Raw genomic sequence first — 112,577 nt, 5'->3', positions numbered from 1 at the left:
TATCTAACAATTAATTTGTGATCCTTGCGAGGCATACTAGATGGCAAGTCATACAATTTTCAGGGAGTACGAATTCATGAAGAAACATCTCAGCTTTGCGATCGCCTTTGCAGCGCTCGGCTGCGGCACCGCCGCGATGGCGCAGGACGATTTCTCGGGGCAGCTGAAAGCGCGCCAGGGTCAGTTCCGCATCATGGCGATCAATCTCGGAATTCTCGGCGGCATGGCGCAGGGCAAGACCGAGTACAATGCCGAAGCGGCACAGGCCGCGGCTGACACGCTGGTGGCGGTTTCGATGATCCAGCAAGGACCGATGTGGCCGGCAGGGTCGGACAACATGTCGATCGACGGCACACGGGCACAGCCGACGATCTGGGAACAGAACGACGACTTCCTCTCCAAGTGGGGTGATTTCGGCACAGCGGCGCTTGCGATCCAGGCAGCGGCCTCGGGTGGCGTCGAAGGGCTTGGTCCCGTGATGGGGCAAGTCGGCGGGGCGTGCAGCGCCTGCCACGACGCACACCGCGCACCGGCAAACTGACCTGCAGAGATGCGGCGTGGTTTGAGTCTAGGAGCTTTGGGGCTTGCTGTCGTTGCGGCAGCAGGAGTGTTCGTAACGGGTGCCACGCCCATCGACAGCAGCCCTCTGGCCGATCGCATAGGCGATCCGGCCAGAGGTGAAACCGTCTTCATCGCGTCCGGGTGTGCCTCATGTCATGCCGCACCCGATGCCGAGGGGGATGCAAAACGCGTCCTTGCGGGCGGACAGCGATTCGCGTCCGATTTCGGCACCTTCCTTGCGCCCAACATCTCACCGGATCCCGACGCCGGGATCGGCAGCTGGACACTGGGTGAATTTGCCAGCGCCGTGACAGCCGGCGTGTCCCCGGAAGGACAGCATTACTATCCCGCCTTTCCCTATACCGCCTACATGCACATGACCGATCAGGACGTGGTCGACCTCTGGGCATTCTGGCAGACACTGCCTGCGGACGCGACACCCAGCCAGCCGCACGAGCTGGGCTTTCCCTTCAACATCCGCCGGTCGGTGGGTGTCTGGAAGATGCTTTACATGACCGACGACTGGGTGGTGCCGGCAGCGGACAGCCCCGAGATCGAGCGCGGTCGCTATCTTGTTGAGGCATTGGCCCATTGCGGTGAATGCCACACGCCCCGCGATGCCTTGGGCGGGCTTGACCGCGGCAACTGGCTGGGTGGCGCGCCGAACCCGACCGGACGCGGAGAGATTCCGTCGCTGCGCCCCGATGCGCTGACATGGGGAACGACAGAGATCGCCTATTACCTCGAAACCGGCTTTACCCCGGAGTTCGACAGTGCCGGCGGGCACATGGTGGCCGTGGTCGAGAATTTCGCCAAACTTCCCGCGAGCGACCGTGCGGCCGTTGCGGCCTATCTCAAGGCGCTGGAATAGCCCAAGCCTTTGAAGGCTTGGACGAAACCCTTTGAATGGTTTCCCCTCCTGAAATCATAATACCCGATGCGCCAAAGCCTTCGAAGGCTTTGGCCAAAAGCTTTGAAGCTTTTGGCTCAGACCCGCGCCAGTTTCGCTTCACGGTTTGCCCGCAGCCGGGCGAAATCGTCGCCTGCGTGATAGGACGACCGGGTCAGCGGTGTGGCGGATACCATCAGGAAGCCCTTGCCGTAGGCCGCCTTTTCGTAGCCCGCGAATTCCTCGGGGGTCACGAACCGGTCGACGGCATGGTGTTTCGGCGTCGGCTGCAGATACTGGCCGATGGTCAGGAAATCCACATCCGCCGCGCGCATGTCGTCCATCACCTGCATCACCGCCTGACGGTCTTCGCCGAGACCGACCATGATCCCGGACTTCGTGAAGATCGCCGGATCGATCTCCTTGACCCGCTGCAGAAGACGCAGCGAATGGAAATAGCGCGCGCCGGGGCGCACCTCGGGATAGAGACCCGGCACGGTTTCGAGGTTGTGGTTGAACACGTCAGGACGGGCCGCCACAACGGTTTCCAGCGCCTCGGGGCCGCATTTCAGGAAATCCGGCGTCAGGATTTCGATTGTCGTGTCCGGCGAGCGGTGACGCACGGCGCGGATGGTCTGGGCGAAATGCTCGGCGCCGCCATCGTCGAGATCGTCGCGGTCGACCGACGTGATGACAACGTGGTTGAGCCCGAGCTTCTGAACCGCATCGGCCACACGGCCCGGTTCGAACGCGTCGAGCGTATCGGGACGGCCCGTGGCGATGTTGCAGAAGGTGCAGCCCCGGGTGCAGATATCGCCCATGATCATCATGGTCGCGTGGCCCTGGCTCCAGCATTCGCCCGCATTCGGGCAACCAGCCTCTTCGCAGACGGTCACGAGCTTGTGCTCGCGCATGATGCGCCGTGTCTCGTTATACCCTTCGCCGCCCGGCGCCTTGACGCGGATCCAGCTGGGCTTCTTGGGTTGGGCGTTGTCCGGACGGTGGGCTTTCTCCGGATGGCGCTGTTCGGGTATCTTGAGGTCGCGCAACGGTTTTTCCCCGCTTTTTCAAACTTCGCTTCCTCTAACATAGAAGATGGCAGGAGGTAGTACCAGTGTTGCATAGCTGCATTGCAGCTTCAAATTCCCAACGGTAACGAGTACCTCCTGCCACCGTATCAACGGCACAGGGATCGCCTGTTTTAGCTCTGCGTGACACCGAGCCGAAATTATTTTTGATGGATCACCCGATCAGCACGGGCTGGTGCGCTCGGGTTCTGGCGTAAAACAGGCTCAGGCGCTGCAAGGCGATCCGCAGAACCACCTTGCCGGACCGGGCCGACCAGCCCAGCCGCTTTTCGGTGACTTCGAGCCCTTCGCGCAGGCAACAGCAGCGCAGCACCACTTCGCTCAGACCCGGACCAAGGTCCCTGAGCGCGTCGAGCGTGCGTCCGATGGCGGCGCCTCTTCGCTGATCCGCCATCGACATGGCCCGATCGTAGAGCGGCTGCAGCAGTTCGGGCCGGTCCCAGCCCAGAAGTTCGGCCTTGTCGAACCCCGCAATGGCGAAATCCTCCTGAAGGCGATCTCCGGCCGCGACGAATTCTGCCGAAAGGAACGGTTTGCCATCCGCACCGCGCCGACGGGCAAGGACAGTCAGCGGACTGTCGGACCCGGGGCCATGGCAGGGCGCGCGTACAGGGCGCTCCGGCTCGACCGCGGGAAACCGCCCCAGAGCATCGTCATGCCCCCGCGCCGCGCGGGCTTCGCGGGCGGCCACGAGGCGCGGAAGATGGCTGCGCCCCTCTTCTGTGGACCGGTAGCGTCGAACCGTGGTGCCCCCGTCCGGCGCAACCCAATTGCGCAGCAGCAGAGCGGCGGCCACACCGAGATCGACAACGCCAAGGACGGTCGTCTCTCCTTCGCCAAGGATACGCACGATGGCGGCCTGCGCGACGCCAGCGCGGTAGATCATCAGCGCACGCGGCTGACACAGATGGCGCATGGCGTCGATGACGGCATCCAGACCCCGCGCCCCGGGATCGTTCGTCATCGCGGCACCGGCCTCTGCCCCCAGGACGTGATCCACCAGCGGATCGTCCCTCAGCGTTTCGAGTTTGCGCACCTGCCGCAGGATGGTGGACGGATGGCATCCAACCTCGCGCGCGATGTCGCGCAGTGGTCGTCCTTCGGCGGTATGTGCCAGGTATCTGCGCGCCTCTTCGGGAAAAAGCGCAGTCAGTCCGGCACGGTCATCAAGATGTTGCTGATCGGTCATTTGAACCCCCATTCAGATATGCGCGTGAAGAAATCCACAGATTTATCCACATACGGAAATCTACCTATACGTGTATTTGTTTCTGATTTGTTAACGTTTGCCGTTTTGAAATCTTTTGTTTCCAAATGGTAAACAAATTACCGGGGCACCGTGCGCCCGAAACCCGGACACGCAACACGCCTTAAGGTTGTGCGATGGTTGCACCTTTCTATGGCCATCAGCCCCACGGAAAGAGGACCAGACCATGCAAGACCTGCTCACCCAAATCGCGGCCTTGCGCCGCCCGCGTCTGTTGATCCGCGCCGCACGGATCGGCGCGCAAACCTACCGGCGCGAGGCGCGCCTGCCCCGGCTCTTGGGGTATGGCGTCACCCTTCGCCTTGGCCCGACCTTGATCCGGCTGATGGCACTCGAAGCCGAGATGAACGACAAACGCGAAAGCGGCGATGCCGGGTACAGCATCGCCGCGCATGTGGATGTTCTGACGGCCATCATGGGCGAATCGCGGCTGCTGCGGGATCAGACGCAGATCGCAGCCGCCCCGCCGGTCACATGAAGGCGTCGGGCATGGACGCTTTCTTGCGGGCCACGTAGTCGGTCAGACCTTCGTGAATGCCCGGATCGAGCGGCGGTTGCTGGTACGTGTCGATCAGGCGCTGCACGCGCTCTGTCGCCAGCGCCATCGTGTCCCGTGCGCCCTCTTCCGACCAGGTTTCATAGGGTTTGAAATCGAAGATTTCGGACCGCCAGAAGGCCGATTTGAAATGCGCCTGCGTGTGCGCGCAGCCGAGGTAGTGGCCACCCGGGCCCACTTCGGCAATTGCACCCATGGCCTGCGCTTCCTCGTCCACCGACACCCCCTGCGCCATCTTGTGCAGCGCGCCAAGCTGATCGGCGTCCATGACGAATTTCTCGAACGACGCGACCAGCCCGCCTTCGAGCCAACCGCAGGCGTGCAGCATGAAGTTCACGCCAGACAGGAGACCCATGTTAAGGCTGTTGGCGGTCTCATACGCAGCCTGCGCATCCGGCAGTTTCGAGCCGGTAAAGCTGCCGGCCGAGCGGAACGGCAGACCAAGGCGACGGGCGAGCTGACCAGCGCCATAGGTGATCTGGCTGGCCTCGGGTGTGCCGAAGGTCGGCGCGCCCGAGTTCATGTCGATCGAGGTCACGAAGGCCCCGAAGATCACAGGAGCACCGGCGCGGACGAGCTGGCTGTAGGCGATTCCGGCCATCACTTCGGCAAGAACCTGCGTCAGCGTCCCCGCGACCGAGACAGGCGCCATCGCACCACCCACGATGAAGGGGCTGATGATCGCGGCCTGATTGTTGCGGGCATAGACTTCGAGCGCGCCCATCATCACGTCGTCGAAGGTCATCGGCGAGTTGATGTTGATGAGCGAGGTCATCACGGTGTTGTCCTGCACGAACTCCTTGCCGAACAGGATCTCGCACATTTCGACGCTGTCCTGCGCGCGGCTGGGTTCGGTGACGGAGCCCATGAAGGGTTTGTCCGACAGGGTCATATGCGCCATCAGCATGTCGAGATGGCGCTTGTTCACCGGAATGTCGGTGGGTTCGCACACCGTGCCGCCCGAATGATGCAGCCATTTGGACATGTAGCCCAGCTTCACGAATTTCTCGAAATCGGCGAGCGTCGCATAGCGTCGTCCCCCCATCGCGTCATGCACGAAGGGCGGACCATAAACCGGGGCCAGCACGAGGTTGCGGCCGCCGATCTCGACCGAGCGGTTCGGGTTGCGCGCGTGCTGGGTAAAGGTCGAGGGTGCGGTGCTGCACAGCTTGCGGGCCAGACCGCGCGGGATGCGCACACGCTCACCGGTGACATCGGCGCCGGCATTGCGCCACAGTTCGAGCGCACCCGGGTTGTTGACAAAGTTCACGCCGATTTCTGCGAGGACCGTTTCGGCGTTGGTCTCGATGATCTCAAGCGCCTCCTCGGTCAGGATCTCGAAATTCGGGATGTTGCGCTGAATGTACTTGGCCGTTTCGACAGAAACCGCCGTGCGTTCTGCCCGCCGCGCCGCACCGCCGCCACCACGTGACCGTCTGCGTGTTTCTGCCTCTGCCATGATTCAACTCCATACGGGTTCTGTTCGCGCCGGCACGTTGTCCGGTGGACACTCCATAATATGTGTGACGGGGGCGTCAGGGACCGATTACGTCTTGTCCGTTGCGAAAGCGACATTCGACGGGGCGATCCGGGCACCATCGGGGAACCTCTGCCCTGCGACGCGGGTTCGTCCGGTACACCGACACAGGAGACCGCGATGACCTACGCCCCGAAAAAGACCACCGCGATGGTGCTGGTTCTGTGTGCCGGTCTCGCCGTTGCCCTTGCCGGATTCAGCGGTGTCGCACTCCGGTTCGGAACCTCGATCGTGCTTTGCTTTCTGGTCTGGATCGTCGGGGCCTTTGCGGTCCATCGCGCGTTTCTGAGGCGCTGAGCGCGCAGCGGCGCGGAAGCGCATCAGGAATATTGCCATTTACCCGTGCTCTGCCTATCAGGAGCCATGAACACAGCAGATCACGACCGCCTTCTCATCATCGACTTCGGCAGCCAGGTCACGCAGCTGATTGCGCGTCGCCTGCGCGAGTTGAATGTCTATTGCGAGATCCATCCGTTCCAGAACGTCACGGATGCGTTTCTGACCGAATTTGCCCCCAAGGCGATCATCTTTTCCGGTGGCCCGGACAGCGTGATGCGCGAGGGCAGTCCACGCCCGCCGCGCAAGGCCTACGAGATGGGCGTGCCGATCCTGGGCATCTGCTATGGCCAACAGGTCATGATGCAGGATCTGGGTGGCAAGGTCGAAGCGGGCGAACATGCGACCGCCGAGTTTGGCCGTGCCTATGTCACCCCGACCGAGACCCGCAGCGACCTATTGGCTGGGTGGTTCATGGATGGCACGGGCCGCGAACAGGTCTGGATGAGCCACGGCGACCATGTGTCTGAAATCGCTCCAGGATTTGACGTTCTAGGCACCTCGCCCGGCGCGCCCTTTGCAATCACCGCCGACACTGAACGCCGCTTCTATGCGGTGCAGTTCCACCCCGAGGTGCATCACACCCCGAACGGCAAGACGCTCTATCAGAATTTCGTGCAGCTTGCCGGGTTTACCGGTGACTGGACGATGGGCGCCTACCGCGAGGAAGCGATCCGCAAGATCAAGGAACAGGTCGGCAACAAGCGCGTGATCTGCGGCCTGTCCGGCGGCGTCGACAGCTCGGTCGCGGCGGCGCTGCTGCATGACGCGATTGGCGATCAGTTGACCTGCGTCTTCGTGGATCACGGCCTGTTGCGCCTGAACGAGGGCGAAGAGGTCGTCGCGATGTTCCGCGATCACATGAACCTGCAGGTGATCCACGCGCAGGAACAAGAACTGTTTCTGGGTGAGCTTGACGGCGTAAGTGACCCGGAAACAAAGAGAAAGATCATTGGCCGCCTCTTCATCGACGTGTTCCAGAAATACGCGAACCAGATCGAAGGCGCAGAATTCCTCGCCCAAGGCACGCTCTATCCCGACGTGATCGAATCCGTGTCTTTCAGTGGTGGACCGTCGGTCACGATCAAGAGCCACCACAATGTGGGCGGCCTGCCGGAAAAGATGGGCCTCAAGCTGGTCGAGCCGCTGCGCGAACTCTTCAAGGACGAAGTGCGCGAGTTGGGCCGCGAACTGGGCCTGCCCGACAGCTTCATCGGTCGCCACCCCTTCCCCGGCCCCGGCCTTGCCATCCGCTGTCCCGGCGAGATCACCCGCGAAAAGCTCGAGATCCTGCGCAAGGCGGACGCGGTCTATATCGACCAGATTCGCAAGCATGGGCTTTATGACGAGATCTGGCAGGCCTTTGTTGCGATCCTGCCCGTCCGCACCGTGGGTGTGATGGGCGACGGCCGTACATATGATTACGCCTGTGCCCTGCGCGCGGTGACATCGGTGGATGGCATGACGGCGGATTACTATCCGTTCAGCCACGACTTCCTTGGCGAAACCGCGACCCGGATCATCAACGAGGTCAAGGGCATCAACCGAGTGACCTATGACATCACCTCGAAACCGCCGGGAACGATCGAATGGGAATGATGCGCGCAGGCCTTCTGGCCGTTTCGCTGGCCCTGCCCGCCTTGGCGCAGGCGGAACCGACCTATCACCGCGTGACCGGCGTGGCGGCGAATGACGTGTTGAACGTGCGGTCCGAGCCCTCTGCGAGCAGCGCCGACATCGGCGATCTGGCGCATGACGCCCAAAGGATCGAAGTGTTCACGTTCGATCCCACCGGGAACTGGGCGCGGATTGCGCTGAATGAACGCGACGGCTGGGTCTCGACCCGGTTTCTGACTCGTGACGACGTCCCAACGCTTGGGGAAACCACCCTGCCCCAAGGCCTGATCTGTGGCGGCACCGAACCCTTCTGGGCGCTTGGTCTCTACGGCACCGACGCCCGCTATTCGCATCCCGTCGATGGCGACACGGATTTCGCGTTTGACGGCATCGTCACCGCCGAGGGACGCCTTGGCAGCCCCGCGCTTGTCACTCTGGCGACCGAGGACAGCCAGGTGATCGAAGCCACAATTTCCGGCGGCACCTGCTTTGACGGGATGAGCGACCGGTCCTATGGCTGGACCATCACGATGCAGTTGATCGCCCCCGGCCAACGCCGATTCCTTTCTGGCTGTTGCCATTTGCCGCGTGACTGAATGACTCTGTCCCCGACGATCCGGGCCTGCCTCTGGATGATCGGCGCGATTGTGTCGTTCACCTCGATGGCGATTGCGGGCCGCGCGGTCAGCCTCGATCTCGATACGTTCGAGATCATGATGTATCGCAGCCTGATCGGCATGGTCATCGTGATCAGCATCGCCAGCCTTGCCGGTACTCTGAAAGAGGTGCGCGCGCGGAAGCTGGGCCTGCATTTCATCCGCAATGTCAGCCACTTCGCCGGACAGAACCTGTGGTTCTATTCGATCACCGTGATCCCTCTGGCGCAGGTCTTCGCGCTAGAATTCACCGCGCCGCTCTGGGTGATGCTGATGGCGCCTTTTGTGCTGGGGGAGCGGCTGACAAAATCGCAGGCCATCTCGGCGGTGATCGGGTTCATCGGCATCCTTATCGTCACGCGTCCGAGCCCGGACACCTTTCATATCGGCCTGGTCACAGCAGCACTGGCGGCCATTGGGTTTGCCGGATCGGCAGTGTTCACGCGCAAGCTGACACGGACCGAGACGATCACCTGCATCCTGTTTTATCTGACGGTCATGCAGGCGGTGCTGGGCCTTGGCTTTGCCGGGTTCGATGGTGACATCGCGTTGCCGACCGCCGCCAACCTGCCCTGGGTTGTGGTGATCGCCGTCGGCGGGCTGGTCGCGCATTTCTGCCTGACCACGGCTTTGTCACTCGCACCGGCGACCATCGTGATGCCGATTGACTTCACCCGCCTGCCGGTGATCGCGATCGTCGGGATGTTGCTCTACGCCGAACCTTTGGACCCCTTCGTCCTGTTGGGCGCTGCCGTGATTTTTGGCGCGAATTACTACAACATATGGTCATCAACGCGCGCGTAACAGGAATGTGACGCTACGGCACAACGCCGTCCCTGACGTATGGTAAAAATTGACCCCACGAACTGCACTTGGGTACGGATCCTGCAGAGGAGAGACAAATCTCAAGGGATGAGGGTCCAATGACAAAAATCATGACAAGCGCTCTGGCGCTTGCTGTTGCAGCAGGCGCGGCACATGCGGGCGGTATCGAGCGCTCGAACAATGATTACGGTTTCCTGTTCACGCCGAACGATCAACTGCAGCTCAGCTTCTCGCATGTGATGCCGGAACTGTCGGGCAAATACACACCCGAACTGACTGCGGCGGGTGGCGGCGAAAGCAGCACCGGCAACATGCTGACTGATTACAACAACTACAGCCTCGCCTACAAAAACGACTTCACCGAAAAGCTGACCTTCGGGATGTTTGTCAACAACCCCTATGGCGCCGGTGCAGAATACACGCAGGGCATCTATGCGGGCCTGACGGCCGATTGGGACAGCGACCAGATCTCGCTTGTCGGCAAATATCAGGTCAGCGACCGCGTGTCGGTCTTTGCCGGGGCGCGCTATGTCGAAAGCGCGGCGGACATCACCATTCCGGACCTTCTCGTGCGCAGTTCCGTTGGCCGCAACGCACAGGGCATCGGCGCGCAGGCGCAGGCTCTGGGGGCCGAGGCACAGGCGCTTGGCGCCCAGGCACAGGCCGCTGGTGCCGCCGGCGATCTGGCCACGGCGCAGGCGCTTGGAGCGCAAGCCCAGGCTCTTGGCGCTCAGGCGCAGGCTCTGGGCGCACGGGCTCAGGCCTTGGGCGCTGCGGCACAGGATTTCGGCACCTCGATGGAATACAATGCCAGCGGCAGCCGCGTCGGTGACTGGGGCGCCATCCTTGGCGTCGCCTACGAGATCCCGGACATCGCCCTTCGGGTCGCGCTGTCCTGGCAAAGTGAGATCACCCACAGCTTCAGCACCTCGGAATCGATCGCCGGCCTTGGCATCGACGCCTCCGGCGGCAAGACCAAGGTGACGATGCCACAGGCCGTTGCGCTCGACTTCCAGACCGGGATCGCACCTGGCACGCTGCTTTTTGGTCAGGTCAAATGGGTGGAATGGTCCAAGTGGGAAGTGCGCACACCGGAATATGAAGGTGTGACCGGCGGCAACGTGACCGGGTTCGACAATGACCGCACGACGTGGAAACTTGGCGTGGGTCGTGCCTTCTCCGAGGACCTGTCCGGCTTTGTGCAGGTGTCCTACGAGGCGCAGAACGGCGACACGGTGTCCCGCCTTGCCCCGCGCGACGGCTTTGTGAGCCTCGGGATCGGCGGCCAGTACAAGATGGACAACATGACCCTGCGCGGAGGTCTGGAATACGCCTGGATCGGTGAAGCCGAGGATGCATCGGGCGTCAGGTTCGAAGACAACACCGCCCTGGGCGTCGGGATCTCTCTGACCGTCGATTTCTAAGGTACGGCACCGGGATCAAGCGGCAACGCTCTATCCAACAAACCCCGTCGGCCCTGTCCGGCGGGGTTTTTCTGTGCTGCGGCACAACCATTTGACGCGTCCCACGCGCCCCGCTAATCCCTCGGGACGGCATCTTGGACATGGACCCGCGCAAATGATCTACACCTCCGCACAGGAATGGCACGGCGCTCCGCACAAGCGGGTGGTGCTCTTTGCCATGTCAGGTCTGGGCAAGACCCATATCTCGAACCTGCTGCGCGACACCGGCGACTGGTTCCACTATTCGATCGATTACCGCATCGGCACCCGCTACATGGGGGAATACATCGCCGACAATGCCAAACGCGAGGCGATGAAGGTGCCCTTCCTGCGCGAACTTCTGATGTCGGACTCGATCTATATCGGCTCCAACATCAGCTTTCACAACCTTGCCCCCGTGTCTGCCTATCTCGGCAAACCGGGGAATCCGGCCTGCGGCGGAATGGAGATCGACGAGTACCGCAAGCGGCAGGACCAGTTCCGCCGCGCCGAGATGGCGGCGCTGCTCGATACCGGCTATTTCATCGACCGCGCCATCGACCTGTATGGATATCCGCACTTCGTCTGCGACACGGGTGGGTCGATCTGCGAATGGGTCGATCCCGAGGATCCCAACGATCCGATCATGGCGGAACTGTCGAAACACGCGTTGCTGGTCTGGATCAAGGGCGATCAGGCGCATACGCAGGAACTGATCCGCCGGTTCGACAAAGCGCCAAAGCCGATGGCGTACCAGCCTGAATTCCTCTCTCGCGTCTGGAGCCAATATCTGAGCGAAAACAATATTGAACAGGACGATGTTGATCCGGATGCCTTCATCCGCTGGACCTATGCACAGGCCCTTGCACACCGCCAGCCGCGCTACCAGATGATGGCCGACCGCTGGGGTGTCACCATCGACGCCCATGACCTCATGGCCGATGCCTCGCCCGCCAATTTCGACGCGTTGATCGCCCAAGCCATTGACCAGAGAAGACCCTGAGCCATGCCAATCAAACTGCCCACCGACCTGCCCGCCTATTCCGTGCTCAAGCGCGAAGGCGTGATGGTGATCCCGGACGAATTGGCCAGTCAGCAGGACATCCGCCCGCTGCGCATCGCGTTGCTCAACCTGATGCCGAAGAAGATCCAGACCGAGAACCAGTTTGCCCGGCTGATCGGCGCGACACCTTTGCAGATCGAATTCAACCTGATCCGCATGTCCGAACACCAGACCAAGAACACCGCGGCCGAACACATGGAAAGCTTCTACCGTCCCTTTGCCGAGGTGGCGGACAGCGGCGAAAAGTTTGACGGGCTCATCATCACCGGTGCGCCGATCGAACATCTGCCCTACGAAGAGGTGACGTATTGGGACGAGCTGACCCAGGTCATGGACTGGACCCAGACGCATGTGCATTCCACGTTCGGCGTCTGTTGGGGTGGCATGGCGATGATCAACCATTTCCACGGCGTGCCCAAGATTACGCTTCCGCACAAGGCATTCGGCTGCATCCGGCACCGCAACCTTGTGCCAGCATCCCCCTATCTGCGGGGGTTCTCGGATGACATGGTGATCCCGGTCAGCCGCTGGACCGAGATCAGGCGCGAAGACGTTGAAAAGGCTGGGCTTCCCATCCTGATCGACAGCGCCGAAACCGGCCCTTGCCTTGTCGAGGACCCGGCGCACCGGGCGCTCTATGTGTTCAATCATTTCGAATATGACAGCAACACGCTCAAGGACGAGTATGACCGCGACGTGGCCAATGGCACGCCGATCAACGTGCCTGCGAACTATTACCCCGACGACGATCCCGCCAAACCGCCTCAGAACCGCTGGCGCAGCCATGCGCATCTTCTCTATGGCAATTGGGTGTCCGAGATCTACCTGACAACTCCGTTCGATATCGAGCAGATCGGCGCGGCGAGCACGGATTTGCGCAACAGGTAGACTTCAGGAGGACGGTTTGGCGTTCAAGACACTTGCATGGCTCGTCGGCTGGACCGCTGCCTTGACCCTGACCACCGCCTGCACGGCCAGCTACCGCGAAGCCCGCGCGGAAGAGCGATTTCCCCCCGAGGGCCAGTTCCTGACCGTGAACGGCACACGCGTGCATTACGTGACCAAAGGCGACGGGCCCGACATCGTGCTGATCCACGGCGCGAGCGGCAACCTGCGCGATTTCACCTTCTCTCTGGTCGACAAACTGGCCGACCGCTACCGCGTCACGGCTTTTGACCGGCCGGGGCTTGGATATACCGAGCGGGTCAATCCCGACGGCACGACCCTGATCGAACAGGCCACGCTTCTTGCGGATGCGTCAGATCAACTTGGCCTGCAAAAACCGATGGTTCTGGGCCAAAGCTACGGTGGCGCCGTCGCTTTGGCCTGGGCGGTGGAACGGCCGGACAGCCTCTCGGCGCTGATCCTGCTTGCGGCCGCCTCGAATCCCTGGACCAGCGATCTGAGCCTTTTCTATAAAGTCACCTCGAGCAACCTTGGCGGCGCGACGGTGGTCCCCGCGCTGACCGCCTTTGTCCCCAACCCGGTGATCGACGGCGCCATCGAATCCGTGTTCGCGCCTCAAAAAGAACCAGACGGCTATGCCGAACATATCGGCGCACCTCTGACCCTGCGGCGTGACACGCTTCGCGCCAATGCCAAGCAGCGTGCAAATTTGCTGAACGAAATCATATCCCTGCATACGCGGTACGGCACGATCGACGTGCCCACCGAAATCGTCCATGGCGACGCCGACACAACCGTCGGCCTGTCGATCCATTCCATCCCCCTGTCGCAACAGATCACGGGCGCGAACCTCACCATCCTCGAAGGGATCGGGCACATGCCCCATCACGCCGCCGAACCCGAGGTCATCGCGGCCATTGATCGGGCCGCACAACGAGCGGGTTTGCGTTAATCGCATTAACATCCCATATTCAGATCAGAGCAGATGAACGAAAGGGCCCCGCATGGACCTTCCCTTTGATGGTGCGATCAGCACCTTCTTCAACGATATCGCACCGGAAGACATCCGCAACGCGATCAAACGCGCCGAAAAGGACGACATCCTCAACCCGGATTACCCCTATTCCGAACGCATGCCGCGCAAGGCCTACGAAAAAGATCTGGCAGCGCTGCAGATCGAACTCGTCAAGATGAAATCCTGGGCCAAGGACGGCGGCACCCGCATCGCAATTGTCTTCGAGGGTCGGGATGCCGCCGGAAAAGGCGGCACGATCAAGCGGTTCCGCGAAAATCTTAATCCGCGCGGCGCAAATGTCGTGGCCTTGTCCAAGCCCACCGAAACCGAGGCGACGCAATGGTATTTCCAGCGCTATGTCGATCATCTGCCCGCAGCCGGCGAGATCGCGTTCTTCGACCGCAGCTGGTACAACCGCGCCGTGGTCGAGCATGTCTTCGGCTTCTGCACCCCCGAGCAGCGCACGCATTTCTTCCGGCAAGTGCCTGATTTCGAAAAGATGCTGGTCGATGACGGGATCAAGCTGTTCAAGATCTGGCTCAATGTCGGGCGTGCGGAACAGCTGCGCCGTTTCCTTGATCGGGAAAGCGACCCGCTCAAGCAATGGAAGCTGAGCTGGATCGACGTCGAGGGCCTCAAGAAATGGGACGCCTACAGCGACGCCATACAGGAGACCTTCGGCAGAACCCACACCGATCACGCGCCCTGGACCATCGTGCGCTCCGACGACAAGCGCCGCGCCCGCATCAACGCGATCCGCAGCGTCCTGACCCGTCTTGATTACGCGCGCAAGGACCTCAAGGCGCTGGGACAGGTCGACCCCAAAGTCTGCGGCGGACCGGACATCTGGGATGGCTAAACGCGGCTACCATCACGGCAATCTGCGGCAGGCCCTCGTTGATGCAGCGCTCGAGCTGATCACCGAAAAGGGCCCGACAGGTTTCACCCTGTCGGAAGCCGCGAAACAGGCGGGTGTGACGCCTGCCGCCGTGTACCGCCACTTCGAAGGCCGCGACGACCTGATCGCCGAAGCCGCCCTTCAGGGCTACGAGATCTTTGCCGACGTGATGCAATACGCCTATGACAGCGGTCAGCCTTCGGCCCTGGCCGCGTTCGAGGCGACGGGCCGCGCCTATCTGGCCTTTGCGCGCAAATACCCCGGCCATTACATCGCGATGTTCGAAAGCGGCATCTCGGTGAACCGCACGCCCGACCTTGCCACAGCCTCGGGACGCGCCCGCGCCGTGCTCGAACGTGCCGCCGAAGACCTCTCGCAGCACATCCCGCCGGAAAAACGCCCGCCAGCGTCGATGTTTTCGGCCCATGTCTGGGCGCTCAGCCACGGGGTTGTCGAACTCTTTGCCCGCAATTCGCCGGGGACAAAATCACCCTTCCCGCCGGAACAGCTTCTGGAAACTGGGATTGGCGTCTACCTGCGCGGGCTTGGCCTGATCGCCCCCGATCAGTGACGTGACAAACCCGAAACGACGGATTACATCGCCCAGCATGACACAGGAACTTCATATCGTTGGCGGCGGCATGGCCGGATCCGAGGCCGCATGGCAGGCCGCGAACCGGGGCGTTCGCGTCGTGATCCACGAAATGCGCCCCAAGGTCGAAACCTTCGCCCACAAGACCGGCGATCTGGGCGAGATGGTGTGCTCAAACTCCTTTCGGTCGGACGATCACGAACAGAACGCCGTGGGCCTGTTGCATTGGGAAATGCGCGAAGCCGGTGGCCTGATCATCAGCACCGCGCATGAGCACCGCCTGCCCGCTGGCGGCGCGCTCGCCGTGGACCGCGACGCCTTCAGCGCAAAGATCACAGCACGACTGCACGCACATGAGAACATCCGCGTAAGCCACGAGGAAATCACGGAATTGCCCTCTGAGGGTCAGTGGATTTTCGCCACCGGCCCGCTGACCAGCGCCGCCCTCGGCGCGGCGATCCAGTCCGAAACGGGCACCGACCGCCTGGCCTTTTTCGATGCCATCGCCCCCATCGTTTATGCCGACAGCATCGACATGAGCCAAGCCTGGCTCCAGTCGCGCTACGACAAGGGCGAGACCGAGGAAGAACAGCGCGCCTATATCAACTGCCCGATGGACAAGGCCCAGTACGAAGCCTTCATCGACGCGCTGCTCGCCGCCGACAAGACCGAATTCCACGAAGGCGAAACCGCAGGGTATTTCGACGGCTGCCTGCCCATCGAGGTGATGGCCGAACGCGGTCGCGAAACCCTGCGCCACGGGCCGATGAAGCCTGTGGGTCTGACCAATCCCCACCAGCCAGAGGTCAAGCCCTGGGCGGTCGTCCAGCTGCGCCGCGACAATGCCTTGGGGACGCTCTACAACATCGTCGGCTTCCAAACCAAGATGAAGTACGGCGCGCAAACCGATGTTTTCCGGATGATTCCCGGCCTTGAGAACGCAAGCTTCGCCCGCCTTGGCGGCATCCATCGCAACACGTTCCTCAACAGCCCAACGCTGCTTGATGACCAGATGCGCCTGCGCTCGAAGCCCAACATCCGCTTTGCCGGTCAGGTGACGGGCGTTGAAGGCTACGTGGAATCCGCCGCCATGGGCCTGCTCGCCGGCCGTATGGCCGCTGCCGAGATCACCGGCCACCCCCTGCCCACAGTTCCGCAGGACAGCGCCCACGGCGCCCTGATCCACCACATCACCGGCGGGGCCGATGCCAGGACCTTCCAGCCGATGAACGTGAATTTCGGCCTCTTCCGCCCGGTCGATGGACTCAAAGGCGGGCGGCGCGGGCGCAAGGACCGCTACAAGGCGTACACCGACCGCGCCAAGGCGGCGTGGTCCGGCTGGCTGGCCGCGCAGGTCGAATACGCATGAACTACGTATTGGCGCTCTTTCTGCCACCGCTGTCGATCTTGCTGACCGGGCGCATCTTTACAGCGATCATCGTGTTCCTCATCTGGATTCCGGCGATCATCTTCTCGGGTGGCTTGACGCACCCGATGTTCATCCTGCTCGCCTGGGTGCTGATTTACCAAAGCGCAGAAGACCGTCGCGCGCGCCGCTACGGACGCCGCGACGAGGAATGAGTCCGGGCGATGGGCTTTGTCACTCGTTTCGCCCCCAGCCCGACCGGCCAGTTGCACCTGGGCCATGCCTATTCCGCGCTGCTGGCCCATGACATGGCCCGTGCAGCCCATGGCCGTTTCCTGCTGCGCATCGAAGACACCGACACTGCCCGCTGCACACCCGCCTTCGAGGCGCAGATTTACGATGATCTGGCATGGCTGGGCCTGACATGGGAAACACCCGTGCTGCGCCAGTCCGACAACACGGCCGCCTATGACACCGCAATCGACCGGCTTGGCGAAATGGGCCTCCTCTACCCCTGCGCCTGCACGCGCGGCGACATCCGACGCGCCGCCTCTGCCCCACAGGAAGGCGCGCCGATGCACGGGCCGGACGGGCTGATCTACCCGGGCACCTGCCGCCATCGGCGATGGGACGACCGCGCCGACTCCGACGCCGTCCGCCTCGACATGGCGCGCGCGGTAGACCACCTGCAAACGCTGCCTTGCTACACGGAAACCGGCAGTCACGCGGCATCAACATTAACGCGCGCCCTATTGATCGAGGACATCGGCGACATCGTCCTCGCCCGCCGCGACACGAAAACCGCCGCCTATCACCTGAGCGTGGTGGTCGATGACGCGGCGCAGGGCACCACCCATGTGATCCGCGGCGAAGACCTCGCCACCGCCACGCCAATCCACGTTCTGCTGCAAGCCCTGCTGGGACTGCCCACACCCATCTACCACCATCATCGCCTGATCCGCGATGAGCAGGGCAAACGCCTCGCAAAACGCGACGATGCCCGCGCCATCGCGCTCTACCGCTCTGAAGGGGCAACGCCGGATGACATCCGCGGGATGGTTGGCCTTCCCCCGGCCTGATCTTCATCTTGCTGGATAAACTCCGGGGGTGTGGGGGCAGCGCCCCCACGGTCACGCCTCCATCGGCGTCATGATCTCCACTTCAGCACCGTCCTGCACCTCGGTGTAGAAACAGGACCGCCGGTTGGTGTGGCAGGCGGGCCCGGTCTGGTTCACCGTCACCAGCAGGCAATCTCGGTCACAATCCACCCGCAGCGCGACCAGCTCCTGCACATGCCCCGAGCTTTCGCCCTTCACCCAGAACGCCTGCCGCGATCGCGACCAATAGGTGACGCGCCCGGTCGCCAGCGTCTTGGCCACCGCATCGGCATTCATCCACGCCATCATCAGCACCTCGCCGGATGCCGCATCCTGCGCGATTGCCGGAATGAGGCCCGCCTCGTTATAGACCAAGGTCGCAGGATCAAAGCTCATGGGGAAAAACCTTTTTGCATCCGCCGGATGCTCCCCTATCTATGGGGGGAACGTCGAAAGGGAAAGCCATGTCGGGCGATACCGATCTCATCAAGCTCTATTCCGGCCGGATCCTGGAACTGGCAGCAGACATCCCGCATCACACCCGGCTCGACGCGCCGGGGGCGACGGTCAAGAAACGCTCGCCGCTCTGCGGGTCGACCGTGACGGTGGACCTCACGCTTGAGGATGGCCAGGTCAGCGCCTATGGGCAGGACGTGAAAGCCTGTGCTCTTGGGCAGGCGGCGGCCTCGGTCGTTGGCGCATCGATCCTTGGCACCACGCCTGAACAGATCACGCGCGCGCGCGATGAATTGCGCACCATGCTCAAGGAAGACGGTCCCACCCCGTCGGCCCCGTTTGACGGGCTTGAGGTGCTGCGCCCCGCAGTGGCATTCAAGAACCGGCATGCGTCGATCCTTCTGACGCTGGAAGCTGCATCCGAAGCCGTGGCGCAGCTCGCGGAAACGCAAAGCGCCTGATTTCCGAAATTTTACCGTCCGATAAAAAAACCGCCGCACTTCGATTGAAGGCGGCGGTCAGTGACGTGTTCGTTGGGGGCCATCGGGACGAGGAAGGCAGGCAACCCTCCGGGACAGGTGCATCGGTTGGGACAGGATGCGGTCCGTCAGGCAAAACACGCAGGCAGAAAAAGGCAACAGGTCAGACAAGCACTGGTAGATGCAGGGCCGCAACAAGCATCACTACCAGAGACACTGCCCCAAGCGCATCTTCAAGAAGCGCTGTATTGGTCTGGGCTTTGGCTGCGTGAAGCGAGGTTTTGATACGCTGCATCATGGTGTTGTCCTCCTTGTTGCCCCTTTGTTCTCACATCCTTGACGCCGTGTAAAGAACTTTATGAGAACATTTGAGAACAAAAGTGGTTAACCCACCGAAATAAGCTGAATCGCCTGGTCCTGCTTCATCAGATACAGCAGCGCCCGCGCGGCTTTGCCCCGGTCCGATGTCAGGCCCGGATCATCCAGCAGCAGCTTGCGCGCATCGTCCTGCGCAATCGCCATCAGGCTGGCCTGCCGTTCCAGATCGGCGATACGGAACCGAGGCAGTCCCGATTGCGCCGTGCCCAGAACATCCCCCGCCCCGCGCATCTCCAGATCGACCTCGGAGATCCGGAACCCGTCCTCGGTCTCGCGCAGGGTGGTCAGGCGTTTCAGTCCGGTCTCGGACAAGGGCGGCTGGTAGAGCAGCAGACAGGTCGAGGCCGCGGCTCCGCGCCCCACGCGTCCCCGAAGCTGGTGCAACTGCGCCAGACCAAAGATCTCGGCCCGTTCGATCACCATGATCGAGGCATTGGGCACGTTGACGCCCACTTCGATCACCGTGGTCGCCACCAGCACGCCGGTCTGACCCGAGACAAACCGTGCCATCGCGGCGTCTTTCTCGGCCGGCGGCATCTGGCCATGCACCAGCCCGACGACGCCCTCGCCCAACACCGCGCGCAGGCGTTTGAAGCGCTCTTCCGCCGCCGTCAGGTCGGACACTTCGCTTTCATCCACCAAGGGGCAGACCCAATAGGCCTGCCGCCCCTCGGCCACCGCCTGCCGCAGCCGGTCGATCACGCCGTCCATCTGTTCATTGGACAAAAGCGCGGTTTTCACCGGCGTGCGCCCGGGCGGTTTTTCGCCGAGGATCGACACATCCATGTCGCCATATTGCGCCAGCGCCAGCGAGCGCGGGATCGGTGTGGCCGTCATCACCAGCACATCCACCGCAGCCCCCTTCCGCCCGAGTTCCAGCCGTTGCCGCACGCCAAAGCGGTGCTGTTCGTCGATGATCGCCAGCCGTAGATCGGCAAAGTCAACGTCCTTCTGGAACACTGCATGGGTTCCAACGAGTATCTGGATGTCACCCCGCGCAAGCGCCGCCAGCTTGGCCTTGCGCTCTGCTCCCTTGTCGCGCCCCGTGAGCAGTTCGAGCACGACGCCCGCATCCTCGGCCAAGGGCTGCAACCCCTCAAGGTGTTGCCGCGCAAGGATTTCCGTGGGTGCCATCATCACACCCTGCCCACCTGCCTCGACCGCCGTGAGCAGCGCCATGAACGCGACCAGCGTCTTGCCCGCCCCCACATCGCCCTGCAGCAGCCGGTTCATCCGGTGCGGGCTGGCCATGTCATCGGTGATCTCGTCAATCGCGCGCATCTGGGCGCCCGTGGGCCGATAAGGCAGCGCGGTCATCACCTTGTGGCGCAGCGTGCCATTGCCTGCGGTCTCGATTCCCGGTTTCGCCCGCCGCTGCGCCCGCGCGAGGGCCAGCGTCAACTGATGCGCCATCAGCTCGTCATAAGCCAGACGCCGCCGCGCCGGACTGTCGAGGGACAGCGCACCTGTACCTTGCGGCGCATGTGCCATCTCCATCGCGGCACGCCAACCTGGCCAGCCTTCGCGCTCCATCAATCGCGGGTCGATCCATTCGGCAAGGTCAGGCGCACGGGACAGCGCGTCGGTGGCCGCCTTGACCATGGTTTTCTGGGTCACTCCGGCGGTCAGTGGATAGACCGGCTCAAACGGCAGCAGGCTGTCGGCCTCGTCGGGCAACAGCACGTGGTCGGGGTGCACCATCTGCGCCATGCCATCGAAGAACTCGACCTTGCCCGACACGATGCGCCGTGCGCCGAAGGGCAGGATCTTGGCCACGTAATCGCCGCGCGCGTGGAAGAACACGATCTGAAAGGCGATCTGCGCATCCTCGACCTGAACGCGGTACGCGCCGCCCTTGGTGCGCGGCGGGCGGTGTGCGCCGATCTGCACCTCGACGGTCAGTGTCGCGGGCAGATCCGCACCCTGCACCGTGTCGCGCAAGCGCCGATCCACCACCGAATGGGGCAGCGTATAGAGCAGGTCGCGCGGGACCTCGATGCCCATGTGGCCCAGCGTGTCGGCTGTTTTGGGACCAACGCCCTTGAGCCCGCTCAGATCGCCGAAGAGCGGAAACAGGATTTCCGGCCTGCCGCTCATGCGCCCTCGATCATGGCAAACCAGCCATCCTCGTCGAGGATCTGGACCCCCAGATCGCGCGCCTTGGTTTCCTTTGATCCGGCCCCCGGCCCCGCGACCAAGAGGTCGGTCTTGGCCGACACCGACCCCGACACCTTGGCACCCAGCGATTCCGCCCGCGCCTTGGCCTCGGCCCGCGTCATCCGTTCCAGCGTGCCGGTGAAGACCACGGTTTTGCCTGCGACGGGGCTGCCTTCGGTGCGGGGGCGTTCAGCCTCCTGCACGGTCAGGTGCGCCACCAGCCGGTCGATGGAGGCACGTTCGGCCTCTTGCGCAAAGCTGTTGACCAATGAGTTGGCGACGACCGTGCCGATCCCGTCGATGCCGATCAGCCCCGCCCAGGCCTCGTTTTCGTGATCATGGGCGGCGTCGATGGCCGCTTGGAACGCGTCCCATGTGCCGTAGGACCGCGCGAGCAGGTTCGCGACCACCTCGCCCACATGGCGGATACCCAGCGAGAAAATGAGCCGTCCCAGAGGGATAGTGCGCTTTTCGTCGATCGCATCAAATAGGTTCTGCGCCGATTTCTCGCCCCAGCCCTCGCGGTTCTTCAGCTGCTGCAACCCGCTGCCGTAGCGGTCCTTGAGTGTGAAAATATCCGCAGGCTCCGCGATCCAGCCGTCGGTGTAGAACTGTTCGACCTGTTTCGCGCCAAGGCCTTCGATGTCGAAGGCGGCGCGGGAGACGAAGTGTTTGAGCTTTTCCACCGCCTGCGCCGGACAGATCAGACCACCGCTGCACCGCCTGACAGCATCGCCTTCCTCGCGGATCGCCTCGGACCCGCATTCCGGGCAAAGTTTCGGAAAATCATAGGGTTGTGCGTCGTGGGGCCTTTTGCTCAGGTCCACATCCGCGACTTTCGGGATCACGTCACCCGCGCGGTAGACCTGCACCCAATCGCCCACGCGGATGTCCTTGCCCCCGCGGATCGGCGCGCCATTGGCATCGCGCCCGGCGATGTAATCCTCGTTATGGAGCGTGGCGTTCGACACCACGACGCCACCCACCGTGACGGGGGTCAGCCGCGCCACCGGGCTGAGCGCGCCGGTGCGGCCGACCTGAATGTCGATGGCCTCCAGCCGGGTCCAGGCGAGTTCCGCCGGGAATTTATGCGCAATCGCCCAACGCGGCGTGGTGGAGCGGAACCCAAGACGGGACTGGTAGCCAAGATCATCCACCTTGTAGACCACGCCGTCGATGTCATAGCCCAGCGTCGCGCGCTGCGCCTCGATAGACTTGTAATGCGCGATCATCTCCCCAGGTCCGTCGCAGCGCCGGGTGAGCGGGTTGGTCTGGAAACCCAGCGATTTCAGGCGGTCGATGGCCCCGATCTGCGTATCTGCCAGAGGCGCGCTGAGCGCACCCCAGGAATAGGCGAAGAACCGCAATGGGCGGTCCCGGGTGATCGCGGCGTCCAGTTGCCGCAATGACCCGGCGGCCGCGTTGCGCGGATTGGCAAAGGTCTTGGCGCCTTTGGCCGCCTGCCGTTCGTTGAGCGCGGAAAAATCCGCGTGGCTCATATATACCTCGCCCCGTACTTCAAGGATGTCAGGCGCGCCGGTCAGGGTTTCGGGGATGTCGTCGATGGTGCGCGCATTGGCGGTGACGTTTTCTCCGGTGGTGCCGTCACCGCGGGTGGCGGCCTGCACCAGCGTGCCGTTTTCATACCGCAGCGACAGAGACAGCCCGTCGATCTTGGGTTCCGCCGTATAGGCCAGCGGATCACTGTCCGATAACCCCAGATAGCGGCGGATGCTCTGGTCGAAATCGGTGATGTCGGCATCCTCGAACGCATTCGAAAGCGACATCATCCGCACCTCGTGCCGGACCTTGGCAAAGCCATCCGCCACCGGAGCGCCGACCTGTTCGCTCGGGCTGTCGGTGCGTTTCAGGGCCGGGAAGCGCGCCTCGATCTCGGCATTGCGGCGCTTGAGGCGGTCATACTCCGCGTCCGACATCTCGGGCGCGTCTTCGGTGTGATAGGCGGTATTGGCTTCTGCCAACAGCGTTGCCAGCCGTTCCAGCTCGACGCGGGCGTCTGCCTCTGACAGGTCTTTGACCGCGATCTCCTGCTCTGCCATGTGCCCCCCTTGGCCCGTTTCTTGGACAGAGTGATAGGCCCGGTGCCGCAAGGCGTCCAGATTTGAAACGAAGTTCTGCGCGCGTTCTGACCTGGGGAAAGCAGATGGGAGTCAGACCGCCACCATTGCGCCGGTCTGCCCCGATCAGGCCCGGTCAGGCGCCGATGGCCAGGCGTCCTGCCTCGTCGATGTTGGGATCGCGCAGGACATACCCCCGGCCCCAGACCGTTTCGATATGGCTGCCATCGCCCGTTGCCTCGGACAGTTTCTTGCGCAGCTTGCAGATGAAGACGTCAATGATCTTGAGTTCCGGCTCATCCATCCCGCCATAGAGATGATTGAGGAACATCTCCTTCGTGAGGGTCGTGCCCTTGCGCAGGCTCAGCAGTTCGAGCATCTGGTATTCCTTGCCCGTCAGATGCACGGTGTTGCCCTCGACCTGCACGGTCTTGGCGTCCAGATTGACCTCGACCTTGCCGGTGCGGATGATCGATTGGGAATGCCCCTTGGACCGGCGGATGATCGCATGAATGCGGGCCACCAGTTCTTCACGGTGGAAGGGTTTGGTCAGGTAATCATCTGCGCCAAAGCCGAATCCCTTGATCTTGTCCTCGCTGGCATCGTTGCCGGACAGGATCAGGATCGGCGTTTCGATCCGCGCAAGACGCAATTGGCGCAGCACGTCAAAGCCGTTCATGTCGGGCAGGTTGAGATCGAGCAGAATCAAGTCGTAATCATAAAGCTTGGCCAGATCGATGCCTTCTTCCCCCAGATCGGTGGAGTAGACGTTCAGATTGGCATTACCCAGCATCAGTTCGATGCTCTTCGACGTCGTCGGGTCGTCTTCGACCAAGAGTACGCGCATCCAGTTTCTCCGCAATGTCAGCGTCCGGCACAAGGCAGTCTGACCGGAAAAAGTTAACCTTAAGTTAGCACGATACCGTGATGTGAAACAACTTAAGATTGCATTAACGCGCCGGGCTCAACGGAAGCGTTGAACCGCCGTGGCCTTGAGGGCGTCGCGCCCATGCAGCAGGGATGCGGCAATCCATGCATCCAGTTCCTCGTCACTGAGTCCATAGCGCGACAGCGCCTCTGTTCGCGAAATCAGCTGATGCACCACCGCATCTACGACAACCGCTTTGCGCGACGCCACCCAGCGGCAGGTGTTGGGCGGCGGCAGGTCGGCCTGCGACAGGATCGAGCCATCGGCAAGCGTGACCGTGCGCGGACCGTTCGATTTCTTGAGATACATCCTCCGGCCCTTTCCATGCCCTGTCTTCCTGTGCGCGGCCACCTTTGCGCGTCCACTCTTAATGTGACGTGAAGCCAAGGGTTGAGAGTATGTCGGATTTACCTATATTTCGCGCGATCAGCCCCACCGACCGGAGACTCCCCCATGGCCCTCGATGCGCCGAAACTCAATTCGCTTGGATTCGCCAAGCCGCCGTCGGAGACGCGGGTCGTCGTTGCAATGTCGGGCGGCGTCGACAGTTCGGTGGTCGCGGCGCAACTGGCCGAGGAAGGCTATGACGTGGTGGGCGTGACGCTGCAGCTTTACGACCACGGCGCGGCCTTGGCCAAGAAAGGGGCGTGTTGCGCGGGCATCGACATCCACGATGCGCGCCGCGTCGCCGAAGACATGGGCTTTCCGCATTACGTTCTGGATTACGAGAACATCTTCAAGGACGCGGTGATCGACGAATTCGCCGACAGCTATCTTGCGGGCGCCACACCCGTGCCCTGCATCCGCTGCAACGAGCGGGTGAAGTTCAAGGATCTGCTGGAGACGGCCAAGGATCTTGAAGCCGACTGCATGGCGACCGGCCATTACATCCAGCGTAAGATGGGCGATCACGGGCCCGAACTGCATTGCGCGACCGATGCGAACCGCGATCAGAGCTATTTCCTGTTCTCCACCACACCCGAACAACTCGACTACCTGCGCTTCCCGCTGGGCCACCTGCCCTCCAAGGACGCGACCCGCGAACTGGCGGCGCGCTATGGTCTTCAGGTGGCGGACAAGCCGGACAGTCAGGACATCTGTTTCGTGCCGAACGGTAACTACGCCAGCGTGATCGAGAAACTGCGCCCCGGCGCGGCGGAACCCGGCGAGATCGTGCATGCCGATGGGCGGGTGCTGGGCACGCATAGTGGGGTGATCCATTACACCATCGGCCAGCGCCGGGGCTTGGGCATCGGCGGGCTGGAAGAGCCGCTTTACGTGGTCAAGCTGGATGTCGATGCCAAGCAGGTGATCGTCGGCCCGAAAGAGATGCTGTCCACCCGCACCATCCCGGTGCGCGAGATCAACTGGCTGGGCGACGCGCCCTTCACCAGCCAGACCGAATGGCATGTCTCGGTCAAGGTCCGCTCCACCCGCCCCCCGCGCGCGGCGATCATCCGCCCGCTCTCGGACACGACGGCAGAAGTGGAACTGCTCACCCCCGAGGAAGGTGTGTCACCGGGGCAGGCCTGCGTGTTCTATGAAACCGAAGGCAGCCGCATTCTGGGGGGTGGCTGGATCTGGCGCGGCTGACGGAAAAGCGTTGCGCGCCTGGCCTGCATGACGCACCCTGACCGGGAGCAGACCAGAACCGGATTCCGATGCCTGACCCCGCCAGCGCCCATGTGATCTGTATCCTGCCCAAGCTGGGATCAAGCGTTGGTGGCGGCAAGATCAATGCGATCTTCACGCGGATGAACCTTCTCGCGGACAAGGCCGGAACCGAGGTGACTTTGCTCAACCTCACGCATGCGTGCGCCCAGAGGATCGCGTTTGCCGAACTGTTGGCGGCAGGGGTGCTTGACCCGAGGGTTGGCCACCGGTCGATCCTTGAGCTGTGCGCCCCGCCCGACGCACAGCACCGCGATGCGCCGGCGCTGCCGGTCTGGGACGACAGCAAGACCGCGCAGGGCCGGAAAGAGCGCATCACCTATCTGCGCAACGGTGTTCCGGTGATGCGGGACACCATCGAACACTGTGCGGCGGGTCGCCTGACCACTCGGCACCTTCTGGACGACCCGCAGCACGAGCGTCGGCTGAAATATCTCGACGGAATGTTGGTCGAAAGCCGGGACGCGTTCGGCGATGGCGTGGTCGAGAAGGTGGCGTTTGTGCAGGGCCAGCCGCGGTGCCGCGTGCGGCGCGAGCGCGGGGCATTGGTCGAGATCGAGGATTACGCGCTTGGGCAGAGCTTTACCGACGAGGCGGCCCATCACCGTGTGCTGGCCCTGCGGCATTTCCCCGAAAACAGCATCGTGTTCATCGACGGTGTGACATCAGCCCACCTGTCGCGTCCGATCCCGGCACGCAAGGTGCTGTTCCTGCACGCGGATCACCGGGCCGCGTCGGGCAAGATCGTGCCCCGCTCCCGGGGGTTGATCGAGGCCTTCGACGGGGATGCGATCCTCACCGCCACCCATGTACACAAGGAACGTCTGGAACAGGATGTCGCCCATCGTGCGCCGATCCGGGTGATCCCGCATTACACCGACATCACCCCCAAGAAAGGGGCACAGCGCGCCCATATCAGCACGGTCTCGCGGCTGGACCTGACCGGCAAGCCCATCCACCACTGCATCGAGGCCTTTGTGCGGGTGATGCATCTGATCCCCGACACGAACTACCTGATCTACGGGTCCGGTGTGGGTGAGGCGCGATTGCGGCAACTGATTGCACATCATGACTGTGCCGACCGGGTCTTTCTCATGGGCCACACTTCGCAACCCGAGGGTGTGTTCAGCAGCAGCCTCTTCTCGCTTGCCCCCACGATCACCGAAGGCTTCGGCCTCGCCTTGCTCGAATCCTTGGCCTGCGACTGCCCGGTGATCAGCCATGACGTGGATTACGGCCCGCGCGAGTTGATCCGCTCGGGTGTGAACGGAGAACTTGTGCCGCCCGGCGACATCGAGGCTTTGGCTCAGGCCATCCTCAAAGTGCATGCAGATCACGCCCGCTATGCTGCGGCCTGTGCCGCGTCGGTCGAGCGCTATTCCTTCGCCCGCTACAAGGAGCGGTATCACCGGCTGATCGACGACCTTGTGTCGAACCGGTTTGTCTTTGATCTCTGTGCCAGGGACATGAAGGCGGAAACCCTGCGAGCCTTGGATAAGGCCCCGGCCCGACATCGCGACAGGCTGCTCGATCTCTATATCCACCAATGTCATCTGAGCCGCGACCTGGGCGGCATGTATCACGGGTTCCAGCAGAAAATCGCCCTTCACCCGAAGGACCAGCGCCCCGTGGTGCGCTGTGTCTGGCTCAGCCGAAGGCTGGGCAAACTGGACGCCTGCCGGACACACCTGAAAACCTTCGAACGACGCTTCCCGGATCAGCACGCGCAATTCGTGGCGCGCTACCCGGATTTCCTCGAACTCGCCGACGCGGTGGACGGGCTGGCCTGACCCCGCTCAGAGGTTGCACTTGTCCCGCATGAAGGCCAGCGCCACCGACAGCCCGTCCGGCGCGATGCCATGTGCCGTGCCCTTCATGATATGGGCATAGACCTCTTCCCACCCCGCCTTCTGCAGGGCCTCGGCGGCCTCGGGCAACGACTGCGGCGGCACCACGTCGTCCTGATCGCCATGCACCAGCAGAACCGGCGGGCGGCTTACCACTTCGTCGGCCAGCAGGTCGGGGGCCAGCAACCGGCCCGAAAACGCCACGACACCCGCCACCGCGTCTTCGCGGCGCGGGGCCACATGAAGCGACATCATCGTGCCCTGGCTGAAGCCGAACAGCACCACCTGTTCAGGCAGCAGATCCTCATCCACCATCAGCGCATCGAGAAACGCATTCAGGTCATCGACCGCCCGCGCCATGCCCGCCATTGATTCCTCTTCGGACGAGCCGTCGATCCACGGGATCGGGAACCACTGAAAGCCGAAGGGTGCCCCGGCACAGGCCTCGGGCGCATCGGGCGCCACGAAGAGCGTATCGGGCAGATGTTCACCCAGAGGATCCGCCAGTCCCAACAGATCGGCCCCATTGGCCCCATAGCCATGCAGGAAAACCACCGCCGAGCGGATCTCTCCCGATACCGGCTCTTTCCGGCCTGCCTGCAACACCCGTGTCATGCGATCCCCTCTCGGTCTTTTGCCACATGGTAGTAGGCCCAGAGCGCCCGCGCCGCAACCGATCTCCACGGGCTCCACGCCTCGGCCATCTGCCGCAAGGGCTTTTCCTTGGGACGCTCGGGCAGATCGAACAAAATCCGGGCACCTTCCTGCAAGGCAAGGTCACCCGGTGCAAACACATCTGCACGACCCAAGGAAAACATAGCATAGATTTCTGCCGTCCAGACGCCGATCCCCGTGACATTGATCAGGGTCGTGATGACCTCTTCCGTCGGCGCATGACGCAGCGCGTCATAGTCGATGCCCGCCTCGGCCAGCGCACAGGCATAGCGCGCTTTCTGCCGACTGAGGCCCAAATCCCGCAACCCGTCCCGATCATGGCGCAGCACCGCCTCGGGCGTCACCGCACCCGCATCTTCCAGCTTGGCCCAGATCGCGCGGGCCGAGGCGACGCTGACCTGCTGGCTGACGATTGCGCTGAGAAGCTGCGCGAACCCGTCCGGCCTGCGCCGCAGCGGCAAAGGTCCGGTCTGTTCCAGCGCCTCGGCAAAGCGCGGCTCGGCCTTGGCCAGCCAAGCAGCACCTTCGGCCACGCAGGCGTCGGTTTCGATCAGGCGTCCAACCACAGCTTCGTCTCCAACCAGTGCATCGCAGCCTCGACGCTTGTGACCTCGGGACCCATCGCGATCCGGGGCCGCGCGATCATGTAGACCGGTAGCCTCAGCGCCCGCGCCGCCGCGATCTTGGGCCAGCCCCCCGGCCCTCCTGCATTGCGGGTCAGCACCGCGTCGATCCGGAACCTGCGCATCAGCGCGATTTCCCCGTCGATTGTGAAGGGCGGCATGCCGTGCAGATAGCGCCCGTTCCGCAACGGGAACGGATCATGGTGGTCGGTCAGTTGCCGGGCATAGAGATATGCTTGCGTCAGCGCCCGCAACTCGGGCAGCGCCGGTCGGCCCAGGGTGACCAGAACGCGCGCGCCTTTCGGCAGATGTTTCGCGGCATCGCGGGCAGTCTTGAAGGGAATCCACCTGTCGCGCGCTGTCGGACGCCACGCCGGTCGTGCAAGACGCAAGAGCGGCAGATCCATCTGTCCGGCCAGCCGCACCGCAAGACGCAAAGTGTCGACATCGCAGGGGTGCGGCGCGCTCACCACGACCGAGGCGTTCCGTGCCAAAGCGCCAAGATGATCCTGACCCGAGGCCCCCTGCCCGGTGATCCGGTCCCGATCCGGCAACCAGAGCCGCGCCTGTGCGCCAAGACGTTCGGCAAGGCGTCGCGCCTCGGCCGATCCGCCAAGGATCACCACCTGCCCCCGGCCAGCGGAATTGGAACCGTCAAAATCCTTCATCCTGCCCGTCTACTGTCCCGCGAGGCAAAGCGCCACGGCGTGATGCGCACACTTGCAGGAAATTGAATTTGGACATACGGCTGCTGACATGAGCACAGTTGACCACGCCTCCCCCGACGCCACCACAGAAAACCGCCGCGCGAAGCGCAACGTCTTTGTCCTTGTTCTGGCACAGGCGATCCTTGGTGCGCAAATGCCGATGCTCTTTACAGTGGGTGGTCTGGCCGGGCAGTCGCTGGCGTCGAACATCTGTTTCGCCACCTTGCCGATTTCGCTGATCGTTCTGGGGTCGATGACGACAGCCACGCCGATTTCCGCCTTCATGCAGAAATACGGCCGCCGCGCCGGCTTTGCCGTGGGCGCGACCGGCGGTGCGCTGGGCGGGGCCATCGGGGCTTACGGGCTTTATATCGCGTCTTTCCCTGTGTTTCTGTTGGGCAGCTTCCTGACCGGTATCTACATGTCCGCACAGGGCTTTTACCGCTTTGCTGCCGCTGACACCGCCACAGATGAGTTCCGCCCCAAGGCCATTTCCTATGTCATGGCAGGCGGTCTGGCGGCCGCGATCATTGGGCCTCAGCTGGTGAAGGCAACAGCCGATTGGTATGTGGTCCCGTTCCTCGGCACCTATTTCGCGGTTATCGTTCTGAACCTGATCGGATCGACCCTGTTTCTGTTCCTCGACATTCCGAAACCCAAGGCACCCCATGCGGATGACCCGAAGGGACGGAGCCGGATGGAGTTGCTCAAGACCCCGCGCATCGCGGTGGCGATCATCTGCGGCATGGTCACCTATGCGCTGATGAACCTTGTCATGACCTCGACCCCTCTGGCCGTGGTCGGATGCGGCTATACCGCTAACAACGCCGCCGACATCGTGTCCGCGCATGTTCTTGCGATGTTCATTCCATCCTTCTTCACCGGACACCTGATCGTCCGCTTCGGTGTGGAAAAGATCGTGGCGACCGGTCTGCTGATCCTGGCCGGAGCCGGCGCCGTGGCATTGCACGGCGTGGCGATCGAGAATTTCTACATCGCGTTGATCCTGCTGGGCTTTGGCTGGAACTTCGGCTTCATCGGTGCAACCGCGATGCTGACCGCAGCCCACGCCCCGCACGAGAGGGGCCGGGTACAGGGCATGAACGACGTGCTGGTGTTCGGCGGTGTCACGATGGCATCACTGGCTTCGGGCGGATTGTTGAACTGTTCCGGTGGCACGCCGGTCGAAGGCTGGAGTGCGGTGAACATGGCCATGGCTCCGTTCCTGATGCTGGCCGGTGGGTCCTTGATCTGGCTGATGTTCCAGCCGAAGGACCGCGTCGCCTGAGTTGGCCGAGGGCCTTAAGGCAATCTTCAGGCTTTGGGCACAGAGTGCCCGGCAGTTTCCACCAGAACGGTGCCTGCCATGCTTCGATACCTGATCCTCGCCCTGCCCTTGCTTGCCGCCTGCCAGCACTATGACAAGGCCGCGCATTTCGCCGCCGGGGCGGCGGTGTCGCATATCGTGACGCAGGAAACCGGCAATCCCACAGCGGGCTGTCTTGCGGCCATCGGTGTCGGGGTGATCAAGGAACTGATCGACGATGTGGCCGATCCGGCGGACATCGTGGCAACCGGGTTGGGCTGCAGCGTGGTGCTGGCGTTCTGAGTTACCAGCGTCCCGTGGCCGCGCACCACATTAGGCGCAGCTTCTTGGACGCTTCGGCCATGCCAAGCGTACCGTCCGCAACCCGGCGCGGATCGGCTGCGGCCTGTTTCAGGATCGGCCCAGCCTGCCAAGTGGACAGCGTGACCGGCTGTGCCGCTTTCGGCAGATCGGCGCGGCCCTGGCGGGATTTTACCAAACGGTCAAATCCTTGGCGGGCAAGGTCCCGAACCGCGTCGGGCCGTCCATCCACCAAGGGCCTGCGCCCCTGCCGTTCCAGTTCCGGTACCGCGCGCAGGAATTGCGCAAGACCGCTGGCATAGCCGAGGTCGGTCAGCATGTCGGGCATGGTGCCACTCAGGCTTTGCGAGGCCGCGCGCAGGAGGGAGGCTGCGGTGTCTTCGATATATTTTGAAAATGCCGCCTGATCTTCAAACGGATCGCGATAAACGTCCCAGAGCCGCGCCTGAACCGCCTTCTGCAACTCTCGCGAGGCGGGGGCATCCAGCACATGTGCCAGCGACGTCACCACCTCATGCCGCCGCACCAGCCCACCGCTGGCGATTTCCTCCAGCGCATCGGTCCACCATTGCAGGCGCATCTCCGCGATGATCGCCTCTTTCGTCACCCAAGGCGCGCGGGAGACCTCGACATTGAACGCGTATATTGGAAACAACACCTTACGCGCCGCAACGGGTGCCGCCATCGTGGCGGCAAAGCGGTCAGGATCGCCTTTTTCAACCAGTTGCGCGCAGGCGATCAGATCGGCGTCAAAGCTCATGCCGGGGCGGCGTCCCGGACCAGTTTCCAGCGCACGGCATCCAAGAGCGCTTCGAAAGATGCGTCGATGATGTTGGCGCTGACGCCAACAGTGGACCAGCGCCGCCCCTGCCCGTCTTCGCTGTCGATGATGACGCGGGTCACGGCCTCGGTCCCGCCCTGGGTGATGCGCACCTTGAAATCGACAAGGCGCATGTCGTCGATCATCGACTGATAGGGTCCAAGGTCCTTGGCGAGCGCCTTGGACAGCGCGTTCACCGGGCCGCGGTCATTGCCCAGCTCGTCCATCGACTCGCTGACCGACAGCTTCTTCTCGTCGCCCACCTTGACCACGACCACCGCCTCGGAATGCGAAATCATCTTGTTGTACTTGTTCTTCCGCCGTTCAACGGTGACGCGGTAGCGTTTGACCTCGAAGAACTCGGGCAGCATTCCCAATTCGTCGCGTGCCAGCAGTTCGAAACTCGCCTGCGCGGTGTCGTAAGAGTAGCCCTCGGATTCGCGCATCTTGATCCGATCGAGGATGCGGGCCAGCGCCGGGTCCTTGTCCGGCACTTCGATCCCGGCTTCCGCCAGACGGCGGCGCAGGTTCGACTGGCCCGCCTGATTGGACATCGGAATCACCCGGCGGTTGCCCACCTGTGCGGGGTCGATATGCTCGTAGGTCGTCGGATTCTTGAGAATCGCGCTGGCGTGCAGCCCGGCCTTGTGCGCAAAGGCGGAGGAGCCGACATAGGCCGATTGCTTGAGCGGCACACGGTTGAGGATCTCGTCCAGCATCCGGCTGATCCGCGTCATGCCTTCGAGCGCCTCCAGCGTGACGCCGGTCTCGTAGCTGCTGGCATAGGGTTCCTTGAGCAGCAGCGTCGGGATCAGAGCGGTCAGGTTCGCGTTGCCGCAGCGTTCGCCCAGCCCGTTCAGCGTGCCCTGGATCTGCCGCGCGCCTGCATCGACGGCGGCAAGCGTGGTGGCCACGGCCATTTCGGTGTCGTTATGGGTGTGGATGCCCACATGGGTTCCGGGAATGCCCGAGGCAATGACCGCTTCGGTGATCCGGCCCACCTCACTGGGCAGCGCACCGCCATTGGTGTCGCAGAGCACGATCCAGCGCGCGCCCGCCTCGTATGCGGCGTGCAGGCAGGTCAGCGCGTAGTCGGGATTGGCCTTGTAGCCGTCGAAGAAATGTTCCGCGTCGAACAGCGCCTCGCGTTTCTGAGACACGATATGGGCGACCGAGGCGCGGATGTTTTCGACATTTTCCTCAAGCGTGATGCCAAGGGCTGCGGTGACGTGGAAATCGTGGGTCTTGCCGACTAGGCACACCGACTTGGTGCCCGCGTTCATGACCGCCGCCAGAACATCGTCATTCTCGGCCGAGCGGCCCGCGCGTTTGGTCATCCCAAAAGCGGTGACGGTGGCTTTGGTGTGGCCGACCTCTTCGAAGAACGCGGAATCCGTGGGGTTCGCCCCCGGCCAGCCGCCTTCGATATAGTCGATGCCAAGCGCGTCGAGCGCCTCGACGATGCGGTGTTTCTCGGGGGTCGAGAACTGCACGCCCTGCGTCTGCTGCCCGTCGCGAAGGGTTGTGTCGTAGAGGGTCAGGCGGGTTTTGGTCATGGGGTTTTCCCCGCAGTTAGGGACGCGCCCGACCCTGGGTGGGCGCATCTGTCGTTCGAGCGATGCGAGGCATCGTCACGCGAATACCGTTGGTTCGGTTCGGGCGGATAGCCAATGCGCCCTCCCGGGGGGAGGGTCGGGCGCGGCCCGGCGTGCCGCCGGGCACAGTGGTTCGAGCGGAGCGTCATTACACACCCTCCAGTTTCGCTGCGTCGAAGCCCGTTCCCGGGACCAACTCGACACCGGCCTTGGACATACGCACTTCGACACCGGCCTCGGTCAGTGCGGTTTTCATCGCATCAACAGCGGAGAAGTCTTTGGTCTGCATCGCGGTTTCGCGCAGAGCAGCAAGACGATCCGCGTAAGTGGAAAGCTCGACACTTACAGTGTCCCAGCCGCCAAGGTCATCGGTCAGAAGCCCGACCATTTGCGCACCAGCCAACAGGCCGGCCGCATCGCCTTCCCCGGCGAGCTTGTGCAACACCGAAACCGCACCGGCGGTGTTGAGATCATCAGACAGCGCCTTAACAACCTCCAACGGCACCTCACCCGGTTCAACGCCGTCCGTCAGCGCCCGCCACTTGCGTAACGTTGCCTCTGCCTCTTCCCGCTTCTTCTCCGTCCAATCCATCGGCTTGCGGTAATGCGTCGAGAGGAACACGAACCGGATCACCTCGCCCGGCACGCCTTGATCCAGCAAATCCCGCACGGTGAAAAAATTGCCCAGTGACTTGGACATCTTCTTGCCCTCGACCTGCAGCATCTCGTTGTGAAGCCAGTAGCGCGCAAAGCCGTGGCCTGCGCATTTGCTCTGCGCGATCTCGTTCTCGTGGTGCGGAAACATCAGGTCATTGCCCCCTCCATGAATGTCGAACGTGTCGCCCAGCAACTCGTTCGCCATGGCAGAGCATTCGATGTGCCAGCCGGGGCGGCCCCGGCCCCATGGGCTGTTCCAGCCGGGCAGATCATCGGTGGATGGTTTCCAGAGCACGAAATCCATCGGGTTGCGCTTGTAGGGCGCCACCTCGACCCGCGCTCCGGCGATCATGTCGTCCACCGACCGGCCCGAGAGTTTGCCATAGCCTTCGGGCCAGCTATCGACCGCAAAGAGTGCATGACCTTCGGCGGCATAGGCGTGTCCCTTACCGATCAGGTCTTCTATGAACGCAATCATCTGGTCGATATATTGCGTCGCGCGGGGTTCATGATCCGGGCGCAATGCGCCAAGCGCATCCATGTCGGCGTGATACCAACTGATCGTCTCGTCCGAGCGTTCACGGATCAGCGCCTCTAGCGTTCCCTCGGCCCCGGCCTCACGGCGCTTCTGCGCCGTTTCGTTGATCCGGTCATCCACGTCGGTGAAATTCCGCACATAGGTCACGTGATCCGCGCCAAAGGTGTGGCGCAGCAGCCTGTAGAGCACGTCGAACACGATCACCGGGCGCGCGTTGCCCAGATGCGCGCGGTCATAAACGGTGGGCCCGCAGACATACATCCGCACGTTCTTTGGGTCGAGAGGCGTGAATTCCTCTTTCTTGCGGGTGGCGGTATTGGTCAGCCAGATGGTCATGGATGCTCCTCGCGGGCCGGGGTCGCGGCGGGAGTAGCAACTTCAACTCGTGTTGGGAATAGAAGACCGGCCCGCCAGATGGATTAGCGGATAATGCAGCAAATGAGAGTTGCGATACGGGTCATGATCGCTGTCTACGCCGACGCGCCGGCCTGCGTCAAGCATGTCCGATTCGAGGCACATCGGTGCAGGCGTGGCGGGCGCATTCCAGCTCGAGCGTCGCATGTCCGATCCCGGCCTGTTTCAGAGCCGTCTTGAGCCGCGCCTTGATGGCGTCGGCCTCGTTCCAGCGGCCCTCGGAGACCACGACATGCGCCTCGATGGCGGCTTCGTGCTCCTGCATCTGCCAGAGATGGGCATGGTGGATGTCCTGTACCCCGTCGATGGCGCGCAGCTCGTCCAGCACCCGGTCGGTTTCGAGATCCGCCGGGCTGCCCAGCATCAGGATGCGGATCACGCCGCCGATTTCCGAGACGGACATCCAGAGGATGTAGCCGGCGATGCCGAAGGTCACGAGCGGATCGATGAGGCGCCAGTCATACAGGATGATCAGGGTGCCCGCGACGATGACCGCAACCGATCCCAGCGCGTCCGCCACATTGTGCAGGAACGCCGCGCGGATGTTGACGCTGTCCCGGGCCATCGCCCATGTCAGCGCGGCTGTCACAAGATCGACCACGAGCGCGATGCCCGCGATGATGACCACAAGCCAGCCGTCGACCCCCTGCGGGTCGATCAGGCGCAGCACCGCCTCGTAGCACAGGTAGAGGCCCAGCAGGATCAGCGTGGTGTAATTGATCAGCGCCGCGACCACCTCGGCCCGGCCATAGCCGAAGGTCATGGTGGCGGTGGCCCCCTTGCGGGCGATCCGGCGCGCGACAAAGGCGATCACCAGCGCGACTGCGTCCGACAGGTTGTGCAGCGCATCGGCGATGAGCGCGAGCGATCCCGACAGGATGCCGCCCACGATCTGCGCCACGGTCAACCCCAGATTGACCGCCACCGCCCAGACAAGCCTGCCGTCGCCGGCGTTCGGGTCGATGTGGTGGTGATGGTGGTGATCATGCGGCATGGGTCTGGTCCTTTTGCTGGCCTCAGGGTGGACCCCATGCCGGCCAAGTGCAAGGCATCGGGCTCTGGACCTTTGGGCGCGCGCTGGGCAGAAGGAGGCAGACGATCTTCGGAGGCCCCATGCCCGCACTGTCACAGCGCATCACAACCCTCAACGGCGACGGCTCGGATGGATGGGACCTGTTCTATCGCGCCCGCGCGATGATCGAATCCGGTGTCCCCGTTACCGAGTTGACCATCGGCGAGCACGACATTCGCACCGATCCGTCGATCCTGCGGGCGATGCATGACAGCGCCATGGCAGGACATACGGGCTATGCCATCGTGCCGGGCATCGGTGCGCTGCGTGACGAAGTGGCGGCGCGGATCGAGGCGCGCACCGGTGTGCGGACAGGTCGCGAGAACGTGCTGATCACGCCAGGCGGCCAGGCCGGGCTGTTCGCGGCGCATATGGCGGCCTGCGCGCCGGGCGATGTGGCACTTTACATCGACCCCTATTACGCGACCTATCCCGGCGTGCTGCGGGCGGTGGGCGCTCAGCCGCGCGCGGTTCCCACGCGCTCTTCGCGCGGTTTCCTGCCTGATCGGGCGGCCCTGGAGGCCGCCTGCGATGGTGCGGCCTCGTTGCTGATCAACACACCTAACAACCCCACGGGCGCGGTCTACCCGCGTGCCACGCTGCAGGACATTGCCGATGTTCTGACCGAGCGGGACATGTGGCTGATTTCGGACGAGGTTTATGACAGCCAGGTCTGGGAGGGCAAGCATCTGAGCCCCCGCGCCCTGCCTGGCATGGACGCTCGCACGCTGGTGATCGGGTCGATGTCGAAGAGCCACGCCATGACCGGCAGCCGGATCGGATGGATCGTCGGGCCGGAAGAGGCCATCGCCTGCCTGATCGACCTTGCCACCAACACGACCTATGGCGTGCCCGGATACATCCAGGACGCGGCGCTGTTCGGCTTGCGGGCCGGGGCTGGGTTGGAGGCGCAGGTGGCCGAGCCCTTCCGGCGGCGTCGCGCCATTGCCGAACGGGTTCTTGCGGCGCAGCAGGCGGTGCGCATGATCCCGGCGCAGGGTGCGATGTATGTCATGCTGGATGTGCGCGCGACGGGACTGAGTGGTGAGGATTTCGCCTTTGCGCTGCTTGATGCGCATCACATCGCGGTCATGCCGGGAGAGAGCTTTGGCCAGTCGGCTGCCGGGCATGTGCGCGTCGCGATGACCTTGGAAGACAGCCGGTTCGAGGCGGCGCTGCGCAGCTTGTGCGATTTTGCCGCCGGGTTGGCCAAGGCCGCGTGATGGTAGAGCCGGTCTCGTCGATCCGCAATCTGGGACCGGCGATGGAGGCCGCCTGCGCACAGGCCGGGATCACATCGGCAGAGCAGCTGCGCGAGATCGGCGCAGATGAGGCCTACCGGCGGTTGCTGGTTTCCGGCATGCGGCCGCACTTCATCGGGTATTACGTGCTGGTGATGGGGCTTCAGGGTCGACCGTGGAACGATTGCAAGGGCGACGAGAAGTCAGCCCTGCGGGTGCGGTTCGATGCGATCAAGGCCGAGGTCGCTGGGCGCGCGGATGCGGTGCCCTCGGGCATCGAACGGTTTCTGGACGAGATTGGCGTCGTTGCCAAAAAGTAAGCCGGGCAAATGCCCGGCTGACCTGTCGTTCAGTCTGAAACGGCGGCTTAGCCGACCAGTTCGAGACCGGAAAAGAAGAACGCGATTTCTTCCGCCGCGGTTTCCGGAGCGTCGGAGCCGTGGACCGAGTTTTCACCGACGGATTCGGCGAATTCGGCGCGGATGGTGCCGGGGGCGGCGTCTGCCGGGTTGGTGGCGCCCATGACTTCACGGTTTTTCGCGATGGCGTTTTCGCCTTCGAGAACCTGCACGACGACGGGTTCGGACGCCATGAATTCGCAGAGTTCATCGTAGAACGGACGCGCTGCGTGTACGGCGTAGAACTTGCCCGCCTGCGCCTTGGTCAGGTGAATGCGCTTCTGCGCGACGATGCGCAGGCCTGCTTCTTCGAACTTGGCGTTGATCTTGCCGGTCAGGTTGCGGCGGGTGGCGTCGGGTTTGATGATCGAGAAGGTGCGTTCGAGGGCCATGTTGATCACTCCGTGGTTTTGGTTTGCGATTGGTGCGCCCGTTAGCATGGGGGTTTGGCGTTGGAAAGCCCTTGGAAGGGCCTTCATCCCTGCTGCGCAGGGATTTGAGGGCGCTGCCCTCAAACTCCCGAAGTATTTTTGAACCAGAGAAGATATGGGCGCTGGTCTGTCTTCGCGGGCGTTGATATGGGCGTGCCATGTTGAAGATCGAAGACATCACCTACGCAGTTGACGGGCGTCCCCTGTTCGAGGGCGCGAGCGCCGTCATTCCAGACGGGCACAAGGTCGGGCTGGTCGGGCCCAACGGTGCGGGCAAGACCACGCTGTTCCGCCTGATCCGGGGTGAGCTGGCGCTGGAGGGTGGTGCGATTTCCGTGCCTCGCGGGGCGCGCATCGGCGGGGTGAGCCAGGAGGTACCGGGATCGTCGGTGTCGCTGATCGACACGGTGCTGGCCGCCGATACGGAGCGGGCGGCGTTGATGGCCGAGGCCGAGACCGCCACAGATGCGGCGCGCATTGCCGAGGTGCAGACGCGGCTGGCCGACATCGACGCCTGGTCCGCCGAGGCGCGGGCGGCCTCGATCCTCAAGGGCCTTGGATTTGACGATGACGAGCAGCGCATGCCGTGCAGCGCCTTTTCCGGCGGCTGGCGGATGCGTGTGGCCCTGGCGGGGGTTCTGTTTGCGCAGCCGGACCTTCTGCTGCTTGATGAGCCGACCAACTATCTCGACCTCGAAGGCGCGCTTTGGCTGGAGAGCTATCTGGCGAAATACCCTTATACGGTGATCGTGATCAGCCACGACCGGGGGCTGCTCAACCGGGCAGTGGGGGCGATCCTGCATCTCGAGGATCGGCGTCTGACCTTTTATCAGGGCCCCTATGACCAGTTCGCCCGGCAGCGGGCGGAACGGCGGGCGCAGGCGGCGGCGGTGGCCAAGAAGCAGCAGGCGCGGGTCGCGCATCTGCAGAGCTTTGTCGACCGCTTCCGCGCCAAGGCCAGCAAGGCCAAGCAGGCGCAGTCGCGGCTCAAGATGATCGAGCGGATGGACATGGTGGCAGCCCCCGAAGAGATCGCCAAGCGGGTCTTCACCTTTCCGCAGCCCGACGAGCTGTCGCCGCCGATCATCCGGGTCGAGAACGGGGTCACCGGCTATGGCGAGACGGAGGTTCTGCGCAAGCTCGACCTGCGGATCGACCAGGACGACCGGATCGCGCTTCTGGGCAAGAACGGTCAGGGCAAGTCGACGCTGGCCAAGCTGCTGTCTGATCGTCTGCCGTTGATGGCGGGGCGGATCACGCGGTCCTCGAAGCTGCGGATCGGGTTCTTTGCCCAGCATCAGGTCGATGAGCTGCATGTAGACGAAACGCCGCTCGATCACCTGCGACGGGCGCGGCCCGATGAGATGCCGACGCGGCACAGGGCGCGGCTGGCGGGCTTTGGCCTGATGGCGGCGCAGGCGGACACCGTTGTGGGCAAGCTGTCTGGAGGACAGAAAGCGCGGTTGTCGCTGCTGCTGGCCACGCTGGATGCGCCGCATCTGCTCATCCTCGACGAGCCGACCAACCACCTCGACATCGAAAGCCGCGAGGCGCTGGTGGATGCGTTGACGGCCTATTCGGGCGCGGTCATTCTGGTGAGCCACGACATGCACCTGCTGTCGATGGTGGCGGATCGGCTGTGGCTGGTGAAGGACGGCAACGTCACGCCTTACGAGGACGATCTGGACGATTACCGCGCCATGCTGCTGGCGTCGGACAAGCCGGTGAAGGCGGAAAAGCCCAAACCCGCCCGCCCGGCCCGGCCCGACCGCGACACGATGCTGGCGCTGCGGGCAGAGGTGCGCAAATGCGAGGCGCGGGTCGAGAAGATCGAGGAGATGCGGGAAACGCTGGCCAAGAAACTGGCCGATCCGGCGCTTTACGAGTCCAATCGCAAGGGCGAGCTTGAGACCTGGAACAAGAAATACGCCGAAATCATGGACGGTCTGCGCCGGGCCGAGGCGCTGTGGGAAGCGGCGCAGGAAAAGCTGGACGCTGCAGAGAACGCCTGAGGGTTGCCACGCGCGCGCGGCGGCTGTAGCGGTCGGGTATGGATCCGGCTTTTCTCATCCCTGCCTTTGTCACGCTATTTGTGGTGATCGACCCGATCGGGCTGACGCCGATCTTCATCGCGCTGACCGCCGGGATGACGGCGGCGCAGCGGCGGGCGATTGCCATACGGGCCACGGTGATCGCAGCGGGGTTGCTGTTTCTTTTTGCCTTTCTGGGCGAACAGGTGCTGGGATTCATCGGCATCTCGATGCCCGCCTTCCGGATTGCCGGCGGCATCCTGCTGTTTCTGACCGCGCTCGACATGCTGTTCGAACGCCGCACCAAGCGCCGCGAGGACAAGGCGGATGCGGACGATCTGCCCGATCCGTCCGTCTTTCCCATCGCCATCCCGCTGATTGCCGGGCCCGGCGCGATTGCGTCGATCATTCTTCTGGTCGGGCAGACCGATGACGCGGTGGGCATGGCGTCGGTGCTGGGAGTGATGGTCGCCGTGCTCATCATCGTCTTCCTGCTGTTCCTGAGTGCGCCGCTGATCGAGCGGGCGTTGGGCAAGACGGGGATCGTCGTGGTGACGCGGCTGTTGGGCATGTTGCTGGCGGCGCTGTCGGTGCAATTCGTGCTGGATGGCATCCGGGGCTTCGGGCTGGCGATGGGCAGCTGACGCCCGGGTCTACACAAGGGGCGTTGCGCGCCCTACATTCCATAGAGCGAAACGGGGGAGCGACGATGTCCGCAATCGAGTATGGCAACCTTGCGTATCTGCTGCTGCTGGGTGCGGTGGTGGCGTTCTGGTTTGTCGTGCAGAACCGGCAGAGCCTGAACAAGACGCTGCAGCAAGGGGCTGTCTGGGGGCTGATCTTTGTCGGAGTGATCGCGGCCGTCGGCCTTTGGGGGGACATTCGCCAGACCGTGCAGCCGCAACAGCTTGTCATGTCCGAGGCGGGCCGGATAGAAGTGCCGCGCGGGCCGGACGGGCATTACTATCTGATGCTCGATATCAATGACACGCCGGTCCGGTTTGTTGTCGATACCGGGGCCACAAGCATGGTCCTGACCCGAGTGGATGCGGCGCGTGTCGGGTTGAAGGAGGACGACGTGATCTTCTACTCCGAAGCAATGACGGCAAACGGGCTTGTGCGCACGGCCCCTGTCCGGCTGGACGATGTGGCGCTTGGTCCCTTCCATGACCGCGATGTCCGCGCCTTCGTGAACGAAGGCGAGATGTCGAAGTCGCTTCTGGGGATGGACTACCTCAATCGGTTTGCCCGACTTGAGATCAACAATGGCCGCCTGATCCTCGAACGCTGACCCACCGATTCTGGGGGGTTGGCGGATGGGGAACCTTGAGCTACGGTTTCCACAACCTTTGAAACGAGTCCTCGATGCGCCACTCGCTGCCACTTGCGCCGCAATTCTACGTGACTGCGCCCCAGCCCTGCCCGTACCTGCCGGGCCGGATGGAGCGCAAGCTGTTCACGGCGTTGCAGGGCGAAGCGGCGGACAAGCTGAACAACAGCCTGTCCAAGCAGGGCTTTCGTCGGTCGCAGAACGTGCTGTACCGGCCGTCCTGTTCGGATTGTTCGGCGTGCCTGTCGGCGCGCATCTCGGTCGATGCGTTCCGCCCGTCACGCAGCCAGAAGCGCACGATCAAGCGTAACGCGCATCTGCGGCGGCATGCCACCAGCGCCTGGGCGACCGAGGACCAGTACGAGCTTTTCCGCACCTATCTGGACGCCCGCCACGCTGATGGCGGCATGGCGGATATGGATGTGTTCGACTTTGCCGCCATGGTCGAGGAAACGCCGATCCGGTCGCGCGTGATCGAATATTCGGATGAAGAGACCCGCAAGCTGCAGGCCGTGTGTCTGACCGACGTTCTCGATGACGGCCTGAGCATGGTCTATTCGTTCTATTCTCCCAAGGTGCCGGCGCAAAGCCTTGGGACCTACATGATCCTCGATCATGTCGAGATCGCGCGTGAGGCAGGTCTGCCTTATGTCTATCTGGGCTACTGGGTGCCCGGCAGTGCCAAGATGGGCTACAAATCCGCCTTTTCGGGCCTGGAGCTGTACCGCCATGGTGGTTGGGAGCCGTTCCGCAAGCCGGACAGCTATTCGGCCGACACGCATCCGATGTCGACCGATCCGATCGCGGAACAGGTCGCCAACATCTCGCTTCCCGATCTGCGCAGCTGACACCGTCATCGGCGCCCTGCCCCGATCCGGGAACAGGATGACGGTGCGGAACGTTTCCACGTGGCAATGACACAGGAGCGACCCGACATGGCTGAACAAGACACATTCGTAATGCCCATCGCCAAGATGGCCCGCAGCAACGACAAGTTTCGCGATGTCGTCTATACCGGCGACAAGACGCAGCTGGTGCTGATGGCCATTCCCGAAGGTGGCGAGATCGGCGGCGAGACCCATGAGGGCCATGACCAATTGCTCTATTTCGTGGACGGAATGGGCAAGGCCAAGATCGGCGATACGGAGATGGAGATCTCGGCCGGGGATGTGGCCATCGTGCCGTCAGGCAAGTTTCATAATTTCAAGAACACCGGCACGGGGACGATGCGTCTCTACACGACCTATTCACCGCCCGAACATGAGCCGGGCACGGAACACGAGACCAAGGCCGAGGCAGACGCAGATCCGAACGAGGATTGAGCCCGGCTGCGGCACAGACGAAAAAGGCCGCCCGAGGGGCGGCCTTTGGTGTTTCAAACCGGTGTCGATCAGTTCTGGATCAGGTCCGGCAGGATCGTCACGATGCCCGGGAATAGCCAGAGCAGCGCCAGACCCAGAACCTGAATACCCACGAAAGGAATGACACCCCGGTAGATGTGACCTGTCGTGACCTCTTTCGGGGCAACTCCGCGCAGGTAGAAGAGCGCAAACCCGAAGGGTGGCGTCAGGAACGAAGTCTGAAGGTTGATGGCGATCATGATCGTCACCCAGGCCGGATCGAGTGTTCCGCCATAGATCACCGGACCGACGATGGGCACCACGATGTAGATGATCTCGAGGAAGTCGAGCACAAAGCCGAGGACGAACAGGATGAGCATCACCACGAGGAAAACAACTGTTTCGTTGTCGAAGGACCGCAGGAACTGCTGTATGTAGTGCTCACCTCCGAAGGAAATCAGCACGAGGTTCAGCAGCTGCGACCCGATGAGGATGGTGAAGACCATCGACGTGACCTTTGCGGTCTCGCGGACCACCGGGCCGAGGATGTTGGTCCGGAAGAGAACCCAGCAGCTGTAGAGCAGGCCGAAGAAAGCGAAGTGATAGGTGATCTGTGCCAGAACATAGGCCACCCAGTCTTCGAGCGGGATCCCTTCCCGGGTGATGCGCAGGTCGAAATTGACCCCGAGCAGGATCATGATGACCAGCGCGAGCGACGCCCAGATGATGATCTTGGCGGCGCCGTCTTCTTCTTTCAGCTTGCGATAGGCCGCGAGCATGATCGCGCCCGCCGCACCCAGTGCCGCAGCGGGTGTCGGGTTGGTGATCCCGCCAAGGATGGAGCCCAGCACCGCCACGATCAGAACGAGCGGCGGGAAGACGACGCGCAGCAATTCGTTTTGCGCCAGACGTCCCATGCTGATCCAGACACCGTACATTGTCAGGACCATCGGGATCGCGAGGATCATGAAGGTGGCCCCGGATCCGGTGAGCGGCGAGATGAACAGCACGTCGCACAGGAAGGCGAGCACCACACCGATGCCGCCGACGATCAAGGGCAGCGGGTTCGACGACGGCGAAACACCGCGCGCGAGGATCAGGACAAGGGCCAGAAGACCGAAGACCGTGGCAACTCCGGACCCGATGGGCGCCGCGTTCTCGCGGGCTTCGATCAGGGCAGCGGCACGCTCTTCTTCGGTCAGTTCGACCACTTCACCGGTATCACCGGCCTGTGCCATCGCTTCGCGCTGCGCGACCGCTTCATCCCAGGCTTCCTGACCATGAAGGTCGATCATTGCGGCCTGACACTGTTCGGTCACTTTGGTCCGAAGGCTCGGGCCCTCTGCGCGTTCGGCGTAGTCCGAGACCGAAATGGTCTGGTTGCCGATCAGCCCTGCGCCGAAGCCGATCGAGATCGCGAGGATCAATCCCACCGGTGCTGCAAGATACCATGTCAGGGCCTCGTTGCGGGTGACAACCTCACCGCTTTGGCCGCCAAGTTCGACCGGAGGCGCGCTGGCCGGACGGAACAGCGCGAACCCGAAGGCGTAAAGACCGTAGAGCAACGCGAGGAAAAGACCCGGCAGCAACGCCGCCTGGAACAGGGTCCCCACAGACAGAACGGCGGGTTCACCCAGATAGGTCAAGGCATCGGAACACCCGGCCAGAACGGCGCGGGTCTCCTGACCCGTTGCGTACAGATCCCCGACCAGCGTGCCGAGAAGAACGATCACGATGGAGGGCGGGATGATCTGGCCCAGCGTTCCTGAGGCCGCGATGACCCCGGTCGCGAGTTCAGGCGAATAGTTGTTCCGCAGCATGGTGGGCAGTGCAAGCAGGCCCATCGTCACAACGGTTGCACCGACGATCCCGGTGGATGCAGCGAGGAACGCGCCCACGATCACGATGGACACGGCCAGACCGCCCGGAAGCGGACCGAATACGCGCGCCATCGAGGTCAGCAGGTCCTCGGCGATGCGCGAGCGTTCCAGTGTGATGCCCATCATGACGAACATCAGAACCGCCAGCAGCGTCTCGATGGACTGGCCCGCGATCACGCGCTCGTTGATCCGGTTCACGATGAAGGAGATGTTGCGCTCCATTGCCTGTTCCCATCCGCCGGGGAACACCGGTTCTTCGATGCGCGGTAAGTCCGGGTATCGGAAGACGGATATGGCATCCCTGGCAATGCCTTCGGCCACCAGAGCGGCGAATTCGGGCGATCCCTTGTCAATGGCCTGATGGATCAGCAATCCGGCGGAATCGAGGGCTGCGATGATTGCGAATGAGATGACCCCTGCGCCTGCAATGGCAAAGGCCACAGGGAAGCCGGTCATGATCCCGGCAAAGAGCGTCAGGAAGACGATGAGGATACCGACCTCGACTCCGTCCAGTCCGAAAAGCATGTTATGCGGCCCCCCCGCTGCGCGCCGTGATCGGCATCATTTCTTTTGGTGTGTTCATGGTTTCAGGTGGACCCGGAATGGATCGCGTGTTCGATTTCTTCGGCTTCGCTCGCGAAGGCGTCACGGTCGAGATATTTGCCTTCACTCTCTTCGCCTTCGATGAATTCCAGCAGCGAGCGCCAGAAGAACGCCATCGCGTGCACGAATGTCAGGACGCAGAAGGCAACGATCAGGATCTTGAAGAGGAAGTAGGCGTCAAAGCCGTTCGGGCTGAAGCCGATGGTCTCCACGTTCCAGCGGAAGATGCGCGCCTGCATGAGCATGCGGTCGAGTTCGCTGGTCGCCGTCACGGAGGGCGTCATCAGGTGCCGCCACATAAAGAACCATGCGTAGAGATAGGTGATGGTGATCGCGGGCAGCATGAAGAACATGCAGCCGAACATGTCGATGATGCGCTTGGTGCCGTATTTCACCTTGGAATAGAACAGGTCCACGCGCACATGCCCGCCCTGTACGAAGGTGTATGTCACACAAAGAGCCACGACGATCGCGTTGTAGAACTTGAGCTCTTCCGCCCACCAGCTGAGGTCCTTGGCAAAAGCGGTTCCGAAGGGCCCGATCTCGATCGAGGCGACGCGGAAGATCCGCTGAAGGAACACGATCATGACCTGCTGAAGCACCATCAGGAGCCCCGCCCACGCAGCGAAGCGGCCGATCCCGTTCGCCATGGTCTCGAGTCCGCGCACGCACCCCCAGAGGATGCTGCGCTTCCACGCAACGCCCAGTATCGTGAGTACGAGGAACGTGGTGAAGACGACGAAGAACAATTCGACGGATGCGCCGTAGTAGATGAAGCGCATCACGGATGCCGGATCGGACCAGTTCAGCCACGAGCCCGGATTGAACACCGCCATCACCAGATTGTACGGGGCCATCACTATATTCTGAAGCACCCAAAGGATGAAATCGACCATACCCTGCCCCTCTGTTGCCCCGGTCGCGGAGCATCATGCATGTCTGTAAAGCGGCGAAAAGCCCCGCCCTGACAAATGTCGGGGCGGGGCTGAGACGCGGCGTCGATCAGCCTGCGTTCACGCGATTCCGCTGGCGCATGTATTCGCCGTCAGCGATTTCGTACCAGTCGGCCGATTCCTTCATCGACGCAAAGTAGCTCTCGGCCACTTTTGCGTAGATTTCGTCACCCATGTTTTCCTCGCGCACTTCTGCGGACGCGCGCCCATAGGCATCCCAGACGTCTTCCGGGAACTGACGCACCTGAACGCCTGCGGCCTGCAGACGCGCAAGGGCCGCACCGTTTTCGGCCAGCGACAGCGCGGTGTTCTGCGCGTGTGCAGCCTGAGCGGCGACGTTGATGATGGATTTCTGCTGGTCGGTGAAGCTTTCCCAGATCTCGAGGTTGAAACCGAGGGCAAGTGCCGAACCCGGCTCGTGGAAGCCGGCTGCGTAGTAGGTCTTGGTGACTTCCTGGAAGCCCATGCGCTCGTCCGCATACGGCCCGATCCATTCCGCACCGTCGATCTGACCGGACGCAAGCGCCTGGTAGATTTCGCCGCCGGGGATGTTCTGAACGGAGGCACCGAGGCGACCCAGAACCTGACCACCCTGGCCCGGCATGCGGAAACGCAGACCCTGCAGGTCTTCTGCCGAAGTGATTTCCTTGTTGAACCAGCCGCCGGGCTGCATCGCTGTCATGCCGCACATGATCGGCTTGATGTTGAAGAGCGACGACAGCTCGTCATGGAGCTGCTGGCCATCACGACGGTAGTACCAGTTCGCCATTTCCTGCGCCGTCATGCCGAAGGGCACGGAGGTGAAGAAGGCGAATGCCGGGTGCTGGTTGAGGAAGTAGTATTCCGCCGAGTGATAGACGTCCGCCTGACCGGAGGACACGGCGTCGAACACTTCGAACGCCCCGACGAGCGAACCCGCGGGCATCTTGTTGAACGAGATTTGGCCATCGGTCATCGCGGTGATGTAGTCGATGGCGAGCTGAGCCGCATCGTCGAACACGGCAAAGCCGTCCGGAACCGATGTGACCATGGTCAGTGTGCGATTGCCCTGCGCGTATGCCGGTGCCGCAAGTGTGGTGGCAGCCGCAGCTCCCGCCCCTACAGTAGACGTCCGAAGGAATGAACGACGATCCATGTATTACCTCCCCTGAGTTTTGGATGCACAATACAGCCAGTCCGCTGTTTGCGCGGATCATTTAGTGGGACGGACGGTAATCAGAAAAAAATCTGAATGCAAATGTTTAACTCTGCTGACAGTCGTATAAATTTTAGGCAGAAGCGGCGGATTTCCCTAGATTTTTTCGGATGTCACGCGCTAGCGCTACCAAGACTTGAAGCGCCTGACGAGCGCCTTACATTACGAATTTGTGTCTGCACGACGTCTGGCTTGACGCAGCAATCCGACGCGTCAAGCTGACCACGAACGTTACAGGTCGACGCCGTGCTGCCAGACAAGCACACCGACCGCCGCCGTTCCGTTCGGCGTATATTTGAACACCAAGGCGCAGCCCTGACCGTCGGCTTCGGCATCTTCAAAAGCGGCGCATCCTTTGGCGCGCACCAGGACCTCGGACAGCAGGGCGTCCTGCGCAGACACCTGGAAATCCCGCTCGTGGTTTCCAAGTCCCAACACTTGCGACAGAACGATAAACGCCGCGAGAAGAACCGCGTGGCAGGTCGAAAACCCCTTTGCGCGACGATTCCGTTTTCCAAGCATATGCGCCTCCGTCCGGCCGAACCGGCCAAAATGTGAACTGGTCAGTTCAGCTTAGGGGGCTTGCGTGTTGACATGCAATTCACAACTGCGCGCGCAGATGCACAAAGACTGTGTTCCGGGATCGCGACTCGGCACGGAGGCACAGCATGAGCGGGCGGGATTTCAGGAAATTTCAAGACGATGGCCGCTTCGGGCAATAAATGACAAATTTTTCTGCCCGCCTGGTACTTTTTTCTTCGATTTCGATGTTGACGCCCCCGGAGGCTCACCATAATGTCCGCCCACGCGAAAAGGAGCCGACATGGCACGAGTCCTAGTCATTGTGGTAGAGAAAGTGCGCATGGGCCGGTAACGGAACCAGATCAAGCCCCCATGCGCCCCCGACTGAACATCGGGGGTTTTTTTTCGCGTAACGAACAGAAGTGTCTGTATACGGAGCAAAGCGATGACACGTCAGATGACCGGAGCGAAAATGGTGGTTCAGGCCCTGAAGGATCAGGGTGTGGACACAGTATTCGGGTATCCCGGTGGCGCTGTGCTACCGATTTACGACGAGATTTTTCAACAGAACGGCATTCGGCATTACCTCGTGCGCCACGAACAGGGTGCTGTGCACGCCGCCGAAGGCTATGCGCGCGCCACGGGCAAGCCCGGGGTTGTTCTCGTGACATCCGGCCCCGGTGCCACCAACGCGGTCACCGGTTTGACGGACGCGCTGATGGACAGCATTCCGATTGTCGTTCTGACCGGACAGGTGCCGACCTTCATGATCGGCTCGGACGCGTTCCAGGAAGCGGACACGGTCGGCATCACCCGCCCCTGCACCAAGCATAACTGGCTGGTCAAGGACACGGATCAGCTTTCGGGCACCATCCACGAGGCCTTTCACGTGGCGACCTCGGGTCGTCCCGGCCCGGTCCTGATCGACATCCCCAAGGATGTGCAGTTCGCAAGCGGCACATATACGGAGAAGGCCAAGGCGAAGGTCAGCCATTACCAGCCGCAGCTCAAGGGCGACATGGAAACTATCACGCAGCTGGTGGAAGCCCTCGAAGTGGCGGAACGCCCGGTTTTCTACACCGGTGGGGGCGTGATCAATTCCGGCCCGGGCGCCAGCCAATTGCTGCGCGAACTGGTCGACGCCACGGGTATTCCGATCACCTCGACCCTGATGGGTCTGGGCTGTTATCCGGCCTCGGGCAAGAACTGGCTTGGCATGCTGGGCATGCACGGGCTCTACGAGGCCAATCTTGCGATGCACGGCTGTGACCTGATGATCAACGTCGGCGCACGGTTCGACGACCGGATCACCGGGCGGCTGGATGCGTTCAGCCCGAAATCGCGCAAGGCACATATCGACATCGATCCCAGCTCGATCAACAAGGTGATCAGGGTCGACATGCCGATCATCGGCGATGTGGGCCATGTGCTCGAGGATATCCTCAAGGTCTGGAAGGCGCGCGGGCGCAAGGTCAACAAGGAAGGCCTGTCCAAGTGGTGGCACCAGATCGAACAATGGCGCGCGGTGGACTGCCTCAAGTACAAGCCCTCGGAAAAGTCGATCCGTCCGCAATATGCGCTGGACCGGCTTGAGCAGCTGACAAAGGGGCGTGACCGCTACATCACCACCGAGGTGGGCCAGCACCAGATGTGGGCCGCGCAATACCTCGGGTTCGAAGACCCCAATCGCTGGATGACCTCGGGCGGTCTGGGCACGATGGGTTACGGCACCCCGGCCTCGATCGGCGTGCAGGTGGCGCATCCCGATGCGCTAGTGATCAACGTGGCGGGCGAGGCCTCGTGGTTGATGAACATGCAGGAGATGAGCACCGCGGTGCAGTACCGTCTGCCGGTCAAGCAGTTCATCCTCAACAACGAGCGTCTGGGCATGGTGCGCCAGTGGCAGGAGCTGCTGCATGGCGAGCGCTATTCGCACAGCTGGTCCGAGGCCCTGCCCGATTTCGTGAAGCTTGCCGAAGCGTTCGGCTGCAAGGGCATCCTGTGCAAGGATCCGGCCGATCTCGATGATGCGATCATGGAGATGCTGAACTATGACGGGCCGGTGATCTTTGACTGCCTCGTTGAGAAGCACGAGAACTGTTTCCCGATGATCCCGTCGGGTGAGCCGCACAACAAGATGCTGCTTGGCGAAGCCAGCACCAAGGATGCCATCGGCTCCAAGGGTGCAGTCATGGTGTAAGGCATCGCGCCGGCCTTCGGGCCGGTGCGACCCGTCGAGGCCAGCCCTCTACACCGCCCTCTTGTGGGGGCCAGCCCCGACACCCCCGGCATATTTGAAAAAAGAAGAAGATCATGTCTCCGCTGAACATCAAAAAAGGCTCGACCAAGCATTCCGCCTACAACCTGCGCCCGAACTTCTCGGATGTTCAGGAAACGCATACCCTGGCCGTGCTTGTCGCAAACGAACCCGGCGTTCTGGCCCGCGTGATCGGTCTCTTTTCCGGTCGCGGCTACAACATCGACAGCCTGACGGTCGCCGAGGTGGATCATGCCGGGCATACCAGCCGCATCACCATCGTGACCACCGGCACACCGCAGGTGATCGAGCAGATTAAGGCGCAGCTGGGGCGTATCGTTCCCGTGCATGAAGTGCACGACCTGACGGTGGAAGGCGGATCGGTCGAACGGGAACTGGCGCTGATCAAGGTGGCCGGATCGGGCGACAAGCGGGTCGAGGCCCTGCGGCTTGCCGATATCTTCCGCGCGCAGGTCGTGGACAGCACGCTGGAAAGCTTTGTGTTCCAGATCACGGGCACACCTGAAAAGGTGGATGCCTTCGTGGACCTGATGCGGCCGCTCGGCCTCGTCGAGGTGGCCCGCACAGGGGTTGCCGCGCTGTCGCGCGGCGCCTGATCACCTAAAACACGTCGGGGACGTGATCGGCCCTCCCCGACGTGCCGTTGTGATTATCGACCTATCCCGAGCACGCCAGCTTGGTGCGCGTCTCCACCCCGAAATACTGGAACAGTGAGACGACCTTTTCGGACTTGGATGTCTCGACAGGCGGGTTGGCATCGCCCGCAATCGCGCTCCCGGCCCGAAGCTTCTTGGGCAGATCCGGCGAGTGCGACGGCATCAGCACTTCGGGGTTGCTGGCCTTGCGCACATTCTGCTGCACGATCACATCAAATCGGATGAGATCACCGGCATCCAGCACCGGCGCGTCGTGCACATTCCCGTCCCCCGGCGTATAGAATGCAAGTTCGCCTTGGTCTTCGCACCAGATGACAGCCTTTTGTGCGGCCGCATCAGACCACAGCACAACACCGAACATATTCTGCGGTTTCATAGTAAGGTTCCCCATCTTAGAAGCCCAATTTCTTAATTTTTTTGGCGTCAGCCCATCCCGTACTCTGAATCGGGCAGATAAAAATTTGTGTCAATTGCGATTGACCCTGACGCGAACTCGCATCAACATTGACGTGGACCAGCGTCATACACGTCTCATTTGCCCGATTTGTGCATGTTTTTTTCGGCGACTGATCCTTGTCTGATATGCGTACCCAGTGAAATATGGTGATTTCCCCTCGAACCGATCTTTCAGAACGAGAGCATAAGACGTGTCCCGCCCCAGCCCTTCCGAATTGCGCAACACTCTTGGGGCAAATCTGAGAGAACTGTGTCGATCGACCGAGTCCATCTCGGCACTGTGCCGCGACCTTGGGATCAACCGCACACAGTTCAACCGGTATCTCTCGGGGGAAAGCTTTCCGCGCCCGGATGTGCTGTTTCGCATCTGCCAATATTTCAACGTCGATGCTCGGATCATCCTGGAGCCCCTGTCGGACATCGGGTCGGGTTCGAAATCGTTACTGCAACATCCGGAAATCGAGGATTTCCTGTCTGGTGGTGTCGAACAATTGCGGGAAACGATCTTTCCCGCCGGTTTCTACAGATTTGTGCGCCGCAGTTTCTTGGACGATACGCAATTCATACAAGGACTTGTGTACGTGTACCGCCGGGAAGGAGCAACCTTTCTGCGCGGCTTCGAGGCAAAAGAAGCGATGGCGCAACAGGGACTTCCGGGCGATCCGAGAAGCCGCGAGTTCCGCGGCCTTCTGCTGGCCCAGGAAGGTGGCATTGCCGGGCTGGTCAGCCGGCGCAATTCGCTGACGACCTCGTTCAATTTCCTTGCGCAGGTGCCGTCCTTCCAGAACAATTACTGGGTTGGCTATACCGTTCGCACGGTCCGAGAAAGCGGAACGGGATCGCGCATTGCGCGGCTGGTCTATGAATATCTGGGTCACAGCGGGATGAAGGCGCGGCGTGCGGCGCGCAACTCGGGATTCTGCGCAGCCTCGGACCTTGTGGCCTATGAGCGCAATCAATTGCGCGTCGGCGAACCGTTCTACTGACCTCCAAGACGGTCGTTCCGCGGCAGTTTGTGTCGTGTTTTGACGCGATCCGCAGACATTCGGACATGAGGATGGGTGCACCCCAATTTGCGGAGGGCGCCATGACGATCGTTGATCCCCTTTTGGCCGATGTGCAGAAGCCGACCGCGCAGGCCCGAGGCCTGCCCAATGCGCATTACACAGATCCCAAGAGCTTTGACGAGGAGCGCGATGCGCTGTTCGGCGCCGGCTGGGCCGGGCTGGCGGTTGCAGCCGACGTGCCGGATATCGGCGATGCGGTCCCGATCACCTTTCTGGGCATTCCGCTCTTGCTCATCCGCGGGCGCGACGATGTGGTGCGCGTGTTTCAGAACATCTGCCGCCATCGCGGCATGATCCTTGTCGAGGCACCACGCAAGATCGAAGGCGCGATCCGCTGTCCCTATCACTCGTGGTGTTACAGCACCCAGGGCCAATTGGTGGCGACCCCACATGTGGGTGGGCCGGGCTTCAATTCTCATGCCGAGATGGACCGGACGACGCTGGGCCTGATCGAGGTGCGCAGCCATGTCTGGCGCGATGTTGTCTGGATCAACCTGTCCGGCACGGCCCCCGCCTTTGAAGAGGCGATGGCGGATGTCATCGCGCGCTGGTCCAACTTCGAACAGCCGGTACATCACGGTGGCGCGGACAGCCGCTTTACCCTGACGGTGAACGGCAACTGGAAACTGGCGGTGGAGAATTACTGCGAAAGCTATCACCTGCCATGGGTGCATCCGGGTCTGAACAGCTATTCCCGGCTGGAGGATCACTACAATATCGAGATGGAGGATCTGAGTTCCGGCCAGGGAACGCTGGTCTATCGTCAATTGACCGATGCGCAGGGTCGGGTCTTTCCGGACTTTGACGCGCTTGACGCCAAATGGACGGAGGGCGCGGAGTACCTGGCCCTCTACCCCAACGTTCTGCTGGGTGTGCACCGTGATCATGCTTTTGCGATCATCCTGCGCCCGAATGGCCCCGACCAGACCGAGGAATTCGTGCATCTTTACTATGCGACGCCAGAGACCGATCCCGAGCTGCGCCGACGCAATGCAGAGCAATGGAAAGTGGTGTTCGAAGAGGACATCTTCGTGGTCGAAGGCATGCAGCGTGGACGGCGTGCGCCGGGCTTTGATGGCGGACGGTTCTCACCGGCGATGGATGGTCCGACACATTGCTTTCACCGCTGGGCCGCCGGTCGGATCGCACGGCATCGTGCAAAGGCATGACCAAGGCGCTGGACCGGGCGCTGCTGGACGCACATGCCCGGGGCGACACGGGCGCCCTGATCGGTCTCTATGCTGCCGCGGCCGATGCGTCCGGAGACGATCAGGCTGCCGGGTTCTTTCTCACACAGGCGTATGTGTTCGCGCTGGAAGCTGGGGACGCACGGGCAGACCACCTGCGACACGCATTGGTCACGTTGGGGCGGGACACCCCTGCCCCGCCGACGGGCTGAGACGCTTTTTGGCTCAGTCGAGTTCTGCGTCCATCGGCGGTTTGCGCACCTGATCGTAAAGATGCCAGGTCGCATGGCCCAGCAGCGGCAGGGCGATGAACAGGCCAAGAAAGCCGGGGATCAGCGCAAGGAAGGTCACGATCGCGATGAAAGCGCCCCACCCCAGCATCACCCCGGGTTGCATCATGACGAACTGAAAGGACGTGACCATCGCGGTCACGAAATCCACTTCGCGGTCCAGAAGAAGCGGGAGCGCGATCACCGTGATGTTGAAGAGCAGGATCGCGAAAAGCGCCCCCACCACGCTGCCCACGATCAGCATCATCACCCCGTTGGGTGACAGGTAGACATCCAGAGAACTGGACACATTGGTCATCGTGCTCAGTCCGAGGAAGAGCGCAAAGATCATGTGCGCGAGGAAGAACCAGAACAGGAACACCATGATGATGATTGCGCAGATCGACGGCAATTGCCGATTGGACTGCTGCAGAACAACGCTCAGGATGTCCTTCGCCACCAACGGATCGCCCCGCTCGAGACGACGGCTGACCTCGTAAAACCCGACAGCCGCGAAGGGGCCGATCAAGGGAAAGCCGATCGCGGCGAGGACGAGCCAGTAGGTGGTGCCGGTCCTGAGCGTGACCCAGGAAATGCCCCAGCCCGCCAGCACATAGACCCCCGCAAAAAACACCGCATACCCGGGTGCACGGATCAGGTCCTGCCAACCGCGTCGCAGCGCCGTGCGCAGCGTGTCGACGGAGACGCGTTCGAATGCCGGTACACCGTGTTCAGGTGTGTCCCACATGCTTTCCTCCACAGCATGACGTTCGCGCCCCTGCATGAAAGCGGTTTGGCAAGGCTTTGGCAATAGGTCAGATTTGGGCTGTGCGATGCGTCGACGCATCGCCGATGTTCCGTCCACGGAACATCGCCCCTGACCTGCGGATTTGCGTCAGTCGGCGCGCGCGTCGGCGCGGGATTTGCCGGACACGTTCATCGCCAGTGTGGCCGCCATGAACGGGTCGAGATCACCGTCCAGCACACCTTTGGTGTCCGAGGTTTCATGCCCGGTGCGCAGATCCTTGACCATCTGATAGGGCTGCAGAACGTAAGACCGGATCTGGTTGCCCCACCCGGCGTCTCCCTTGGCCTCGTGCGCGGCGTTGATCGCCTCGTTCCGGCGGTCCAGTTCCATCTGGTAAAGCCGCGATTTCAGTGCCTTCATGGCGATGTCGCGGTTCTGGTGCTGGGACTTTTCCGAGCTTGTGACGACGATCCCGGTGGGCATGTGCGTGATCCGCACGGCCGAGTCGGTGGTGTTGACGTGCTGGCCGCCCGCACCAGAAGACCGATAGGTGTCGATCCGGATATCGGACGGGTTGACCTCGATTTCGATATTGTCGTCCACCACCGGATAGACCCAGACCGAACAGAACGACGTGTGGCGCTTGGCGGCGCTGTCGAAGGGGGAAATCCGCACCAGACGGTGCACACCGGATTCCGATTTCAGCCAACCATAGGCATTGGGGCCGGAAATCTTGTAGGCGGCGGATTTGATGCCCGCCTCTTCGCCCGGCTGTTCGGATTGCAGCTCCACCTCGTAGCCATGCTGTTCCGCCCAGCGGACATACATGCGCGCCAGCATGTTGGCCCAGTCACAGCTTTCCGTCCCGCCGGCCCCCGAGTTGATTTCAAGGAAGGTGTCGTTTCCGTCTGCTTCGCCATCCAGCAGCGCTTCGAGCTCTTTCTTCGAAGCCTTTTCAGCCAGCGCTTTCAAAGCCGCTTCGGCATCGGCGATGACTTCCTTGTCATCCTCCATCTCGCCCAGTTCGATCATCTCGACATTATCGCTGAGGTCCTGCTTGATCGAGGTATAGGTCTCGATCGCATCCACGAGCATCTGCCGGTCGCGCATCAGCTTCTGGGCCGCCGCCGGATCGTCCCACAGGTTCGGATCCTCGACACGCGCGTTGAATTCCTCCAGCCGGTGCTGGGCGGTTTCCCAGTTCAGACGCTGGGCCAGCAGCTTCAGGGATTTTTCAATCTGGTCAACGGTGTTCTGGATTTCAGCGCGCATTGGCGATCCTGTATGCTCGGGCTTTGGTCAGACTTGGTGATAGACCAGCCACGCCGCCCCTTCAAGGCAGCGCGACCGGTGCAGCGGTCGTGGAGAGATCAGTAAAGACCACCCGAGCTGAGCGTGCCGAAGGACGCTTTCGGGCCGACGATGGCAGTGCCGCCGCTGGAGGTGGTGACCTGCTTGGTCGATTGATCGCTGGTCGTGTAGAGTTCGAAATTCGACCCCATGGCAAAGCCACCATCGAACTGGATGCCGAAAATCGGCTCTTCGCCTTCACGGAAACACTCGGCCACGACATTGGCGCCGCTTGCGCTGTCCGAAAGGCGCGCGCCGGTGTTGCGGTCGATCTTGATGAACTGGCAATTCTCCGGCGGGCGGAAAGCGCTGCCGCCGTATTTCTCGACGGCTTTCAGCATGAACGAGTTGAAGACAGGGCCGCACATGCCGCCGCCCGAAGCTCCGCGCCCAAGGCTGCGCGGCTGATCATACCCGATATAGCAGCCCGCTACGATGTTCGAGGTGAAGCCCACGAACCAGACGTCCTTGGCATCGTTGGTTGTGCCGGTCTTGCCCGCCGTGGGCACCGGGAGGTTGACGCTGCTGCGTGCGGTTCCGCGTTCGACGACCCCCTCCATCATGGACGTGAGCTGATACGCGGTCACCGCGTTCATCACGCGTTCACGGTCGCTGCGCACCGTCGGGCCGCGCCCCGGCTGCAGGCTCGCCAGCGTACAATCCTCGCAGACGCGCTGGTCGTGCCGGTAGACGGTATTGCCGTACCGGTCCTGCACCCGGTCAACAAGCGTCGGCTCCACCCGCTCGCCACCGTTGGCGAACATCGCGTAGGCCGCCACCATCTTGTAGAGCGTGGTCTCATCCGCACCGAGGGCGTTGGCGAGAACCCGGCCCATATTGTCATAGACGCCGAATTTCTCGGCATAGCTGGCCACGACATCCATTCCGACTTCCTGCGCCAGACGGATGGTCATGAGGTTCCGCGACTGTTCGATCCCGGTGCGCAGGGGTGTGGGGCCGTAGAACTTGTTCGAGGCGTTCTGTGGCCGCCACACACCTTGGGGTGTGTTGATCTCGATGGGCGCGTCCACAACGATGGTGGCGGGCGAATAGCCACTGTCGAGCGCGGCCGCGAAAACGAACGGCTTGAAGCTGGACCCGGGCTGGCGCTGTGCCTGCGTCGCACGGTTGAACACCGAGTGCTGGTAGCTGAAACCGCCCTGCATCGCGATCACGCGACCGGTGTTCACGTCCATCGCCATGAAGGCACCCTGCACTTCCGGAACCTGCCGCAATGTCCAGCGGATGAAGCTGCCATCGCTGTCCGACGTCATGCGGCGCACATGCACGACATCGCCAACAGCGAGCAGGTCGCCGGCCACCTGCCCCTTGCGGCCCAGAGACCCGTCCGAATTGCGCTTGCGCGCCCATTGCACGTCATTGGCCGGAATCCAGTGCCCGTCCTCGTCGTCCGGCACGCCTTCGATCCCGATGCGCGCATCGTTCTGCCCGACCTCGAGCACGACGGCGGGATACCACGGGTTCTCCAGCCGGATGTCGCGTGCGATGGCAACATTGGCTAGCGCATCACGCCATGCATCGGTGCTGCCCAATTGGTCTGCAGGGATCGTGAGTCCCGTTCCACGCCACACGCCCTGTGAGCGGTCATAGCTCTCAAGCGCACGCTGCAGCGCGTCTTCCGCCTCGAGCTGAAGGTCCGGGTCGAGCGTGGCGCGCACGCTGAAGCCACCGGAGAAGAATTCGCCCTCGCCGAAATCCTCGCTCAGCTGGCGGCGGATTTCGTCGGTGAAGTAATTGCGCGGCGGCAGCGCATCGCGGAAGGGTTCGTAATCGCCGTTCTGCACGGATTTGAGCGGCATCGCGACTTCGACATCGTAGGTCTGCTTGTCGATGTAGCCGTTCTCGTACATCTCCTTGAGCACGAAGTTGCGACGGGCGAGCAGACGGTCCTTGCGGCGGACCGGATGAAACTCGGAAGGGGCCTTGGGCATGGAGGCCAGCGTTGCCGCCTCATGCGGCGCCAGTTCCACCAGAGACTTGTTGAAATAGGTCTGCGCGGCTGCGGTCACGCCGTAGGAGTTCTGACCCAGGAAGATCTCGTTCATGTAAAGCTCGAGGATCTTGTCCTTGCTCAGTGTTTCCTCGATCCGCGAGGCAAGGATTATTTCCTTGATCTTGCGCTCGACCCGGCGGTCTCCGGAGAGCAGGAAATTCTTCATCACCTGCTGCGTGATGGTGGACGCCCCGCGCACATCGCGCCCCCCCGAGGCGACGGCGTCAAAGGCGGCGGCGGCGATGCCGCGCACGTCATAGCCCTGGTGGGTGTAGAAGTTCTTGTCTTCGGCCGAGATGAAAGCCTGCTTGACCAGATCGGGGATCTGGTTGGCGGGTGTGAACAGCCGGCGTTCCTGCGCAAATTCGTCGATGATGCGCCCCTCGCCGGAATAGATCCGGCTGATCGTGGGCGGCGTGTATTGCGCAAGGCTTTCATGGCTGGGCAGATCGCGGCCATACATCCAGAAGACGCCACCCACGCCGAGCGCCACCATCATCAGGCCCATGGTGATGAGCGTGAAGATGGCTCCGAAGAAGGAGAGGATGAATCTGGTCACGGCGTGCCCCTGTTGCAGTTCCATACCCCTACAAAATACGGGGCCCTTGGTCAAAACACATTGCCGTTCGTACCGGCAGTCGGTTGCCTATGACGCAGGGTCACAAGCGGTGATCAGTTGCGCCGCAGCGGTGCAAGCGCACGGTCCTCGTCGCGCCAGGCGATGATGCCATCACGGATGCCGGCCGCCATACCCTGACGCCAGACCGGATCATTGAGGTTCTTCAGGTCCTCTGCGGTCGACAGGAAGCCCACTTCCAGCAGCACCGACGGGATGTCCGCCGCCTTGAGCACGGAGAAGCCGGCGCTGCGCAGCGGACGCTTGTGCACACGGCCTACAGCATTGCGGATTCCGTCCAGCATGTGTTTTGCCAGAGCTTCACTGCGCGGCGCATTGTCCAGTCGGGCGAGGCTCATCAGCACGTTTGCGACGCGGTCGTCCGATTGGCTGAGATCGATCCCCGCCAGAAGGTCGTCCCGGTTGTGGCGTTCGGCGAGCGCGGCAGACGCCGCATCCGAGGCGTCGTCCGACAACACATAGACGGCAGCGCCCCGCGCCTCGCCCTCGGCCAGCGCGTCGGCATGCAAGGAGATGAAGAGATCGGCACCCGCATTGCGCGCCGCCGCCACGCGCGCCTCGAGCGACACGAAGTAATCGCCATCGCGTGTCAGGATCACGTCGAATCCACCGGCACGGCGCAACACATCCTGCAGTTCCCGTGCAAAGGTCAGCATCAGGTTGGCCTCGGTCGTGCCGTCGCGTTCTGCACCGGGGTCGATCCCGCCATGCCCGGGGTCAAGCACGACGCGCATCCGGGCAGGGTCGCGCGGAGGCAGGGCATCGACGACGGCGGCTGCCGGAAGATCCCAGCGGGGATCGCGCGGCGCACCGGCTTCGGCATCGAACGCTGCCTGATCCACAGAGCGCAGGCGCACGGTGATCGTGGCGCCCCCATCCGACGGATCGGTCCGGAGCGCCGCGCTGTCCACGGCCATCGGTTCGGCAAGATCGGCCACGAGACGGGACCATCCCGGACGATAGGCTCCCATCCGCAGGGACAGGACGCGATCCGCATCGTCAAGGCTACCCGGATCGACCTCACCCCACTGAACTTCGCGGAAATCCATCACGAGCCGGTTCGGCTCTGTCAGAGTGAAAAGGCGCCACGGCACGCCCTGACTCAGCTCCAGCGTCAGCTCCGCGCCACTCCAGCGGTCCCGGACGCTGCCGGTTTCGAATTGCGCCACGGCTCCAAGGTCTTGCGCCGCCAATGGCGCGGCGAGGAACGCCGACAGAACCCCGGCCAGAATAGGTCTGAAAACACCGCTCATGCACTCACCTCGGCCTCTGTCCGGGCCTTTTGCTCAGTTTACCGGATTCGCTGCGGCGAGGACAGGGCCGATGGCTCAGGCAAGATGGCCGCGTGCGCGCATGAACCGCTCCAACCGGTCGAGCCCTTCGAGGATGTCCGCCGTTGCGCGCGCATAGGAAAAGCGCAGAGTTCCGCCGCCGCGCAGGGGGTCGAAGTCCAGACCCGGCGTCACGGCGACCCCGGCCTCGTCCAATATTGCCCGGGCAAAGCCGCGGCTGTCCTGGGTCAGATGCGAAATGTCCGCATAGACGTAGAAGGCGCCATCAGGCGGTGCAATCCGGTCGAACCCTGCCTTGGGCAGCCCTTCGATCATCAGGCGACGGTTTTCGCGGTAGACGGCCATGTTGGCCTCAAGCTCGTCCTGAGCGTCCACCGCCGCAAGCGCTGCCACCTGCGCGGCATGGGGGGCGCAGATGAACATGTTCTGCGCCAGCCGTTCCACCTGCCGGACGTTTTCCGGCGGCAGCACCAACCAGCCGACGCGCCAGCCGGTCATGCTGAAATACTTGGAAAAGGAGTTGATCACACAGACATCGTCGCTGACCTGCAGCGCGGTGACGGCTTTGCGGTCATACTCGATCCCGTGATAAATCTCGTCCGAGAGAAACGCGGCACCCCGTTCCTGCGCTGTGCCGATCAATGCCGCAAGCGCGTCCCGGTCGAGCATGGTACCTGTCGGGTTGGCCGGTGACGCGACCATCATCCCCGTATACTCGACGCCCTGCAGATCGGAGGGTTCCAGTTGGTAGCGTGCCTCCTCACGGGTTGCGATCTCGACCGGGATCAGGTCCAGCGATTTCATGATCTGGCGGTAGGACGGATAGCCCGGCGCGCCGATGGCGATGCGGTCGCCGGCATCAAAGAGCGCCGAGAACGCAAGAATGAATCCTCCCGAAGATCCGGGTGTCACCACGACACGGGCCGGATCGAGATCGACGCCATACCACTCTCCGTAGAGCTGGGCGATGCGCCTGCGCAGTGCAGGCAGACCGAGGGCCACAGTGTAGCCCAGCGGATTGTCGCTCATCGCGCTTTCCAGCGCTTTTCGCGCGCGAAGCGGTGCCGGAGTGCCCGGTTGGCCCACTTCCATATGGATGATGTGGCGTCCGGCGTCTTCGGCCTGACGCGCCGCTTCCATCACATCCATCACGATAAAGGGATCAACCGCCCCACGGCTTGAGTTCCGCATCATTCTCTCCCTACACTGGTTGCGGGCAGACCTAGGGGCGAAGGCAGGGCAAGGTCAATGTATCACGCGACGCAGCATCTGGTGCGACAGTTGGGCTTGGCGCTGTGCCTTTGTCTTCTGATCGCGGCCGCCCCCGCGCGGGCGGTCACGCTCTTGCGCGATGCCGATATCGAGCACGCGCTTGAAGAGTTGGGCGCGCCGGTGCTGCGGGCCGCAGGGCTCAGCCCGAGCCAGGTGCGCATCCTGCTCATCGATGATGGCTCGCTCAACGCCTTTGTGATCGACACCCAGCACATCTTCATCCATTCCGGACTTCTGACCAAGCTGGACAGCGCGGCCCAGCTTCAGGCCGTCATCGCCCATGAGGCGGCGCATATCGCGAATGGCCATATCGCCCGGCGTCTGGGCAACATGCGGACGGCACGCACCGCGGCGGGGCTTGGCATGGTCTTGGCGGCGGCAGCGGCGGCGGCGGGCAATGGGCAGGCGGCGGTCGGACTCGGGATCGGGGTGCAATCCTCTGCCATGCGGAGCTTTCTGGCGCATTCCCGGGCCGAGGAATCGTCGGCCGATATCAGTTCGATCCGGTATCTCGTTCGCGCCGGGGTCGACCCGCAAGGCGCGCTCGAGGTGCAGGAGCTGTTCCGCGGTCAGGACGCGCTCGCGGATGCGCGTCAGGATCCCTATATGCGCACGCACCCGCTGACACGCGACCGGATGCGCGCGTTGCAAGGTTTGGTGGCCGGTGCTTCGGCCAGGACCGCGCCCGATCCGACCGCCGAGTACTGGTTCGCCCGCGCCAAGGGCAAGCTTACCGCCTTCACCCGGGCGCCAAGCTGGACCCTGAGGCGCGCCGATGAAAGCCCGACGCCGGACATTGCCCAATTGCGCAAGGCCGTGGCCTATCACCGCCAGAGCGATCTGGGGCGCGCCCTGGGTCAGATCGATGCCGCCATCACGGCGCGCCCGAATGATCCCTTTCTGCGCGACCTCAAGGGTCAGATCCTGCTTGAGTCGCGCCGTGCCGCAGATGCCGTCAAAGTCTATTCCGCCGCTGCCCGGCTTGCCCCGCGCGAGCCGCTGATCCTTGGCGGTCTTGGACGCGCGCAGCTGGCCGCCGGACAGGCACAGGACGCGCTCAAGACGCTGGAGGCCGCGCGCGGACGCGATTTCAGCGACACCCGCATCCTGCGCGATCTTGCCACCGCCTATGCCAAGAACGGACAGAACGCGATGGCGTCACTGGTGACCGCCGAACGCTATGCGGTTCAGGGGCGGCTCAAGGATGCTGCCATTCACGCCAACCGGGCCGAGGGCGCGCTCCCGCGCGGATCCGGCCCATGGCAACGCGCACAGGATGTGCTAAGTGCTGCTCAAAGCGCCTCGCGGCGCTGAGCCTGTTGATCGGAGACCCTCATGTCGAAAACCCGCCTCGCCCTTTCCTTTGCCGCCCTGCTGATGGCCACCGGCGTTCAGGCCGCCGACCTCGACCTGTCCAACATGTCGGATGCGGACCGCGCCGCCTTTGGTGCGCAGGTGCGGGCCTACCTGCTGGAAAACCCCGAAGTCATCATGGAAGCAGTGCAGGTGCTCGAAGAGCGGCAGGCGGCCCAACAGGCGCAGGGTGACATCGCGCTGATCGAGAACAACGCCGACGCCATCTTCAACGACGGCTATTCCTGGGTGGGCGGCAATCCCGAAGGGGATGTGACCATCGTGGAATTCTTCGACTATCGCTGCGGCTTCTGCCGCAAGGCGCATCCCGAGGTGGCCGAGCTGCTCGAACTGGACGGCAACATTCGCTACATCGCCAAGGAATTCCCGATCCTTGGCGAGAATTCGGTTATCTCCTCGCGCTTCGCCCTTGCCGCGCGTGAGGTTGCGGGCGACGACGCCTATGAGGCTGCAAAAGAAGCGCTGATCGTGATGAACGGCGATCTGGACGATGCGGTGCTGCGCCGTCTGGCCGATACGCTGGGTCTTGATGCCGATGCCGTGCTCGCGGCGATGGACAGTGACAGCATCTCGCAGCAACTGGCCGAAACCCGGGCGCTGGCTCAGGCCTTGCAGATCAACGGGACACCGTCCTTCGTGATGGCAGGCCAGTTGGTGCGGGGCTACGTGCCGCTCGACGCGATGCAACAGATCGTGGCCGAAGCGCGGTAAACGTCGAACGCAGGCACCGCGCCTGTTCCGAAACCGATGGCCAAGCGCGGTCGAACGCGCCTGGCTGGTCTGTCCCTACTCCGCCGCTTCCTGCGCGCCTGATGCTTCGAGTTCGGCGGCTTTCTTCTCGACCTGTTCGACGATGTGGTCGATCATCTGGTCGTTCGACATCTTGTGGCTCTGCTTGCCCGCGAGATAGACCATGCCCGCCCCATTGCCGCCACCGGTGAACCCGACATCCGTCATCAGCGCTTCGCCCGGACCGTTCACCACGCAGCCGATGATCGACAGGCTCATCGGGGTCTTGATATGCTCCAACCGCTTTTCCAGAGTCTCGACCGTCTTGATCACATCGAACCCCTGCCGCGCACAGCTTGGGCAGGAAATGATGTTCACGCCGCGATGGCGCAGACCCAGAGATTTCAGGATCTCATACCCGACCTTCACCTCTTCCACAGGATCGGCGGACAGGGACACACGGATCGTGTCGCCGATGCCCATCCAGAGCAGATTGCCCAGACCGATGGCCGATTTGATCGTGCCTGACATCAGGCCACCGGCCTCGGTGATGCCCAGGTGAATCGGTGCATCGGTGGCTTCTGCCAATTGCTGATAGGCGGCGGCGGCCATGAAGACATCGGACGCCTTGCAGCTGATCTTGAACTCGTGGAAATCGTTGTCCTGCAGGATCTTGATGTGATCGAGACCGGACTCCACCATCGCGTCGGGACAGGGTTCGCCGTATTTCTCGAGCAGATGCTTCTCCAGCGAGCCGGCGTTCACGCCGATGCGGATGGAGCAGTTGTGGTCGCGTGCGGCCTTGATGACTTCCTTGACCCGCTCGGGCGAGCCGATATTGCCGGGATTGATCCGCAGGCAGGACGCCCCCGCCTCGGCCGCCTCGATGCCGCGCTTGTAGTGGAAATGGATGTCCGCCACGATGGGAACCGGGCTTTCACGCACGATTTCCCTAAGCGCGCGAGAGCTGTCTTCATCCGGGATCGAAATCCGGACGATATCTGCCCCGGCATCCGCCGCCGCCTGAACCTGCGCAATGGTCGCCTTCACATCCGGTGTGAGCGTGTTGGTCATGGTCTGCACCGAAATCGGCGCATCCCCCCCGACGGGCACAGTGCCCACCATGATCTGGCGCGACTTCCGGCGGTAGATGTTGCGCCACGGGCGAATGTGATTGAGGCTCATGCAGCCCTCCTGTCGCGGAAAGTGTCAACCAAACTGTACAGTCTCTTCACACATATAGCTAGGCCCGCCGAACGGGTGTCGCAAGCGTTTCCAGACGGGATGTGTAGATCAGTCGGTCAGGCGCTCGACCGTGAGTTCGGCAACAACGCGCGCCAGATCACTGTCCGCCTCGATCGAGGCGACCGAATAGGTCTGGGACAGCGAGTCGACCGACAGAGCGAGGTTCGACGTCACCGATCCGCGGGCCCCCGCCGGACCATAGGTCTGACCGTTCATCGCGAAATAGATGGCCCCGGATTCGCCCACACGCAAGGTCGGCGGTTCCTCGGTCACGGGAACCTCGTACGTGTCGCCCGCGTTCATGATCGTTTCATAGATGACCGTGCCATCGGCCGCGCGCACCCGGATCCATGCAGGGCGGACGGCGACAAGGGTTACACCCGGCGCGCTGTCTTCGAGGATCTTGGGCTGGCCGATCGTCGGTTGCGCCGGATCGCTGCCCAGATCCGCAAGCACGCGGGTCAGGTCGGGATCAGCGCCGTCGCGGGCCGGCTCGAGAATCGCGGCAAGGGTCGGCCCATCCAGAGGCAGGTCCGAGGTCACGGTGCCGGACGGTCCCACCGGTCCAACCGTCTGGCCGTTCACGGCAAGGTAGACCGCGCCGCTTTCGCCCACATTGAGCAGGGCATCCGTTTCAGACGCGGGCACAGTCCAGGTTTCCCCGGCCGCCATGACCCGTTCAAAGATCACCGATCGGTCGTCGCCCCTTACACGTACCCAGGCCGGGCGTGCCGCGATGACAGTCACGCCATCCTGCGGCAGCGCCGCTGCGGCAGACGCGGTGCGGATCGCGGCCGGTTCAAGATCGACATTGGGCAGGCTCTGCGTGGCCACTTGGGCAAACGCGCCAACACTGTTGGGATCAAGCGTGGAGATGGGCGCATCCCGCGCAACAAGAACCGGTACGTCCAGAGCTTGCGGGCGGTAGAGCCTGTCGAACGCTTCGACACTGGCGGGCGGCGTGAAGACACCTGCGGCGGCGCCGGTGTCGACAGATGCGACGGTCTCTTCCTCGGACGAGACTGCGCTTTGCAGCGGATCGAGATCGCTCAGCACGACCGGGGTCTGATCAACCGGAGCCAGTTGAACGCGCTGCACCTCCTGCAGGACGGAATAGCCGCCATAGCCGAGCCCACCCAACAACAGGACAAGCACTAGTGTCGATCCGATGGCACCGGGTTCGATCCGGGACAGCACGGAATCGCTGCTAGGGGCAAATGGTAGGGCCGGCTGCGAGAACGGATCACGCGCGGGGCTTGACGAGAATGCCACGGCGCTGTCGGGCTTCTTGCGGGACGATGCGGCATCCGACATACCATGCGCGGTTTCAAACCCGCTTTCGGCGCAGAATACGGCGAAGGTATCATCCGGGTCCATGCCAAGATAACGCGCGTAGGACCGCACGTAACCCGCGATGAAGCCGGGCGTGTCGAATGCCGTTGGATCACAGTTTTCGATGGCGGCGATGTAGCTGGCCTTGATGCGCAGTTCGCGCTGTACGTCCAGCAGGGATTTTCCGAGAGTGGCGCGTTCCCCCCGCATAACATCCCCGAGCCTGAGTTCGAAATCATCGAATCCACGCGGTTTTGCTTCGGTGATGTCCTGCGATGGTTTTTGGGTTTTGCGCCCAATCATACTCGCTGCCCCTTGCCGTACCAACCGTCTACACGCTGCCTGCGTCGCGCGTACCAGCTGAGTCGAGTCGCGCGTTTTATTACTCTTTAGATACCATACGACAAGGTAATTTGCACTGATTCCAAGTGCTAGGCGCTCAGTTCGGCGCGATTCAGCGCACAATGCGCCCAAAGCTCATCCATTGCGCGCACCAGTTTGTCGATCTCGTTAGGACCATGCACCGGCGACGGCGTGAAGCGCAGACGTTCGGTCCCGCGCGGAACGGTCGGGAAATTGATCGGCTGCACATAGATGCCGAACCGGTCGAGCATCATGTCCGACAGTTTCTTTGTATGAACCGGATCCCCCACGATGACAGGGATGATGTGGCTGCCGTGGTCGATGATCGGCAGACCCAGACCCTTCAGGCGCATCTTAAGGATTTTGGCCTGCAGCTGGTGCTTGTCGCGCAGGCTCTGGTCTGTCTTGAGATGCGCAACCGACGCTGCGGCACCGGCAGCGACCGCTGGGGGCAACGAGGTGGTGAAGATGAAGCCCGGCGCGTAAGACCGGATGGCATCGCACATTTTTGCAGATGCCGCGATATAGCCGCCCATGACGCCATAGGCTTTGGCCAGTGTGCCATTGATGATGTCGATGCGCCCCATCAGGCCGTCGCGTTCGGCCACACCGGCACCGCGCGGACCGTACATGCCGACCGCATGCACCTCGTCGATATAGGTCAGCGCGCCGAATTCGTCGGCCAGGTCGCAGATCGCCTCGATCGGTCCGAAATCACCGTCCATCGAATAGATCGACTCGAATGCGATCAGTTTCGGCGCTTCGGGATCGTCAGCCGCCAAGAGTTCGCGCAGATGCGCCACATCGTTGTGACGGAAGATACGCTTGGCCCCGCCATTGCGGCGCACACCTTCGATCATCGACGCGTGGTTCAGCGCATCCGAGTAGATGATGAGACCGGGAAACAGCTTCGGCAGGGTCGATAACGTCGCGTCATTGGCGATATAGGCAGACGTGAACAGCAGAGCCGCTTCTTTCTGGTGCAGGTCGGCAAGCTCGGCTTCGAGGCGCTTGTGGTAGACGGTCGTGCCGGAGATGTTGCGCGTGCCGCCCGAACCCGCGCCGGTGGCATCGAGCGCTTCGTGCATCGCCGCGAGCACTGCGGGGTGCTGCCCCATGCCGAGATAATCATTGCCGCACCAGACGGTGATGTCCTGTTCGGTGCCATCCGACTTGCGCCAGACCGCATGCGGAAACTGACCTTTGCGACGCTCGATGTCGATAAACGTCCGATAGCGGCCCTCTTCGTGCAAACGATTAAGCGCTTCGTCGAGTTTGTCTGCGTAGTGCACCGGCATCTCCTTCAGCCTGCGATCTTGAGGGGCATCCCCACGCCCCATGTCGCATTCACGTTTTAGAATGGATATAGATCGCGTTCCGTCCTGACAATGTGCATAAGGAACGACCAACCGTCGCAGCCTTGATCTGCATCAAGCCGCCGCGCCGCATTCGGCCTTTGCGCAAAATAATCTGCATTTTCCCCGCATCATTGCTCCGCCCGACAGTTAACCCAGCCCATCTGGACAGTCCGCAGGCGGGTGATAGGCTCCGCGCAAACATGCAAAGGAGCCCGAACATGTCCGTCGATCCCGTCCTCGACCATCTTGATTCCACCCTGTCCGAAAGCCTTGAGCGCCTGAAGGACCTCCTGCGCATTCCCTCCATTTCCACCGATCCGGCCTACAAGGCCGATTGCGACCGCGCCGCCGACTGGCTTGTCGCGGATCTGCAGTCGATGGGCGTCAACGCTGAAAAGCGCCCCACACCCGGTCATCCGATGGTCGTGGGCCATATCGACGGTCCGGGACCGCATCTTCTCTTTTACGGGCATTATGATGTGCAGCCGGTCGATCCGCTCGATCTCTGGGACAATGATCCCTTTGATCCGCAGATCGAGGAGACGCCGAAGGGCAAGGTCCTGCGCGGCCGCGGGACCGCCGATGACAAAGGCCAGCTGATGACGTTTGTCGAAGCCTGCCGCTCGTGGAAAGCGGTGCACGGCACCCTGCCCTGCAAGATCACCTTCTTCTTCGAGGGCGAGGAAGAGTCAGGATCACCTTCCCTGATTCCCTTCCTCGAAGAGAATGCCGAGGAACTGAAGGCAGACATCGCCCTCATCTGCGACACGGGATTGTTCGACAGCCGCGTGCCCGCGATCACGACCATGCTGCGCGGTCTTCTGGGCGAGGAAATCACGATCACGGGACCGAACAAAGACCTGCATTCCGGCATGTTCGGCGGTGCCGCCATGAACCCGATCCGCGTGCTGAGCCGGATCATTGCAACGCTGCACGACGATCAGGGACGCATCACAGTTCCCGGCTTTTACGACGGCGTCCCCGAAATCCCGGCAGACCTTCTGCAGCAATGGGAGTCACTGGGGTTCGATCACCGCGCGTTCCTCGGAGATGTCGGCCTGCGCGACCTGGCCGGAGAAGCGGGCCGCAGCGCGCTCGAAATGTTGTGGTCACGCCCGACCTGCGAGGTGAACGGGATCGGCGGTGGCTACCAGGGCGAGGGATTCAAGACCGTGCTGCCGTCGAAGGCCAGCGCCAAGATCAGCTTCCGCCTCGTCGGCCAGCAGGACCCGCACGCCATCCGCAAGAGCTTCAGGGCGATGGTCACGGACATGGTGCCGCCGGACTGCACCGTCGAGTTCAAGGCGCACGGCGCCTCCCCGGCCTCGGTCATGTCCATCGACAATCCCGCCTTCGAACAGGCGCGGACGGCCCTCAGCGCCGAATGGCCGGACGACGCTGCCTTCATCGGCAGCGGTGGGTCGATTCCCGTTGCGGGTTACTTCCAGACACTCCTCGGCACCGAGTCGATGCTCATCGGCTTCGGAAAGGATGATGACCAGATTCACAGCCCTAACGAGAAATACGACATCGAAAGTTTTCACAAAGGTGCACGCAGCTGGGCCCGAATTCTGGCTGCGCTGAGCGAGAAATAACGTCTCAGCGCCTAAAATGACGTGGCGTCACTTCCGTAGACTTTTTGTGAACTTCCGCAAGTTGGCCATGAGTGGTTCCAAATGTGGACACAATTGATGACGAATAGTTAACGCCATGAAACGAGTGCTTAGAAAACAAGATCGTAACGATTTCAACGCCCGCATCCAGCGGCTGGACCCGGCCTTTGCCAAGTTGCCAGCGGAAGCGCGCGAGGAACGCAAGCCCTGGGAGATGGGCAATCGGTCGAACCGCAAATCAGACAGCCCGGTCATGATGACGGGGTTCAGCTTTGGCCTTGCGTTGGTTGCGCTCTACGCCTCCAACAACCCCGAAACCGTACAGTCCTTGCTTGTACGCTCGGGTTGGCCGGTGCAGTTCATCCACTATGCCACCAACGGCATCGCGCTTTTGATCATCGGCCTGGTTCTGTTCTACCTCGCCAACGTGCTGCGCATTCTCACCCCGCGCGCAACCGGTCGCGGCAACGCCGCAGGGCTTGTCGTCGGGGCCATCGCCGCCATCGGCGTCAGCAATATCGACCAGACCCATATCGAGACCGGCCTGCAATATGCCGGTTTCGACAGCCCTGCGGACGTTCTGACCTTCGCTCAGGCACGCACGAGCGATCTTGCGAATATCGACTGGACAAGCGTGGTGGCGGTGTCATCCTCGGCGAAATGACACAGGCACACAGGTTCCACACAGACGACCAGATCATCGCATACGAGGTGGCCGGAAACGGACCACCTCTTTTGCTGTTGCACGGCTTTCCCCAGACGCGCGCCATGTGGCGTCCGATTGCCCGTGCCCTTGCCGAGCGCTTCACCGTTGTTGCCGCGGATCTGCGCGGCTATGGGGCAAGCAGCAAACCTGCCTCCGTTGCGGACATGACGTTCCGCCTGATGGCGCAGGACATGGTCGCGCTGATGGCCTCCTTGGGATTTGACCGGTTCCACGCCATAGGCCACGACCGAGGCGCGCGTACGGTACACCGCATGGCGCTGGATCATCCGGCGGCGGTCGAAAGCCTGACCGTGATGGACATCGTCCCGACAGAATACCTGCTCAGCAACATGACCACCGCACTGGCCAAGGCCTATTATCACTGGCTCTTTCTTGCGCAGCCGCATCCCTTTCCGGAAACACTGATCGGGCACGACCCGGACACCTATTTCGAACGGTGCCTTCTGGGCTTCGGCAAGGCGAGCCTCGGCGATTTTGATCCGGACCTCCTGGAGATCTATCGCAGCGCCTGGCGCAATCCGGGCTGCATCCGTGCCATGTGCGACGATTACCGCGCCGCGATCGAGATCGACTGGTCCGATGACCAAGCCGACCTGCACCGGCGGGTCGAATGCCCTGCACTTGTTCTTTATGGGAAGGACGGGGCCATGGCCCGGATGCTGGATGTGCCCGCGACATGGGCGGACCGGCTGACCGACATGCGGCACTCCGCCATCGAGGGCGGGCACTTCTTCCCGGATCAGTCGCCGCAGGCAACCACCACCGCTCTGACGGATTTTCTGGGATCGCTCTGAGTGAAGTGGCGCGGTTGACGGGGCTCGAACCCGCGACCCCCGGCGTGACAGGCCGGTACTCTAACCAACTGAGCTACAACCGCGCTTTTTCACGTTGATGCTTCGGGCAGTGGTGGCGCGGTTGACGGGGCTCGAACCCGCGACCCCCGGCGTGACAGGCCGGTACTCTAACCAACTGAGCTACAACCGCTCACTGCCGCCCGCATCAGGGCGTGACGCGGGTTCTATGGTCAGCGCCCTGCCCCGTCAAGAGCGATTTCACCTTGAATCCCGGCTTTTCTCAAAGAGTTGGAAGAGACATTTGAAAACAGTGAGTTAACCATGCTTAACGGCCATGCCCTTAAGCGCCCGGTCGACGTTTTGGGCCCCACGTGACCGGAGATGATCTACAGGAAACAAATGGCTGTGGGGAAAGCTTGACCTCGGTCACATGATCCCGATTGGCTTAGACCGGCACACGTCCTTCCCCCATGACTCACCGATCCTGACACCCTTCCCCCAGTCGGACGTGTAACGGCAGCCGAGATGTGTGCCGCGACTTAGGAAGGAAAGGCATGATCTTCGCCATCTCGGAAAATTCTCTCGATTGAACCGGGGGATGTCACATTCACCCGACTCTTGAACGGCGTTGCCCCCCTCATGCACTGATCGATGCCTCTGTGACGTCAGCGCAGGTCATGTGCCTGCAGCGCCAAAACTCGCCCATTAATTGAACGAGTGACATATCGCTCGCAGCAAAGGTGCATTTGTGATGCTATTTAGCGTCAGGTGAACCGATATCTGTTCAACCGATATCAACTTCCAATTGCCAGTATGAGGCAGAATCATATCCTCTTCAGCCGGACTAGTTGGGGTAGTCAGTCTGTCGTGAGACACGTGTTGGAAACAGAAATTCGTTTCTGGGACCTGTTGGGCGAACGTATGTCCTTCAGTCTGGAAACCTATACGCTTGTGGTGACGCACCGGCGCGCGCTGTTGTTCATTCTGCTCTGTATGGTGGCCTTCATCGCCTCCGATCCCTCGGGCGCGAGGTCCTATGTGCCGTTCTGGTTCTCCATCGCCTTCTGGCCGATCGTTTTTGCCCTCTATGTGGCAGTGTGCATGTTGGCGATGTTGATCGTCGCGATGCTGTCGCAAGCTTTACCCAATCTGCGCCTGCCGATGCCGCTCATCGGGTTTACGGCACTGGTACCCTGTGTGATGCTCTGCGAAACCAGCGTCGCCTTCATGAGCAACGGCACCTTCCCCTATGATTTCGCGGGACAGCTGTTCTTCTATTTCTTTGCCGTTCAGGGCATCGAGACTGTCTTCTTCCGGTTCATCTTTCCCGAGATCCGCAAGACGCTGCACGAGAACGCGGGGGACCGCCATCTTGTCATCGGTGGCGAAAAGATCGAGCTAACAAAGCTTCTCCACATCGAAGCCCGAGAACATCATGTTCACCTGACCTTCGAGAACAGGAAGTCCCTCGCCCGGGCCCGTCTTGGCGACATCGTCGCACAAACGCAGGCCGAAGACGGAATGCAGCCGCACCGCTCGTGGTGGGTGGCCCGCGATCCCGCCATCCGCGCCGAACGCAAGAACGGCCGCCTCATCCTGCGCCTGCGCGACAACACCGAAGTGCCCGTCGCCCGAACCCGCGTCGACGATGTCCTTGATTGGCTCGAGAACCACGTGGACGCCGCCCAGTAAGCTCCGGCGCCGCTTCGGCAGAGTTTGGATCGGCGTAGCAGGTGGTTTTGAGTGTTGTCTGGGAATGTTTTGGCAACGCGCCACGACCCCTTGTTTGACAACGATATGCTTGATCAAAGGCTTGGGATGGTGGGTGATGAGAGACTCGAACTCCCGACATCTTCGGTGTAAACGAAGCGCTCTACCAACTGAGCTAATCACCCGTGTGGCAAGGCATTACCGAATGCGGTGACCGTGTTCAAGCCCGTTTTCCTGTTTCGCGAACACAGTTTTCACAAGCGGTCGACTGTCGAGGATTGACCAACCTCGTCTGTTTCTCACAGGATGATGAACGATCCTGTGAACCCGTGAAAGGCCGGCAACACTTCATGTTGGACTGGAGCGCCTTGCGCGTCGTTTTGAACATCAACCGCGAAGGTAGCATGGTCAAGGCGGCCCGTCTTTTGAAGACAAGCCAGCCGACATTGTCGCGCCAGTTGGCCAAGGTTGAACAGGAGCTTGGGGTCAAATTGTTCGAACGCCGGCAGGGCAAGCTGGTTGCAACCGAAGCCGGGCTGACCGTCAGCGATCAGGCGCAACGCATCGAACAACAGTTGCTCGGTCTCGAAGATACGCTGCGCAGTATGGACAACGAGATGTCGGGCCTGATCCGCATCAGCGCACCTGCGCAACTCTTGCCCTATTCACTTGGCGATGTGCTTGTCGAATTTCAGCAGACCTATCCGGACATCACACTGGACATCAAAGTCTCTGAAGTCATGGCGGATTTTGCGTCTGGCGAGGTGGATGTCGTGTTTCGCGCGGAAGAGAACCCCAAACCAAGCCTTTGGGGGTATCGCATCTCTCAACTTACACTGCGCTTCTTCGCCCATGAAGATCTGCTGGCAAAATATGGAACCACAACCGAGGCAATCACGCAGGCCAGACATGTTCCACTTGTGATTCACAATGGCGTTGTCGTGTCATCGGAAAGCGAGACCCTGAGACGCTTTCCGCATGGACGGATCGTGATGCGGACGGACAACCTCGAAACCAGTGCAGCATTCGTCCAACGCGGTCTCGGGATTGCCCGCCTGCCGGATATCGTTGGAAAGAACCTTCCGGGCGTCGTAGCGATTGAGGCCCTCTCGTCTCGGACACAGCGCAGCCTTTGGATTTTGACACATCAGGATTTGCGCGACGTGAAGCGCATCCGGCGCTTCATCGAGTTCGTCCATGAAAAGGCGGCACTCGACCCCAGCCTGCCTCAATAGAGTTCACAGCATCCCACACAAACGTATAGGGTGAGGTGCGACACTCCCGTACACTCTGCGTCACATACAACACTCGGCAACAAACACACGGTAGAGTGCCGCGCAGTTGTGGTACTTCACAAACGTACTGCAAGATATAGAAGAAGTCGGAACTGCCCTATACGCAAATGAATAGAGCAGCTCGAAAGACCGAAGCGAAACGACCTATGTCAAACCGGCTTAGGGAATGGTGGGTGATAAGAGATTCGAACTCCTGACATCTTCGATGTGAACGAAGCGCTCTACCACTGAGCTAATCACCCGTTATCGGGGGTCATAGACTCACTCGGCAGCCTGTGCAAGAGGGTCCGGTGCATCCGTGACCTGCTGTTCCGTGCGACGCAGGCGCGTGGTGATGATATGCGCCTTGGTGGTCTTTTTCATGCGCGTGATCTTGAGCTTGCCCAGCGGTGCGAGGTTCATTTCGCGGCCATCGGCAATGGTCTCGCCCAGCAGCGCCAGCATGGCGTCGACCACGGGCTTCACATCGCGCTTCTTCACGCCGCTGCGCGCCACGACCAGATCGATCAGTTCCTTCTTCTTCAACTCCGGCCCTGTGATCTTGGGCGTTTCGTTCACCACGACCTCGGGCTCCGGCGCCTGTGCCGTTGCTTTGGCTGCAGAGGCTGTATCGCTCTTGCGCGGAGTCGGTGTTTTCTTTGGTGCCGCCATCGTACTCATCCTTTGTCTGCTCTGACATTTATTGGCGAATGCGTCCTCACCATATCAAGAAACTGCACTTTATCCAGTGTTTTGATGGGATTTCGACACAAAATAGGCGCAACCCACCGAGATATGGCATGTCACAACGCAAAACGCCGCCCCGTTTGGGGCGGCGCTGCGGGTCCAGAACGGGCCCTGATCAGTGCGCGATGGCCGACGTGCTTGTGCTGTCCTTACTCATCGCCTGGGCAGCCGCCTCTTCGGCCGCTTCGTCCCATTCGATGGGTTCAGGCTCTGCCACCAAAGCCAGCTTCAGAACGTCGGACACATGCTCGACCGGGACGATCTCGAGCCCGTCCTTCACGTTGTCCGGCAGCTCGGCCAGGTCCTTCTCGTTCTCCTTGGGAATCAGCACGGTCTTGATGCCGCCCCGAAGCGCCGCGAGAAGCTTTTCCTTGAGCCCGCCGATGGGCATCGCATTGCCCCGCAGCGAGACCTCGCCGGTCATGGCGATATCGCGCCGCACCGGGATGCCGGTCAGCACAGACACGATGGAGGTCACCATGGCCAGACCCGCCGACGGGCCGTCCTTGGGCGTCGCACCATCCGGCACGTGGACGTGAATGTCCATCTTGTCGAACTTCGGCGGCTTCACCCCGATCTGCGGCGAGATGGAGCGCACGTAGCTGGCCGCGGCGTCGATGGACTCCTTCATCACGTCGCCAAGCTTGCCCGTGGTCTTCATCCGCCCCTTGCCCGGCAGTTTGAGCGCCTCGATGTGCAGGAGATCACCCCCGACCGACGTATAGGCCAAGCCGGTTACGACACCGACCTGGTTCTCGTCCTCGGCCAGACCGTAGCGGTATTTCCGAACACCAAGATAATCGCCGAGGTTCTCGGGCGTGATGACCACCTTCTCCTCTTCCTTCTTGACGATCTTCGTCACCGCCTTGCGGGCAAGCTTCGAGATTTCACGCTCGAGGTTCCGCACGCCGGCTTCGCGGGTGTAGTACCGGATCACATCGGTCAGAGCCTCGTCCGTCAGTTGGAACTCGCCCTTCTTCAGACCGTGGTTCTTGACCTGCTTCGAGGTCAGGTGACGTTTGGCGATCTCGGCTTTTTCATCCTCGGTGTAACCGGCCAGCGGAATGATCTCCATCCGGTCCAGAAGCGGCCCCGGCATGTTGTACGAGTTCGCCGTGGTCAGGAACATCACGTTCGACAGGTCGTATTCCACCTCGAGGTAGTGATCCACGAAGGTGCCGTTCTGTTCCGGATCAAGCACTTCGAGCATGGCCGACGCCGGGTCGCCCCGGAAGTCCTGACCCATCTTGTCGATCTCGTCGAGCAGGATCAGCGGGTTCGTCGTCTTGGCCTTCTTGAGCGCCTGGATGATCTTGCCCGGCATGGAGCCGATATAGGTCCGGCGGTGGCCACGAATTTCGGACTCGTCGCGTACGCCGCCCAACGAGATGCGGATGAACTCACGCCCCGTTGCCTTGGCCACGGATTTGCCAAGCGACGTCTTACCAACACCCGGAGGGCCGACAAGGCACATGATCGGGCCTTTCAGCTTTTTCGAGCGCTGCTGGACCGCAAGATATTCGACGATGCGTTCCTTGACCTTCTCAAGGCCGTAGTGATCGGCATCAAGAATTTTCTCGGCATTGCCGAGGTCCTTCTTCACGCGCGACTTCACGCCCCACGGGATCGACAGCATCCAGTCAAGGTAATTGCGCACGACGGTCGCTTCGGCGCTCATCGGGCTCATGTTCTTGAGCTTCTTGATCTCCGCATCGGCCTTTTCGCGGGCTTCCTTGGACAGCTTGGTCGCTCCGACACGCGCCTCGAGTTCGGCCACTTCGTTCTGGCCGTCCTCGCCATCGCCCAATTCCTTCTGAATGGCCTTCATCTGCTCATTCAGATAGTATTCGCGCTGCGTGCGCTCCATCTGGGATTTGACGCGGGTCTTGATCTTCTTTTCAACCTGCAGAACGCTCATTTCGCCCTGCATCAAGCCATAGACCTTTTCCAGCCGTTCGCTGACCGACAGCGTTTCCAGAAGCTCCTGCTTCTGGCTCACCTCGATGCCGAGATGGCCGGCAACCAGATCCGCAAGCTTCGCGGGCGCATCGGCATCCGATACGGCACCAAGCGCCTCTTCGGGAATGTTCTTCTTGACCTTCGCATACCGCTCGAACTCCTCGCCGACCGTGCGGACGAGCGCGGCAATCGCGGCCGGATCGCCGGGCATCTCGGTCAGGTACTCTGCGCGCGCCTCGAAGAAATGGTCGTTCTCCACGTATTCGGTGATCCGCACACGGCTCTGCCCTTCGACCAGAACCTTCACGGTCCCGTCCGGAAGCTTGAGCAACTGCAGCACGTTCGCCAACACCCCGGCGCGGTAGATCCCGTCGGCCTGCGGGTCGTCTTCGGAGGGGTCCATCTGGCTGGCAAGCAGGATCTGCTTGTCATCCGCCATCACTTCCTCAAGCGCGCGCACCGATTTGTCCCGGCCCACAAAGAGCGGGACGATCATGTGCGGGAACACGACGATGTCCCGCAGCGGCAACACTGGGTAGGAGGCGTTAAGAGGCTCTTGCATGCTCGTATCCTTATCTTTGGCAACACGGTCCCGGCCCCGCTTTGCGGCAGCGCTCGCCATGTCCGTTCCAGAGGCAATACTTGTGTCGCGACCCGGTTGATTTCAACCGCGGCGACAGCTCTGCCACCAACCTTCCTATTTTGCATCAGCCAACGCAAGCCCGGTTTGCGGGCGCTTCGTCGCAAGGACAGCGGCGTTTACGATTCGATGGGGCAGCTCGGGCAGCCGGGATCGACATGGGTTGATGGCACCATTCAGGGGGTTTTGCGAACAATGCGCTCAATCAGCGGGCATTAATGACAGGACAGGGTCGCGAACCACGTATTTCTTAGGATTTGCACCCCTCTGTGTTAGACCGCCCGCCGAAGAAGCCATGCCACACGCTCCGAACGCACAAAGGGTCGTACATGAAAGAAAAAATCTCCGATCTTCTCTATTCGCGCGAGTTTCGCAATTCTCTCTGGGGAGCCATGGCGCGTGGCTTGATCCGGAAGACAGCGAAGCGGATGAATTACTCTGTCGATTTTCAGGTCGACATGCTGGCCGTCGAGCGTCCGCACTATGCCTATTGCATGCTGAACGCCGCGCGGTTGGCCGCGCTGTTGGGACATGATCGGATTTCTGCCATCGAATTCGGTGTCGCAGGGGGAAATGGGCTCGCCTATATGTGCGACTTCGCCAAAGACGTGAAGCGCGTGACCGGCGTGACGATCGACTGTTACGGCTTCGACACCGGCTCCGGCATGCCCGATCCCGAGGGGGCCTACGATCTGCCCTACTGGTTTGCCGCCAAGCAATACGCGATGGACGTGCCCAAGCTCAAAGCCCGCGTTCCCGAGGCGCATCTTGTGATCGGCGACATCAAGGAGACCATTGGCAGTTTTCTGGAGACGTACAAACCCGCCCCGATCGGGGTGATGTTCAACGACACGGACTATCATTCCTCGACCCGTGAAAGCTTTCGCATCTTCGAACATGTCGCGGACATGCCCCAGCACTTCCTGCCCCGCATGTTCATGTATTTCGACGATGTTCTTGGGTCCGAACTGGAAATGTACGGCGCTCATAACGGTCAGTTGCGCGCGATTTCAGAACTGAACGCGTCGCAGGAGGACGTTCGCATCCATCTGAACCAGAACCTGATCCATCAGGACTACCTGCCCTACCGGTATCAGATCTATTACGGGCATCTCTTCGCACACCCGGACTACAACACCTACATCGCGGAAGAGCGACAGGTTGCAATCGAACGGCTTCTCAAACTGAAGAGTTGATCTGTCCGGAACCGCCAGCCGACACCTGACTCACGCTGGGCACGAGCGACGCTGCCCTCCGTCCGGAAAGAAGCGCTGAAAGGTCCGGCCAACGCGATCTAGAGAGGCGCGATGTCTCCTTCCGCGCGCTGCGCGTGAAATTGCGCTTCGAACGCGGCAAACCGGCCAGCGGCAATCGCGTCCCGCATCCCCTGCATCAACTCCTGATAGTAATGCAGGTTGTGCCAGGTCAGCAGCATGCCCGAGATCATCTCCTGTGCGCGGAACACATGGTGCAGATACGCCCGGCTGTAGTTACGGCAGGCGGGACAGGTGCAGTCCTCGTCCAGCGGGCGCGGATCATCCTGATGCCGCGCGTTCTTGATGTTGACCTGTCCGCGCCGCGTCCACGCCTGACCGGTCCGGCCCGACCGTGACGGCAGCACGCAGTCCATCATGTCCACCCCGCGCTTGACCGCACCGACAATGTCGTCGGGCTTGCCCACACCCATAAGATAGCGCGGCTTGTCTTGGGGCAGTTGCGAGGGCGCAAAATCCAGACAGCCGAACATCGCGTCCTGCCCCTCGCCCACGGCCAGACCGCCGATGGCATAGCCGTCAAAACCGATGGCTTTCAACGCCTCCGCCGATTCCTCGCGGAAATCCTGCTCCAACCCGCCCTGCTGGATGCCGAACAGCATATGCCCCGGCCGATCACCGAACGCATCTTTCGACCGCTCCGCCCATCGCATCGACAGCCGCATCGACTCGGCGATGCGGTCGCGGTCGGCGGGCAGCGCCGGGCATTCATCGAAACACATCACGATGTCCGAGCCCAGCAGGCGCTGGATCTCCATCGACCGTTCGGGTGTCAGTTCATGGCGCGACCCGTCGATATGCGATTTGAACGTCACGCCCGTTTCTGTCAGCTTGCGAAGGTCTGCGAGGCTCATCACCTGGAACCCGCCCGAATCCGTGAGGATGGGTCTGTCCCAGTTCATGAACCGGTGCAGACCGCCCAGGCGGTCGATCCGTTCCGCCGTGGGCCGCAGCATCAGGTGATAGGTGTTGCCCAGCAGGATGTCGGCCCCCGTCGCGGCCACCGACTCCGGCATCATCGCCTTCACCGTCGCCGCCGTGCCCACGGGCATGAAGGCCGGCGTCCGGATCGTGCCGCGTGGGGTCGTGATGGCGCCGGTGCGCGCCATTCCATCGGTGGCGTGCAGGGCGAAGAAAGAAGAAACTGTCATGTTGCGGCCTTACTTGCAGAGGGCGCCCTTGTGCGCCAAATCACCCCCATTGCCAAGGAGGCGCGATTCCCATGCCTGATACATCATCCGACACTCCCGCGCCCAAAGGCACGGGTCCAGAAGCGATTTTGACATTCGGATGGGAAGAATGGGTCAGCCTTCCGGATCTCGGCCTGCCCGCGATCCGCGCCAAGGTTGACACCGGTGCCCGCACCTCGGCTCTGCATGCCGCGGATATCGAAGTTTTCGGCTCGGCCAGCAAACCCCGCGTACGCTTTGCCGTTCATCCGATCCCGGGCCGCGAAGATCTGATGATCCCCTGCTCTGCGCCGATTGTCGACCGACGCGATGTCACCTCGTCGAACGGCGAGACCGAAAGCCGCTACGTCATCGCCTCGCGCCTGACGGTTGGCGGGCAGGCCTGGAATATCGAAATCACGCTCACGGACCGGGGCACGATGAGCAATCGCATGCTGCTGGGACGGCAAGCCCTGAAGGATCACGTCAACATCGTACCCAGCGAACGCTTCCACCAACCCGAGCTCGATTTCGATGTCTACCACACGCCCCGTGTCCGCAGCATCGCGCCGAACCGGGCCTTGCGTGTCGCCGTGCTCAGTCGGGAAAACAACTACTCCACCAGCCGCCTGGTCGAGGAAGGCGAGAAGCGCGGCCATTCGGTCGAGGTGATCGACACCACGCGCTGCTACATGGCGATCAACGCCATGGCGCCCGAGGTGTATTACGACGGCAAACGCCTGCCGCGCTATGACGCGATCATTCCGCGCATCGGGGCGTCCATCACCCCCTACGGCACCGCCATCGTGCGCCAGTTCGAATCCATCGGCACCTTCGTCGTCAACGGCAGCTCCGGCATCACCTCCAGCCGCGACAAGCTGCACGCGCATCAGATCCTCGCGCGGCACCGCATCGGCATGCCCCACACCGCCTTCGCCAATTCGCCCAAGGACACGTCGAACCTGATCGGGCTGGTGGGCACCGCCCCGCTGATTGTCAAGCTGCTGGAATCGACTCAGGGCAAGGGCGTGGTGCTGGCCGAAACCAAGAAAGCCGCCGAGTCGGTGATTGACGCGTTCAGGGGCCTCAAGGCCAACTTCCTCGTGCAGGACTTCGTCAAGGAGGCCGCGGGCGAGGACATTCGCTGTCTCGTCGTGAACGGCAAAGTCGTGGCGTCGATGAAGCGCACCGGGTCCGATGGCGATTTCCGCTCGAACCTGCACCGCGGCGGCACCGCACAGAAAGTGCGCATCACCAAGGAGGAGCGCGAAACCGCCGTCCGTGCGGCGCGCGTCTTCGGTCTTGGCTTGGCCGGCGTCGATCTGCTGCGCTCCAACACCGGCCCGAAGGTGCTCGAAGTGAACTCCTCGCCGGGCCTCGAAGGAATCGAGGTTGCCAGCGGCAAGAATATCGCCGGTCTGCTGTATGACGCCATCGAAGAGAAGGTCCGCCCGACCCCGGTGCCGCGCCGCAAAAAGCAAGGCACGTCCGGCTGACCGCGACACCGCATGAGGCGCGTCCGAGAACCGGCCGCGCCCGATCGTGGTGCGGATGCCCCCACCCCCGCGCTTAAAGAATTTCGGTCCCAGCCGTTGGAAGAGGTGTGCGCCGCACGTACCGACATCGAAGGGACCCATCATGCTGACCACAGCCCAGATCGACCTGATCCAAAGCTCCTTTGCGGCGGCGATGGCGAACCGGGATGACCTCATCACGGATTTCTACCGGTCGCTTTTTGCGCGGGACCCCGCGTTGCGGGGCATGTTCTCGAGCGATATCACCGCGCAATCCAAGATGCTGGCCTCGGCACTGCACATGGCGGTGCGCAAGCTGGATGATCTCGAGACGCTGATTGAACCGCTGCACGTCCTTGGGGCCAAGCACGCAGGTTACGGGGCAACGCCCGCGCATTACGCCCTTGTCACAGAGGTCCTGATCGACTGCCTTGAAAGAGCGGTCGGTCCGAAATGGACGGACGCCCATGCCCAAGCCTGGATGTACGCCCTCATCCTGATCGCCCGGACAATGGTCGAAGGGGCAAAGCAGACCCGTTCCGAAGCAGAGCACACATCATCGCCGAATGCCTGAGATCATGTGGGTCTGCCTCGGCCGAGAGATCATGGCCCAGCCCGGCAATCCGTCCACCAGATATTCTGGAAAACCATATTTGAATCAGCCTGTTAGCATGTTCTGACCCTAAAGGCTGCATTGAGCGCACACCACGTGAGGGCGCCGTCGGATCGTCGGGGCGCTATGTCCGAAAGGCAGCCCGCACCCGGAAAGACCTAACCTCGCAATTAGACGGCTTTCGGCCCCTTTACCCTCTCCGCCCCTTTCCCTATATATTTGGTCAGGAACCGACGGGAAGGACCGACATGAACGACGCCAGCCCCAAAATCGAAGGTGCACCGCTGATCGCGCCCTCCAGCACCGATCACCCGCTCTACGATCAGGTGGTCGAGGCATGCCGTTCGGTGTACGACCCGGAGATCCCGGTCAACATCTATGACCTCGGGCTTGTCTACACGCTTGACATCAACGACGAAAACGAAGTGCGCGTGATCATGACGCTGACCGCACCGGGATGCCCCGTGGCAGGTGAAATGCCGGGCTGGGTGGCCGAAGCGATCGAGCCGATTGCAGGGGTCAAACAGGTCGATGTCGAACTCACCTGGGAACCGCCCTGGGGTATGGACATGATGTCCGACGAAGCGCGGCTCGAACTCGGCTTCATGTAGGCAATGGCAGTCTCGGACGAACAGATTGCCTTTGTCCGGGACCTGTTTTCCAGCCTTCCAGCCCTCACGACCCGTAAAATGTTCGGCGGCCTCGGGATTTATTCCGAGGGCACGATTTTCGCGATCATCGGCCCGGAGGAGCGCCTTCTGATCAAGGCCAAAGGCAAGTTGGCCGAGGACCTGGCTGCCGAAGGCTGCGAGCAATGGTCCTACGCGGGGAAATCCGGCACGCCGTCGCGGATGCCCTACTGGACCCTGCCCGACTCCGCGCTGGACGATCCCGAAGAGGCCAGCGCCTGGGCCCGCCGTTCGTTGCGGGAAACAGCCTAGCACCCGCAAGTGATTTGACTTTCTTTGCGCAAAAGAAAGTGATATGACTTTCTCATGACCCAAATGTCCGTGCTCACAGGCGATCTGGTCGGATCGTCCGATCTCGCCTCTTCGGAGGTGGACAGCGCTTTGACCCGGATCGAAGCCGCCACTCAGAGCATGGCGCACTGGACCAAGGGTACACCGCAATTCGCGCGGCGGGGCGGCGATGGCTGGCAGGTGGCCGTCATGTCCCCGCATCTGTGCCTGCGCGCAGCGCTCTATCTCCGTGCCTGCCTGCGGCGCGAAGGGGACACGGAAACCCGCATCGCCCTTGCGATTGGGCAAGGCACCCTGCCAGATGACGGCGATCTCAACGCAGCCCATGGTCCGGTCTTTGTCGCCTCGGGCCGTCTGCTGACCACCATCACAGGCCATGCGCTCATGGCCCATGCATCAGGTGGGGCCGAACACGCCGCCACCCGGCTGGCCGATCACATCGCCTCGGGCTGGACGCAGGCTCAGGCGCGCGCCATTGCGGCGGTGCTGCCGCCCGACGCGCCACCCCGCGCAGAGATCGCCAAATCCATCGGCATCACACGACAAGCGGTCAATCAGGCGCTCTGGTCCGCAGGCTACCCGGCCCTTGCCGATGCGCTGGACGCTCTGGAACAGGGGGCGCGCAAGTGAAACCGCTGTCTTTCCACCAAAGCAAGCCAAACCACTTGCGGAGCCGCACATGATCGATGTGCTCATCGCTCTGGCGCTGGCCCATGTGGTTGCGGATTTTCTGCTCCAGCCCGATTGGATGGTGCGCCGCAAGTCCGAACCCGGAATTCTGGTTCTACACGTGGCCATTGTCCTTGCCCTGAGCCTTCTGACCCTCGGCGGCGCATGGCAGCTCGCGCTGGGCATTGCCGCCGCCCATCTGGTGATCGACGCGATCAAGGTTTGGGCCTTGCCCATCGCATGGCGCGACAGCCTGCCCGCCTTCCTGCTGGATCAGGCCGCGCATGCTGCAACACTTGGTGCAGGGGCGGTTCTGATGCCGGAAGCCGTGGCCAGCGGCCTCTGGGCAGACAAGACCGGCATGCTCCAGACCCCGGCCATTCTCACCATCGGCGCGATCGTTTCGGTCTGGGGCGGCGGCTATGCCGTGGGCCTGCTGATGAAACCCTATACCGAGCAGTTCGCGCAGGACGAGACAGGCCCAAGCGCGGAAGGGCTCGACAATGCAGGCCGCATGATCGGCAAACTCGAACGCGCGCTGATCTTTCTGTTCCTCTGCGTGGGCGAGGCGACGGCCACCGGCTTTCTGATCGCCGCGAAATCCGTGCTGCGGTTCGACACCGCTTCGAAAGGCCAGAAAGCGGGGGAATATGTCATCATCGGCACGCTTGCGTCCTTCGGCTGGGGCCTCGCCGCCGGATATGGCACGCTATCGCTTCTTGAGATCGCGGCCGCAACCCCCTAGGTTAGAGACAGGACAGACAGCGAGAGTTCCCATGTTCGGCATCCCCGGCAAACAGGCCGTCACCCTCACTCCCAAAGCCGCCGCTCAGGTGCGCAAGCTGATGGAGTCCAAAGGCCACGCAGGTCTGCGCATCGGCGTCAAGAAGGGCGGTTGCGCGGGCATGGAATACACGATGGATTACGTCGACACCCCCGATCCCAATGACGAGGTGGTCGAACAGGACGGTGCCGTGGTGATGATTGCTCCGATGGCGCAGATGTTCCTCTTCGGGACCGAGATCGACTACCAGACCTCGCTGCTCGAATCCGGTTTCCAGTTCAACAACCCGAACGTTGCCGATGCCTGCGGATGCGGTGAATCGATCAAGTTCAAGGATTTGGACGAGTTGGCCACCGAACACGCAGGCGGAGTGCCGAACCTCAAGGCGTAGCCAACCCGGACTGTCGCAAAACGGCTGAGCGAGAGGATCGCCTGCGGCCTCGGTCAGCCTGAACGCTGCAATGCCAGAACGTCACGGTTCCAGCCGACATGCCGTTCGAAACCGGATTGACGCCCCCCGCATCGGGCCCCAGAACCAAGGTCTTGCAACCTGATTGCCGGAGTGGCCGATTTGCCTGACCTCGACGTTCTACTGGTTTTCTTCACGGCAGCGGTGGCCCTTGGCTTTGCACCCGGACCGGACAACATCTTCGTCCTGACGCAATCCGCGCTTTACGGTCGTCTTGCCGGGTTTGCCGTGACCCTTGGCCTCTGTACCGGGCTGCTTGTCCACACCACAGCGGTGGCCTTCGGGATCGCCGCCGTGTTTTCCGCCTCAGCGGTTGCGTTCAACATCGTAAAAGTGCTCGGAGCGGCCTACCTCCTCTACCTGGCATGGCAGGCCTTCAGGGCGGGAACGTCCAGCCTGTCAGCGGAAAACCGATTCCGCCCCGGTCTTGCCCAACTCTATCGCCGTGGCATCGTGATGAACATCACGAACCCCAAGGTCGCGATCTTCTTCCTCGCCTTCCTGCCGCAATTCGCAGATCCGACCATCGGCCCATTGGCCCCTCAATTGCTGGGTCTGGGCTTTCTGTTCATCGTCGCGACCATCTTCGTCTTCGGCACGGTCGCTTGGGGCGCAGGTTATTTCGGCGAATGGCTGACAGCGTCGCCAAAAGCGCAGATCACCCTCAACCGCATTGCCGCCGTGGTCTTTGCAGGCTTGGCCATCCGCTTGCTGACCACGCAGCGCTGACGCCTACCCTTTTCCCTGCAGGTGCACATAGGTCTCGGCATAGCGCTTGGTCAGGTGATCCCCGGCGCGGATCAGCTTGCCTGACCCAAGTGGCGCGACATTCGTCTCCACATTCGGATTAAAGAACAAAGGCACCGAAATCCGTTCGTCCGAACCGCCCTTGACCCGGTGCAGCGTCGCCACAACGCTCCCCTCGGTCCACATCTCAAGCATCTCGCCAAAGTTGATGATGAACTCCCCCGGCAGCGCCTGCACCGGCAGCCAGTCGCTGCGCCCGCGCGGCTGCACCTCGAGCCCCGGCTGACCATCGGTCGCCAGAAGCGTCAGACAGCCGTAATCCGTATGCGCGCCGATACCGAAATCCTTGTCTCCCGCCCAGTCCGGACGCGGCGGATAGTAATTGCCCCGCAAAAGCGCCATCGGGCAGTCGAACTTGTCCTCGAAGAAATCCGCATCCGCGCCGATCGACATGGCAATCCCCCGCAGAATGCCCCGCGCCACATCGAGCGCGTCCGCGTAATAGGCCCGGATCACCTGCTCGAACCCGGCGGGCCGGTCGGGCCAGTGGTTCGGCGCGTAAACCGATAGTGCCACCCGCATATCCCCATCCTGAAGGGTATAGCCGCAATCGAACACTTCCTTGTAATCGGGGTTCGCAGCCGGATCGACCTGCTCGGATTTCGGTGCACCCCAGCCCCGGTTCGAACCGGTGCGCGCCATGTTCACCTGATCCTTGACCTCGTCCGGCAGGGCAAAAAAGGCGCGATAGGCGGCCAGCACAAAGCGCATCCGGGCAGAGGTGAATTTGGTGTTGTAAACCGTGGCAAACCCCACCTCTTCGGCGGCGATCCGCATCTGCGCCAGCGCATCGGCATCGCCGGCCACCAAAGCCTGTGCATCCAGTCTCGGGATCATCTGTCGCCCTCCTGCCCTATCGGTCGGCCTTGTGCCACCCCACCTTCAGACACGCAACTGCCCTTGACGCCGCTGCCTCGCCCGCGATGATGCGGCTCAAAGATGACACCAGCAGGAGCCTCCCCATGCGCCGCAAACTCGCCGCCGGAAACTGGAAGATGAACGGAACCACCGCCGCGCTGGCCGAACTGGACGCCTTGCAGGATGTCGCGGAAGGCGCGGCGGAAGTGCTGATCTGCCCCCCCGCCACGCTGATCGCCGCCGCGGCCGCGAAGGCCGGCAGGATCGCCATCGGCGGGCAGGATTGCCACTCGGCTGCGTCCGGTGCCCATACGGGCGATGTCTCCGCCGCCATGCTCAAGGATGCGGGCGCGAGTTACGTCATCCTTGGCCATTCCGAGCGCCGCGCCGACCACGGTGAAAGCGACGCGCTTGTGGCCTACAAGACCCTCGCCGCATGGGCCGCAAACCTGACCGCAATCGTCTGCGTCGGCGAAACCCTCGACGAGCGCGAAGACGGCAAAACGCTCGACGTGGTGGGCCGCCAACTCGCCGCCTCTCTGCCCGACGATGTGACGGGCGCGAACACCGTCATCGCCTACGAACCGGTCTGGGCCATCGGCACCGGCAAGGTGCCCACCACCGACCAGATCGCCGAGGTGCACAGCTTCATGCGCGCCACCCTGATCCAGCGCTTCGGCACCGATACCGCGCAAGCCATCCGCCTGCTCTATGGCGGCAGCGTCAAAGCCTCGAACGCGACCGAGATTTTCGCTGTGGCAGACGTGGACGGCGCGCTGGTGGGCGGCGCGAGCCTGAAAGCCGCCGATTTCGCGCCCATCGTCACCGCGCTGAACAGCTGATCCGCCCAATCGGCATGCACCGCTTTCGCCAATCCCCGACCGACCCCGGTTTCGTCCAGAACCCCTATCCGTTCTACGACTGCCTGCGCGCGGCGGGCGATCTGGCATGGTGGGACGACTATGGCATGCCCTGCGCCGCCAGCCACCGCGCGGTGCAGGCCATCCTGCGCGACCGCCGCTTTGGCCGTGAAGTCCCTCCCGAACTTGCACCAGCCATCCCCGATCACCTCGCCCCGTTCTACGCGGTCGAGGCGCATTCGATGCTGGAGCTTGAGCCCCCCCGCCACACCCGCCTGCGCGGCCTCGTCCTGCGCGCCTTCACCTCGCGCCGGATCAAGGCGCTGGAACCTGAAATAACGGCGCTAACCCACGAGAAAATAAACGCGTTCCCCTCGGACACCCCCTTCGACATCCTCACCACATTCTGCCAACCCATCCCGGTGATCGTCATCGCGCGCCTGCTCGGAGTGCCCGACGATATGGCCCCGCAACTCCTGCGCTGGTCGAATGCGATGGTCGCCATGTACCAGGCCAGCCGCACCCGCGCGACCGAAGACGCCGCCGCCAAAGCCGCGTCCGAATTCTCAGACTTCCTGCGCCGCTATATCGACACCCGCCGCAGCGATCCGCGCGACGACCTCATCACCCACCTGATCGCCGCTGAAGAGGCAGGCGAAAAGCTGTCTACTGACGAGCTGATCACCACCTGCATCCTGCTTCTGAACGCGGGCCACGAGGCCACCGTTCACACGCTGGGCAACGGCATCAAGACGCTGCTTGAGACCGGCACTAAGACCATCGACGACGCCACGGTCGAGGAAATCCTCCGTTACGACCCGCCCCTGCATATGTTCACCCGCTATGCTTATGAGCAGGTCACGATCTACGGCCACACCTTCCGGCGCGGCGATCAGGTGGCGCTGCTCCTAGCGTCAGCCAATCACGACCCGGATCAATGGCCAGACGCCCGTCGCTTCGACCCAACCCGCCCGGTCACCCAGAACACCAGCTTCGGCGGCGGCTTGCATTTCTGCGTCGGCGCACCTCTGGCCCGGCTGGAATTGCAGATCGCCCTGCCAATCCTCGGGGATCGGTGCCCAAATTTGCGCATCGCGGAACCACCAATCTACGCCAACAGCTACCATTTCCACGGGCTGGACCGCCTGATGGTGCAACTCGACTGACCCTCGCCACCGCCTAAAGCGGCAGCGCCGTGGTCGACTTGATCTCTTCCATAGACAGAAGCGCCGTCACATTGTGCACCTTCACCTCGGCAATCAGCGCCTGATAGAACGCGTCATAGGCCCGCGCGTTCTTCACCCGCACCTTGAGGATATAATCGATATCCCCCGCCAGCCGGTGCGCCTCCTGCACTTCGGGACGGTCCTGCAGCGCCTTCAGAAACGCCCGCTGCCAGGCGGCATCATGTTCGCTGGTGCGGATCAGGACAAAGAAACACGCCTCGAATCCCAACGCATCGGCATCGAGCTGCACCACCTGCGCGCCGATGATCCCGGCCTCCTTCATCTTGCGAATCCGGTTCCAGACAGGCGTCTTCGATGACCCCACCTTGCGGGCAATATCGTCCAGCGACTGCGCCGCATCGGTCTGCAACTCGACAAGAATTTTCCGGTCCGTGTCGTCGGTCTTCATCTCTGTTCTTCTTTCCGCGTGTTTCGAGGACTCCCTGTCCCCGCTGACCCGCCACATAGAACATATTTCCTTATTTCCGCAAGGCACTGGCAGAACACCGGAACAAAATTCTATTTTAAAGCCAAGAAACGCGGTGAAGAGGACAACCCGATGCCACGCGACATGCACATGACCCCGACACTGCCCGTCGCCTTTGTCGGCGCGGGTCCCGGCGACCCCGATCTGCTGACGGTCAAGGCCCTGCGTGCGTTGCAGGCGGCTGACGTCGTGATCCATGACCGTCTGGTCAGCGCCGAGATCCTCGCGCTTGTCGGCCCGCAGACCCGTCTGCGCAATGCAGGCAAGGAAGGCTTCGGCCCGTCGGTCACGCAAGCCGACATCAACGCGATGATCGTCAACGAAGCTCTCACCGGCGCGCGTGTCGTGCGGCTCAAGGCTGGCGATCCTACCGTGTTTGGCCGTCTGGACGAGGAACTCGACGCGGTGATCGAGGCGGGTCTCGATTATACTGTCGTGCCGGGCCTCACTTCCGCCTCCGCTGCTGTGGCCGCTCTTGGCCAGTCGCTCACCAAACGCGGGCGCAACACCGCCGTGCGCCTGATCACCGGGCATGACATGCAGGGCTATGCCGATCATGACTGGCGCGCGCTCGCCCGCGAGGGCGAGGTGGCCGCGATCTACATGGCCAAGAAAGCCGCGCGGTTCATTCAGGGCCGTCTACTGATGCACGGCGCAACCCCGTCCACGCCTGTCACCATTGTCGAAAACGCAAGCCGCGCAGACCAGCGCATTGTCAGCGCCACTCTGGCAACGCTGCCCGCCATTCTGTCCGAGGCCGACATCACCGGCCCCGCGCTGCTCATGTACGGGCTGGCCCCGCGCGATGCGGTCGCCCACGCCCTGCCCCAAGTTCAGGAGATGATCTGATGCCCGCGATCTTCACGCCGAAAGTCATCACCGCCAACGCGCTTATTGAAGGCGATGTGGTCTACCTGACCCAGGACGACACGTGGTCTCGGCACTTGGCCGACGCCGATGTCCTGACCGACGAGGCCGACGCACAAATCCGCCTGATCGACGCCAGCGCCCGCACCTCCGAGGTGGTCGGAGTCTATCTGGCCGACGTCAGCCCTGGCAAATCCGGCCCCGAGCCCACCCATTTCCGCGAGGCGTTCCGCATGCGCGGCCCCTCCAATTACCCCCACGGCAAACAGTCCGAGGTGTTCTGATGTACCGCTATACCGATTTTGACGCCGCCTTCGTGGCCGAGCGCAACGCCCAGTTCCGTGCGCAGGTCGAACGCCGTATCGACGGCAGCCTGACCGAAGACGAGTTCAAGCCGCTGCGCCTGATGAACGGGCTGTACCTGCAACTGCACGCCTACATGCTGCGCGTGGCAATCCCCTATGGCACGCTGAACAGCGCCCAGATGCGCCAGCTTGCCTACATCGCCGAGCGGTGGGACAAGGGCTATGGCCACTTCACCACGCGCCAGAATATCCAGTTCAACTGGCCGCAACTGCGTGATGTGCCGGATATGCTCGACGCGCTGGCCGAGGTGCAGATGCACGCGATCCAGACCTCCGGCGACACGATCCGCAACGTGACCGCCGACCATTTCGCAGGTGCTGCCGCAGACGAGATTGCAGACCCGCGCCCGGTGGCCGAGTTGATCCGCCAGTGGTCCACCGACCACCCGGAATTCCAGTTCCTCCCACGCAAGTTCAAGATCGCCGTCACCGGCTCACCCAATGATCGGGCCGTGACCAAGGCCCACGACATCGGCCTGCGCATGGTGCGCAACGATGCGGGTGAACCGGGCTTCGAAGTGATCGTCGGCGGCGGTCTGGGCCGCACGCCCATGATCGGCAAGGTCGTCCGTGACTTCCTGCCCGAGACCGATCTTCTGCCCTATCTCGAAGCGGTGGTCAGCGTCTGGAACCTGCTGGGCCGTCGCGACAACAAGTACAAGAGCCGTATCAAGATCACCGTGCACGAGCATGGTATCGACGACATCCGCGCGCGCGTCGAAGAGCGGTTCGCGCTCCTGCGCCCCGCCTTCACCGGTGTGGATCAGCAGCTCTTCGCGCAGATCAAGGCGGACTTCGCGCCGCCCGCATTCGCAGACCGCGACACCGGCCCGTTTGACCGCGCCTACGCCAACGATCCCGTGTTCCGCTCCTGGGCGGACACCAATCTCAGCGCCCACCGCGCGCCGGGCCATGCCATTGCGCAGATCAGCCTCAAGGCGCATGGCGCAACGCCGGGTGATGCAACCGCCGACCAGATGCGCGTGATGGCCGATCTGGCGGAGCGCTATGGACACGACGAGCTGCGCATCAGCCACGAACAGAACGTCGTGCTCCCGCATGTGCACAAGGCCGACCTGCCTGCGATCCATGCTGCCCTCAAGGCAGCGGGCCTCGCGACGGCCAATATCGGCAAGATCAGCGACATCATCGCCTGCCCCGGCATGGATTACTGCGCGCTGGCCACGGCCCGCTCGATCCCGATCGCACAAGAGATTGCAACCCGCTTCGACCAGCTCAAGCTGGAGCACGAGGTGGGCGATCTGAAGATCAAGATCTCGGGCTGCATCAACGCCTGCGGGCATCACCACGTCGGGCATATCGGCATTCTCGGTCTCGACCGCGCAGGGGTTGAGAACTACCAGATCACGCTGGGTGGCGATCACACCGAAACCGCCGCCATCGGTCAGCGCACCGGGCCGGGCTTTTCGGCGGATGAGATCGTGCCCGCCATCGAACGGATCGTGGATACCTACCTGTCCGAACGCCTCAGCGCGGACGAGACGTTCATCGACACGTTCCGCCGCGTGGGCATGACCCCGTTCAAGACCGCGCTTTATGGCGAGAGCGACAAGAAACAGAAGGCCGCGTGATGCTGCAGCTTGGGCACCAATCCAGCGAAGAAAGCGCGCCCGCGCTTGATGAGCGCATGGCCGCGCAGGATCGCGTCGCCGACCTGAACGCGCGCTATCGCCATTTCGGCACCTCCTACCTGCTCGAAGCCGTGCTGACGCGTGGCATCTTCGACCGCGTGGCTATGGTGTCGAGCTTCGGCGCGGACTCGGCGGTGCTCCTGCACCTGATCGCTCAGATCGACCGCGACCTGCCGGTGCTCTTCATCGACACCGCGCTGCTGTTTGAGGAAACCCTGACGTATCAGCAGGACTTGGCCGATCATCTGGGCCTCACCAATGTGCAGGTGATCCGCGCCGCCAAAAGTACGGTTGACGCGGTCGATCCGTACGGCGCGCTGCGCTTCAGCAATCCCGACGCCTGCTGCGACCTGCGCAAGACGCAGCCGATCAACGAAGCGCTTCAGGGCCATGACGCCTGGATCACCGGGCGCAAACGGCATCAGGCACAGACCCGTCAGGGCCTGCACTATTTCGACCTCGACGACGGCACCGCGCGGATCAAGATCAACCCGCTGATCGACTGGAAACCCGCCCGCATCGCGGCGCATCTCGACACGCACAACCTGCCCCGCCACCCGCTGGTGGCGCGCGGCTACCCGTCCATCGGCTGCGCCCCCTGCACCACCCGCGTGGCCAAGGGCGAAGATCCCCGCGCCGGGCGCTGGCGCGGTCTGGGCAAAACCGAATGCGGGCTGCATTCCTCAAAAGGAGCCACATCATGACCGTTCTCATCGACGACACCGGCTTTCTCTCCGACGATCCCGCCCGCTGGATCGACCCCGAGGCGCGCATCGACCTCGCCCCCGACACCGATCCAGCACGGCTCAAATGCCTGCTCATCGGTAAGGAACTGGTGCGCATCGCCTTTCCCAGCTTTGCCGATGGGCGCGGTTTCACACTCGCCCGCCTGATCCGTCAGCAGGGCTTCAAGGGCCGTCTGCGCGCGCAAGGCCACGTGATCGCCGACCAATACGCCATGGCCCGCCGCTCGGGCTTTGACGACGTGGAAATCAGCGACGATCTCGCCGCCCGTCAGCCCGAGGACCAATGGCTGGCCCGCGCCGACTGGCGCGCCCATGACTACCAGTCGCGCCTGCGCGGCCTCGCCGCCTGACACAAAACTGCGACCCAAAAGACCACCCGCCCGGTCCCTGCGACCATGGGCGGGTTTCGTCTGATGTAAATCAAAGATAGATGTAAGGGACCGGTTTACACGAACCGGTAAGGATAACATGACAGAGTTGACACCCGTGACCGAAGCCACAGCCACCAAAGCGCCCGCCGCCAAGACCCTTGCCGTTCCAGATGCGCAGACCGTGACATCGGTCAAACACTGGACAGACCGGCTGTTTTCCTTCCGGGTCACACGGCCTGCATCGCTGCGGTTCCGCTCGGGTGAATTCGTGATGATCGGTCTGATGCAGACGGACGAAAAGACCGGCAAGGAAAAGCCCCTGCTGCGCGCCTATTCCATCGCCTCGCCCGCCTGGGACGAGGAGCTGGAGTTCTACTCGATCAAGGTGCAGGACGGCCCGCTCACCAGCCGCCTTCAGCACATCCAGCCGGGCGACCAGATCATCCTGCGCCCCAAACCCGTGGGCACGCTGGTGCACGACGCGCTGCTGCCGGGCAAGCGGCTCTGGCTTTTCGCCACCGGCACCGGGATCGCGCCTTTTGCCTCGTTGTTGCGTGACCCGCAGACCTACGAGGATTACGACGAAGTCATCCTCACCCACACCTGCCGCGAAGTGGGCGAGCTGCAATATGGCAAGGAACTGATCGACACCATTCGCAGCGACGAATTGCTGGCCGAACTGATCGGCGAAGGCTTTGCCGACAAGCTGCGCTACTACCCGACCACCACCCGCGAAGAGAGCCCCAAGATGGGCCGCATCACCGATCTGATGCGCTCGGGCGAGTGTTTCGCGGATCTGGATGTGCCGGTGATCAGCCCGGAGACCGACCGCGCGATGGTCTGCGGCAACCTCGCCTTCAACCTCGAGATCAAGGACATGCTCGAAGGTTACGGGCTTGAGGAAGGTGCAAATTCCGATCCCAAGACCTATGTGGTCGAAAAGGCGTTTCTTGATTAAGGCGCCACATCAATATCGAAGCGTAATATATTGATAAATTGAAAAGCCCCGCGTCAGACACTCTGACGCGGAGCTTTTCATGTCCTGGCCAATCTGGTCAAAGACCAAGTTGGTCGCGCAAGGTCAGCAACAGATCCCGCAGTTGATCGGGGCTGTCCCGAACCTGATCCAGCGCGGCCTTTGTCGAGGCCTTGAGCACCATCGACATCTCGGATTGGTCGATATAGGCGATAGCGCGGTCGTAATCGAAGCCATCCACCGAGAAGGCCTCTTCGATGCTCTGCGGTGCATCCCTGGCTTCGTCAGAACCGGCCTCCGTCGATGCTGGCGCGTCCCGCATTTCCTCAGCGACCGGTTCACTCGTGGACTCGTCCGGTGCTTGCGCGTCTTGACCTGTTTCATCAACCGGATCAGCCGCGCTCTCGGTAGACCCTGTTGCGGGCTCGCTTACCTCTTCGACCGGGTCCGGCGCGGGCGCGTCAGAGGCCCCGGCCCCATCGACCGCAACTGTGTCCGCCGCAGTCTCCGGAGTGTCGGCAGGGGCATCCGGTGCCTCGACATCCGATCCGGTGGCCGTGTCGATCGCCTCCTCCACCGCGTCGGCCGCTTCGATGGCAGCTTCGTTCACGCGATCCGCAGCCTCTTCCAACGCGTTGCTTGCCGACTCGGCCAGATCGCCTGCAGCCTCGACGGCATCGGCCGTGGCGGACTCCACCGCGTCGGCTGTCTCGTCGAGCGTTCTTTCCAGTGTCGGCTCGGCGTCCACCTGCGGCGCATCGACCGAACCGCTGTCCGGCTCGGCTGGCGTTTCGCTGCTCTGCTGCACCGCGTCAGGGCCGGTGTCCGCGACCTGTGGCGCAGTCCCGGATTGCGAGAAGACCCACACTCCCAGACCTCCGGCAACCACAACCGCCAGTATGATCAGATATTTCATTGGCACGACGACCCCCTTATCCTTCATGGACCGGCCCCGCGCCCCTGCAGCGCCGGCATGCTGGGCATGTGCGAACGGCCGTCCTTCTTCGCAAGGAAACCCGTCAGGCATCGGCTTGGTTCCGCCGAAAAGCCGCTTGAAAGCAAACGGTATGACGTCTACTTTACAGCCCTGATTTGAACTGCACCAAAGGAGCGACACCATAGCCCGCAGACCTCACAACGCGCCCCCCACGCGCGAGACCGGACCCCGCATCAACGAACGCATCCGGGCCCCTGAAATCCGCCTGATCGGCGCAGATGGCGAAAACATCGGCGTTGTCACACCCGAACGCGGCCTCGAGCTGGCCGAGGCGGCCGGGTTGGACCTTGTCGAGATTTCTCCGAATGCCACGCCGCCGGTCGTCAAGATCATGGATTTCGGCAAGTTCAAATACGAACAGCAGAAGCGCGAATCCGAGGCGCGCAAGAAGCAGAAGATCATCGAGATCAAAGAGGTCAAGTTCCGCCCGAACACGGACAAGAACGACTATGACGTCAAGATGCGCAACGTGTTCAAGTTCCTCGACAATGGCGACAAGGTGAAAGTGACCCTTCGGTTCCGCGGCCGCGAGATGGCGCACCAGAACCTGGGGCGCGAGCTTCTGGAACGTGTGGCCGAGGACACCAAGGAGCACGGCAAGGTCGAAAACATGCCCAAGATGGAAGGCCGTCAGATGGTCATGATGATCGGGCCGCTGCCGAAATAACCGTCTGCCCATTTTCGGAAATTGTGAAAGCGACCTTCGGGTCGCTTTTTTCATGCGGTCTCGCGCGGGACCGGTCGTGAGGGCGGTTCCTTGAGCAATCCCCCCACGCCCATGCCCATGATGTCCGACGGGCGCACGGGCACATCGCAGAGCAGACGTTCCAAAACCCAATCGGCACCGTTCAACGCGGGCGACTTGGCACAGCCCGGCAGGCCGATCACCGGCACGTCGCCCAGATGCCCCCAGAACAGCAGATTGCCCGGATCGACAGGCATGCCATAATGCACCACCTCCCCTCCGGCGGCGCGGACGGCTTGGGGAGCAACGTCGTAGAGGTCCGATGTCGCCGAACCCGTCAGAATACAGAGGATGTCGTAGTCAGTCACCGCCTTGGCCAGAACCGCGCGCAAGGCGTCTGTCTGGTGGGGCACCACGGTTTTGGGGCCAAGGCTGACCCCCATCCGGTCGAATCTCTGCCCCATGGCGCGTTGGCCCTTGGCACTGTCGTCACGGCCGCCAACTGTCGTCTGGACCAGCAGCGCCTTGCTGCGCGTGACCGGGCGCAGCGCCAGAGCGTCCTGTCCGGCGGCGCAGGCTGCAGCCACGGCCGCGTCGGGCGCGGCGTAGGAGATGATCTTGACCGTCGCCACCATGCCGCGTGTCGCCATGCGGTGCCATTCGGGAACGGTGGCCACGGTCACCATCGGATGCACGGCGTTCACCGCATTGATCTTGGCGGCGTCGATCTGGGCGACCCCGGTTTTTGTGGCATATATGTTCACCCGACCTGTGCTGGCCGGGGCGACGCGCAGATGAACGGACGCGGGGTCGGGCACCAGTGCCTGCGCCAGCCGCTCCGCTGCGCGGTCCTCGTGCACGTCGTCGGCGTCGAGCCGCGCAACCGTAACCTCCTGTACGCCTGCCGCCGCCAGTTTGCCCAGTGCCGCCGCGTCAAGAAGCACACCCTTGCGCAGCCGCCCTTTGGGCAGCGCTACCGAATGCGCAAGGATCGCGCCTTCGGCCTCGGACAGGGGAACCGCGCCGAACCTCATGCGCCCTTCCGCAGCACGCGGGTCATCTCGGCAAGGATCGACACGGCGATTTCCGCAGGGCCCGAGGCCCCGATGTCGAGGCCGATGGGTCCGTGGATCTTCGCGATCTCGTCTTCCGTGAACCCGGACGCCGTCAGCCGGTCCACCCGCTTTGCATGGGTCCGCGTTGATCCCAAAGCGCCGATATAGAAACACTCGGCCCGCAGCGCCTGTTCAAGCGCGGGGTCGTCCAGTTTCGGGTCATGGGTCAGCAGAACCAGCGCGGTGCGGGCATCGAGCCCAAGCTGGGTGATCGCCTCATCCGGCCAGTCATGCAGGATGGTTTCGCCCGGAAAACGGCTGTCCGAGCCAAACGCCTCGCGCGGGTCGATCAGGGTCGGGTCATAGCCCGCAATCCGCGCCATCGGCACCAAAGCCTGTGCGATGTGGACGGCCCCCACGATGATGAGGCGCAATGGCGGGTTGTGGATCGCCACGAAGGTGCGGCTGTCTTCCACAAAGCCCGACCGGTCCATGCGGAAGGCGTGATCGTGCCCGTCGGTGGTCAGGTGCCGGGTGCCCGCGTCCAGATCGACGACATAGGCCACGGGTTTGCGGGCGGCGCGATATTTTACCAATTGGTCAAGAATGTCCTCGGGCAACACCGCGCCCACCGGTTCCACCAGCACGCGGACGGTGCCGCCACAGGCCAGACCGACGGCAAAGGCATCCTGATCGCTGACCCCGAACTCGAGCTCGCGCGGCTTGCCATCGGCCAGCGCATCCATCGCCTCGACCACAACCGCACCTTCGACGCAGCCACCCGAGACCGAGCCTTCAATCTCGCCCTCGCCCGAGATCGCCAGTTGCGAGCCGACACGCCGTGGCGCGCTGCCCCAGGTTTCGATCACTGTCGCCAGCACCGCACCCTTGCCCGACCGATGCCAGTCGAGCGCCGTTTCGGGACATCTGTCGAACCGCTCCATCCCATGACCTCCTCGCTTGCTCGGGTCGGACCTTATCACGCCGCGCAGCGCTGTCTCCCCCTGCGATGGTGGTAGGTCGCAAACGCGTGAAGCACAGCCCCGTGACAGATCATTACAACGCCCGTTGGCGCACCCGTTTCATGCAAATCCGCAGATGACAACTGGTTTCAATCAAACGGCCTCCGTCCCCCCGCCGGAACGCACCTGAAACAAGGTGCTGCACCGCATTGCCCCCACGTCATCGTCTCACGGGCGCGTCACTCCGAAGTGAGAAAGCCTGAATTGTGCGGAGCGGAAATCGGAACCTAACGCTGGCGCAGGCAGAGCGCTTCTGCCCTCACCACATACTCAACGCGAAAGGCTTTCTTGAATGTCCATGCTTCGGATCATAGTTACCAATACCTCGCCGGATGGCGGCACGTTTCTTACCCCGTTCTGGTTCGGGCTGCACAATGGATCCTTCGATCTGGGCAACACGGGCGAAGCGGCCTCGGCGGGTCTGGAAGCCCTCGCCGAAGATGGCAGCTTTGACGCCATCGCGGCAGAGCTGACCGGCGCCGATGCCGGAGCCTTGGGCGGGGCGGTGTTCGGCGATGCCGGTCCGATTGCCACCGGCGAAGTCGCCACCACGCTTCTGGACGTGGATGGAGCATCCCTGCCCTATATCAGCCTTGCCGCCATGCTGCTGCCGTCGAACGACGCCTTTATCGGAACGTTGGATGCGGTGGAGCTCTTTGGCGAAGATGGCGATTTCATTGGCCCCGTGACACTGACTTTCAATGGCACCCAGGTCTACGACGCGGGCACCGAGGTGAACACCGAACTGGACGCGGCCTTCACCAACCAGACCGGCCCCAATATGGGCGAGACCGAAGGCGGCGTCATCACCCTTCATCCGGGTTTCAACGGCTCTGAAGGCAACCCGGAGGGCGAAGGCGACCAGATCATTCTGGGTGGCACCAACGCGTTCGGTGTGCCGATTGATCCGGTGGCCGCCGATTTCACGATTGACGGCGCGCAGATCGCGACGGTCACCATCGAGGAAGTGGTCGAACTGCGCCTGACTGTCACCAACACATCGCCGGAAGGCGGCACCTTCCTGACGCCGTTCTGGTTCGGTCTGCATGATGAAGGTTTCGACCTTGGCAATCGCGGTGAAGCGGCCTCGGCGGGGCTGGAAGCACTGGCCGAAGATGGCAGTTTCGATGCGATTTCTGAAGAACTGTTCGCGGGCGATCCCGATGCGCTTGGTGGTGCGATCCTTGGCGCGCGCGGCCCGATTGCCACGAGTGAGACCGCCAACACCACGATCCTTGCCAGCACGGCAACCCCGTTCATCAGCCTTGCTGCCATGCTGCTGCCGTCGAACGATGCGTTCATCGGCACGCTGAACCCCGTCACGCTGTTTGACGAAAACGGCGACTATGTGGGTGATCAGGTTCTGACCTTCGACGGCACCCAAGTCTATGACGCGGGCACCGAAGTGAATACCGAACTGGATGCGGCCTTCATCAACCAGACCGCCCCCAACACCGGCGAAGCAGAAGGCGGCGTGATCACCCTGCACCCCGGCTTCAATGGCTCTGAAGGCAACCCGGAGGGCGAAGGCGACCAGATCATTCTGGGTGGCACCAACGCGTTCGGCGTACCGATTGATCCGGTGGCCGCAGACTTCACCCGCGAGGGTGCGCAATTGGCGCAGATCTCGATCGAACAGGTGGCCGTGCGTCTGGGCTCTGCCGCGGACGAGACATTCGAGGTCAGCGACTTCGCGTCAGCCGCGCGCATTGCCGGCAATGGCGGCACGGATGTGATCGACGCGTCGGGCACCGCGTTCGAGGATGTCGCGATCAGCCGCATCGACGGGGGGTTTGCGATCACCCCGGACGAGGGCAAGGCGCTGCACATCTCGGGTGTCGAGGAAATCCGCTTTGACGACCAAACCTTGCTGATCGAGACCGGCGGCGCGGTGCAGACCGTGGGTCTGTTCTACGAAATCCTGCTGGGCCGGGACAGCGACGTGGCCGGTCTGAGCTTCTGGACAGCGCTTGGCGCAGGGGATTTCGGGCTTGGCAATGTCGCCGATTTCATTCTGGCGTCCGAAGAATTCACCGCCAGCAATACATCGCTCGACAGCACCCAGGATTTCCTCGATTTCCTCTACCTGTCGGCGCTGGGGCGTGATGCGGATGACGCAGGCTTTGCGTTCTGGCAGGGCGCGCTCGACTCGGGGGCGGTTGATCGCGGGGATGTCGCGCTGGGATTTGCCACGGCAGATGAGACCGTAGACCGCTTTGCCAGCCTCATCGACGACGGGTTTGTCCTGTTCGGCTAAGCCACAGAGGGCGAAGACACGGACATCGGGCTGCGCTGGCCCGACGTCCCACCATCCCTTACGCGGCTTTGGTCACATCGTGACCGTAGAGCCAGTCGAACCGGGCCAGCATCTGGCCCGGCGAGACCCGGCTGAGCAGACCCAGCGCGGTATGGGCGGCAAAGCGGATCGGACCCGGCGACAGGTGATAGTTCCGGGCGTTCTTGCTGGCCGCGTCGATCACCCGCGTGACCCGTGCCTTGCGGCGCTGCTGGTAGGCGGCAAGGCCCGTGCCCATGTCGGCAGCTTGCGAAAGTGCGTCGGCAAGGACCCAGGCGTCCTCCATCGCCATATTGGCGCCCTGCGCCAGGAATGGCAGCGTCGGGTGCGCTGCGTCCCCAAGAAGCGCAAGGCCCTGCCCCTGCCAATGTGCAGCGACGGGGTGCCGGAACAGCCCCCAGACGCCGGGCGCTTCGGCCTGCGACAGGATCTGATGCACTTCCGCATCGAAACCCGCGAAAGCCTTGCGCAGGTTGTCGGCGTCATCCCTTTGCGACCAGCTTTCCGCCGCCCATGCGGCGCGCTCTTCGACCGCGACCACATTCAGCATCGCGCCGTCGCGCAGCGGATAGGTCACCATGTGCCGCCCCGGTCCCATATGCACCCTCGCGTGGGGCGGGTGTCCGGTGCTGTTGGGCACGATGCAGCGCCACGCCACCTGTCCGGTGAAGAACGGCTTCTGCGCAGTGTTCAGAACCGGGCGGACTGCGGAATGAATGCCATCCGCCCCGATCACGAGGTCGGTGTCGCGGTGATCGCCGGTCGCCAGCACGACGCGCGGACGAGGTCCGGGGATGACCGTATCGACCCGCTGCAGAAGACGCACCGCGACCCCCTGATCGCGTGCCGCCGCAGACAGCAGATCCACAAGATCAGCCCGGTGCACGAAGAAATAGCGCTGATCCGCAGGCAGACGGGTGAGATCGAGGCGCGCCACTTCGGCGCCGGTGCTGCCATTGCGCAGCGACACTGCGCGCGCCTGCACCGAACGCTGCGCCAAGGCAGGCCCCACCCCCAGCGCTTCGATCACCCGCAGTCCATTGGGCGAGACCTGAATGCCCGCGCCCACCTCGGTGATGGCCTGTGCCTGTTCGAGCACGGTCACCCGCGCGCCGCGCTGACGCAGCGCCAGCGCGCAGGACAGCCCGCCGATGCCGCCCCCGATCACGGTGATGTCCAGTTCGCCGAGATTCACACCCAACCCCTCAAAAGCAAACGCGCCAGAGCTGTGCCCCGGCGCGCCAAGTCCATGTGCCCATCTTGCGCGTCAGTCGTCGCGGTGCACCTTTTCGCGCCGCTCGTGGCGTTCCTGCGCCTCGAGGCTCAGGGTCGTGGTCGGACGTGCCACCAGCCGCTTCAGCGAAATGGGTTCGCCCGTGGCCTGACAATAGCCGAACTCGCCCTCGTCGATGCGGCGAAGTGCTGCGTCGATCTTGGCCACCAGCTTGCGCTGGCGATCGCGGATGCGCAGTTCCAGCGCCCGGTCGGTTTCTTCGGAGGCACGGTCTGCGACGTCCGGAATGTTGCGCGTTCCGTCCTGCAGGCCCGCGATGGTGGATTTGCTGTCGCTCAGAAGCTCGCTGCGCTGTTCCAGCAGTTCCCGGCGGAACCACTCCAGCTGGCGTTCATTCATGAAGGGCTCATCCTCGGCGGGTCGGTAATCGTCGGGCAGGAAAGTTTCGGCTTTCATCTTGGTCCCCTTGTCTACGCCAGCATCTGTCATAGAAATTCCCTTAGATATCTGGCACCCCTAGGCGCAGCACTTAACCGAAGGCCCAAGGGTTGTCACTACCGAATAGCAGCACAAAACGGTGATTTCCTTGCGCTGGGACAAAGACACGAAAAGGCAGGACTGACATGAGATTTGAAGGCACGGACAGCTATGTGGCGACCGACGATCTGACCATCGCGGTGAACGCCGCCGTAACGCTGGAACGGCCGCTTCTGGTCAAGGGAGAACCCGGAACCGGCAAGACCGAGCTGGCCCGGCAGGTGGCGGCGGGGCTGGGCCTGAAGATGATCGAATGGAACATCAAGTCCACCACCAAGGCGCAGCAGGGTCTTTACGAATACGACGCGGTAAGCCGCTTGCGCGACAGCCAGCTGGGCGACGAGCGGGTCAATGACGTGCGCAACTACATCCGCAAGGGCAAGCTCTGGCAGGCGTTCGAGGCGGAGGAGAAGGTCGTTCTTTTGATCGACGAGATCGACAAGGCGGATATCGAATTCCCGAACGATCTGCTGCAGGAGCTCGACAAGATGGAGTTCCATGTCTACGAGACCGGCGAAACGGTGCGTGCGCGTCAGCGGCCCATCGTGATCATCACCTCGAACAACGAGAAAGAGCTCCCCGACGCATTCCTGCGGCGGTGTTTCTTCCATTACATCCGCTTTCCCGACCCCGACACGCTGCGGCGCATCGTCGAGGTGCATCATCCGGGGCTGAAAGAGGTGCTGCTGACCACCGCCCTCACGCAGTTCTACGAGTTGCGCGAGCAGCCGGGGCTGAAGAAGAAACCGTCTACTTCGGAAGTGCTGGACTGGCTGAAGCTGCTTCTGGCCGAGGACATGACGGCGGAGGACCTGAAGCGTGACGGGGTGAACGCGTTGCCCAAGCTGCACGGGGCGCTGCTCAAGAACGAGCAGGATGTGCATCTCTTCGAACGGCTGGCCTTCATGGCACGCCGCGAACGGCGGTAGGGTTGGGCGGCAGATGCGTCGACGCATCTGCCCGTTTCCGTCGACGGAAACGGTTGCCTCCTACTTCAACGGAGCGGTCTGAAAAAGCTGCACCTTGAGACCGCCATGCGGGATCGGCGCGCTGACATTGCGGAAGTTCAAACCCGTGGCGCGGGCAAGGCCCTTGTCCGAGGTGACAATGCCGACGCGCCAGCCCTTGAAGCGCTCTTTCATGACCGTCCCGAAACTGCCGTGAAGCGCGAAGAGCAGGTTGCGATTGCCGATGCGCGCGCCATAGGGCGGGTTGACGATCACGAGGCCCGGTGGACCATCGGGGGGTGTCAGGTCAGCCACGGCCTGATGGGTGAAGCTGGTAACCTCCGCAACCCCGGCCCGGTCGGCGTTGGCGGTGGCATTGGCGATGGCACCAGCGTCGCGGTCGAAGCCGTAAAAGCGCTGATCGGTCGGGTTGGGGGCTGGCAGGTCCGCGTTGAGGGCAGTCCAGGCCGCGGCGTCAAAACTGGCCAAATCCTCGAAACCGAAGGCCCGGGCACGGCCGGGAGCAAGGCCAAGCGCCATTTCGGCAGCTTCGATCACGAAGGTGCCAGAGCCGCACATCGGGTCGAGTACCGGCTCGGACCCATCGTAACCACAGGCGCGCAGAAACAGGGCGGCCAGCGTTTCGCGCATCGGCGCCTTGCCGATGGCCTGTTTGTGGCCGCGCTTGTGCAGCCCCTCGCCTGACGTATCAAGGCTGATCTCGCAAAGATCGTCCTCGATCCTTACACGGATGGTGAGGCCCGCCTTCTCGGTGGGTTTGACCCCGAGCGCATCGGCGATGGCGGTCTCGACCCGTTCGGTGGCGGCACCGGCATGGTAGATGCGGGATTTCCGGCAGGTTGCCTCGACCCGGTAGGGGATGTCCGGGCGCAGCAGCCCCGCCCAATCGACCTTGCGCGCGCGTTTGTCGAGTTGTGCCAGATGCATCGCCCGGAACCGCGCCACCCGCGCCAGCACCCGCCCTGCCCCGCGAAGCATCAGGTTGGCGCGCCAGACCTCGGGCCAGCCACCCGCGCAGGTCACGCCACCGGGCACGGCGGTTGCCTCGGCAAAACCAAGTGCGGCGGCCTCGTCGCGCAGCAGATGTTCAAAGCCCGGCGTGCCGGACAGGAAGATTTCAAGCGGAGCATCCTGTGTCATGCCCGTGGCTTAGCCCGTTTCCGGACCTTCCGGTAGCCACCCTGACACCACATTGGGCCCGGAACGCGTGACGCCTGCGCTCTACGGTCACTCTGTTGCGATTTTACACAGGTCAAACCATTGAATTCATGTGCTTTTATCCAAAGATCGCGAATGATCGGAAAAACTGATTCGACCGATTCGTTCGATCTAGGCAAAAACCATGGTTTCGCCGTAAGCTCTCCGCACAGAGGACAAAAAAATCGCGGAGCATCAAGCATCCGTAACGAGCAGGCAGGCTTCATACGTGTCCCAAACCGAACTGAACGTGCGCTTTCTGCGCGCGGATGACTACGAGTCGTGGTGCGCCTTGTGGCGCGGGTATCTGACGTTCTACGAGGCGTCGGTACCGGATGTGGTGTACGCCACCACCTTCGAGCGGCTTCTGGGCGATGACCCGCAGGATTACAGCGGCCTGATCGCCGAGCGGGATGGCACCGCCATCGGGCTCGCGCATTACCTCTTCCACCGGCATTGCTGGAAGATCGAGGATGTCTGCTACCTGCAGGACCTGTTCGTTGCGCCCGGCGCACGCGGATCAGGTGCCGGACGCGCGCTGATCGAGGCGGTCTATGCGCAGGCGGATGCCGCCGGGGCCCCGTCGGTCTACTGGACGACGCAGGAGTTCAACCACTCCGCGCGCCAGCTCTATGACCGGATCGGTCAGCTGACACCGTTCATCAAGTACCAGAGGGGCTGACGGATGCGCCGGTTCCTTTTGCCGCTCTACCTGTTGCTGGGTGCCTGTATGCCGGTGTCGCATTCGGAGCCCGCCACCCGGGCCGCCTTTGTCGACACCAGCCTGCCCGCGATGAAGGTGTTTTCCGTGCCGCGTCCGCAGCCCGTGCAGGTGTCCAACGCCGATCTGTCGCGCGATTTCATGGACCTTGCCTTGGCGCTCGAATCCGGGCGTGAGCTCGATGTTTTCACGCGGTTCGAGGGACCGATCTCGGTCCGGCTGGTGGGCAGCGTGCAGCCGACGGTGCCCAGCGATCTTGACCGCCTGCTGCACCGGCTGCGCAGCGAGGCCGGGATCGACATCCACGCCACCGTGGCGCCGGAGGCCAATATCACGATCAACGCGGTGAGCCGCTCGGACATCCAGCGCTTCCTGCCGCAGGCCGCCTGTTTCGTGGTGCCCAACGTGTCGACCCTGGCGGAATTCCGGCAGGCGCGCCGGTCCGCGCGGGTCAACTGGGGCAAGATCACCAGCCGCACGCGACTTGCCATCTTCCTGCCCAACGATTCCAGCCCGCAGGAGGCGCGGGACTGCCTGCACGAGGAACTGGCGCAGGCACTGGGACCGCTCAACGATCTCTATCGTCTGCCGGATTCGGTGTTCAACGACGACAATGTCCACACCGTGCTGACGGGCTATGACATGCTGATCCTGCGCGCCTATTACGATCCGGCGCTTCGCAACGGCATGTCGCGGGCCGAGGTGATGAACCGTATTCCCACGATCTTCGCGCGCCTCAACCCCGCCGGAGAGGTCCTGCCCGCGCGCCGGGCGCAGCGCACCCCGCGCCCGTGGATCGACGCGATCCAGACCGCGCTAGGCCCGGGTGCCACCCCCATCGCACGGCGGGCGGCCGTGACCGAAGCGCTGAGCATCGCCTCTGCCATGGGGTGGGAGGATCACCGGCGCGGGTTCACCCATTACGCGATGGGGCGCATCCTGCAAGGGACCGATCCCGACGCGGCCCGCGCGCAGTTCCTGCAGGCGGACAGCTATTTCGCACGCAGCCCCGACAGCGATCTGCACCGTGCCTACGTGGCCTCTCAACTGGCGGCCTATGCGCTGACCGAGAACACGCCCGAGACCGCGATCCACCTGACCGGCCAGGCCATCGAGCTTGCCGCACGGCACGAGAATGCCGCGCTCTTGTCGACCCTGCTGATGCTGCGCGCCGAGGCGCTCGATCTGGCGGGCCGGGTGTCGGCGGGGGCGGATGTGCGTCTGGACAGTCTGGGATGGGCACGCTACGGGTTCGGCTCGGACTGGTCCGTGCGGGCGAAGCTGCGCGAGATCGCGTCCCTCAACCCGCTCACCAGGGCCAGAGGCAGCTTATGATCGTTCTTGCAGGTGCCCTTCTCGGGGCCATCATCGGAGCCTTGACCGCGAAACGGCGCAAGGGCAACCGCGCCGACATGTGGCAATACGGGGCGGTCTATGCCATCGGCTTTTCGCTCATTGGGCTGATCCTGACCATCGCCATCGAGAAACTGGTGGTCTGAGCGGTGGCGGGATGCGTCGACGCATCCCGTGTTTCCGTCGACGGAAACATCTTGGCGGGCTCTCCCGAGGTATTTCATGCCCAAAGCGGCCGGGATGGCTGGTCAGGCCTTTGCGTGCTTGCTAGATCAGGGGCATGTTCGTGCCCTTCTTCGACGCCCTGCGTTCAACCGGTGTTCCCGTCTCCCTGCGGGAGTATCTGAGCTTTCTCGAAGCGATGCGCGCGGGTCTGGCGACTTATGACCCGGAGGCGTTCTATTACCTGGCCCGCACCGCGATGGTGAAGGACGAGCGCCATCTCGACCGCTTTGACCGGGCCTTTGCCGAGGCGTTCAAGGGGTTGGAGCACATCAGCGCCGATGGGGTGCTCGAGGCGCTCGACTTGCCCGAGGACTGGCTGCGCAAGATGGCCGAGAAGCATCTGAGCGAGGAAGAGAAAGCCGAGATCGAGGCGTTGGGTGGCTTCGACAAGCTGATGGAAACGCTCAAGCAGCGTTTGAAGGAACAGAAAGGCCGCCATCAGGGTGGCAGCAAATGGGTCGGCACCGCCGGCACGTCGCCATTCGGGGCCTATGGCTACAACCCGGAAGGCGTGCGCATCGGGCAGGACGAAAGCCGGCACCAGCGCGCGGTCAAGGTCTGGGACAAGCGCGAGTTCCGCAATCTGGATGACAGCGTCGAGCTGGGCACCCGCAACATCAAGGTGGCGCTCAAACGCCTGCGCCGCTGGGCGCGGGATGGGGCCGCGGAAGAGCTGGATCTGGACGGCACGATCCGGGCCACGGCGGAACATGGCTATCTCGACGTGCAGACCCGGCCCGAGCGGCGCAACGCGGTCAAGGTGATCCTGTTTCTGGATGTGGGCGGGTCGATGGACCCGCATGTGAAGGTGGTGGAAGAGCTGTTCTCGGCCGCCCGCGCCGAGTTCAAGCATCTCGAACACTACTATTTCCACAACTGCCTCTACGAAGGCGTCTGGAAAGACAACCGCCGCCGTTGGGATGCGCAGACGCCGACGATGGAGGTGCTCAACACCTACGGTTCGGATTACAAGTGCATCTTTGTCGGGGACGCCAGCATGTCACCCTACGAGATCGCCTATGCGGGCGGGGCCAACGAGCATTGGAATGCCGAGGCCGGTCAAGTCTGGCTGCAGCGCGCGCGCCAGCACTGGCCGTCGCACCTCTGGATCAACCCGACGCCCGAGCGGCATTGGCATTATACGCAGTCGATCCAAATGATCCGCGAGATCTTCGAGGATGCGATGGTGCCGATGACGCTTGAGGGGATCAGCCGGGGCATCAAGGCGCTGGCGACATGAGCCCGGTGCTGCGCACGCTCTGGACCGAGCACAGGCTGCTGCTGTCGGGTTTTGTCCTTGCCAGTGCGGTGATGCTGTTCTTCGGCATCCGCACGGTGATGTTCTGGGTGTACTGGGCCGACCCCGCCCATCAGGAGGAGCCGATCGCGGGATGGATGACACCGGGCTACGTGGCGCAGTCCTGGGATGTGCCGATCCCGGTCATCCGGGACGCGCTGGGGGTCCCGCCCGAGACGCGCCGCGAAACCATCCGGGCGCTGGCAGACGCGCGCGGCGTGCCGCAGGAGGAGATCGTGCGCGCGATCGAGGACGCCATCGCGGCCCATCGGGCCAATGCACCGGCATCCCGGCCGTGACCGACACGCTGTTCGGGCTGGTCGCCGATTATGGCGTCTGGGTGCTGGCGGCCTCCTGCTACCTATCCTGCCTGCTGGTGCCGATCCCGACCTCGCTGCTGATGCTGGCCGGGGGCGCATTCGTGGCCTCGGGCGATCTGGACGGCGGCACGGTGCTGGCAGGCGCGTGGCTGGGCGCGGTGCTGGGAGACCAGACCGGCTTTGCCGTGGGCCGGCGCTTTGGCCCTGTGCTCGGACACTGGGCCGCACGCACGACAGCGCGGCAAAAGCTTTTTGCGCAGGCGACCGAGACGGTGCGGCGCAAGGGCGAGATCGGCGTTTTCTTCAGCACCTGGCTGTTTGCCCCGCTCGGGCCGTGGGTCAACATGGCAGCGGGCGCTTCGGGCCTGCATTGGCTGCGGTTCACGCTTTGGGATTCCGCCGGTGAGGCGATCTGGGTCTTCGGGTATATCGCGCTTGGCTACATGTTTGCGGGACAGGTCACGCAGGTGTCGGAACTGACCTCGAACCTGTCCGGGTTTCTTGTGGCGGGCCTTGCCACGGCCGTGCTGGGCTGGCTTGTGCTGCGGGCGGCGCGGCGCGCGAAGGCACGTCACCGACAGCAGTAGCCGACCCGGGAACCCGCCTGCCCTGCCCGTCGTTGATCCCGCGAACACATCAATGACGGAGGTCCGCAATGATCAACAAGACAGCAACCGCACACTGGTCCGGCGGCCTGAAAGAGGGCCGTGGGCGCATATCCACTCAATCCGGCACGCTCGAAGCCCAACCTTACGGGTTCAACACCCGGTTCGAGGACAAGCCCGGCACCAATCCGGAAGAACTGATCGGCGCTGCGCATGCCGGATGTTTTTCGATGGCGTTTTCCATGATCCTCGGGAATTACGACGCCGTGGCGGACGAGATCGACACCAAGGCGACCGTCAACCTCGAGGAACAGGGCGGCGGCTTTGCCATCACGAAAATCCATCTCGACATGACGGCGAAGATCCCCGGTATCAGCGAGGAGGACTTCCGTGAGGCCGCAACCAAGGCCAAGGACAACTGTCCCGTCTCGAAGGTTCTCGCCGGGGCGGACATCACGCTTGACGCCAAGCTGGTCGACTGAGCGAACTGTGATCAGGGGCGCCTTCCGGACCGCTTGCCGGGGGCGCACCCACGCCCCATATCTGGGACATGTTGAAACTCACTCCGATCCTTCTTGCGATCCTCTACGCGCTGGCCATGTACCACTTCTCGGTCTGGCGCACGAAACGCGAGCTTGACGCGCGCTCGACCGAACTGGCCGATCCGCGCCTTAAGGCGCTCACCGATCGACTGGCTGCCGCGTTGGAGCTTGAGCGGATTCGCGTCCACATCTACGAGATCGATCCGGTGAACGGGCTGGCCGCGCCCGATGGGCGTATCTTCATCACGCGGGGATTTTACCGCAAATACCAGAACGGCGAGGTCACGGGCGAGGAACTGGCTAGCGTGATCGCGCACGAACTGGGCCATGTGGCGCTTGGCCATACACGGCGGCGCATGATCGACTTTTCCGGCCAGAACGCGTTGCGCACCGCATTGGCCATGGTGCTGTCGCGCTTTCTGCCAGGGATCGGGGTGATGATCGCCAATGCGGTGGCGACGCTTCTGGCCGCGCGGCTCTCGCGCGGGGATGAGTACGAGGCGGATGCCTATGCGGCGGCCCTGCTGCACAAAGCCGGGATCGGCATTGCGCCGCAGAAATCACTGTTCCACAAACTTGATGCGTTGACCCAATCGCGGTCGGGTGTCGTGCCGGCGTGGCTCATGTCGCACCCCAAGACGACCGAGCGGATCGCCGCGCTGGAAAAGCTGGAAACCCGCTGGACCAGCGTCGAGTCCTGATCGACGTTCTTCGAAACTCATGCCATCCGACGCGCATGAACTGCTCCACGACTGCAAGCGCGGTGCGTGTTCATAAGCCGGGCGTCGCCCAGTGTGCACCTAAAGAAGAACCACCGCTGCTTCAGCCTTGTCCTGCCCGTTGACCTGAATGGTCACAAGATGCGGCCCGGGATGCAGCGTGAAGGTCGAGGCCGATCCTTTGAGCTTGTGTACCTTGCGCAGCGTCAAAGGAATGCCGGGTTTCACGTTGGCAGTCGCCAGCTTGAAGACCTTTTCACCACTGCGACCATTGGGGCGGTGAAAGCGGATGCGGTAGTCGACCATGACCGGCAAGGCCTCGTCTGCCTGCAGCGTCACCTCGATCTGCAGCGCATCCCCGATCCGAACCGGATTGGGCTCCAGATGCAGCGTGACGGACACCGGGCGGTCCTGCGCATAGCCCAGAAGGGCCAGCGCGCCCGCCTCGCCCCGTTTCACGGCCGTGCGGAGGGCGTGGCGCATCATCCAGTCAAGCTCGCGCGGGTCCTGTTGGCCTGCCTGCTGCCACCGTTGCAGGGTGTCGACCACGCGGTCCGGCGCATGCCGGGTCAGGTCGTTCATGTGATTGGCCACCGAGCGCGTGACATAGCGCGTCGGATCGGCATGGAGTGCATCCAGCAAGCGCAGCGGGACCAGCGGATCGAGCTGGATGTTTGCGGCCCACGGCAGGCGCGGGCGTGTGCCTTCGCTCACGAGCCGTCGGACATGATAATTCTCGTGCTCGGTCCAGCGTGTCAGACGGGCCAGCGTCTCGTCCGGCCACCGGTTCAGGAAGGGGCGGATGTAGAATTCCATGGAGAACCGCTGAGTCGCGGCTTCGATCAGGTCGAGCGCGCGGTCGCGGTGATCCTGCAACCCGTGCCGTACCGCAAGGATGCCCGGCACCGCATGGATGAAGCGGCCGAAATCATCGTCGGATTTGCCGGGATCAAGAGCCTCCGGCATCGCCGCTTCCAAGGCGTCTGCCATATCCGGGAACTGGTCGGGCAGCTGGGTCTCGATACAATCGGCCAGCCAGTCGAGCCGTTCGAGCAGCCCGCGCGAGGACAGCCCCGCGAGGGCCTCTGAGACAAAGCGGTCCGGATCAAAGCCCGGCAGGACGGCGTATTCCGCCGCCAGATCGCCGATGGTGTCGGCGTTGAACAGTTGGTCCTTCAGGGAAAATCCCTGCGTCTGCCCTGCCCCGTCCGGTCCGCGTGCCATGGTTCAGATGGTCGCGTTGGTGCCGCCGCCGTCAATCAGGATGTTCTGGCCCACGATGAAGCCCGAATGCTGTGAACACAGGAAAGCGCAGGTGGCTCCGAATTCTTGGCGTGTGCCGTAACGGCGGGCGGGAATCGTCCCTTCGCGGTTCTTGCGCGCCTGATCGACCGAAATACCCTGGGTCTTGGACACGCCACCATCCAGTTGCTGTGCGCGGTCAGTGTCATGGATGCCCGGCAGCAGGTTGTTGACGATCACGCCATGCTCTGCCACCTGCCGCGCCGTGCCGGCGACATAGCCTGTCAGACCGGTGCGCGCGGCGTTGGACAGACCCAGCGCCGGAATCGGCGCCTTGACCGATTGCGAGGTGATGTTGACCACCCGGCCCCATCCCCGGTCGATCATGCCCGGCATGAGCGCGGTCATCAGCGCGATCGGGGTCAGCATGTTCGCATCGAGCGCCTTGATGAAATCCTCGCGCCCCCAGTCGGACCACAGGCCCGGCGGCGGACCACCGGCATTGGTCACGAGGATGTCCACCGCTCCGGCGGAGTCGAGCACCTTGGCGCGGCCCTCTTCGCTCACGATATCGGCGGCAACGGTCACAACCTCAACGCCATAGGCCGCGCGGATCTCCTCGGCCGTGGCTTCAAGTGCCTCAGCACCGCGTGCGTTCATGACCAGATTGACGCCGGCTTCCGCCAGTGCCTCGGCACAGCCCCGCCCAAGACCCTTACTCGAGGCACAGACAAGCGCCCGCTTTCCGCTGATCCCAAGATCCATTCGCTCACTCCCAATTGTGGTCAGATTTGTCCGTGAAATGCCACGGCCTGCCCATAGAGGTGCCACATTTCCAGATGATCTTAAAGTCGTGCCGGACACTGCTCCTTGGATCCGGCGTCTGAAAGAGTGCCCGTATATGTCTGTTGTTGCCGGAACCCTGTCGCCCCACTTCAAAGCCTGCCCTGCAGATGGCATTCGCACCGAATTCGGTGTGTGCCGAGGCAACCCGATCCGTCACATCCAGGACCTGATCCTTGGGGACACCTTCCTGCCCAAGCGGGACGCGCATTGGCTCACGGTGGCGGCGGAAGATGACCGGCATACGGCCTTTACGCTGGACCGCGCAGCCAACCTGCCGGGTCAGCACCTTGTCACCCTTGCCGAACTGATCTTCATGACCACCACCGGACAGCGGCTTGATGTCTTCGTCGCGGTCAGCGCGGGCAAGCTTTACTTCATCGCTGAAGCAGAGTTCCGCACCGGCGTCGAATATGTGCTGATCGACATCCATCGCCGGGAGGACGCCATCGTTCCGGCCGTCATTCCAACCGAAGCGCCAGCGGCCGTCCCGCCCGCATTCTGCGCACCGGCGCAGGCAGCCCGTGCGACCCTGCGCCTGATCGGCTGATTGCCCTCGCAAAGCGCGCCTGCACGCGCCTTATA

Annotated in this window: 111 protein-coding genes, 4 tRNA genes and 1 pseudogene; 69 read left to right on the top strand and 47 right to left on the bottom strand. The window is 62.6% G+C overall.

Annotation, left to right across the window (positions count from 1 at the left end; all coding sequences use genetic code 11):
* Positions 1–76 precede the first annotated feature (76 nt).
* Complete coding sequence (locus MRY75_RS10310) at positions 77–541, top strand: cytochrome c (protein ID WP_292307528.1); 465 nt, start codon at positions 77–79, stop codon at positions 539–541.
* Between the two features lie 9 nt (positions 542–550).
* Entirely contained in the window at positions 551–1,432 is an 882-nt protein-coding gene (locus MRY75_RS10305; protein ID WP_292307526.1) for a cytochrome c, read from the top strand.
* Between the two features lie 116 nt (positions 1,433–1,548).
* Here the strand turns inward: MRY75_RS10305 and lipA are convergent, their stop codons facing one another.
* On the bottom strand, positions 1,549–2,499 hold the full coding sequence (gene lipA / locus MRY75_RS10300; RefSeq protein WP_292307525.1) for a lipoyl synthase: 951 nt from the start codon (positions 2,497–2,499) through the stop codon (positions 1,549–1,551).
* 193 nt (positions 2,500–2,692) lie between these two features.
* The gene (locus MRY75_RS10295) at positions 2,693–3,727 is read right to left on the bottom strand and encodes a DUF6456 domain-containing protein (protein WP_292307523.1); all 1,035 of its coding nucleotides are present in this window, start codon (positions 3,725–3,727) and stop codon (positions 2,693–2,695) included.
* A 244-nt stretch (positions 3,728–3,971) separates the two neighbouring features.
* On the opposite strand from MRY75_RS10295, the gene MRY75_RS10290 reads away from it, so the two are divergent.
* On the top strand, positions 3,972–4,283 hold the full coding sequence (locus tag MRY75_RS10290) for a DUF6477 family protein (RefSeq protein WP_292307522.1): 312 nt from the start codon (positions 3,972–3,974) through the stop codon (positions 4,281–4,283).
* Here MRY75_RS10290 and MRY75_RS10285 read toward each other — a convergent pair.
* Positions 4,276–5,820, bottom strand: a complete 1,545-nt coding sequence (locus tag MRY75_RS10285) for a trimethylamine methyltransferase family protein (RefSeq protein ID WP_292307521.1) — start codon at positions 5,818–5,820, stop codon at positions 4,276–4,278. The genes MRY75_RS10290 and MRY75_RS10285 overlap by 8 nt on opposite strands.
* 198 nt (positions 5,821–6,018) lie before the next feature.
* On the opposite strand from MRY75_RS10285, the gene MRY75_RS10280 reads away from it, so the two are divergent.
* The 13 genes from MRY75_RS10280 to gluQRS all read left to right on the top strand — a co-directional run bounded on the left by MRY75_RS10280 (position 6,019) and on the right by gluQRS (position 17,693).
* Entirely contained in the window at positions 6,019–6,195 is a 177-nt protein-coding gene (locus MRY75_RS10280; RefSeq protein WP_292307519.1) for a hypothetical protein, read from the top strand.
* 66 nt (positions 6,196–6,261) lie between these two features.
* A complete protein-coding gene (gene guaA / locus MRY75_RS10275) occupies positions 6,262–7,833 on the top strand; it encodes a glutamine-hydrolyzing GMP synthase (protein ID WP_292307518.1) in 1,572 nt (523 codons plus the stop codon).
* Positions 7,824–8,447: an SH3 domain-containing protein gene (locus tag MRY75_RS10270; protein ID WP_292307517.1), complete on the top strand. Its 624-nt coding sequence runs from the start codon at positions 7,824–7,826 to the stop codon at positions 8,445–8,447. The genes guaA and MRY75_RS10270 overlap by 10 nt, the downstream gene beginning before the upstream one ends.
* A gap of 6 nt (positions 8,448–8,453) precedes the next feature.
* The gene (locus MRY75_RS10265; RefSeq protein WP_292307531.1) at positions 8,454–9,311 is read left to right on the top strand and encodes a DMT family transporter; all 858 of its coding nucleotides are present in this window, start codon (positions 8,454–8,456) and stop codon (positions 9,309–9,311) included.
* Positions 9,312–9,442: 131 nt separating this feature from the next.
* Entirely contained in the window at positions 9,443–10,756 is a 1,314-nt protein-coding gene (locus MRY75_RS10260; protein ID WP_292307516.1) for an outer membrane protein transport protein, read from the top strand.
* A 154-nt stretch (positions 10,757–10,910) separates the two neighbouring features.
* Positions 10,911–11,777: an ATPase gene (locus MRY75_RS10255; RefSeq protein ID WP_292307514.1), complete on the top strand. Its 867-nt coding sequence runs from the start codon at positions 10,911–10,913 to the stop codon at positions 11,775–11,777.
* Between the two features lie 3 nt (positions 11,778–11,780).
* Positions 11,781–12,725 carry a homoserine O-succinyltransferase gene (gene metA, locus MRY75_RS10250; RefSeq protein ID WP_292307512.1) on the top strand — a complete coding sequence of 315 codons (945 nt, stop codon included), beginning with the start codon at positions 11,781–11,783 and terminating at the stop codon, positions 12,723–12,725.
* Between the two features lie 16 nt (positions 12,726–12,741).
* Positions 12,742–13,695, top strand: coding sequence for an alpha/beta hydrolase (locus MRY75_RS10245; protein WP_292307511.1), 954 nt, complete (start codon positions 12,742–12,744; stop codon positions 13,693–13,695).
* A 52-nt stretch (positions 13,696–13,747) separates the two neighbouring features.
* Positions 13,748–14,617 (top strand): polyphosphate kinase 2, encoded by an 870-nt coding sequence (gene ppk2 / locus MRY75_RS10240; RefSeq protein WP_292307509.1) that lies wholly within the window; start codon positions 13,748–13,750, stop codon positions 14,615–14,617.
* Positions 14,610–15,227: a TetR/AcrR family transcriptional regulator gene (locus tag MRY75_RS10235; protein ID WP_292307508.1), complete on the top strand. Its 618-nt coding sequence runs from the start codon at positions 14,610–14,612 to the stop codon at positions 15,225–15,227. Before ppk2 ends, MRY75_RS10235 begins: the two co-directional genes overlap by 8 nt.
* 37 nt (positions 15,228–15,264) lie before the next feature.
* Positions 15,265–16,617, top strand: coding sequence for a methylenetetrahydrofolate--tRNA-(uracil(54)-C(5))-methyltransferase (FADH(2)-oxidizing) TrmFO (trmFO, locus tag MRY75_RS10230; protein ID WP_292307507.1), 1,353 nt, complete (start codon positions 15,265–15,267; stop codon positions 16,615–16,617).
* The gene (locus MRY75_RS10225) at positions 16,614–16,829 is read left to right on the top strand and encodes a hypothetical protein (protein WP_292307505.1); all 216 of its coding nucleotides are present in this window, start codon (positions 16,614–16,616) and stop codon (positions 16,827–16,829) included. The genes trmFO and MRY75_RS10225 overlap by 4 nt, the downstream gene beginning before the upstream one ends.
* A 9-nt stretch (positions 16,830–16,838) precedes the next feature.
* A complete protein-coding gene (gene gluQRS, locus MRY75_RS10220; protein WP_292307503.1) occupies positions 16,839–17,693 on the top strand; it encodes a tRNA glutamyl-Q(34) synthetase GluQRS in 855 nt (284 codons plus the stop codon).
* 51 nt (positions 17,694–17,744) lie between these two features.
* Here gluQRS and hisI read toward each other — a convergent pair whose 3' ends face one another.
* Entirely contained in the window at positions 17,745–18,107 is a 363-nt protein-coding gene (hisI, locus tag MRY75_RS10215) for a phosphoribosyl-AMP cyclohydrolase (protein WP_292307501.1), read from the bottom strand.
* A 68-nt stretch (positions 18,108–18,175) separates the two neighbouring features.
* On the opposite strand from hisI, the gene MRY75_RS10210 reads away from it, so the two are divergent.
* Entirely contained in the window at positions 18,176–18,628 is a 453-nt protein-coding gene (locus MRY75_RS10210) for an iron-sulfur cluster assembly scaffold protein (protein WP_292307499.1), read from the top strand.
* Between the two features lie 181 nt (positions 18,629–18,809).
* Here MRY75_RS10210 and MRY75_RS10205 read toward each other — a convergent pair whose 3' ends face one another.
* The 5 genes from MRY75_RS10205 to MRY75_RS10185 form a co-directional block, all read right to left on the bottom strand.
* A complete protein-coding gene (locus MRY75_RS10205; RefSeq protein WP_268236108.1) occupies positions 18,810–18,944 on the bottom strand; it encodes a hypothetical protein in 135 nt (44 codons plus the stop codon).
* Positions 18,945–19,030: 86 nt separating this feature from the next.
* Positions 19,031–21,121 (bottom strand): ATP-dependent DNA helicase RecG, encoded by a 2,091-nt coding sequence (gene recG, locus MRY75_RS10200; protein ID WP_292307494.1) that lies wholly within the window; start codon positions 21,119–21,121, stop codon positions 19,031–19,033.
* Positions 21,118–23,241: an NAD-dependent DNA ligase LigA gene (ligA, locus tag MRY75_RS10195; protein WP_292307493.1), complete on the bottom strand. Its 2,124-nt coding sequence runs from the start codon at positions 23,239–23,241 to the stop codon at positions 21,118–21,120. Before ligA ends, recG begins: the two co-directional genes overlap by 4 nt.
* Positions 23,242–23,395: 154 nt before the next feature.
* Positions 23,396–24,106: a response regulator transcription factor CtrA gene (gene ctrA / locus MRY75_RS10190; RefSeq protein ID WP_292307491.1), complete on the bottom strand. Its 711-nt coding sequence runs from the start codon at positions 24,104–24,106 to the stop codon at positions 23,396–23,398.
* Between the two features lie 117 nt (positions 24,107–24,223).
* Positions 24,224–24,496 carry a DUF1153 domain-containing protein gene (locus tag MRY75_RS10185; RefSeq protein ID WP_292307490.1) on the bottom strand — a complete coding sequence of 91 codons (273 nt, stop codon included), beginning with the start codon at positions 24,494–24,496 and terminating at the stop codon, positions 24,224–24,226.
* Between the two features lie 144 nt (positions 24,497–24,640).
* Here MRY75_RS10185 and mnmA point away from each other — a divergent pair, with 144 nt between their 5' ends.
* Together mnmA and MRY75_RS10175 are read left to right on the top strand one after the other, a co-directional pair.
* Entirely contained in the window at positions 24,641–25,780 is a 1,140-nt protein-coding gene (gene mnmA / locus MRY75_RS10180) for a tRNA 2-thiouridine(34) synthase MnmA (RefSeq protein ID WP_292307488.1), read from the top strand.
* 68 nt (positions 25,781–25,848) lie between these two features.
* Positions 25,849–27,648 (top strand): glycosyltransferase, encoded by a 1,800-nt coding sequence (locus MRY75_RS10175; RefSeq protein WP_292307486.1) that lies wholly within the window; start codon positions 25,849–25,851, stop codon positions 27,646–27,648.
* Positions 27,649–27,654: 6 nt separating this feature from the next.
* Here MRY75_RS10175 and MRY75_RS10170 read toward each other — a convergent pair whose 3' ends face one another.
* Genes MRY75_RS10170 through MRY75_RS10160 form a run of 3 tightly spaced genes read right to left on the bottom strand, consistent with a single transcriptional unit; the run spans position 27,655 to position 29,671 of the window.
* Entirely contained in the window at positions 27,655–28,320 is a 666-nt protein-coding gene (locus MRY75_RS10170) for an alpha/beta fold hydrolase (RefSeq protein ID WP_292307484.1), read from the bottom strand.
* Positions 28,317–28,946 carry a DNA-3-methyladenine glycosylase 2 family protein gene (locus MRY75_RS10165; RefSeq protein ID WP_292307482.1) on the bottom strand — a complete coding sequence of 210 codons (630 nt, stop codon included), beginning with the start codon at positions 28,944–28,946 and terminating at the stop codon, positions 28,317–28,319. The genes MRY75_RS10170 and MRY75_RS10165 overlap by 4 nt, the downstream gene beginning before the upstream one ends.
* A complete protein-coding gene (locus MRY75_RS10160; RefSeq protein ID WP_292307481.1) occupies positions 28,931–29,671 on the bottom strand; it encodes a precorrin-6A/cobalt-precorrin-6A reductase in 741 nt (246 codons plus the stop codon). Before MRY75_RS10160 ends, MRY75_RS10165 begins: the two co-directional genes overlap by 16 nt.
* Positions 29,672–29,759: 88 nt before the next feature.
* Here MRY75_RS10160 and MRY75_RS10155 point away from each other — a divergent pair, with 88 nt between their 5' ends.
* Together MRY75_RS10155 and MRY75_RS10150 are read left to right on the top strand one after the other, a co-directional pair.
* Positions 29,760–30,998 (top strand): MFS transporter, encoded by a 1,239-nt coding sequence (locus MRY75_RS10155; RefSeq protein ID WP_292307479.1) that lies wholly within the window; start codon positions 29,760–29,762, stop codon positions 30,996–30,998.
* Positions 30,999–31,076: 78 nt separating this feature from the next.
* On the top strand, positions 31,077–31,319 hold the full coding sequence (locus tag MRY75_RS10150) for a hypothetical protein (RefSeq protein ID WP_292307477.1): 243 nt from the start codon (positions 31,077–31,079) through the stop codon (positions 31,317–31,319).
* Between the two features lies 1 nt (position 31,320).
* Here MRY75_RS10150 and MRY75_RS10145 read toward each other — a convergent pair whose 3' ends face one another.
* From MRY75_RS10145 to MRY75_RS10130, 4 genes are all read right to left on the bottom strand, one after another.
* Positions 31,321–32,097 carry a squalene/phytoene synthase family protein gene (locus tag MRY75_RS10145; RefSeq protein ID WP_292307475.1) on the bottom strand — a complete coding sequence of 259 codons (777 nt, stop codon included), beginning with the start codon at positions 32,095–32,097 and terminating at the stop codon, positions 31,321–31,323.
* Positions 32,094–33,713 carry a citramalate synthase gene (cimA, locus tag MRY75_RS10140; protein ID WP_292307473.1) on the bottom strand — a complete coding sequence of 540 codons (1,620 nt, stop codon included), beginning with the start codon at positions 33,711–33,713 and terminating at the stop codon, positions 32,094–32,096. Before cimA ends, MRY75_RS10145 begins: the two co-directional genes overlap by 4 nt.
* Positions 33,714–33,900: 187 nt before the next feature.
* The gene (gene cysS / locus MRY75_RS10135; RefSeq protein WP_292307472.1) at positions 33,901–35,283 is read right to left on the bottom strand and encodes a cysteine--tRNA ligase; all 1,383 of its coding nucleotides are present in this window, start codon (positions 35,281–35,283) and stop codon (positions 33,901–33,903) included.
* A gap of 157 nt (positions 35,284–35,440) precedes the next feature.
* Positions 35,441–36,355 (bottom strand): cation diffusion facilitator family transporter, encoded by a 915-nt coding sequence (locus MRY75_RS10130; RefSeq protein WP_292307470.1) that lies wholly within the window; start codon positions 36,353–36,355, stop codon positions 35,441–35,443.
* Positions 36,356–36,474: 119 nt separating this feature from the next.
* Here MRY75_RS10130 and MRY75_RS10125 point away from each other — a divergent pair, with 119 nt between their 5' ends.
* Both MRY75_RS10125 and MRY75_RS10120 read left to right on the top strand, forming a co-directional pair.
* Positions 36,475–37,656 carry a pyridoxal phosphate-dependent aminotransferase gene (locus tag MRY75_RS10125; RefSeq protein ID WP_292307469.1) on the top strand — a complete coding sequence of 394 codons (1,182 nt, stop codon included), beginning with the start codon at positions 36,475–36,477 and terminating at the stop codon, positions 37,654–37,656.
* Positions 37,656–37,994 (top strand): TfoX/Sxy family protein, encoded by a 339-nt coding sequence (locus MRY75_RS10120; RefSeq protein WP_292307467.1) that lies wholly within the window; start codon positions 37,656–37,658, stop codon positions 37,992–37,994. Before MRY75_RS10125 ends, MRY75_RS10120 begins: the two co-directional genes overlap by 1 nt.
* 47 nt (positions 37,995–38,041) lie before the next feature.
* Here MRY75_RS10120 and ndk read toward each other — a convergent pair whose 3' ends face one another.
* Complete coding sequence (ndk, locus tag MRY75_RS10115; protein ID WP_292307466.1) at positions 38,042–38,464, bottom strand: nucleoside-diphosphate kinase; 423 nt, start codon at positions 38,462–38,464, stop codon at positions 38,042–38,044.
* Between the two features lie 197 nt (positions 38,465–38,661).
* Here ndk and MRY75_RS10110 point away from each other — a divergent pair, with 197 nt between their 5' ends.
* From MRY75_RS10110 to MRY75_RS10090, 5 genes are all read left to right on the top strand, one after another.
* Complete coding sequence (locus MRY75_RS10110; RefSeq protein WP_292307464.1) at positions 38,662–40,515, top strand: ABC-F family ATP-binding cassette domain-containing protein; 1,854 nt, start codon at positions 38,662–38,664, stop codon at positions 40,513–40,515.
* Between the two features lie 38 nt (positions 40,516–40,553).
* The gene (locus MRY75_RS10105; RefSeq protein ID WP_292307462.1) at positions 40,554–41,177 is read left to right on the top strand and encodes a MarC family protein; all 624 of its coding nucleotides are present in this window, start codon (positions 40,554–40,556) and stop codon (positions 41,175–41,177) included.
* A gap of 65 nt (positions 41,178–41,242) precedes the next feature.
* Entirely contained in the window at positions 41,243–41,824 is a 582-nt protein-coding gene (locus tag MRY75_RS10100) for a TIGR02281 family clan AA aspartic protease (RefSeq protein ID WP_292307460.1), read from the top strand.
* Between the two features lie 74 nt (positions 41,825–41,898).
* Positions 41,899–42,711 (top strand): arginyltransferase, encoded by an 813-nt coding sequence (locus tag MRY75_RS10095; RefSeq protein ID WP_292307458.1) that lies wholly within the window; start codon positions 41,899–41,901, stop codon positions 42,709–42,711.
* Positions 42,712–42,798: 87 nt separating this feature from the next.
* Positions 42,799–43,185 carry a cupin domain-containing protein gene (locus tag MRY75_RS10090; RefSeq protein ID WP_292307456.1) on the top strand — a complete coding sequence of 129 codons (387 nt, stop codon included), beginning with the start codon at positions 42,799–42,801 and terminating at the stop codon, positions 43,183–43,185.
* A 68-nt stretch (positions 43,186–43,253) separates the two neighbouring features.
* Here the strand turns inward: MRY75_RS10090 and MRY75_RS10085 are convergent, their stop codons facing one another.
* From MRY75_RS10085 to MRY75_RS10070, 4 genes are all read right to left on the bottom strand, one after another.
* Positions 43,254–45,608: a TRAP transporter large permease subunit gene (locus MRY75_RS10085; RefSeq protein ID WP_292307454.1), complete on the bottom strand. Its 2,355-nt coding sequence runs from the start codon at positions 45,606–45,608 to the stop codon at positions 43,254–43,256.
* 62 nt (positions 45,609–45,670) lie between these two features.
* Positions 45,671–46,582 (bottom strand): C4-dicarboxylate ABC transporter permease, encoded by a 912-nt coding sequence (locus tag MRY75_RS10080; RefSeq protein ID WP_292307453.1) that lies wholly within the window; start codon positions 46,580–46,582, stop codon positions 45,671–45,673.
* A gap of 106 nt (positions 46,583–46,688) precedes the next feature.
* Positions 46,689–47,774, bottom strand: a complete 1,086-nt coding sequence (locus tag MRY75_RS10075) for a TRAP transporter substrate-binding protein (protein ID WP_292307451.1) — start codon at positions 47,772–47,774, stop codon at positions 46,689–46,691.
* Between the two features lie 291 nt (positions 47,775–48,065).
* Entirely contained in the window at positions 48,066–48,356 is a 291-nt protein-coding gene (locus MRY75_RS10070) for a hypothetical protein (RefSeq protein ID WP_292307450.1), read from the bottom strand.
* A 445-nt stretch (positions 48,357–48,801) separates the two neighbouring features.
* Between MRY75_RS10070 and MRY75_RS10065 the strand changes: the two genes are divergently transcribed.
* Both MRY75_RS10065 and ilvN read left to right on the top strand, forming a co-directional pair.
* Positions 48,802–50,556: an acetolactate synthase 3 large subunit gene (locus tag MRY75_RS10065; protein WP_292307448.1), complete on the top strand. Its 1,755-nt coding sequence runs from the start codon at positions 48,802–48,804 to the stop codon at positions 50,554–50,556.
* 113 nt (positions 50,557–50,669) lie between these two features.
* Positions 50,670–51,230 carry an acetolactate synthase small subunit gene (gene ilvN, locus MRY75_RS10060; protein WP_292307447.1) on the top strand — a complete coding sequence of 187 codons (561 nt, stop codon included), beginning with the start codon at positions 50,670–50,672 and terminating at the stop codon, positions 51,228–51,230.
* A gap of 61 nt (positions 51,231–51,291) precedes the next feature.
* Here ilvN and MRY75_RS10055 read toward each other — a convergent pair whose 3' ends face one another.
* Positions 51,292–51,666 carry a hypothetical protein gene (locus tag MRY75_RS10055; RefSeq protein ID WP_292307445.1) on the bottom strand — a complete coding sequence of 125 codons (375 nt, stop codon included), beginning with the start codon at positions 51,664–51,666 and terminating at the stop codon, positions 51,292–51,294.
* Between the two features lie 271 nt (positions 51,667–51,937).
* Between MRY75_RS10055 and MRY75_RS10050 the strand changes: the two genes are divergently transcribed.
* From MRY75_RS10050 to MRY75_RS10040, 3 genes are all read left to right on the top strand, one after another.
* On the top strand, positions 51,938–52,732 hold the full coding sequence (locus MRY75_RS10050) for a helix-turn-helix transcriptional regulator (protein WP_292307443.1): 795 nt from the start codon (positions 51,938–51,940) through the stop codon (positions 52,730–52,732).
* Between the two features lie 101 nt (positions 52,733–52,833).
* Positions 52,834–53,982 (top strand): aromatic ring-hydroxylating dioxygenase subunit alpha, encoded by a 1,149-nt coding sequence (locus MRY75_RS10045; RefSeq protein WP_292307441.1) that lies wholly within the window; start codon positions 52,834–52,836, stop codon positions 53,980–53,982.
* Positions 53,979–54,212: a hypothetical protein gene (locus MRY75_RS10040; RefSeq protein ID WP_292307440.1), complete on the top strand. Its 234-nt coding sequence runs from the start codon at positions 53,979–53,981 to the stop codon at positions 54,210–54,212. Before MRY75_RS10045 ends, MRY75_RS10040 begins: the two co-directional genes overlap by 4 nt.
* Positions 54,213–54,225: 13 nt before the next feature.
* On the opposite strand, the gene MRY75_RS10035 is transcribed toward MRY75_RS10040, so the two are convergent.
* The 5 genes from MRY75_RS10035 to MRY75_RS10015 all read right to left on the bottom strand — a co-directional run bounded on the left by MRY75_RS10035 (position 54,226) and on the right by MRY75_RS10015 (position 61,501).
* Entirely contained in the window at positions 54,226–55,017 is a 792-nt protein-coding gene (locus MRY75_RS10035) for a DUF2189 domain-containing protein (protein ID WP_292307439.1), read from the bottom strand.
* A gap of 147 nt (positions 55,018–55,164) precedes the next feature.
* On the bottom strand, positions 55,165–56,289 hold the full coding sequence (prfB, locus tag MRY75_RS10030) for a peptide chain release factor 2 (protein ID WP_292307437.1): 1,125 nt from the start codon (positions 56,287–56,289) through the stop codon (positions 55,165–55,167).
* A gap of 98 nt (positions 56,290–56,387) precedes the next feature.
* Entirely contained in the window at positions 56,388–58,940 is a 2,553-nt protein-coding gene (locus tag MRY75_RS10025) for a penicillin-binding protein 1A (protein ID WP_292307435.1), read from the bottom strand.
* Positions 58,941–59,053: 113 nt separating this feature from the next.
* A complete protein-coding gene (locus MRY75_RS10020; RefSeq protein ID WP_292307433.1) occupies positions 59,054–60,271 on the bottom strand; it encodes an N-acetylmuramoyl-L-alanine amidase in 1,218 nt (405 codons plus the stop codon).
* A 75-nt stretch (positions 60,272–60,346) separates the two neighbouring features.
* A complete protein-coding gene (locus tag MRY75_RS10015) occupies positions 60,347–61,501 on the bottom strand; it encodes an aminotransferase class I/II-fold pyridoxal phosphate-dependent enzyme (protein WP_292307432.1) in 1,155 nt (384 codons plus the stop codon).
* A 57-nt stretch (positions 61,502–61,558) separates the two neighbouring features.
* Between MRY75_RS10015 and MRY75_RS10010 the strand changes: the two genes are divergently transcribed.
* Both MRY75_RS10010 and MRY75_RS10005 read left to right on the top strand, forming a co-directional pair.
* Positions 61,559–62,896, top strand: coding sequence for a M48 family metalloprotease (locus MRY75_RS10010; RefSeq protein WP_292307430.1), 1,338 nt, complete (start codon positions 61,559–61,561; stop codon positions 62,894–62,896).
* A gap of 21 nt (positions 62,897–62,917) precedes the next feature.
* Positions 62,918–63,667, top strand: coding sequence for a DsbA family protein (locus MRY75_RS10005; protein ID WP_292307428.1), 750 nt, complete (start codon positions 62,918–62,920; stop codon positions 63,665–63,667).
* A gap of 75 nt (positions 63,668–63,742) precedes the next feature.
* On the opposite strand, the gene ispG is transcribed toward MRY75_RS10005, so the two are convergent.
* The 3 genes from ispG to hemA all read right to left on the bottom strand — a co-directional run bounded on the left by ispG (position 63,743) and on the right by hemA (position 67,917).
* Complete coding sequence (gene ispG / locus MRY75_RS10000) at positions 63,743–64,870, bottom strand: flavodoxin-dependent (E)-4-hydroxy-3-methylbut-2-enyl-diphosphate synthase (RefSeq protein ID WP_292307426.1); 1,128 nt, start codon at positions 64,868–64,870, stop codon at positions 63,743–63,745.
* Positions 64,871–64,978: 108 nt separating this feature from the next.
* Positions 64,979–66,565: a helix-turn-helix domain-containing protein gene (locus MRY75_RS09995; RefSeq protein ID WP_292307425.1), complete on the bottom strand. Its 1,587-nt coding sequence runs from the start codon at positions 66,563–66,565 to the stop codon at positions 64,979–64,981.
* 128 nt (positions 66,566–66,693) lie between these two features.
* Positions 66,694–67,917: a 5-aminolevulinate synthase gene (hemA, locus tag MRY75_RS09990; protein WP_292307424.1), complete on the bottom strand. Its 1,224-nt coding sequence runs from the start codon at positions 67,915–67,917 to the stop codon at positions 66,694–66,696.
* Positions 67,918–68,201: 284 nt separating this feature from the next.
* Here hemA and MRY75_RS09985 point away from each other — a divergent pair, with 284 nt between their 5' ends.
* From MRY75_RS09985 to MRY75_RS09975, 3 genes are all read left to right on the top strand, one after another.
* Positions 68,202–69,578: a M20/M25/M40 family metallo-hydrolase gene (locus MRY75_RS09985; RefSeq protein WP_292307423.1), complete on the top strand. Its 1,377-nt coding sequence runs from the start codon at positions 68,202–68,204 to the stop codon at positions 69,576–69,578.
* A gap of 115 nt (positions 69,579–69,693) precedes the next feature.
* The gene (locus tag MRY75_RS09980; RefSeq protein ID WP_292307422.1) at positions 69,694–70,260 is read left to right on the top strand and encodes a hypothetical protein; all 567 of its coding nucleotides are present in this window, start codon (positions 69,694–69,696) and stop codon (positions 70,258–70,260) included.
* Complete coding sequence (locus tag MRY75_RS09975; protein WP_292307421.1) at positions 70,257–71,117, top strand: alpha/beta hydrolase; 861 nt, start codon at positions 70,257–70,259, stop codon at positions 71,115–71,117. The genes MRY75_RS09980 and MRY75_RS09975 overlap by 4 nt, the downstream gene beginning before the upstream one ends.
* Before the next feature lie 6 nt (positions 71,118–71,123).
* On the opposite strand, the gene MRY75_RS09970 is transcribed toward MRY75_RS09975, so the two are convergent.
* Positions 71,124–71,200: transfer RNA gene (locus MRY75_RS09970), tRNA-Asp, on the bottom strand.
* Between the two features lie 30 nt (positions 71,201–71,230).
* Positions 71,231–71,307 (bottom strand) — tRNA-Asp (locus MRY75_RS09965).
* A gap of 731 nt (positions 71,308–72,038) precedes the next feature.
* Between MRY75_RS09965 and MRY75_RS09960 the strand changes: the two genes are divergently transcribed.
* Positions 72,039–72,809, top strand: coding sequence for a LytTR family transcriptional regulator DNA-binding domain-containing protein (locus MRY75_RS09960; protein WP_292307420.1), 771 nt, complete (start codon positions 72,039–72,041; stop codon positions 72,807–72,809).
* 127 nt (positions 72,810–72,936) lie between these two features.
* On the opposite strand, the gene MRY75_RS09955 is transcribed toward MRY75_RS09960, so the two are convergent.
* Positions 72,937–73,012 (bottom strand) — tRNA-Val (locus MRY75_RS09955).
* On the opposite strand from MRY75_RS09955, the gene MRY75_RS09950 reads away from it, so the two are divergent.
* The gene (locus tag MRY75_RS09950) at positions 73,013–74,062 is read left to right on the top strand and encodes a LysR family transcriptional regulator (protein ID WP_292307419.1); all 1,050 of its coding nucleotides are present in this window, start codon (positions 73,013–73,015) and stop codon (positions 74,060–74,062) included.
* A gap of 227 nt (positions 74,063–74,289) precedes the next feature.
* Here MRY75_RS09950 and MRY75_RS09945 read toward each other — a convergent pair.
* The 3 genes from MRY75_RS09945 to lon form a co-directional block, all read right to left on the bottom strand.
* Positions 74,290–74,364: transfer RNA gene (locus MRY75_RS09945), tRNA-Val, on the bottom strand.
* A gap of 19 nt (positions 74,365–74,383) precedes the next feature.
* The gene (locus MRY75_RS09940; RefSeq protein ID WP_292307418.1) at positions 74,384–74,773 is read right to left on the bottom strand and encodes an HU family DNA-binding protein; all 390 of its coding nucleotides are present in this window, start codon (positions 74,771–74,773) and stop codon (positions 74,384–74,386) included.
* Between the two features lie 190 nt (positions 74,774–74,963).
* Entirely contained in the window at positions 74,964–77,369 is a 2,406-nt protein-coding gene (gene lon / locus MRY75_RS09935; RefSeq protein ID WP_292307416.1) for an endopeptidase La, read from the bottom strand.
* A gap of 407 nt (positions 77,370–77,776) precedes the next feature.
* On the opposite strand from lon, the gene MRY75_RS09930 reads away from it, so the two are divergent.
* Positions 77,777–78,643: a hypothetical protein gene (locus MRY75_RS09930; RefSeq protein ID WP_292307415.1), complete on the top strand. Its 867-nt coding sequence runs from the start codon at positions 77,777–77,779 to the stop codon at positions 78,641–78,643.
* Positions 78,644–78,741: 98 nt separating this feature from the next.
* On the opposite strand, the gene tgt is transcribed toward MRY75_RS09930, so the two are convergent.
* Positions 78,742–79,872 (bottom strand): tRNA guanosine(34) transglycosylase Tgt, encoded by a 1,131-nt coding sequence (tgt, locus tag MRY75_RS09925; RefSeq protein WP_292307414.1) that lies wholly within the window; start codon positions 79,870–79,872, stop codon positions 78,742–78,744.
* Positions 79,873–79,943: 71 nt separating this feature from the next.
* Between tgt and rimK the strand changes: the two genes are divergently transcribed.
* From rimK to MRY75_RS09885, 8 genes are all read left to right on the top strand, one after another.
* The gene (rimK, locus tag MRY75_RS09920) at positions 79,944–81,386 is read left to right on the top strand and encodes a 30S ribosomal protein S6--L-glutamate ligase (RefSeq protein WP_292307413.1); all 1,443 of its coding nucleotides are present in this window, start codon (positions 79,944–79,946) and stop codon (positions 81,384–81,386) included.
* 142 nt (positions 81,387–81,528) lie between these two features.
* A complete protein-coding gene (locus tag MRY75_RS09915; RefSeq protein ID WP_292307412.1) occupies positions 81,529–81,978 on the top strand; it encodes a globin domain-containing protein in 450 nt (149 codons plus the stop codon).
* Between the two features lie 287 nt (positions 81,979–82,265).
* Positions 82,266–82,628, top strand: coding sequence for an SUF system Fe-S cluster assembly protein (locus tag MRY75_RS09910; protein ID WP_292307411.1), 363 nt, complete (start codon positions 82,266–82,268; stop codon positions 82,626–82,628).
* 3 nt (positions 82,629–82,631) lie between these two features.
* Positions 82,632–82,958 (top strand): TfoX/Sxy family protein, encoded by a 327-nt coding sequence (locus MRY75_RS09905; protein ID WP_292307409.1) that lies wholly within the window; start codon positions 82,632–82,634, stop codon positions 82,956–82,958.
* Between the two features lie 63 nt (positions 82,959–83,021).
* The gene (locus tag MRY75_RS09900) at positions 83,022–83,627 is read left to right on the top strand and encodes a MarR family transcriptional regulator (protein WP_292307407.1); all 606 of its coding nucleotides are present in this window, start codon (positions 83,022–83,024) and stop codon (positions 83,625–83,627) included.
* Between the two features lie 49 nt (positions 83,628–83,676).
* Positions 83,677–84,411: a DUF3307 domain-containing protein gene (locus MRY75_RS09895; RefSeq protein WP_292307405.1), complete on the top strand. Its 735-nt coding sequence runs from the start codon at positions 83,677–83,679 to the stop codon at positions 84,409–84,411.
* Positions 84,412–84,442: 31 nt separating this feature from the next.
* Entirely contained in the window at positions 84,443–84,841 is a 399-nt protein-coding gene (locus tag MRY75_RS09890) for an iron-sulfur cluster assembly accessory protein (protein WP_292307403.1), read from the top strand.
* Positions 84,842–85,012: 171 nt separating this feature from the next.
* Positions 85,013–85,648, top strand: a complete 636-nt coding sequence (locus MRY75_RS09885; RefSeq protein ID WP_292307401.1) for a LysE family translocator — start codon at positions 85,013–85,015, stop codon at positions 85,646–85,648.
* A gap of 3 nt (positions 85,649–85,651) precedes the next feature.
* Here MRY75_RS09885 and MRY75_RS09880 read toward each other — a convergent pair whose 3' ends face one another.
* Positions 85,652–86,563, bottom strand: coding sequence for a 2-oxoglutarate and iron-dependent oxygenase domain-containing protein (locus tag MRY75_RS09880; RefSeq protein WP_292307399.1), 912 nt, complete (start codon positions 86,561–86,563; stop codon positions 85,652–85,654).
* Positions 86,564–86,688: 125 nt separating this feature from the next.
* Between MRY75_RS09880 and tpiA the strand changes: the two genes are divergently transcribed.
* Positions 86,689–87,426 (top strand): triose-phosphate isomerase, encoded by a 738-nt coding sequence (tpiA, locus tag MRY75_RS09875; protein ID WP_292307397.1) that lies wholly within the window; start codon positions 86,689–86,691, stop codon positions 87,424–87,426.
* A gap of 14 nt (positions 87,427–87,440) precedes the next feature.
* Positions 87,441–88,610 (top strand): cytochrome P450, encoded by a 1,170-nt coding sequence (locus tag MRY75_RS09870; protein ID WP_292307396.1) that lies wholly within the window; start codon positions 87,441–87,443, stop codon positions 88,608–88,610.
* 13 nt (positions 88,611–88,623) lie between these two features.
* Here MRY75_RS09870 and MRY75_RS09865 read toward each other — a convergent pair whose 3' ends face one another.
* Entirely contained in the window at positions 88,624–89,079 is a 456-nt protein-coding gene (locus MRY75_RS09865) for an Lrp/AsnC family transcriptional regulator (RefSeq protein ID WP_292307394.1), read from the bottom strand.
* 186 nt (positions 89,080–89,265) lie between these two features.
* On the opposite strand from MRY75_RS09865, the pseudogene cobA reads away from it, so the two are divergent.
* The 6 genes and pseudogenes from cobA to MRY75_RS09835 form a co-directional block, all read left to right on the top strand.
* Positions 89,266–90,006, top strand: a pseudogene (cobA, locus tag MRY75_RS09860) (uroporphyrinogen-III C-methyltransferase); the annotation flags it as partial.
* A complete protein-coding gene (locus tag MRY75_RS09855; protein ID WP_292307392.1) occupies positions 90,006–90,308 on the top strand; it encodes a DUF2849 domain-containing protein in 303 nt (100 codons plus the stop codon). The pseudogene cobA and the gene MRY75_RS09855, both read left to right, overlap by 1 nt.
* Positions 90,308–91,981 carry a nitrite/sulfite reductase gene (locus MRY75_RS09850; RefSeq protein WP_292307389.1) on the top strand — a complete coding sequence of 558 codons (1,674 nt, stop codon included), beginning with the start codon at positions 90,308–90,310 and terminating at the stop codon, positions 91,979–91,981. The genes MRY75_RS09855 and MRY75_RS09850 overlap by 1 nt, the downstream gene beginning before the upstream one ends.
* Positions 91,981–92,745: a phosphoadenylyl-sulfate reductase gene (locus tag MRY75_RS09845; RefSeq protein WP_292307530.1), complete on the top strand. Its 765-nt coding sequence runs from the start codon at positions 91,981–91,983 to the stop codon at positions 92,743–92,745. The genes MRY75_RS09850 and MRY75_RS09845 overlap by 1 nt, the downstream gene beginning before the upstream one ends.
* On the top strand, positions 92,742–93,137 hold the full coding sequence (locus MRY75_RS09840) for a DUF934 domain-containing protein (RefSeq protein ID WP_292307388.1): 396 nt from the start codon (positions 92,742–92,744) through the stop codon (positions 93,135–93,137). The genes MRY75_RS09845 and MRY75_RS09840 overlap by 4 nt, the downstream gene beginning before the upstream one ends.
* 118 nt (positions 93,138–93,255) lie before the next feature.
* Complete coding sequence (locus MRY75_RS09835; protein ID WP_292307386.1) at positions 93,256–94,116, top strand: ferredoxin--NADP reductase; 861 nt, start codon at positions 93,256–93,258, stop codon at positions 94,114–94,116.
* Positions 94,117–94,213: 97 nt separating this feature from the next.
* Here MRY75_RS09835 and MRY75_RS09830 read toward each other — a convergent pair whose 3' ends face one another.
* Positions 94,214–95,050, bottom strand: coding sequence for a hypothetical protein (locus MRY75_RS09830; protein WP_292307384.1), 837 nt, complete (start codon positions 95,048–95,050; stop codon positions 94,214–94,216).
* Positions 95,051–95,252: 202 nt separating this feature from the next.
* On the opposite strand from MRY75_RS09830, the gene infC reads away from it, so the two are divergent.
* A complete protein-coding gene (gene infC, locus MRY75_RS09825; RefSeq protein WP_366934924.1) occupies positions 95,253–95,798 on the top strand; it encodes a translation initiation factor IF-3 in 546 nt (181 codons plus the stop codon).
* A 50-nt stretch (positions 95,799–95,848) separates the two neighbouring features.
* Here the strand turns inward: infC and MRY75_RS09820 are convergent, their stop codons facing one another.
* Positions 95,849–96,850 (bottom strand): molybdopterin-binding protein, encoded by a 1,002-nt coding sequence (locus tag MRY75_RS09820; protein ID WP_292307382.1) that lies wholly within the window; start codon positions 96,848–96,850, stop codon positions 95,849–95,851.
* Positions 96,847–97,815 (bottom strand): XdhC family protein, encoded by a 969-nt coding sequence (locus MRY75_RS09815; RefSeq protein WP_292307380.1) that lies wholly within the window; start codon positions 97,813–97,815, stop codon positions 96,847–96,849. The genes MRY75_RS09820 and MRY75_RS09815 overlap by 4 nt, the downstream gene beginning before the upstream one ends.
* Before the next feature lie 370 nt (positions 97,816–98,185).
* Here MRY75_RS09815 and MRY75_RS09810 point away from each other — a divergent pair, with 370 nt between their 5' ends.
* The gene (locus MRY75_RS09810) at positions 98,186–100,150 is read left to right on the top strand and encodes a spondin domain-containing protein (protein ID WP_292307378.1); all 1,965 of its coding nucleotides are present in this window, start codon (positions 98,186–98,188) and stop codon (positions 100,148–100,150) included.
* A 58-nt stretch (positions 100,151–100,208) separates the two neighbouring features.
* Here MRY75_RS09810 and MRY75_RS09805 read toward each other — a convergent pair whose 3' ends face one another.
* Together MRY75_RS09805 and dksA are read right to left on the bottom strand one after the other, a co-directional pair.
* The gene (locus MRY75_RS09805; protein WP_292307376.1) at positions 100,209–101,384 is read right to left on the bottom strand and encodes an FAD-dependent oxidoreductase; all 1,176 of its coding nucleotides are present in this window, start codon (positions 101,382–101,384) and stop codon (positions 100,209–100,211) included.
* Positions 101,385–101,456: 72 nt separating this feature from the next.
* Positions 101,457–101,879, bottom strand: coding sequence for an RNA polymerase-binding protein DksA (gene dksA / locus MRY75_RS09800; protein ID WP_292063284.1), 423 nt, complete (start codon positions 101,877–101,879; stop codon positions 101,457–101,459).
* A gap of 167 nt (positions 101,880–102,046) precedes the next feature.
* Between dksA and MRY75_RS09795 the strand changes: the two genes are divergently transcribed.
* Positions 102,047–102,889, top strand: coding sequence for a MoxR family ATPase (locus tag MRY75_RS09795; RefSeq protein ID WP_292307374.1), 843 nt, complete (start codon positions 102,047–102,049; stop codon positions 102,887–102,889).
* A gap of 60 nt (positions 102,890–102,949) precedes the next feature.
* On the opposite strand, the gene MRY75_RS09790 is transcribed toward MRY75_RS09795, so the two are convergent.
* Positions 102,950–104,068 carry a class I SAM-dependent RNA methyltransferase gene (locus MRY75_RS09790; protein ID WP_292307372.1) on the bottom strand — a complete coding sequence of 373 codons (1,119 nt, stop codon included), beginning with the start codon at positions 104,066–104,068 and terminating at the stop codon, positions 102,950–102,952.
* Between the two features lie 286 nt (positions 104,069–104,354).
* Between MRY75_RS09790 and MRY75_RS09785 the strand changes: the two genes are divergently transcribed.
* The 8 genes from MRY75_RS09785 to MRY75_RS09750 all read left to right on the top strand — a co-directional run bounded on the left by MRY75_RS09785 (position 104,355) and on the right by MRY75_RS09750 (position 109,889).
* Positions 104,355–104,807, top strand: a complete 453-nt coding sequence (locus MRY75_RS09785; protein ID WP_292307370.1) for a GNAT family N-acetyltransferase — start codon at positions 104,355–104,357, stop codon at positions 104,805–104,807.
* A 3-nt stretch (positions 104,808–104,810) separates the two neighbouring features.
* Positions 104,811–106,181, top strand: a complete 1,371-nt coding sequence (locus tag MRY75_RS09780; protein WP_292307368.1) for a DUF2927 domain-containing protein — start codon at positions 104,811–104,813, stop codon at positions 106,179–106,181.
* Entirely contained in the window at positions 106,178–106,345 is a 168-nt protein-coding gene (locus MRY75_RS09775; RefSeq protein ID WP_292307366.1) for an apolipoprotein acyltransferase, read from the top strand. The genes MRY75_RS09780 and MRY75_RS09775 overlap by 4 nt, the downstream gene beginning before the upstream one ends.
* A 134-nt stretch (positions 106,346–106,479) precedes the next feature.
* On the top strand, positions 106,480–107,664 hold the full coding sequence (locus MRY75_RS09770) for a VWA domain-containing protein (protein ID WP_292307364.1): 1,185 nt from the start codon (positions 106,480–106,482) through the stop codon (positions 107,662–107,664).
* Complete coding sequence (locus tag MRY75_RS09765; protein ID WP_292307362.1) at positions 107,661–108,020, top strand: hypothetical protein; 360 nt, start codon at positions 107,661–107,663, stop codon at positions 108,018–108,020. The genes MRY75_RS09770 and MRY75_RS09765 overlap by 4 nt, the downstream gene beginning before the upstream one ends.
* Positions 108,017–108,628 (top strand): DedA family protein, encoded by a 612-nt coding sequence (locus MRY75_RS09760; RefSeq protein WP_292307361.1) that lies wholly within the window; start codon positions 108,017–108,019, stop codon positions 108,626–108,628. Before MRY75_RS09765 ends, MRY75_RS09760 begins: the two co-directional genes overlap by 4 nt.
* Positions 108,629–108,696: 68 nt before the next feature.
* Positions 108,697–109,128 carry an OsmC family protein gene (locus MRY75_RS09755; RefSeq protein WP_292307359.1) on the top strand — a complete coding sequence of 144 codons (432 nt, stop codon included), beginning with the start codon at positions 108,697–108,699 and terminating at the stop codon, positions 109,126–109,128.
* A 68-nt stretch (positions 109,129–109,196) separates the two neighbouring features.
* Entirely contained in the window at positions 109,197–109,889 is a 693-nt protein-coding gene (locus tag MRY75_RS09750; protein ID WP_292307358.1) for a M48 family metalloprotease, read from the top strand.
* A 99-nt stretch (positions 109,890–109,988) separates the two neighbouring features.
* On the opposite strand, the gene MRY75_RS09745 is transcribed toward MRY75_RS09750, so the two are convergent.
* Together MRY75_RS09745 and MRY75_RS09740 are read right to left on the bottom strand one after the other, a co-directional pair.
* The gene (locus MRY75_RS09745; protein ID WP_292307356.1) at positions 109,989–111,131 is read right to left on the bottom strand and encodes a hypothetical protein; all 1,143 of its coding nucleotides are present in this window, start codon (positions 111,129–111,131) and stop codon (positions 109,989–109,991) included.
* Between the two features lie 3 nt (positions 111,132–111,134).
* Positions 111,135–111,914 carry an SDR family oxidoreductase gene (locus tag MRY75_RS09740; RefSeq protein WP_292307354.1) on the bottom strand — a complete coding sequence of 260 codons (780 nt, stop codon included), beginning with the start codon at positions 111,912–111,914 and terminating at the stop codon, positions 111,135–111,137.
* 136 nt (positions 111,915–112,050) lie between these two features.
* Between MRY75_RS09740 and MRY75_RS09735 the strand changes: the two genes are divergently transcribed.
* A complete protein-coding gene (locus MRY75_RS09735; RefSeq protein ID WP_292307352.1) occupies positions 112,051–112,542 on the top strand; it encodes a hypothetical protein in 492 nt (163 codons plus the stop codon).
* The last annotated feature ends 35 nt before the right edge of the window (positions 112,543–112,577 follow it).

The organism is Marivita sp., assembly GCF_022763305.1.
Lineage (GTDB): Bacteria > Pseudomonadota > Alphaproteobacteria > Rhodobacterales > Rhodobacteraceae > Marivita.
This window is presented reverse-complemented; position numbering and strand designations above follow the sequence as displayed.

Coding starts and splice junctions, on each gene's coding strand:
- MRY75_RS10110 (WP_292307464.1), top strand. CDS start 38,662: ATGTTGAAGATCGAAGACATCACCTACGCAGTTGACGGGCGTCCCCTG.
- MRY75_RS10295 (WP_292307523.1), bottom strand. CDS start 3,727: ATGACCGATCAGCAACATCTTGATGACCGTGCCGGACTGACTGCGCTT.
- prfB (WP_292307437.1), bottom strand. CDS start 56,289: ATGCGCGCTGAAATCCAGAACACCGTTGACCAGATTGAAAAATCCCTG.
- cimA (WP_292307473.1), bottom strand. CDS start 33,713: ATGACCAAAACCCGCCTGACCCTCTACGACACAACCCTTCGCGACGGG.
- MRY75_RS10255 (WP_292307514.1), top strand. CDS start 10,911: ATGATCTACACCTCCGCACAGGAATGGCACGGCGCTCCGCACAAGCGG.
- MRY75_RS10100 (WP_292307460.1), top strand. CDS start 41,243: ATGTCCGCAATCGAGTATGGCAACCTTGCGTATCTGCTGCTGCTGGGT.
- MRY75_RS09960 (WP_292307420.1), top strand. CDS start 72,039: ATGTCCTTCAGTCTGGAAACCTATACGCTTGTGGTGACGCACCGGCGC.
- MRY75_RS10105 (WP_292307462.1), top strand. CDS start 40,554: ATGGATCCGGCTTTTCTCATCCCTGCCTTTGTCACGCTATTTGTGGTG.
- MRY75_RS10005 (WP_292307428.1), top strand. CDS start 62,918: ATGTCGAAAACCCGCCTCGCCCTTTCCTTTGCCGCCCTGCTGATGGCC.
- MRY75_RS09810 (WP_292307378.1), top strand. CDS start 98,186: ATGTCCATGCTTCGGATCATAGTTACCAATACCTCGCCGGATGGCGGC.
- MRY75_RS10235 (WP_292307508.1), top strand. CDS start 14,610: ATGGCTAAACGCGGCTACCATCACGGCAATCTGCGGCAGGCCCTCGTT.
- MRY75_RS09865 (WP_292307394.1), bottom strand. CDS start 89,079: ATGAAGACCGACGACACGGACCGGAAAATTCTTGTCGAGTTGCAGACC.
- ppk2 (WP_292307509.1), top strand. CDS start 13,748: ATGGACCTTCCCTTTGATGGTGCGATCAGCACCTTCTTCAACGATATC.
- MRY75_RS10205 (WP_268236108.1), bottom strand. CDS start 18,944: ATGATGCAGCGTATCAAAACCTCGCTTCACGCAGCCAAAGCCCAGACC.
- dksA (WP_292063284.1), bottom strand. CDS start 101,879: ATGAAAGCCGAAACTTTCCTGCCCGACGATTACCGACCCGCCGAGGAT.
- MRY75_RS10010 (WP_292307430.1), top strand. CDS start 61,559: ATGTATCACGCGACGCAGCATCTGGTGCGACAGTTGGGCTTGGCGCTG.
- cysS (WP_292307472.1), bottom strand. CDS start 35,283: ATGACCATCTGGCTGACCAATACCGCCACCCGCAAGAAAGAGGAATTC.
- MRY75_RS09795 (WP_292307374.1), top strand. CDS start 102,047: ATGAGATTTGAAGGCACGGACAGCTATGTGGCGACCGACGATCTGACC.
- mnmA (WP_292307488.1), top strand. CDS start 24,641: ATGGCCCTCGATGCGCCGAAACTCAATTCGCTTGGATTCGCCAAGCCG.
- MRY75_RS10045 (WP_292307441.1), top strand. CDS start 52,834: ATGACGATCGTTGATCCCCTTTTGGCCGATGTGCAGAAGCCGACCGCG.
- ctrA (WP_292307491.1), bottom strand. CDS start 24,106: ATGCGCGTACTCTTGGTCGAAGACGACCCGACGACGTCGAAGAGCATC.
- lon (WP_292307416.1), bottom strand. CDS start 77,369: ATGCAAGAGCCTCTTAACGCCTCCTACCCAGTGTTGCCGCTGCGGGAC.
- MRY75_RS10310 (WP_292307528.1), top strand. CDS start 77: ATGAAGAAACATCTCAGCTTTGCGATCGCCTTTGCAGCGCTCGGCTGC.
- MRY75_RS10035 (WP_292307439.1), bottom strand. CDS start 55,017: ATGTGGGACACACCTGAACACGGTGTACCGGCATTCGAACGCGTCTCC.
- MRY75_RS09775 (WP_292307366.1), top strand. CDS start 106,178: ATGATCGTTCTTGCAGGTGCCCTTCTCGGGGCCATCATCGGAGCCTTG.
- MRY75_RS10130 (WP_292307470.1), bottom strand. CDS start 36,355: ATGCCGCATGATCACCACCATCACCACCACATCGACCCGAACGCCGGC.
- MRY75_RS09735 (WP_292307352.1), top strand. CDS start 112,051: ATGTCTGTTGTTGCCGGAACCCTGTCGCCCCACTTCAAAGCCTGCCCT.
- MRY75_RS10020 (WP_292307433.1), bottom strand. CDS start 60,271: ATGAGCGGTGTTTTCAGACCTATTCTGGCCGGGGTTCTGTCGGCGTTC.
- MRY75_RS10270 (WP_292307517.1), top strand. CDS start 7,824: ATGGGAATGATGCGCGCAGGCCTTCTGGCCGTTTCGCTGGCCCTGCCC.
- MRY75_RS10065 (WP_292307448.1), top strand. CDS start 48,802: ATGACACGTCAGATGACCGGAGCGAAAATGGTGGTTCAGGCCCTGAAG.
- MRY75_RS09815 (WP_292307380.1), bottom strand. CDS start 97,815: ATGGAGCGGTTCGACAGATGTCCCGAAACGGCGCTCGACTGGCATCGG.
- MRY75_RS09835 (WP_292307386.1), top strand. CDS start 93,256: ATGACAGAGTTGACACCCGTGACCGAAGCCACAGCCACCAAAGCGCCC.
- hisI (WP_292307501.1), bottom strand. CDS start 18,107: ATGAGCTTTGATCCTGCGACCTTGGTCTATAACGAGGCGGGCCTCATT.
- MRY75_RS10155 (WP_292307479.1), top strand. CDS start 29,760: ATGAGCACAGTTGACCACGCCTCCCCCGACGCCACCACAGAAAACCGC.
- MRY75_RS09750 (WP_292307358.1), top strand. CDS start 109,197: ATGTTGAAACTCACTCCGATCCTTCTTGCGATCCTCTACGCGCTGGCC.
- MRY75_RS09830 (WP_292307384.1), bottom strand. CDS start 95,050: ATGAAATATCTGATCATACTGGCGGTTGTGGTTGCCGGAGGTCTGGGA.
- recG (WP_292307494.1), bottom strand. CDS start 21,121: ATGAGCGGCAGGCCGGAAATCCTGTTTCCGCTCTTCGGCGATCTGAGC.
- MRY75_RS09940 (WP_292307418.1), bottom strand. CDS start 74,773: ATGGCGGCACCAAAGAAAACACCGACTCCGCGCAAGAGCGATACAGCC.
- MRY75_RS10150 (WP_292307477.1), top strand. CDS start 31,077: ATGCTTCGATACCTGATCCTCGCCCTGCCCTTGCTTGCCGCCTGCCAG.
- trmFO (WP_292307507.1), top strand. CDS start 15,265: ATGACACAGGAACTTCATATCGTTGGCGGCGGCATGGCCGGATCCGAG.
- MRY75_RS09765 (WP_292307362.1), top strand. CDS start 107,661: ATGAGCCCGGTGCTGCGCACGCTCTGGACCGAGCACAGGCTGCTGCTG.
- MRY75_RS10120 (WP_292307467.1), top strand. CDS start 37,656: ATGGTAGAGCCGGTCTCGTCGATCCGCAATCTGGGACCGGCGATGGAG.
- MRY75_RS09790 (WP_292307372.1), bottom strand. CDS start 104,068: ATGACACAGGATGCTCCGCTTGAAATCTTCCTGTCCGGCACGCCGGGC.
- MRY75_RS09880 (WP_292307399.1), bottom strand. CDS start 86,563: ATGATCCCGAGACTGGATGCACAGGCTTTGGTGGCCGGCGATGCCGAT.
- MRY75_RS10015 (WP_292307432.1), bottom strand. CDS start 61,501: ATGCGGAACTCAAGCCGTGGGGCGGTTGATCCCTTTATCGTGATGGAT.
- MRY75_RS10185 (WP_292307490.1), bottom strand. CDS start 24,496: ATGTATCTCAAGAAATCGAACGGTCCGCGCACGGTCACGCTTGCCGAT.
- MRY75_RS09820 (WP_292307382.1), bottom strand. CDS start 96,850: ATGAGGTTCGGCGCGGTTCCCCTGTCCGAGGCCGAAGGCGCGATCCTT.
- MRY75_RS09905 (WP_292307409.1), top strand. CDS start 82,632: ATGGCAGTCTCGGACGAACAGATTGCCTTTGTCCGGGACCTGTTTTCC.
- gluQRS (WP_292307503.1), top strand. CDS start 16,839: ATGGGCTTTGTCACTCGTTTCGCCCCCAGCCCGACCGGCCAGTTGCAC.
- MRY75_RS10085 (WP_292307454.1), bottom strand. CDS start 45,608: ATGCTTTTCGGACTGGACGGAGTCGAGGTCGGTATCCTCATCGTCTTC.
- MRY75_RS10095 (WP_292307458.1), top strand. CDS start 41,899: ATGCGCCACTCGCTGCCACTTGCGCCGCAATTCTACGTGACTGCGCCC.
- MRY75_RS10285 (WP_292307521.1), bottom strand. CDS start 5,820: ATGGCAGAGGCAGAAACACGCAGACGGTCACGTGGTGGCGGCGGTGCG.
- tpiA (WP_292307397.1), top strand. CDS start 86,689: ATGCGCCGCAAACTCGCCGCCGGAAACTGGAAGATGAACGGAACCACC.
- MRY75_RS09850 (WP_292307389.1), top strand. CDS start 90,308: ATGTACCGCTATACCGATTTTGACGCCGCCTTCGTGGCCGAGCGCAAC.
- MRY75_RS09890 (WP_292307403.1), top strand. CDS start 84,443: ATGTTCGGCATCCCCGGCAAACAGGCCGTCACCCTCACTCCCAAAGCC.
- MRY75_RS10040 (WP_292307440.1), top strand. CDS start 53,979: ATGACCAAGGCGCTGGACCGGGCGCTGCTGGACGCACATGCCCGGGGC.
- MRY75_RS09840 (WP_292307388.1), top strand. CDS start 92,742: ATGACCGTTCTCATCGACGACACCGGCTTTCTCTCCGACGATCCCGCC.
- MRY75_RS10210 (WP_292307499.1), top strand. CDS start 18,176: ATGTCGGGCGATACCGATCTCATCAAGCTCTATTCCGGCCGGATCCTG.
- MRY75_RS10070 (WP_292307450.1), bottom strand. CDS start 48,356: ATGCTTGGAAAACGGAATCGTCGCGCAAAGGGGTTTTCGACCTGCCAC.
- MRY75_RS10260 (WP_292307516.1), top strand. CDS start 9,443: ATGACAAGCGCTCTGGCGCTTGCTGTTGCAGCAGGCGCGGCACATGCG.
- MRY75_RS09845 (WP_292307530.1), top strand. CDS start 91,981: ATGCTGCAGCTTGGGCACCAATCCAGCGAAGAAAGCGCGCCCGCGCTT.
- MRY75_RS10225 (WP_292307505.1), top strand. CDS start 16,614: ATGAACTACGTATTGGCGCTCTTTCTGCCACCGCTGTCGATCTTGCTG.
- MRY75_RS09930 (WP_292307415.1), top strand. CDS start 77,777: ATGAAAGAAAAAATCTCCGATCTTCTCTATTCGCGCGAGTTTCGCAAT.
- MRY75_RS10080 (WP_292307453.1), bottom strand. CDS start 46,582: ATGGTCGATTTCATCCTTTGGGTGCTTCAGAATATAGTGATGGCCCCG.
- ligA (WP_292307493.1), bottom strand. CDS start 23,241: ATGGCAGAGCAGGAGATCGCGGTCAAAGACCTGTCAGAGGCAGACGCC.
- MRY75_RS10075 (WP_292307451.1), bottom strand. CDS start 47,774: ATGGATCGTCGTTCATTCCTTCGGACGTCTACTGTAGGGGCGGGAGCT.
- MRY75_RS10055 (WP_292307445.1), bottom strand. CDS start 51,666: ATGAAACCGCAGAATATGTTCGGTGTTGTGCTGTGGTCTGATGCGGCC.
- MRY75_RS09740 (WP_292307354.1), bottom strand. CDS start 111,914: ATGGATCTTGGGATCAGCGGAAAGCGGGCGCTTGTCTGTGCCTCGAGT.
- MRY75_RS09900 (WP_292307407.1), top strand. CDS start 83,022: ATGTCCGTGCTCACAGGCGATCTGGTCGGATCGTCCGATCTCGCCTCT.
- MRY75_RS09910 (WP_292307411.1), top strand. CDS start 82,266: ATGAACGACGCCAGCCCCAAAATCGAAGGTGCACCGCTGATCGCGCCC.
- MRY75_RS09780 (WP_292307368.1), top strand. CDS start 104,811: ATGCGCCGGTTCCTTTTGCCGCTCTACCTGTTGCTGGGTGCCTGTATG.
- rimK (WP_292307413.1), top strand. CDS start 79,944: ATGCCTGATACATCATCCGACACTCCCGCGCCCAAAGGCACGGGTCCA.
- MRY75_RS09985 (WP_292307423.1), top strand. CDS start 68,202: ATGTCCGTCGATCCCGTCCTCGACCATCTTGATTCCACCCTGTCCGAA.
- MRY75_RS10145 (WP_292307475.1), bottom strand. CDS start 32,097: ATGAGCTTTGACGCCGATCTGATCGCCTGCGCGCAACTGGTTGAAAAA.
- metA (WP_292307512.1), top strand. CDS start 11,781: ATGCCAATCAAACTGCCCACCGACCTGCCCGCCTATTCCGTGCTCAAG.
- MRY75_RS09975 (WP_292307421.1), top strand. CDS start 70,257: ATGACACAGGCACACAGGTTCCACACAGACGACCAGATCATCGCATAC.
- MRY75_RS10305 (WP_292307526.1), top strand. CDS start 551: ATGCGGCGTGGTTTGAGTCTAGGAGCTTTGGGGCTTGCTGTCGTTGCG.
- MRY75_RS10160 (WP_292307481.1), bottom strand. CDS start 29,671: ATGAAGGATTTTGACGGTTCCAATTCCGCTGGCCGGGGGCAGGTGGTG.
- MRY75_RS09755 (WP_292307359.1), top strand. CDS start 108,697: ATGATCAACAAGACAGCAACCGCACACTGGTCCGGCGGCCTGAAAGAG.
- ispG (WP_292307426.1), bottom strand. CDS start 64,870: ATGAGCCTCAATCACATTCGCCCGTGGCGCAACATCTACCGCCGGAAG.
- MRY75_RS10175 (WP_292307486.1), top strand. CDS start 25,849: ATGCCTGACCCCGCCAGCGCCCATGTGATCTGTATCCTGCCCAAGCTG.
- MRY75_RS09870 (WP_292307396.1), top strand. CDS start 87,441: ATGCACCGCTTTCGCCAATCCCCGACCGACCCCGGTTTCGTCCAGAAC.
- guaA (WP_292307518.1), top strand. CDS start 6,262: ATGAACACAGCAGATCACGACCGCCTTCTCATCATCGACTTCGGCAGC.
- MRY75_RS10280 (WP_292307519.1), top strand. CDS start 6,019: ATGACCTACGCCCCGAAAAAGACCACCGCGATGGTGCTGGTTCTGTGT.
- MRY75_RS09995 (WP_292307425.1), bottom strand. CDS start 66,565: ATGATTGGGCGCAAAACCCAAAAACCATCGCAGGACATCACCGAAGCA.
- MRY75_RS09915 (WP_292307412.1), top strand. CDS start 81,529: ATGCTGACCACAGCCCAGATCGACCTGATCCAAAGCTCCTTTGCGGCG.
- MRY75_RS09895 (WP_292307405.1), top strand. CDS start 83,677: ATGATCGATGTGCTCATCGCTCTGGCGCTGGCCCATGTGGTTGCGGAT.
- MRY75_RS09745 (WP_292307356.1), bottom strand. CDS start 111,131: ATGGCACGCGGACCGGACGGGGCAGGGCAGACGCAGGGATTTTCCCTG.
- MRY75_RS09980 (WP_292307422.1), top strand. CDS start 69,694: ATGAAACGAGTGCTTAGAAAACAAGATCGTAACGATTTCAACGCCCGC.
- MRY75_RS10090 (WP_292307456.1), top strand. CDS start 42,799: ATGGCTGAACAAGACACATTCGTAATGCCCATCGCCAAGATGGCCCGC.
- MRY75_RS10125 (WP_292307469.1), top strand. CDS start 36,475: ATGCCCGCACTGTCACAGCGCATCACAACCCTCAACGGCGACGGCTCG.
- tgt (WP_292307414.1), bottom strand. CDS start 79,872: ATGACAGTTTCTTCTTTCTTCGCCCTGCACGCCACCGATGGAATGGCG.
- MRY75_RS09770 (WP_292307364.1), top strand. CDS start 106,480: ATGTTCGTGCCCTTCTTCGACGCCCTGCGTTCAACCGGTGTTCCCGTC.
- ilvN (WP_292307447.1), top strand. CDS start 50,670: ATGTCTCCGCTGAACATCAAAAAAGGCTCGACCAAGCATTCCGCCTAC.
- MRY75_RS09855 (WP_292307392.1), top strand. CDS start 90,006: ATGCCCGCGATCTTCACGCCGAAAGTCATCACCGCCAACGCGCTTATT.
- MRY75_RS10170 (WP_292307484.1), bottom strand. CDS start 28,320: ATGACACGGGTGTTGCAGGCAGGCCGGAAAGAGCCGGTATCGGGAGAG.
- MRY75_RS10290 (WP_292307522.1), top strand. CDS start 3,972: ATGCAAGACCTGCTCACCCAAATCGCGGCCTTGCGCCGCCCGCGTCTG.
- ndk (WP_292307466.1), bottom strand. CDS start 38,464: ATGGCCCTCGAACGCACCTTCTCGATCATCAAACCCGACGCCACCCGC.